Here is a 115,343-nt window from a genome sequence, read left to right as displayed (position 1 = left end):
TGCCGCAAGTTGATTTGTCGGGTCGGCAAGAATTTTACAAAGAGACACTTCCCCCATATACATGACATTGAGATACGCGTGAGGATGGCCTGTCTGATAATGAGCTGTAACGGAACCCTTCAGACAATCATCGATGACCTGAGAGACTCTGTTTATATCACGCAAGATAAAGTCAACATGATACCCTTGGATGATGAGCCAACCGCCAGCATTGACCCATGGTCCCCAGCCTCCTAAAGGCGTAATTAAGTTTGTTCTGTGTTCATCATCAAGTTCTTTTGCAATTTCGTTCAACCGAGCCACGTCAAATCCTGCTGATTCATCATAATAAATGCCGATGTCTATATCAGAGTCTGGCCGATGAGTGCCGCGCGCTCTTGATCCTCCTAACACCACTCCGATGATCCCGGGAACCCCTTCTAATTTTCTCGTCACATTATTAATGATTTTTTGAACAGGAGTCATCTTTGTTTCAACTTCCTTTCTAAACCTATTGGCGGATGCTGGTCTAACATCTGAAATCAGCAACAGGCGTTCTAGCCAACCGCCACGAAAAACTTTGTTTTGACATCGTTTTGTCAGATTTTGCCGGCAGGATTCTGTCACGTAAATGTTAAAAAATAACAAAAACAGGCGAGTAGAAAGGGAAGGGTTATGAGTATAGATATTAGTCTCCAAACGTTTAAACGGGTCGAAGAAAACGCCTTGGCGGCACTAAGGAAAGGAATGACGCCCAAAGATGGCTTGCGCCGAGCCCATGCGGCCATCATGGCAGAGGGATTGAGCCAACGGGAAGTAGACTTCTTGTTCAACTGGATCGTCAATTGCATTCTTACTGCGGATGCACGTAAATTAATTATGAATGAAGGGCATCGTCCGGAAATTAAAGAGAAATTTCGTCGCGAGCTGGGAATCGCTTGGCAAGATATACCGATCGGGCAGGACTTATCTATTAACAAACAGTCATTTCCCCGTCTCAAACGCTATTATCTGGCGGATGAATTTCCTCATTCTTTCTGATGCCATTCACGCACCGTTTCGCGAATGCGGTCCAATTGTTCCCAATATCTGGCGATTGCCGTTTTGCCATCATGGGTGATACGGATGGTGGTGTGGGGGATCTTTTTGCGGACGAATTGTTTGCTGATATCCACGTAACCGGCCCGTTCCAATTTGGACAGATGGGATGAAAGATTGCCTTTGGTCAGTCCGGTTAATTCTTGCAAAAACAGAAATTCTGCCATGGTGCAAGCCTCAAGCGCACTCATGATCGCCAACCGGGCAGGCTCGTGAATCAATTTATCCAATCGGGTCATTTCTTTAAATGGCATCATCGAAAACCAACTCCAATATCACAAATTGATTTATATATGTAACTAGTTTGTATTATAAACACAAATGCATCCAATGCAAAGCCCTGCCCACAAAAGTACGGCAAAAAACTTCCTTTGGGATTTATGTGATCAGTCTGCTTGGCAAGCGTGTGGATTCATTTTCTTTGGAACAACGGAAAGACAAAAAGGACTCGTTGTCTATATGGCCATGGAGTCCTTTTTTATTTTTTTCTTTTCTAAGGTAGAAAATAAGAATCATAAAAAATTATAGTAGCAAGAACCCTCCACAATCGTATCTTTGAACGTCCAATGTGATCAGTTCCACCTGTTTTAATAATCCGTTCAAGCTGAAGACTTCTTTATTAATTTTACCATGGGGAGCCAATGCATGAGGTACAAACCATTAGCCAAAACATGATCCAATCCCGTTTAAAATTCGACCCAAAAGCGAACAGTAAAAGATGGGTGAAGAAAGTGAAAATATGGCTAAACTCGCCAATGGTAGCGGCTGCGATCGGTTTGGCAAGCAATGTTGCACTGACGGTTTTAAAGTTTGGGGTTGGATTTGTGTTCCGGAGTCCATCGTTGATTGCCGACGGAGCTCATAATGCGGCCGATGTGATTGCGTCGGCAGCGACATTAGGTTCGATGCGGGTGTCCAAGCAACCGGCAGATGAAGAACATCCCTATGGGCATGGGAAAGCGGAGGTTATCGCATCTGGCGTTGTTGCAGTTATTTTGTTTATTATCGGGCTTTATATGATTTATCACTCCATCGCTTCGCTGTTTGAGCCCGCTGTTGAAGCGCATTGGTTATCCTTTGCAGCTGCAGTGCTGTCATTGGTCTGGAAACAGGTTCTTTACATTTACACCATTCGCATCGGGCGCAAGGAGAACAGCAAAGCATTAATCGCCACCGCCTATGACCATTTGTCTGATGTATACGCTTCCCTCGCCGCAGTGATCGGGATTGGTGCGGCCATTGCTGGTCAACTATATGGTCTCCCTTTTGCGCAATACGGGGATCCACTGGCCAGCATTGTAGTCTCTTTATTGATTATCAAAATCGCCATTGATATGGGTCGGGAATCCATGGGGATTTTGATGGAGAGAAACCTGCCGGAAGAAAAAATCAAAGAATACTCTCAAATTATTTTAAACGTCCCCCATGTCAAACGGATTGACCGCATCCGGGCTAGAGAACACGGACACTATACAATTGTGGATGTGCGGGTGGGGCTTCCCGGCGAGTTGTCGATCCAGGAAGGGCATGATACTGCACGGAAAATCAAACAGGCGTTGATGGCGCATGATGGGGAAATACAAGAAGTTCTCATCCACCTGAACCCCTGGTATGACACGGATGCATAGAGTCTGGAAACCCAGGCTCTTTTTGCGTTGAAGGCCAAAAAAAAGCAGAGTATGGTCACTCTGCTTTCCACTGCCGCGCTGACTTAACCATTTGTTCGTCAACGTGACATGCGATATAATTGAATCGTTTACCAAATTATTGTTGATCTTCGACAAAACGAATGTTGGATAATTGCTGTTTTACTTGTCCGCGGATGGCTCCCAAGTAAATTTTATATAACTTCTGTTGTTCTTTTCGCTCTAATTCCGTAAGCCCGACCGTTTTCTTTTTACGAGCCAATTCATTGATTCTATTAATTAATTGTTGATCGATCATTCATATCACTCCTTCTAACCCACTTTACCTAAATCGATGTGGATTTGCAAGATTGTGAGAGGATGGTAGCGAGAAGTAAAGATGAAAGCGATCATTTATGCGCGTGTCAGTACAAAGAAGGAAGAGCAGGAAACGAGTTTGGAGCGGCAAGTCCTTGATCTGGAGCAATGGGCAGAAGAGTTGTCTGTTGATGTCGTGCGGGTCATTTCTGAGCAATACAGTGGGTTTGACCTTAACCGGCCCGGTTTGCACGAGCTATTTGACACGTTGAAACAAGAAAAAGTCGAGGCTGTCCTTATTCAAGACGATACGCGACTAGGACGGGGAGAAGCGAAATTGGCCATTATCCATCAGCTCTATCGGTCTGGTTGCAAGATTTACTCACTGCAACAGCGTGGGGAGCTGGAATTGGATGCCGGCGAATCGACGGTATTGTCAATCATAGCCAAAGTGGAAGAATTGCAACGGAAAATGATGAATCAGAAGATCAGTTGGGGCATGCGGCGCGCAGTGAGAGAGAAGGGATTCAATCCAGCCAAGAATCTCAAGAACCAAGGATTGGGCGGACGCGAAAAGAAAGAAGTACCGCTGGAGCAAATCGTGGCGTTAAAGGAGAAAAAGCTTACCTATGAGGAGATCGCGGCCACGTTAAAAGGGTTTGGATATGATGTTTCACGGGCAACCGTACATCGGAGATATCGGGAATGGAAAAAATCTCAAGAAGAAAAATTGCAAAATTCACTTGAAATGGAGGAGTCCCGATGAGCACCATCAACTGGGAACGATACAAAGTTTTGACACAAACGCCGGGTGCTCCCGGCTTTGAACAAGCTATGCGGAAAGTGATGCGTACATACATATCCGAAGTGACCGAAGAGATTGTACAGGATCGGCTAGGGGGCATCTATGGCGTAAAACGCGGTGCGGAAGAAGGACCCAACATCCTGTTTGCCGGGCACATGGATGAAGTTGCTTTCATGATTACCCGCATCACTACGGACGGCTTTTTGAAGTTCCAACCCCTAGGTGGCTGGTGGTCCCAAGTGTTGCTTGCTCAACGAGTCGATGTGATCACTCGGGATGGAAAACGGATACCAGGGGTGATCGGTTCTGTGCCTCCCCATTTGCTGAGTGACGAGCAGCGCAACAAAGTAGTGGACGTCAATCAAATGTTTATCGATATCGGCGCAACCAGCGAAGAGGATGTGAAAGAGTGGGGGATCCGCCTTGGGGATGTTGTCGTGCCCCACTGTCCATTTGTGGAAATGGAAGGCGGCAAACGAGTAATGAGCAAGGCGTGGGATAACCGCTTTGGTTGTGGATTGGTATTGGAAGTACTGGAAGAGTTGGCACGGACGGATCATCCCAACACGGTGTACGCCGGGGCGACGGTTCAGGAAGAAGTCGGTTTGCGCGGGGCCGGAGTGGCTGCGGAAATGATCCAGCCTGATGTGTTTTTAGCTGTTGATTCCGGTCCGGCGGGCGACACCCCGGGCGTGAGCGACGGATTTGGTAAAATCGGGGGCGGAGTGGTCATCCGCATTTACGATCGGTCCATGATTACTTCACCGGGTATGCGGGACTTTTTGTTGGACACCGCAGAGTCTGAGCAAATTCCTTATCAATTCTTTGTATCTCAAGGAGGCACTGATGCCGGACGGGTGCATCAATCAGGGATTGGCATTCCCTCTGCGGCGATTGGCATTTGTGCGCGCTACATTCATTCCCATGCGTCGATTGTTGACAAAGAAGATGTTGAAGCGGCTAAAGCGTTTGCCTTGGCATTGATCAAACGACTCGATCAGACGACATTCAAAACGATTTTGGATCGGTGAAAAAGCGAAAAAGCAGATGGGTTATGCCCATCTGCTTTTTTAGTTCGGGATGAGCGGGATGGGTTTGGTCTTGGTTCCGTCCGGCATGATGCTCGGTACTTCACCCACCACCAACTCCCGAATAATGGGATAGTCATATTTGACAGTGAAGTGTTCTTTGGCAAATGGCAATAAGGTGGCGATTTCGATTTCTGCATGAATCAAGATGTTTACCAACGTTGTATTAATCCCCGATTGCTCCACTTTGGTCGTCAGCGTGACATGGGGAGACCCTTCAATCCAGATATCCAAAGGGATATTCGGCCCAAAATCGGATAAAATGCTGCTTTCAGCGATCTTCCCCAACGAGATGTGAAGCTCACGGTCTTGGGAATCTTTCAATTCATGCAAGATACGGTCGGTCAGAATTTGGTATATCTTGCCTTCTGCGTGGCTGTCAAAACTGATGCCGGCAATCCGGCCTTGTTGGTCTTTATGCATAAATGCGACTTGTTTTTTTTCTTTACTCAGTGCAGCCTGCACATCTGCGACGCCTTTTAAAAACGCTTCCTCAACGATTTTCTTCGCTTCCGTCTTGGCAATCGTCGATAACGTCGTATCATATTTAACTTCAATGAACCATATTGGAAAGATGATGATGGCCGCACAAATCAGAAGAAGAAAAATCAGCTTCATCTTCGGACCGCACTGAATCATGCGGTAGGGAAGACCCGCAGCCGACGGTGGGGAAGGAGCCCGGAGAGGGGCGAACCCCGATACTCGGCGCAAGCGGATCGGTGGTGTGAAACGCTTGATCCATTGGACCAAAGACAATGGCCAAGGTCGTTTATAGACCAACCGACGCCGTTTTAACATGACAGCCCCCCCTCGGCATTAAAGATGAATACTTTATATGTATTATGAACCTTCCGGAAAAAGAAGACGTGAAGCGGCGATTTCATCCAAGAATCGGCTGCTTCGTCGACAATATCGAGAACAAATGCTTCCTTGGGAAGACTGCGAGCTTCTCATTCCTAAATACTGCAAGTATAATGCTTTGGTTGCAAACGCGGTTATTTTCCAAACGTCGTAGATTTGACCGCTGTCGGCAGTTAAGACGAGAAGGTTCTTACGAAATATATTAAGCGATGTGGCGATTGCATCATTAATTTATAGGAACCACCCCAATCTTTGGATGTGAAGTTAGAATAAGATAGATATTTCTTATTATTATTTATGCTATAAATTGATGGAATAATGATGTTTACTCCTTATTAAACTAAATTTAAAATGAAAGTATTAACGAACAAGGAGGGGCAATTCTCATGAAAACCATGACAAATCAAACCGTACAAACATATAAGGGTGGAACATCTTCTTAGTTATAAATGGTGTACCCCTTATATGTGTTTGTTTAAATAACACAAAAAAGGGGTAAATCATGCGTTTTCCAGTAAAAAAATTTTTCTCATATTACAAACCGTACTTAACGTTGTTTCTTTCGGTATTGGCCTGCGCCTTTATCGTATCTGCTGTGACTTTGGTATTTCCATTACTCGTTCGATATATAACAAAAGATGTTCTGGAAGGAGACTTATCCACTGCGCTAAGTGAAGTGTACTGGATTGGTGGGTTGATGCTTGTTTTAGTCGTCATCCAGAATATTGGAAACTACTTTGTAGACTACAAAGGTCATGAACTCGGCGCTCGTATGGAAAGGGATATGCGTAGCGAGTTGTTCGCGCACATGCAGAAGCTTTCCTTAAGTTTTTACGATAAGGAAAAGACAGGTCGGCTCATGTCTCGAATAACGAACGACCTGCTTTTGCTTTCCGAACTCTATCATCATGGTCCAGAAGACTACGTCAAGTATCTCGCCCGTTTTATTGGAGCATTTGTTATTTTGTTCTATATTAACGCCCCCTTAACAATCGCTGTGTTCTGTTTTTTACCATTTTTAGGTTCCTTTACATTATATTTTAATAAAAAGTTGAATAAGGCATTAAGAAGAAACAAAGAGCGAATCGGGGACGTAAACGCACAGGTAGAGGATAGTCTTTCAGGAATCCGCGTGGTAAAATCGTTTGCCAACGAGCACGTAGAGATTGAGAAGTTTAACCGAGAAAACAATCGTTTCCTTGATAGCCGAAAGAATACGTACAAGGCGGAAGCGTATTTTTTCAATGGTGTTGAAGCGTTTATCCAACTGATTACGATCACGGTGATTATCTTAGGTAGTGCTAGCATTGTGAATAACACTTTAGAGTTAGCTGATTTGATTACTTTCTTACTGTATATCAACTTTATGATCGAACCAATTCAACGACTGACTCATATGAGCACGCAGTTTCAAGAAGGAATCACTGGCTTTCAGCGCTTTATGGAAATCATGAATCTGAAGCCAGCAATCGAAAACAAACAGAATGCCATAACTTTGTCAGAGGTACATGGCGAGATTGAGTTCAAGCAAGTTTCCTTCCGTTACGAAGACCATTTGGACAATGTTTTAGTAAACCTGTCGCTTCGTATACAACCGGGAGAGTACGTTGCGTTAGTTGGTCCGTCTGGTGTGGGAAAAACTACATTATGCTCGCTCATCCCTCGCTTTTATGATGTGACAGATGGGGAGGTGTTACTAGACGGGATCAACGTTCGCGATATCGACCTGCAGTCATTAAGAAATAACATCGGTATTGTACAGCAAGATGTTTACCTTTTTGCGGGAACGGTGATGGAAAATATCCGCTACGGAAATCCAGCGGCGAGCGATGAAGAGATTATTACGGCAGCCAAGCGCGCCAATGCCCATGACTTTATTATGAGTTTGCCAAACGGTTACCACTCCGAGATCGGACAAAGAGGTGTCAACTTGTCTGGTGGTCAAAAGCAGCGACTAAGCATTGCTCGCGTATTCTTAAAAAATCCACCCGTTCTTATTTTAGATGAGGCAACGAGCGCGCTAGATAACGAAAGTGAAAGCATCGTCAAGAAATCACTAGAATCGTTAGCAAGAGGACGTACGACCCTCGTTATTGCCCATCGCCTTTCCACCATCCGCAATGCCCAACGAATTATTGTACTAACGAAAGATGGAATTGTGGAACAAGGTACGCACGATGAGTTACTTGCGCGCGATGGAGTGTATACACACCTGTATTCCAAACAGTTTGATTAAAGTTGGAAACTACTTAAGAAAAGGGATTTTTACGCTTTATTAACCTCATGAACGCTTGGAGGATATTGCGAAAAATGCGGTTGCATGTACATCAGAAGTGGGGCAGAGAGTGATCACAGCGTAAAAAGCTGGCACACAACATAAGCCCACCCATTCTCTGGGTGGGCTTATGCCGCGCAATTTTATCAGACGCTCATATTTTTGAGAGTTTGGTTGAGATGGTCTACTTCATGCAAAGCGACTTTGTCATTTAACACTTCGCCAGGCTTGGTACCCCGCCCGATGACATAACCGGCAAATTTCATATTCATAAATTCAAATATGTACTGGAATTGCTGAACCAAGGGCAGCCCTTTAATTTTGGCAGACTCCCCGCCGGAGATAATCACATAAGCGGGCTTGTCCTTCATTGCGCCTTTAAAATCGTATGCCGGATTGCGTAGGCTTTGCGACCAGCGATCCACAAAATTTTTCATGTGACCAGACATGCCATACCAGTATAGCGGCGTACTGAAGACGAGGATATCGCTGTTCATGACTTGTTGGATCACATCTTCATAATCATCATCGACCGGCTCAAATCCATGTTCTGTATGGCGTTGGTCACGGATCGGGCGAATGTCTTTGTCTCGCAAGGTGATCCATTCCACATCAAGCCCATCGCACAACCGCCGTGCAAGAGTCTCTGCATTCCCATTGTCACGGGAGCTACCTAAAATAACGGATATTTTCATCACAATCCCCCTTTTCTCAGATTCGACGAATGTTCCCGGTTAGTATATCATATATGAAGTTGGAGCAGAAACCGGCCGGTGGAACCGAACCCCATTTCTGATTTGCTTCACTTATGACTTTCGTTCATTTGTATCCGAATTCGATGTTTCACACCTCTTTCAGGTTGAAAAGAAACTGTGTGTTTGGTACGCTTTCTTTACAGGATGCCTATTTATCAAAATCAATATATAATAGTATTTATTCGCTCAATTCGAATACGATTGGAGGCTCGCATGAAATATTCCACAGGAAAAGAAACGAAAAGAAAAATCATTGAAACCGCATTCCGGTTGATGGCCGATAAAGGATTTGATGCGCTAAGCATTGATGAGATTATGAAACAAATCGGCAGAACCAAAGGCTCTTTCTACGTTCATTTCAAAAGCAAAGAAGAAATGTTGTATGAATTGATGAGAACCCGTTTGGACCGCGGGTATGGGCATATGGCGGCTGAAATTAAAGAGGAATTGTTTCTCGACAATTGTAATGTGCGGGCCATCTTGGAAAAAGTGACCACCAAAATTTACGCCAGCCTTGGTGACGATCCATTGACATGGACGGCCACCTTTTATCAGTTGGTCATATATTCCCGCAAAGACGAAACGGTTCGGGAATGGCTAGAACTGAACTTTAACCAATGGTCGGAATTCCTCCATATGATCGTTGAAAGAGGCCAGGAGATGGGGCAAATCCGTTCTGATATGGATACTCAAACCATCACCAACCTGTTGATGGGAATTGTGTTGGGGTACGAGATCCTTTACATGCTCAAACCCCAGGTCAATATGACCGAGGTTCTCAAGATCCACGACTGGTTGTTTGTCAGCAAGCCATCCGCTGAATAAAACGGCATCTAGAAAACCTAGCAATTCGATTCTTGCTAGGTTTTCTTTATCTCAACCGTTGTTAGACCGAGCAGTCAATTAACACTACTTCTTTAAATAAATAAAGCAACTTTCTTCAGACTTATTCCTTTCTCTGTTGTTTCGCTAATTGATATTCTTTTTTTCGTTTTTTAGATTTTTCCTCTTCTTCTTTAAGTCGTTTGGCTATTTCTTCTCTATGTTTTTGAATTTCTTCTTCACTCTCTTCAAATGTATACAACTCATCAGTAGAAACACCTAAAATTTTTGCCATTCTGTACAATGTATCCATTCTGGGATAAGCAGTATTGCTTGTCCACATGGTTACTTGCTGTTTCACTACACCCAAGGCGATGGCTAAATTCGTTTTGGTAGGCTTCACTTTGTTTCCATTTAAATCAAGCATAAATCCTTCGTATTTCTTTTTAGCTAAGATTAAATCTAAATTACATTTTAACATGTTTTTTCACCTCTATGATTTTTGTCTTCGTTTCATATTATAAACTTACGGTCAGTATTTGTAAAATATTAAATTAACATAATGTACCTAATTTGGCGCACAATTGCGCGTTTTTTTGCCGCGATAATTGATAAAAATAAAAATCTTATATATATTTCATGTTTGGAGATAAGATGCAATGATGCAGTAGTCTGACGGTCACGTAAAAAATTCCCCCTGGCGCCATTGCTTCCATTGATGGTATGATCTATAAGTTGCTTGGATTCATTCGTTATGATAATAACTGATATAAGCAATACAACCCGATATGAGCAAGTTAGCTTAGAGGTGAACTAGATGGTGGGGAGTGACGAACTAGTGATCGTAGTCGGCGGGATGATTGGGCTGGGGAAAACCAGTGTTGCGACATTGTTGGGCGAGGCCTTGAACAGTAAAGTGTTTTATGAATCAGTTGACGATAATCCGTTGCTTCCTTTGTTGTATACTGCATCAGAGGAAGAAAGTGAGCGCATGCGCTATCCGTTTTTGTTGCAATTGCATTTTTTGGATACGCGTTTTAAGGCCATCAAACGAGCCTTAACCGATAAGAAAAACGTTTTGGATCGTAGCATTTATGAGGATTGGTACTTCGCGAAGACCCTGAACGAGTTAGGCCGTATCAATGATTTGGAATTCCATGCGTATGAGCGTCTGTTGGACAATATGTTGGAGGAGATCGAAGGAATGCCCAAAAAGGCACCTGACCTGATGGTTTACCTGAGCGCTTCTTTTGAAACGGTACTGACTCGGATTGGCATGCGCGGACGTGATTTTGAACAGGATCCCAGCTTGGTGGACTATTATCACACACTGTGGTCCGGGTATGATGACTGGGTTCATCACCATTACAAAGCTTCAGAGGTGTTGGTGGTGAACATGGACGAAATTGATGTGGTGAACAATGAGCAGGATGCTGAATTTGTCGTTACTGAAGTGAAGAAGAGATTGAACAAAATGGGTATCATCGTTTAATTTAATTAGTCATGCATACGGCCAAGGTCTTTGCAATCGCTACCCCTTGCAGAAGCCTTGGCCGTTGTATTAATTGTTGAATAACCTTTTACCGCGGAAGGTAGTATTTGTAATCACCGCAGATGGCCTGGATTTGTTTGAAAAAAACAGAATTGCCCACTGTTACGAAAGTCGTCCTTTCTTATATAATGATAAGTACCACAAAAAACGGAGGAGAGAAGAATGGGCATCGACGAGAGGATTTCACAATATTTAAACAAAACCAGCCGTAAACATGCCGTCCCTTATGAAGAAGGTGAAATGGTACCCGTCCGCGTCACGAAGTTGGTTGATTATGGTGCATTTGTGGTGACTAAGGATCAACATCTTGTGCCAGGCTTGATTCATATATCGCAAATCCCCCCCGGTTTTAATCTGGAAGTGAACGACTTGTTAGAGGCCCAAGTGAAACAGATCAAGGATGACAACAAATTGGAATTGTCATTGATCCATTTGGCGGAAAGAGAGGAGACTCCCTTCGCCGTGCTTAAAGAGATGAAAGACAAATTGCCTGAAAAAGAACTGCCTAAAGAGGAAATTGATGACATCATCGAATTTTTTTCCAAAGAATTCGGATTAGTGTCAGATAATTCAAAGAAGAAAATTCAGGAATTGGTTAAACGAATGGGCGTTTTCCACTTTACCATTACCATGATGAAAGCGCTTCCGGGTTTTAAGCGAGACTTGGTATACCATTTTTTGAAAGAAGTAGAACAGGCAGGTGATTGTCTTTAACCAACGTTTCTTTCATTTTTCGCGCCATCTGCGTAAACGTTTGGAAGAGAGGTTGGGAAAAAATTTAACTGGCCAAGAGATCGAACGACTGATACATGAAAGCATTGTGTTATTGCAGACGGATCGGCACTTGTACCTTTATCACCCTGATGAGGATATTCGTTTTCCATGCGTCAAAGATGGAGAGCGGTGGGTGATCAAATCGGTTTTGGTGAAAGGCATGTGGATGGAAGCAAAAGATTAGGCCGGGAGACATGTAACAGATGGTCTGAATAACTAGATCATCCATAATGAACTATAAGTTGATGTGAATACTTTAAATCAAGTAGTAGTCAGGAGGTGATGATGCCTTACTTTCCATTGGTGCTGATACAGGACTCGATGCGCCGTTTATTGCAATGAGCGGCGCATCGATTTGTATTGGGGGGATTAATCGGATGCAAGGCATGCCTCATATACCAAACGAGCCAATTGTTTCATTTGTTGTTGCGCTTGCTCGTATTCACACTCCTCACTCAGCGCAACCATCACCATCGCCCGTGACTTAGTATATAAAATACCAGCATCATGCAACGTTTGAGTGACCATCCCGGTCTTGTGGGCCAACTCCCATTCCGGTAACCAGCCGATGATATCCCTGTGCTGACTTGGCAGTCCCGTCGGAAAACAGTCTCGGAGTTGCTGTTTTTTTAAGATTTCGACCATTTGTCTGCTGGCGTATTGCGATACTGCCTTACCCAGCGCGATGTGGCGAAAGCATTGGGCAACATCCGCTGCGGTAATCATGTTCAGGCCAACTGGCGCCGCTGGTACGATCATCAACTTGTTGTAAAAGGTACTTTGTCGCATACCAAGTTCATCCATGGTTTCACGGATCGTTTCCGTCCCCAACAGATCAATCAGGATATTGGTGGCGGTGTTGTCGCTTTGAATTATCATCAGTGTGGTCAAGTCTTGCACCGAGAGGCGCAGCCCTGGTGACAGATGTTGCAGAACGCCTGTTCCTCCCACTTGATCTTCGGCCGTCAAGATGATCTCATCAGCCAATGCCAAACGACCTAGAAACGCCTGCTTATAAACGGCGACCATGATGGGAACTTTTATGATGCTTGCCGCGTAAAATGATTTGGTTTCATTCCATACCCAAGTGGTACCGCTGGTTAAATCTTCGATCCAAACTCCCCAATTTCCAACGGTATTGCTCTTCCAATGCTCCAAATTCTGGATTAAACGGTTTGCAATCATTCCATTTTCACCTCTGCCACCTATTATCACATAAATAAAGGAAAATTTTTATTGTTGAAAAAATAAAATATTCGATATAATTGTTATAGGTCATCATTTGGATTGTAGTTTGATGCCATATGCTAAGGGGAGATAATATGGCGGAAGATTTAATCAGATTATTGGAGATATTGAATGACAGTTCGGGATGGTTTCTCAATTTCCTCGCATATATTGTTGCCGCTGGATTGGTTGTCATGATTATCATTCATCTTTATCGCTATGCCACCGGAAAAAATGATTGGATGGGACGTAACTTGGAAGAAACAGATCAAGGGGGGCAAGTAACATTAATCCAGTTGGAACGATGCCAGGAGGAAAATGATGAGCTTGAAAAGAAAGTTATTTTACTGGAGCAAGAAAGGAAAGAGTTGCTTGAATTGATCAAAGAAAAAGAGCTGGAGATAACCAAAGGGAAAAGACAGGTGAACAAACTGACTCAAGAAATCAATACACTCCGGCAACTGTATGAAGAATTGGATAACCGGTACGACGATGAGACTTACACGATGTCACAAATCATGTACACTGCGGATGAAATCGCTACCGCAATCGTGGAAGAAGAGCATTTTCGCCAAAACCGCGACGATATTTTCATGAATCTTCTGGATTATCTCGTCAATACGTTTAAGGGTTTCCGCGAGAAAAATCCACGTTGTATCATCCATGTCAAACATCCCGAAGAGGACTGCTTGATCCATTATGCCCATTCCAGTGGACACTCACATCGGGTCAAATTTTACCGCCCGCCGATTATCGGAAGTTCGGCAGGGAAGGCGTATCGCACGAATGAACTGTATTATGTCCCGGATGTGGAGAATTTGGAGTATGAATACGACCGCAAAGAGTTATCTCGCAAGGTGTATCGTACCATTTTGTGCGTCCCCATCAAGGCTGGTTCGCTGGATGGAAAAACAATCGGGGTGTTATCAGTCACGGGAACGCCCGTTGACGCATATGAGAAAATAGAAATCGAAAGAGCAATTCTTTTTGCTAGCCTGATTTATCCACTGATCCACATTGATTTGAACAAACGGAAGGAGACAGGTGATGAACCAGATTCAGAAGCTTCCGGTTGAAGAGCGCAGACGGTTAAACCGCCTTTATCGAAAAGGTTCCATCACAAGGAAACAGTTCATGCAATTGATGAAAAATGGTTTGTTTGATCATGAACGGCTCGAGATGAAGCGAAAATATCTGGAGTTCATCAAGCTGCATCGGGATGAATGGAGTTAATCATGGCAGATAAAAAGATGGGTGATTAGCTACCCATCTTTTTATCCTTCACGCGAATGGCTTTCCTTTAAGCGCTTGTCCAACACAAAGGTGCCAAATGGAATGACTGAAGCGATCAGCGCGCCGATGATTTGTTTCAGAGACCAGCGGTTCACAATGGCAACATGGCCTACAGCAACTATGAAGAGGACGAACAGCAATCCGTGCAATCCGCCGGTGATGGTGACGGCCACGGCATAGTCAGCCAAATATTTCATAGGCATGGCGATAAATAATAAAATGAGATAGGACATCCCTTCAAGAAAGCCAATGACACGCAATCGACCCAAAGGTTGTTTGAGCATACTATCACCCCAGCATTAAGTTAACCATAAAAGGTACCTGCCTTGATTGTGAAAATCTTAACAAACTGTGTCCCTTTTACCAAATCTAACTGAATGGTCAAAATTCGATTGACACACAATCCGAATTTTATTTATGATGATAATACCTGTATTATTTAAAAAAATTAAAAAACGATTCGATCCCGTTTAAGCCTAACGCGGATGGGTCAATCCGTTGCCTCATCTTACCAAACAAGGAGCTCTGTCAATATTTTGATGGAGATATTTTTAAAAGAAAGGATGCGCGATATGGAAGCAAATCATGTGCTTGATTGCAAAGGCTTGCAATGTCCCGTCCCCTTGATTCAAGCCAAGCGAGCGGTCGAGCGACTGTCCGTGAATGAAATTTTGGAGTTGCATACGTCTGATCCCGGTTCATTACAAGACATTCCGATGTGGGCTCGAGCAAATGGGCATACAATTGTTAAACAACAAACCGATGGCTCGACGTATCGCTTTTGGATCAAAAAAGGACGAAGAGAGGATTGACCCATGAACGGCAAAAAAACAACGATGGTTGTGTTTAGCGGTGATTTGGACAAGGCTTTGGCAGCCTTTATCATAGCTATCGGATCAGCAGCTATGGGAAATCAAGTGTCAATGTTTTTTACTTTTTGGGGTCTTAATATCATGCGAAAAGACCAAGTGGTCAACGTGAAAAAATCCTGGATGGACAAGACATTTGGCTGGCTTTTGCCACGCGGCCCTGAGAAGTTGGGGTTGTCCAAGCTTCACTTCGCCGGCTTGGGACCGATCATGATGCGAAGGGTTATGCAAAAGAAAAATGTTGCTACGTTGAACGAGTTAATCCAGATGGCATTGGAGTTGGATATTAAGCTGATCGCCTGCACCATGTCGATGGAAGTGCTAGGTATACAAAAGGAAGAGTTAATAGACGGCATGGAATTTGCCGGGGTGGCCACCTATATATCAGAGGCCAATGATGGTAACATCAATTTATTTATCTAAAGATGCAAGCTGTTACCTGTAGGCAGATCAATTGATGCAGTCCAGGCAATAATCCCATTCCTCAGCAGAACATCTTATATGCACTAAAGAACGGTCGGGGATGGAGATGGCGTTACTTTCCGACTGTTCCGAAATCCGCTCTAACCGCGCGCCATTCACATGCCGGAGGATGCGGATTGTTTCATGCGGGCGGATGAGGATATCGATCCGAAACAAAAAGGGTGGAGTGCCACAAGAGAGCGTCGCTTGTTCACCAGGGAGCAAACTGAATGAATGATTCATCGTGCCGCCTCCTCAATCTAAAATGAAACCTCCATTTAGCTTATCCTTACGCTGAATGGGGGTTGTTTATGTTCTGCAGCAGAAATGATCTGATTTTGATCGGAGGAAGAGCGCAACAGAAGGAAAGTGTTGTCATATAAATTTTCATTTTATTTATATATTTCAAAACAATGAATTTCACTAATAGAAACAATAGCAAATGTTGAATGTGTATTAATTCAATTAATAACACTCTTTCAAAATTCTGTTGATTCAAGGGATTCAAAGTTGGATTGCCCGCAGGTTAGCAGCATGGCCCTAAACATTTGACAACTCTCTTTACAAGAGGTTAACACATCTTTTAAGTATCCCCTAAAATCCATAACAAATATTTACAATCAACCAATATTGATTTGGTACAAAAGAGGAGAGTTGTGTTTAAGAAAAGAGGGGAAACCATGGATATGAAACCAAGCGCATTGATTGTCAAATTGGCGGAAACCGCCGAAGAGCTTGAGCAAGTATTTCGTTTGCGCTACCAGACGTTTGTTGAAGAAGGAAAACTTGCTTCCCTTGAGAATGAAGAGAGAATGGAAATGGATGAATATGACCCATTCTGTGACCACTTGATTGTTGTCGATACAGATCGTGGCAAGGTGGTTGGCACCTATCGTATGTTGCCAGGGGAAAAGGCAATACAATGCAATGGCTTCTACTCTGAAACGGAATTTGACTTAGCTTCCTTCGCTGCGTATAAGGCGGCCACCCTTGAAGTGGGACGCAGTTGCATTGATCGTGACTATCGGACAGGGCAGGTGATCCAGTTGTTATGGGCAGGCATCGCCGATTACATCAAAGAAAGCAGGCACAAATATGTGGTTGGCTGTGTGAGCGTACCGATTCATGAACCTCGGCAGATTAGCGAATTATACAGCATGTTGTGCCATGAAGGGGTCGTGACGGACCGTTATCGCATCCGTCCGCTTCCGAGCCATGCCATTGCTGGCCTCAAATGCTTAAACGCAACCGAATTTAATATGCGCGAGGTCTACCGAAACCTGCCTCCGTTGTTGAAAGGTTACAAATGGCTGGGTGCGGAGATTGCTGGCGAACCGATCTATGATCCCATCTTCCGTTCTACTGACTTTTTTGTTGTTTTGGAGACAGCCAAAATGACCAAAAGATACCAACGCCGCTTTATGGGAGGCGTGTAAGCATGTATAAATGGATTGCCAAAGTCACCATGGATGAGCATAGATTGACACGGCTGCAACGTTGGGGGAGTTTGCTCCCGAGATCATTATGCTATCCGTTTTTATGTTTGTTGGGCGACGCGGTTTATCTGCTGGCAGGAAAAGGGAGAGCCCATGTGTTGAACAACATGCGCCAACTTCTGCCCAGACAATCAGACCGAGATTTATCTCGGATGGGGAGGGAGTACTTCCAATCTGTCTTTGTTTCAATTTATGAAATTTTGATCGATTCTGGTAATCTGAGCGATTCAATCGACTGGCGGTTTCGGGTAGAAGGCGAAGAGATTCTTAAGCAGGTATTGGAACGAGGCAGAGGGGCGATTCTGCTCACTCCACACATGGGTAATTTTTTCTACTATTACTGGTACTTGTCGATGAAGTATCCATGCTTGACGGTCGTGACTGCCCAAAGCGAAGACATTCGTCCTTTCTATCTGTTATTTCAACGGTTGGGGTGCGATGGGCTAGATTACGACGAAACACCTCCTTTATTAATGATGAAAACACTCAAGGCGCATCTGAAGAAAAACGGCGTAGTATTCTTGCTTGGCGATTTTTATCGACCGCAATTTCCTGAATCGATCTTTTTCGGGAGAAAAACACGGACTCCCGGAGGAGCGGCGGTCATGTCGCTGGAGCAAAACATACCGGTTATTCCCTTTATGGGGTTCCGAGAACAAGGATTTCGCCATCGGCTTATGTTTCGAGAGCCCATTCATCTGTACAAAATGTTTGATCGCAAAGAGCGGGGGGAAGCGATCAATTTTTTGAACCGAGAGATGGAGAAGATGGTAAAAAACGCTCCAGGGCAGTGGTTTTATTGGTTTAATGCAGAGGAACGATGGGAAAAAGAAGAAGCCGCATCTGAAGCGAGTTGACATAAAGGAGCGATACGGTTTGACGGAAGCGTTAATTCTGGGTTGGGTGGCTTGCTACGGCTATCCGATATTGTTCATTATCTTGCTGCTCGGGATCATCGGGTTACCAATCCCGGACGAAGCCGTGCTATTTTATGCCGGGACACTGATCGCCAAAGGTGTTTTCTCTTTGTTGCCCACCTTTCTTTTATCAGTTGTTGCCGTATTGTTCGGATCACTGATCAACTATTTCCTGGCAGCTTTCGGTAAGCAGAAATTGTTTGCGGCCTTTCCCAAATGGCGCTTTTTGATCGGGAAATCAGAACGTTCACTTGAATTTATGCGCAAATATGGATTCTGGGGAATTCCTGTGTCATACTTCATTCCCGGTGTCCGCATAAGTGTCTCATACGGTGCTGGATTGTTGAAATTAAACCGTTCTCAATATTTGATCGGATCCTTGTGTGGTTCCGTCGCATGGGTCGGGGTGTACTTGTTAACCGGATATGGTATCAGCTAATGTCAGTCAGAAGGGGCCGTAAGGCTCCTTTTTTATGCACGGGGAGAGATTGTTTGATACAACAACGGTCTGGAGAGTGCGCAATATGCTATTGAAATTTTTTTATTTCATTTCTCAATACTATAGTTAACTTTTTCTAATGAGATAGAAAGGGTTGGATGAGAAATATGTAGGATAAAACCATCAGATTTGCATAAATCATTACACAACGTAACAAAATATTTGTTTTGTAACGTTGTGTAGGGGTATTTTTGGTGAAAACAAGCCATTTATCCGGCATCTACCCCCTATTATTTGGTAAATTCCCGCTGTTTACCAGGTGTTTTCTGTATGTTGAGTCGTATGCTTCTCGTAATCCAAACCGACGATGCTCATAAAAAATGACAAAGTGAGAAAATGACTTCCCACTTTGTCATATGCATGTATCTCTATATCGCTTTCTCAGCACCTTGTGTGGTTGCCATCAAATATTGATCGCAAGCGCGGGCTGCTTCCCGACCTTCGTGGATGGCCCATACGATCAGACTTTGTCCCCTCCGCATATCACCGGCGACAAAAACCCCTTCAAGATTGGTGCGGTAATCGCCATAAGCGGCATTGACTTTGAAATTGGTGTGCGCAAGACCCGCGTGAGAGAGAAGTTTTTCTTCCGTTCCCGCGAAACCGATGGCGATCAATACCAGCTGGGCCGGCCAGATCCGCTCACTGCCAGGTATCTCTTTAAATGTATAGCTCCCATCCGGTGCATAAATTTTCTCCATATCTACAGTGTGCAATGCTTTCACGCGGCCTTGTGCATCACTGACGATTTTACGTGTGGCAATCGAGTATCGGCGCGGGTCGCGGCCAAATTTCGCTTCAGCTTCCTTATATGCATAATCCAGTGTGAAAACATGAGGATACTCTGGCCAAGGATTATCCGGACGGCGTTTATCAGGTAGTCGGGGATGCTTGCCGAATTGTACAACACTCCGGCATCGTTGGCGCAAGGCGGTCGCCACGCAGTCGGCACCTGTGTCTCCACCGCCAATGACGATCACATCTTTACCTTCCGCTGATAAGTTTGATTCGCCTGTTTGCGGATTGAGCAATTGCTTAGTGGCCGCAGTCAAATAATCCATCGCATACTCTACGCCTGCGGACTCTCTCCCCTCTATCACCAGGTCACGCTGTTGTTGCGCTCCAGCGCACAGGATCACTGCATCATACTCTGATCGCAATTGATCCATCGTGATATCTTTGCCGACTTCGGTGTTGGTGACAAAGGTGATCCCTTCCTGCTCCATGAGCCGCACCCGGCGCTCAACTACTCGCTTCTCCAATTTCATGTTGGGAATGCCGTACATCAACAAGCCGCCAATGCGGTCGGCCCGTTCAAACACGGTAACTGTATGACCTGCTTTATTCAATTGATCGGCGCTGGCTAATCCCGCGGGGCCGGATCCGACCACGGCCACTTTTTTCCCCGTTCGCAATCGGGGTGGCCGAGGAACGATCCATCCCTCGGCAAACCCTTTTTCAATAATGGCCAATTCGATGTTTTTAATGGTCACGGCAGGATCATGAATAGCCACCGTACAAGCCCCTTCGCAGGGAGCCGGGCACACGCGTCCAGTGAATTCGGGAAAGTTATTGGTTTTTAACAGGCGGTCTAGCGCTTCTTTCCAACGCCCGCGGTAGACAAGATCGTTCCATTCTGGAATAAGGTTGTGCACAGGACAACCCGACGCTGAACCGTTTAATTCAAAGCCGGCTTGGCAGAACGGCGTGCCACAATCCATGCAACGAGCACCTTGGATTTGCAACTTTTCTTCAGGAAAAGGAAGTTGATATTCCTCCCAATCGTTCAAACGTGCAAGCGGACTCCGCTCTTGTGGCTCTTCCCTTTTGTATTCAATGAATCCCGTTGGTTTGCCCATAATCTCCCTCCTATCCTGTCGTGACCAGCACATGGTTTTTCGCTTGTTGATCGCGCTGTTTCTTCAGTTGGTTAAACGCTGCCACTTTCGCCTCGGACAAAGATAAACCAGTTTGTTTCAATGTTTCGATGGCTTCCTTCATCGCCTTGTAATCGCGGGGGATCACTTTGATAAACTTCGGCACGTGTTTTTCCCACTCCGCCAGGACAGATTGACCACGGCGGCTATGAGTGTATCGCACATGCTTGGCAATCATGACCCGCACTTGCTCGATCTCTTCCTTGTCAACCAAACGTTCCAACAAGACCATTTCTTGGTTGCAATGGGCGTAGAACCGTTCCGTATCTTCGGCGAGGACATAAGCGATTCCACCAGACATACCCGCGGCAAAGTTTTTCCCGACCGATCCCAAAACAACGACCCGGCCCCCGGTCATGTATTCACAACCATGATCTCCAATGCCTTCGACAACAGCATTCACTCCACTGTTGCGTACGCAGAAACGTTCGCCCGCCATCCCGTTGATATATGCTTCACCAGAGGAGGCGCCGTAGAAAGCGACGTTACCAATGATAATGTTCTCATGCGCGTTAAATGGAGATAAGGATGGTGTTTTCACGATGATTTTGCCACCAGACAACCCTTTGCCGACATAATCGTTGGCATCGCCTTTAATATTCAGGGTAATCCCTTTGGGGAGAAACGCGCCAAAGCTCTGTCCTGCCGACCCCTTGAATGACAGGTGGATCGTGTCTTCAGGCAACCCTTGTTCACCATAACGCTTAGTCACTTCACTGCCCAAAATGGTGCCTAATACCCGGTGATTGTTGTTAACCGTAAATTCTCCCTTCACTGGCGTCCCATATTCCAATGCAGGTTGGCATAAAGGAAGCAGTTGCTGGCAATCAAGTGTTTTTTCCAAATGATGATCTTGTACGGCTGAGGTCGCTCCTTCCGTGTTGCTCTCCGTTGCGGGCTGTGGTTGATAAAAGATTGGCGACAAATCCAAGTGTTTGGCTTTCCAATGTGATTTGGCCCGGTCGCTCACCGTCAATACATCCGTGCGCCCAACCATTTCTTCTACTGTACGGAAGCCCAACTCCGCCATGATCTCTCTCACTTCTTGCGCAACAAAGCGCAGGTAGTTTACCACATGTTCAGGATCGCCCATGAATTTCCGGCGCAACTCCGGATTCTGTGTCGCAACCCCTACCGGACAAGTATCCAAGTGGCATACTCTCATCATCACGCAACCGAGAACCACGAGGGGAGCTGTAGCGAAACCGTATTCTTCGGCTCCCAAAAGGGCGGCCATCACCACATCTCGTCCTGTCAGCATCTTACCATCCGTTTCCAGCACAACACGATCACGCAGTTGGTTCAATTGCAACGTTTGGTGTGCTTCCGCCAAACCCAACTCCCATGGCATCCCCGCGTGTTTGATGCTGGTGCGGGGAGAAGCGCCTGTTCCTCCGTCGTGCCCACTAATTACAATCACATCTGCCAGTCCTTTGGCTACCCCTGCGGCGATGGTTCCCACCCCCGCTTTGGAAACCAATTTAACGCTGATCCGTGCTTGAGGGTTGGCGTTTTTAAGATCATGAATCAATTGCGCCAGGTCCTCGATAGAGTAAATGTCATGATGTGGTGGGGGTGAAATCAGCCCTACTCCTACAGTGGAACCGCGCACTTCCGCGATCCATGGGTACACCTTGTTGCCCGGCAATTGTCCGCCTTCGCCCGGTTTGGCCCCTTGCGCCATCTTGATTTGTATCTCATCTGCGTTGACCAAATAATGGCTGTTGACACCAAACCGCCCTGAGGCCACCTGTTTGATTGCGCTGCGTCGTGAATCGCCATTGGCATCCACTTGATACCGGCGAGGGTCTTCGCCACCTTCCCCGCTGTTGCTTTTGCCTCCGAGACGATTCATCGCGATCGCCAACGCCTCATGTGCCTCTTGGCTCAAAGCGCCGTATGACATGGCCCCGGTCTTGAAGCGACGCACAATCGATTCGACCGGTTCTACTTCTTCAATCGGAATAGATGGCCGGTTTGATTTGAATGCAAATAAACTCCGTAGGAAGAGTAAATGTTCATCGTTGGCCATTTGCGTGAATTTCTTAAACAACGCATAGTCATTGCGGCGGCACGCTTGTTGCAGGGTGTGGATCGTCAGCGGATTATAGGCATGGGGTTCCCCGTTGCGACGCCATTGTAGATCGCTTCCTGCTTCCAACGATGATTCACCATGCGGATCGAATGCTTGGGCATGGCGCATCACGGTTTCTTGCGCGATCACATCCAGTTGAATTCCGCCGATTTGTGAAGAAGTACGGGTGAAGTAAGTGTCAATTACCTTTTTGCCAATGCCGATCGCCTCAAAAATCTGTGCCCCGCGATAACTTTGGATGGTGGAAATACCCATTTTGGACATCACTTTTACTATGCCTTCCGTCGCAGTCGTAATATAGCGACGCACTGCTTCTGCATAGGTGATCCCAGGCAATGCACCATCCTGGATCATCTGTTTGTAAGTGGCGATGGCAAGGTACGGATTGATCGCATCTGCTCCATATCCAAGCAACATAGCCAACTGATGCACATCACGCGGTTCTGCTGATTCAACAAGCAAGCTCACTTTGGTTCTCGTTCCTCTGCGCACCAAATGATGATGCAAACCGCTGACGGCAAGCAATGCCGGAATAGCCGCATGTTCTTCATTTACTCCTCGATCTGTGAGGATTAGCAAGGTAGCCCCTTCATCGATCGCTGCATCCGCATGGTTAAATAATTCATCCAATACCTCCGCCAACTCATGCTGTCTGGACACGGGAAACAACATTGACAGGGAAGCTGTTTTAAATGCCGGATGGGTGTTGCCGGCCAGTCTGCCTAACTCTTCATCGGCAAGGATGGGGGTAGACAGTCGGATACGGCGACAATGAGTCGGCGAAGGCTTCAACAGATTGCCTTCCGCACCAAGTAGCGTTGTCGTGGAGGTAACACATTGTTCACGAATAGCATCGATGGGCGGATTGGTGACTTGGGCGAAAGATTGTTTGAAATAGTTGTACAATAGTTGTGGTCGATCAGACAGGACGGCAAGCGGAGTATCGCTCCCCATTGCGCCGACAGGGTCTTTTCCTTCTGTCACCATGGGCGCCAGATTTTTAGTTATCTCCTCATAGGTATAACCAAAAGCTTTTTGTAAACGCACAAGTTCATCTGTAGCAAGCTCTTTGACTTCCGATGGCCCCGGCAGGTCGTTCAACTTGACCATATGCTGACGCAACCACTCACCATATGGCGCTTCCGCTGCAATTCGCTCTTTCAATTCTTCATCATCAATGATGCGCCCCTCATCCAAACTCACCAACAACATGCGCCCCGGTTGCAAACGGGCTTTGCGCACCACTTTCTCTTCAGGCACGTCCACTACACCGACTTCAGAGGAGAAAATCACCAGATCATCAGAAGTGACGTAATATCTCGCCGGACGGAGGCCATTGCGATCCAATAAGGCGCCGATCTGGGTACCATCCGTGAAAGCGATGGCGGTAGGGCCGTCCCACGGCTCCATCAGGCAACTGTGATAAGCGTAAAAGGAACGCCGCGCTTCACTCATTTGCCCATCATGTTCCCAAGGTTCGGGGATCATCATCATTGCGGTGTGGGCTAAAGATCGCCCGGATAAGGTCATGAATTCAAAGCAATTGTCCAAAATCGACGAATCGGTACCCTCCATGTCCAATACAGGGAAAATCTTGTCCAAATCCTGCCCGAAGACATCCGATTGAAACATCTTTTCCCTGGCGAGCATCCAATTCACATTCCCGCGCAATGTATTGATTTCGCCATTGTGCAACAAGTATCGGTTGGGGTGTGCCCGCTTCCAACTCGGAAAGGTGTTGGTGCTGAAGCGGTTGTGTACCATCGAGAAGGCGGATGCAAATAGTGAGTCCTGCAAATCGGGGTAAAATTCACCCAACTGCGAGGGAGTCAACAATCCTTTATATACGAGGGTGCGGCTGGACAGCGTAGCTGCATAAAAATCTTCTCCTGCTTCCCGCTCCATTCGCTTGCGAATCACATAAAGTTTCCGTTCAAAAGCCAATGGGTCCAATCCTTGGCTGTTTGCAATGAAGACTTGGCGTATCACCGGTTGTGTTTTTCGAGCCGTTTCTCCAATGTTCTGATGATTCACCGGTACCGTTCTCCACCCTAGCAAGGTTTGCCCTTCCTCCGTCGCGATTCGCTCCAATTTCTCTTCATACGCGGTGCGAAGTGACGGCTCATGCGGCAAAAACAACATGCCAACTCCATATTGCCCTGCCTCCGGTAACGAGATGCCGATCTTAGCGCACTGGTTCTTTAAGAATTGGTGCGGGATTTGCACCATGATACCCGATCCGTCTCCCGTTGCGTGATTTTCCCCGCCGCGGTGGGTCAGCTGGCACAAGATATGCAATCCTTTTTCAACGATGTCATGGGAGGCTTTTGCCTTCAGATTGGCCACAAATCCGATGCCGCAAGCGTCATGTTCGAATGCGGGGTCATAAAGCCCTTGTTTTCTTGGCAACTCTGTATGATTATGACTCATCATTCTTCACTCCCTTGTGAAGATTTGGTTTTGGCGCCCTTGTCAGGAAATATCACGTTAAGATGTATTGTCATTTTATATTTGTATAATTATATTAACAATATATATTTCCGATTAAATTAATCGCATATTGAGATGGATAAAAAAGGGGGAGGGGCTGGGATGGAGTTAAGACAAATTCAATATTTCATTGAAGTCGCCAAGCGCGAGCATGTGACTGAGGCTGCACACGCCCTTCATGTAGCGCAGTCAGCGGTCAGCCGGCAAATCGCCAATCTGGAGTCGGAATTGGGGGTTGCCCTCTTCACTCGGGAAGGTCGAAATGTGAAATTGACGCCTTTGGGCAAGATATTCCTCACCCATGCGCAAAAGGCTTTGCGAGAGATAGAAAAAGCCAAACAAGAAATCGAAGAATATCTCGATCCGGCCAAAGGTTCTATCCGCCTGGGGTTTCCGAGTAGCTTGGCCGCCTATATCCTGCCCACGGTTATTTCCGCTTTTCGGGCAAAATATCCCAACATCGGGTTTCAACTCAAGCAAGGCGCGTATCATCATCTCATCGACTCCGTTATCAACGGCGAAGTAGATATCGCCTTTATCGCCCCAGTGCCCACGGATGTAAAAGAAGTGGAAGGCCATATCTTTTTTTCTGACAAGATCGTTGCGTTGTTGCCATCTCACCATCCGCTTGCCGACTATCCTGCTCTACGACTGAGCCAGCTCAAAGATGAGTCGTTTGTCTTGTTTCCCAAAGGTTTTGTGCTGTACCAATTGGTGGCCAACGCTTGCCATCAAATGGGGTTCCAGCCCAAAGTGGCTTTCGAGGGGGAAGACATTGATGCCATCAAAGGTTTGGTCGCTACCGGTCTCGGGGTGACGTTGTTGCCAGAAGTCACTTTGATCGACAGCACTCCGCGCGATACCGTCAAAATTCCCATCAGCGAACCGGAATTAGCCCGGACTGTGGGCGTAATTATTCCCAAAAAGCGTAAATTGCCTCCTTCCGAACAATTGTTTTATGACTTTATCGGTGAGTTCTTCAGCATGTTAAACCAGTTTAGTCTTTAGATGAACCCGCATTCTTCGGGCGAGCGGAGAATGCGGGGTGTTTACTTTTTGGATACGGAATGTTCAGTAGATATTCATTGAACCCACCAACCGGGTCATATAATCTAATCGTGTAGGGCAAAGGTAAATATTAACTTTTTAGTGTCAAATTTCACTGATAAGAAGGTGTGTCGGATGAAAGTACTTTTTTTAATCCAATCTGCCCATGGACATATGAATCCTAGTCTTGCTATAGCCAAAGAGTTGGTGCGTCGCGGTGAGCGCGCGATTTTTTTTACAATACCCGAATTCCGGAATGCCGTGGAAGCGGTCGGTGCGGAATATCAACCGATTCCTGAAAAATTCAGCCTGGGGCATGTTGTCAAGGAACATGGTATCTCCATGCTTAATGATCCGGACAAGTTTATGAAGTTATCCTTGCAGATTCTTCAATCACAGAAAGAGCAGGCACACGAACTGCTTGAGCCTCTCGTCAGAGTAGACACAGACCTGATCGTGTATGACCATATGTGCGTTTGGGCCAAAGAACTGCTGAAATCTCTCCAAATTCCCTCGGTCGCTTATTTCAGTAGCTTTGCAATGACAGAAGACTCGGTGTTCATGAAACAGAGAGCCCGCATCGTAAACGATGAGGCAGTCATGGCAAAAATACGCGAGTTTTTTTGTGCCAATGATGGTCTTAATCTTGTCATGATCCCTAAAATATTCCAACCGGATTCTGAGTCTCTTGGCAATCACTTCGCCTTTGTCGGTCCACAGATCACCGAGCGGCCAACCCAACCTGACTTAGGCACCACGTTAGATCCTGATCGCCCCATCATGTACATCTCTTTAGGTTCCATTCTTTCCAATACCTCATTTTATCTCACATGCATGGAAGCATTTGCTGATACCGAATGGCAAGTGATCATGAACGTCGGTCCGGGAACGAACATTGAGTCATTGGAACCAACACCTAATAACTTCATCATCCGCAACTTTGTCCCGCAATTAGAAGTACTAAAACAGGCCCAAGTGTTTATTACACACGGTGGCATGAATTCCACCATGGAGTCATTATGGTATGAGGTACCTCCTATTGTGATTCCACAAAGCTCCGATCAACCTTTAGTAGCCGAACGCATCAAAAAGCTGGGACTGGGTACAGCGCTCTCACCTTCTGACGTATCAGTGGAAACGCTGCGGGAAGCTGTCGATGTCGCACGCACAGAGTCTTCGATCAAACAAAACTTGGCCCAAATGAAAAAAGAATTATTGGCGGCAGGTGGACCAGCACGAGCAGTCACTCTCCTGCAAGAGTATGTCAAATCTTATAGATAAACAAAACCCCCATGGCCATAAAGTCATGGGGGTTGTTTGTCGACAGATGGACTTTGGCTCGTTATCTGATATGATAGCTGCAAGGAACAGTGAAAGGGGCTTTGTTCATGGAACGCGCAAGCTTTCAATTGGATGATGTTACAAATATTCTTGCCAGAACACCAAAAGTATTGCGTCAGATGTTGGAAGGATTGCCAGATGCCTGGATTCACTGCAATGAAGGGGAAGGAACATGGTCGCCTTTTGAAGTGTTGGGTCACCTAATCCATGGTGAAAAAACGGACTGGATCCAACGCATCCAGATTATAGTCGGTGATGGGGATGAAAAAACGTTTGTCCCCTTTGACCGCACTGCCCATCTTCATGTAAACCGGCATAAGTCACTCGAAACCCTTCTCGATGAATTCGAAGCCGTCCGGAACAAAAATGTGCGAACCTTAAAAACGATGGTTCTAACGGAGCATGATTTGAATCGCACTGGTAAACATCCTGAGCTTGGCGTTGTCACCCTGCGGGAATTGCTGGCAACTTGGGCTGTCCACGACCTTAGTCACGTCCAGCAAATTGTCAGGGTGATGGCCAAGCATTATCATGATGAGGTAGGGCCTTGGAAAGCATATCTGGGCATTCTTCAGAGCAAATAGATTTTTATCATGGCCATAAAGTCTTGGGGGTTTTGTTTAGGAAAGTTATGGTATATTGATACATGGACTCTTTTCAAACACTATGCATAGGAGGTGTTTTCCCGTGGACAAACGTTATCATTTGGATCTGTCCATTCAGGACTTGAAGCAAGCGAATCAGATCCTCCACCGTGCAGCCGATCGGTTGGATGCCATGAATCATGATAAATCATACACCTTGAGCAACCTCATCGCTGATTTTGAAGAGCTGATTGAAGAACTGGAGAATCCGGATGAATAATCCGGATTCTTTGTGAGTAATGCCGACCCGAGAGAATCATAAGACCCAATCAGTCCCATCTAAAACGTTCTCCACATGTCAGGCGGATTCAATTCGTAGATACCGTTTTCCCGATACATGAAATGGTTGATGATTAATTCACGCCGAATCGTCGCATAATCATCGTGAAACTTTTTAATGTATTCATTCAGTTCATTTTCTGGATATTTTACACCGACTTTCAAGTCTTTGACGAGATATTCCAACACCATCAGCTTTTTCTTATGTTTTGCCGGGAGATATATCAGCTTCCCATTAGCAGTGAAGAAAGTCCGAATGACTTCCCATCGGTTTTGCTCCAATTCCCCTCTCTGCCTTCTTTCAAAGACTAATCCTACTTCGCGGTTCGCAAACAAAAACAGGCCATTGGAATTGCTGGCCTGTTTTTGTTTGGTTTCAGGTCTCATCCGAACGGGACATATAATCGCGAGCGTAAGGATCACCTGGTTGTGTATGATTTTTAAACTGGCTCAACCGGCCATTACGCCCTTCGCCACCGCTCACTTTTACTTTCCGTTGCCCATTGTTGTCTTTCGCTTGCTTTTTGGACATGGTTGCCATCCCTCCTTTTTGGAGGTAGGATGCCCGGTGTGTTTTCGCTATATCCGCGGGAACCGCTCCTTCACTTCACCACAGGCAGAATGAGTTGGCTTTTTGCGGGGTTAATCGTGATCTTCGTCCCGCCCGTAGGTCGAATGGTAAAGTCATGATCACTTGACATCAACACGACGCCAATGCGGTGACCTTTTTTGAACACATAATCATCAGCTTGCAAATCCCACTCGAAGGTGTATTCTTTTCCGGGAATTACTGGTTTTGCTTTGCTGTCAGAGATGCGGTTCTGCGGATCTAACCAGCCGCGGGTTACAATTTCAAAAGAAGAGACATGGGTCTGATGCTGGTATAGGTAAGCGCATCCATCATCACCCGGAATCCCTTGGCCGTAGCAGATGCGCTGATCCGTCCGTGCTAATCCTTTTTGGTAGTCTACCCGGGTGTCCGTCCCATAATCCACCAACAACGCGGTAAGATTGGCGACAGGCCGATCAATGCTGGCGCGAATCCGGATTTTCGGTGTTCCGCTGATACGGAGGTCTTTTTGTAAAGGATCTCCCAAATAAGCTAAGCGGTTGGGGGATGGTGATTCCGGATTGGAGGCCAGTTGTTCAGCTGTGCGATTGGGATCATCGATCAAGGTTTCCAAGCGCTTGGGTTGGCCTTGGCTTTGCTTCCCCAATTTTCCTCCCGCATCAAGCGGCATCCGCACCTTTTCGGCTTTTTTGTCAGGCCAAGTGGCATGTTGTTCCCAACTGCCCGGAGCGCGTTCGATCCTGACCATTGGCTCCTTCATGATTCCATTGGGAATCTCATACAACCAATAATCAAACCAACGATGCAAGGCAGATAACCACGCTTGTTGTTGAAAACTGAACGGATTGAGGTGCCCACCTTGATGCAACCAAATTTTTCGCGGAACTTTGTGCTTGGCCAAAGCATTCCACCATCTGGCAAATTGTTTGGTTTTTACGTTCCAGTCGTTCAAGCCATGCACCACAAATACACTGGCCTTCACTCTACTGGCATGTTTAACATAATCCCGTTCATGCCAAAAAGCATTCATATCACCGGTCACCCGATCTTGCAATCGCTCCAAAGATGAAATGATTTCCTGGCAGACGGAGGGGTTTTTCCTGGTCAAGACGGCTTTTGCCAACACATCGGCGTCTTCACCTTGATAACCGCCTGATGCTACCACGGCTCCGTTGGCCCGGTAATAATCATACCAACTGCTAATGGCGGCGATGGGAACAATGGTTTTTAGTCCTTTCACACCGGTGGCGGCAACGGCATTAGGCAAGGTTCCATTATATGAAACGCCAATCATCCCGACATTGCCGGTGGTCCAGTCAGCAACCATTGGTTTTCCACTTTCGTCAAACGCTTTGGCTCGTCCATTTAGCCAATCGATCACTGCTTTGGCGCCGATGGTCTCGTTGTGCGCCCCGGATGTCGGGCAGCCTCCCGACAGGCCCGTTCCGGCACTTTCTGCTAAAATGACGGCATAACCGCGCGGCACGAAATAGTTATCATAATAACCAGAAAACGGTTGCGTTTGATCCGGCTCAGCCATGGGCTTGCCTTTTACAGGGCGCAATTCAACATCGACATTGTGGTTGGGAACATCATTAAGTCTCGACCGATAGGGGCTGATTTCATAAATGACGGGTACTTTTTTGTTTGTGTTAGGCCGCATGATTTGAATTGCTATGCGGTCAGGTTCACCGTCGTGGTCGCTGTCCATCGGAGCTTCCACATACCCTTTTTCACGGATGGCGTCTTCATAGGAATAAATGGGCCGGGTCGCTCCATCGCGAACCAGCATGTCAGTCTCTGACGCCTGAGTGGGAACAGAGCTGGAAAAGACAGTGCAGACCACGATACAACTGACGAGAGCAATGATTCGGCCTGTTTTTAAAAACATAACACTCTCCCTTTGCAAATAAATTTATTTCATCATAAACAGTTCTGCATAGACAAACACCCATCCTTGTCATTATGGGCAATCAACATTGCGCAAATGGTTGGGGTGTTGAATATCATGAACTAGGTTCATGGATAAAAGGAGTGAGTCCCAACGATGTACTATGATGATTATGATCCGTATTACTCGGAAGTCGATGATGAATTCGTCTATGCAGACGATGATGGGTATGTTGAACAATTTCCTCCCCGCTCCCCCTTTCGAGTCGCCCCGGAAACATTGCGCATGTACGTTGGTCAAATTGTGAATGTTGTTATTCGTGGAGTGTCGGTCACTCCTCTCCGCGTCTATGTGGCTGATGTGAATCCTTATGGAGATGCTACGTTGATTTCCTGTCGCGGCAATGCGCCCCAGCGCATGGTCGTCTCCGCGCGCGATGTGACGATTGTGGGTTGATGGTTCACTAACTGGAAAGCGAGCGCAAACATCTGTTGTGCGTTCGCTTTTATTTTTATTCATAATATTTTAAAATATATAATCAAGAGAGGGTTTTATAAATATTGATAGAATATAGTTAATAAAAAAATAAAAGGTGATATTGAATGAAAAGGAAAACATTCAAAGTAGGTATGTCCCTCTTGCTTTCCTCTGTGGTTGTATTTGGGACTGCTTTCACCCTTCCACAAGCTTCTGTTCCTGCCAAGGCTAAACAACAAAATATATCTGGAGATCGCATATATCGCGACATCGCGTGGATGTCCAACCGTGACAATGCCCGCGTCGCCGGAACGGAAGGGGAACATCGAACTGCGGCAGCAATTGCCAAACGTTTTCGCGAATTGGGATTAGATGTGAAAATACAAAAATTCCCGTTCAAAACGTTTATTAGCCATGGGCAAGAATTGACCTTGCTTTCCCCTGAAAATAAAGCTATCGAAGCCAAAACTTTCACTTACTCCCCGAGTACGCCTGAACAAGGTCTTAGCGCTGAAGTAGCTTACGCTGGTTTAGGCAAGCCGGAAGATTTTGCCGGAGTTGATGTCAAAGGGAAAATCGCTTTGATTCAACGCGGAGACTTAACCTTCTACGAGAAAGTACAAAATGCTGCAAAAGCCGGAGCGATTGGCGCAATCTTGTATAACAATGTATCTGGTGCTTTAAACGGTACACTCGGTCAAGAAACAGATATTCCTGCTATCGGGCTGTCAGATGTGGACGGAAAACAATTGCAAGAGTTGATCGCTGCCGGGAAGCGTGTGTCTGTCACCATGAAAGTGAAAACAGAAATCTTGGATACCTACTCACAAAATGTGATCGGCACGCTGAAAGCCTCCAAAAAGGCTTCCACCAAAAAAACATTGATTCTGGGCGCCCATTATGACGGGGTGGATACTCCAGCTGCAAACGATAACGCCTCCGGCACCAGCACCATGTTGGAAGTGGCCCGTGCACTTTCTCATAAAAAGCTTAACATGAATGTGAAATTCATTGCGTTTGGTGCGGAAGAAGCCGGGTTGGTTGGTTCGGAGTATTATGTTCAATCTCTGCAAGACAAAGACAAAGCAAACATTGTCGGCATGATCAACATGGATATGGTTGGTGTTGGAGACACCTTTAACATTCTCACGGCTTCCCCTGATGCCAAGTCCTTTGTAGCTGATCACGCCGCAAAACTGGCGGATGAACTCAACTTGCCGTATGAACGCGGATATTCAACCAGAAGTGACCATGCTCCTTTTGAAGATGCCGGCATTCCCGTCGCTTTCGTTCATGTATCTGAAGATCCCTATTATCACAGCGATGAGGATACATTGGACAAAATCCAAAAAGATATGCTGAAGAAATCTGGCACGCTCGTGGTCAATCTCATCAAAGAGATCGCCGGCAAACCAAAACAACCGGTAGGCAAGCCGGCCCATGGTATGAAGGAAATTCGTGGATTGAAACATGAATTTCCCGCAGCGAAGTGATGAAAAGGCTTCTGTCCAATTGGAGGACAGAAGCCTTTTTTGCGTTCTTCAATGAGTATGAATACGATCATTGATCCCCTTTCTTCATGATAGGAACCCAAAGCTCATTGCGATGTGCCTCTCTTGGAAGATAGCATTCGATTGCCGGCAAATGAGCCAGTTCATATGCTGAAGTCGGAACCCATTCAGTGTACAACCGCTTCCAGATTTCTTGCAATCTTTCCGGTGGCCCGTCTATGTCAAAGACAGCCCACATGGCTGGCGGAAATTCCAAAGCGATCATCCCTTTCGGCGGCGTTTGGACGGAGACGGCTGCCATAATATAGTCAAACTCTTCATTCGCGCCAAAGTCACCATCAGCGCAAACGCCCAATATCCCTTGCAATGCATGATTGTTCATACGCATTTCCCACAGTTTTGTCAAAAGCCCTTGCTCTGTTGCACCAGCCCATATCTGAGGCACAGTGTGAAATGCGTCTTGGGTACGGATACGCTCGCGAATTCCTACGATTGAAAATTCGCTTAGCGTTTCGATCCTGTAATTTAACTCAGTCACTCCTTTGATGGTCAGTTGGAAGGAAATGCGGGGGTATGCTTTCAATTTCGTTCCGGCTTTTCTCGCCTCAGTTGGAGTTAGGCCATGTAGGGCATGAAATGCGCGGGTAAACGCTTCCGGCGAATCATAGTTGTATTTAAGCGCCAAATCGATCACTTTGATACGACTGTTCTGCAATTCAAATGCCGCCAAGGTCAAGCGTCGGCGACGTATGTACTCTGACAGGGGCACATCCGTGATGTATGAAAACATGCGTTGGAAGTGATAAGTGGAACAACAGGCAACTCTGGCTGCTTCTGAGTAAGAAATATCTTCTGTGATGTGATCTTCAATATAAGTAATCGCATCGTTCATCTTATTAACCCAATCCATTTTTATCCCCCTTTAAAAGCAAGTATAAGCGTACAACAAATCAAAAGCCGTGCATTCATTGCACGAGAATGCACGGCTTTTGATTGCTTTGATCATTTATTTTGCTTCCATCCACATTCCATGGATCATGACGGATTTGATTACCCACTGGTCGCCGTCTTTGATGCACGGAAAACGGATGTTCTCGCCCGGATGATAAAGGTACAGATGGTCTGCTGTCTGCAATATGACCTGGCTCTCTCGAATCAATTGGTGGATGTCATGGCCAGAAAGCTTTTTCCTCAACCTTTCCTCTACCCGTTCCCGCAGATGGCGGGTGAAGTGGAAACGAACCGGGTCAAAGATGATTCCCCCTTTGCTCCATCTCCTTAAGGAAATGATGGACCAGGTCCCGCTTAAAAGTGGGCAAGGCCTTCATCATGGCCATGGTAAAATGAAACACGCCCATCTTCCGCACCATCGCTTCCACTTTTTGTTTGGACTCTTCCGAAACTAACCCGAATTCTTTGGAAAGATACTGGATGATTTCCTGAATCTCATCCGCAGGTGGTTGTTGCTCGGGTAAGGGAGCTTTGATACTGGCCAAAACTTGAAAGGGGTTTTCCTTTTTGTCATGATACGCCAGACTGAGTTCCAGCTTATTATCTTCTTTGACTTGGCGGATTTCCGCTTCAATGATTTGCTGGGTATGTAGTTCCACATGTTCAGGAATTTGTGAGATATGAATCAAGCCTGAGGCCATATGCTCGTCTTTTGTCACTGCAAATGCGCCGTAATCAACCAACTTAGTTATACGAACCTGCACTCTGTCCCCGGGTTGATACGGGAGTTCCTTTTTTTGAGACTTATACAGATGATTCAAGATGTTCTGATCAATACTCATGAATATTGTTCACTCCGATAGTAGTTATTTAAACGATTATATCATGTTGTTTAATCTGTATCAGTCTAATAGAAAATATTACATACGACACTTTCTATTTGAATATGAATAAAAGAATGATGTTTCAGAAATTGGCAACTACGAGACTTTTCTACCATTCGATTCGATTGTTTTAAAAAAAAGATCAAGGCATGTCTTGATCTTTTGTGTTTGCATTGTATCCTGCACCGCTTCATTTGTCAACGGTAAAAAGACGTTTAAGCAAAGCAACCTCTTCCTTACTGTAAGACCGTTCAATTCGCTTGATCACCTTCTCATTGAGTGGAGTTCGTACAATGAACGGAATCTTAGATTGGAGGACTTTTTCGTGAATCATGTTGATTTTCGCAGCATCGAACTCCTCGCTCAACAGATCGATCGACGATCCATCTTTGAAGGTGAGAGTGTATTCAAAATAAAGGTTTCTCGCGGAGGCTTTGCCGATCCAATCCGCAGTCGCCGACTTAATGTCCGACCATGCGTAAACTTGGTCGTTCACAGTGATTTTTTGGTGATCCACCCGTATGCCATAATCGAAATTTTGATAATACTTGAAGCCCGCAAACAACAATACGGGGATGCCGACAATCAGCCAAAACATCCGGGCACGTCGGTTCCAATAGAGAGAAAATAACAATGCCACACTAGCGAGCGCAAATAAAAAGATATAGCCGATTACATCTCCAGAGAAATACAAAGCCCCTTTTTCATATTGCCTCGTTTCCTGCCATCGGTGCATTCCATAAAACAATCCGGCAAAGAGAAGTATGTGCAACGGAATGTGCCAAATCCTGAATTTTAATAGCAACTGTCCAACCTCCTAATTAAGAGAACTGCCTCTTTATCGTAAGCGATGATTGCGATTTCGACAATCTGTGTCATAATCATGCTGAAAGGAGAGTGAGTGTATGGATCATAGACGATTACAACCGAATGAGATGGATGAATTATTGGCGAAGATCGGTAAAGAAAGTAATCTGCTTTACTTCACCTATCTCACGGTCAGACGGCAACAAACAGTCCATTACGGACAATTCTCATCAGATGGCCGCTTACTGGGTGTGCTAGCCTATCTGTATGGATTGCCGTTTCATGCTTTTTCGTATGCATTATTTTAGGAAGAGGTTTGTATCCGCTCCCTGCTGACTTATCTCAAGGAAGAATTAAATCTTCCCGATGGAGACGTCGGGAGTACCTTTTTATGATCCTGTCTATGTCGAACTTGGCAATATCGGGACAACGGTGAGCCGAAGAAGGCAAGGTTGGGGGCGGATCATTACAACGGAGTTGACCCGCCGAGCGAGAGAATACTCTTCAGATGTGTACTAGTATGTGTTTGATGACAATGTCCCCGCCATTCACCTGTACGAATCTTTGGGGTACCGATTGGTTTCCAAATTGCAACGGTTGTAATTTGCTCTCTGATCTACAAGATATTAACAGATGATTCGTTTTATATATTTATTGTGAATTCAACAAGAAAAACAATGACCTTCAGTTTCGATTTTACTATAATAATAGTTGGTTAACGAAAGAATCGTTTCGTTAACCAATATGACGAAAAAATAGGCTCTTTAGCCATCTGCCAGGGCTACTAATCCTGTTGTGGCATCGTCATTGCAAGTCGGTTTCCCTTGCGGAGTGAAAAAATGGATTGTATCCACCCGGTCTTTGTCGTAGCTACAAGGTCGGCAACTTGATAATAAGAATGGAGGAGCGATGTTTTTTATGAGGTTCTCTCGTTACCCCCCCATTACGTTGCAAAACCATACGAAAAATTAATTGGCGGAAAGCCGAAAGTCCAGGAATACCAAGACTTTTGGCGGATTATATGATTTTGTAAACCAATAGCGACCGAAAAGGCCTTTTATTTTTCGTCTGAATCCCATAGGTCTCCCCAATTTTTCATTTTTGACTTCTTTTCCAAATATACTAACCTGTTTTTTATCATAATTCACACCGGAGTGAAGCAACAATGAAATACTTATCACGCAAATTACCAGAAAATATCAATCGCTTAGCCATGGAACTTCCTGAAGATGTCCAAGAGTACATATTGGAGATGATCAGTGCCGACCGTTCCATCGAAACAGTCGCGGCGTATGTATACGACTTTAAACTGTTTTTTGATTATTTGGAAGAACATGGGCACGAACTTGAAGATGTGACCGGTCGCACGATCAAGCGCTTTTTTCGATATATCGAACATGGGTATGAGCGCAAAGTAACCAGAAAGATCAATGGAAGAGTTGTTGAAACAGTACAGGTGCGGGAGAATTCGCATGCGGGCAAAAATCGCAAACGGGCTTCGCTCCAATCCCTGTTTCGGTATTTGGTTAAATGCGGAGCGCTGGATCGCAACCCCATGACTGAGTTTGAGGATGTGACATTACGCGCCCGCAACAAACAACGCGTTCCCGTTTTTTTAACGCATGATGAAGCCTTGCGTTTGGTTCACAGTGTCCATGACTTCTTCGATATGAGAAACTACAAACGCTTGAGCTGGCTGCGGTATCGGGATCTGGCCATCCTCCTCATTTTTCTTAATACCGGATTGCGCGTTTCTGAGTTAGTGCGCCTCGATACAACCAGCATTCAAGAACAGAAAGGGACCGTTCGTATCGTTGTTTTGGGTAAGGGGAACAAAGAGCGGATGCTAAAGCTGAACAACACCGCCACCACCGCTCTCAAGGATTATATGGCGGTACGGCCTACCCCGGCACCAGGACATGAATCAGCATTGTTTTTAAATCGGAACGGCGGTCGGATCAGTCGCGTCTCTATCAATAAAATCATCAACAAATATGTGAAAGAAGCGGATTTGCCTCCCAAAGCAAAAAACATTTCGCCACATAAATTGCGTCATACACTGGCTACCCTCTTGCTCTCCAACGGCGCCAATATCCGCGTAGTGCAAGAAATTTTGGGCCATTCCTCCATCAACACAACGCAGATTTATACACACGTTGTCAATGATCAAAAGGATGAAGAGTTGGATCGCCTGGATGAATTGATGTAACTAAGGGATGTCTCTGTACAGAGACATCCCATTCCAATTCCTTTATGTTTATAATGCAAACCGATCTGAAATAGATTGCAGTTTGTTATTTTTGTTTATTTCATTTGTCAATTCCCTTTAGTTTCAACATTCTGATGATACTGTCTGTTTCCTGGGCTAATCGATTTACCAGTTCCTGGGCGCTCTGTTGTCTCGCCAATCGGATACCTTGCCCTGCCCACATTGACATCCACTCTGGCCGTAATTGCTCTGCTGCTGCTTTGCGGATGTGTTGTGTCAAAACATGCTGTAATGGATACGGCAACGTCTCAGGCAACTGTTCGGTTAAATCCATTAGCCTGTTGCGCAAGCCGCGCACTGCTTTTCCGGTAATTGACGAAGTCACGGCAACCAGTTCTTCGGAAGCCACGATAAGCGCTTGTTTATATAATGGATGGGCCCCGCTCTCTTCGCATGGGATAAACGCCGTTCCCATCTGCACTGCAGAAGCCCCCAAAGCAAAGCTGGCAGCGATTCCTCTGGCATCCATAATCCCACCAGCGGCAATAACTGGCACCCTGACGTGATCGGCCACCTGTGGAACCAATGCCATGGTGCCAATCATGGCCTCGTGATAAGCGTGGGCAAATGTACCTCGGTGCCCACCGGCTTCACTCCCCTGTGCCACAACGGCGTTGACGCCGAGCCGTTCCAATTGCATGGCTTCATGTACCGTAGTAGCAGTGCCCATGACAAAGATGCCTGCTTTTTTGCATTGTTCCATCTTTTCGGAAGGCAATAGGCCAAAAGTGAAACTGAAGACAGGAACCCGCTCTTCCACGACGACGGCAAATTGCTCGTCAAATTGGTCCTGATAATCGATCGTCAGTTGTTCCGCATCTATCCCCAATTCATCACAAATTGGCTTGAGCTGCCCGATGAGATCCGTTAAGCTTTTTTCATCTACATGCGTTGGTTGTTCAGGAATAAAGAGGTTGACGGCGAAGGGCTTGGATGTCAGCCTGCGGATCTGCTTGATCTCCGCTCGCAGTTTCGATGGGGACAAATATCCGGCGCCCAATGAGCCGAGCCACCGGCATTTGACACGGCTGCCACCAATTCGGGAGTCGTCACTCCTCCGGCCATTGGTGCTTGGATAATCGGATACTGAATGGAGATGGCAGACAACAGCGTTTTGCATTGATGCATGATCGATCATGCCCCTTTCTTTGCTCATTCCAACCATATTGTAACAGACCATTGCTATTTCGATTTTTCAATTCCACCCAGCCATGCTCTGCTATTACAGTGAGTAAGCATTAAAAGGATTGTAAAGAATCCGTTTTCCTCTTCACACCGTCGCCATAGCATGCTATACTAAGACACATTAAATGACAACTGCATAAAACAAAACCTCATCATGGCTTTGATGAGGTAGAGGTTGCGACTTTTATTAGTACATGACCTGAGATCCAGAGAAGATCAGTGACGGCCATGGAAAGGAAAAGTCGCCGAAGTTTCCCTGCATTCTCTGGGCAGGGATGCTGGGTCTGTACCCGAACAGGGGCAGAACTGTCACGCATATTCATTTAATATGCGTGGTGTGCTATCTTCAGGAGATATGGTTATGGTGCGGTTTTGATAAGGGATGCCGTCTATAGTCAGATGGTATTTTTTAATTGCCCGACTATACTCTCCTAATATCAATTGCTGATTAGGAGGTTTTTTTATGCGCTTAACCGGCACGAGTCACATTGGCAGTCAAGGCCATCTCACCATTGGCGGATGCGATACGGTGGAATTGGCTAAAACCTTTGGAACCCCACTCTATGTTTATGACGAAGCATTGATCAGGGAAAACAGTCGCCGTTTTGTCAAATCATTCGAACAAAGCGGATTTACTTTTCAAGTCGCTTACGCCAGCAAAGCATTCAGTTGCATCGCGATGGCGCAACTGGCAGCCGAAGAGAATCTCTCTTTGGATGTGGTCTCAAGCGGAGAATTGTACACTGCCCTCCAAGCTGGATTTCCCGCCGAGCGCATACATTTTCATGGTAACAACAAGTCGGAAGAAGAATTGCGGATGGCGCTTGAAGCAGGCGTAGGCTGTTATGTTGTAGACAACTTTTATGAGATGGCTTTACTCCATGATTTGGCTTCCGCATCCGGCATACAAGTCAATGTGATGCTTCGCCTCACGCCAGGGATTGAAGTGCACACCCATGAATACATCGCTACCGGCCAAGAAGATTCGAAATTCGGTTTTGGTGTGACTGATGGTCAGGCGATGCTTGCGATCCGGCAGGCATTAGCGAAAACGCATTTCAATCTATTGGGTATTCATGTCCACATTGGATCACAAATTTTTGATACTACAGGATTTGTTGAAGCGATCAAGGTCATTCGGGAATTTTTGGACAGCGTGCGGCAAGAAACCGGTTATGAGGTGAAGGTGCTTAATTTGGGCGGAGGGTTTGGCATTCGGTATACCGATGAAGATGATCCGGTGGAAATCGAAACCTTCGTGGAAACAATCACGCAAGAGGTGGCAGCTGCCTGGTCCAAACGCAACTTGCCAAACCCGGAAATTTGGATTGAACCGGGGCGCGGTATTGTGGGGAATGCTGGCACAACTCTATACTCCGTAGGCTCAATTAAGCAGATTCCGGGGATTCGCACATATGTGGCGGTGGACGGAGGCATGACCGATAACATCCGACCCGCCCTTTACCAAGCGAAGTACGAAGCGCTACTGGCCAATAAAGCGTCGATGGAGGCAACTGAAACCGTCTCGATCGCTGGCAAATGTTGCGAAAGCGGAGATATGCTTATTTGGGATATCGATCTGCCACAAGTAACAAGCGGAGACATCCTTGCGGTTCTCTCCACTGGAGCCTATGGCTATTCCATGGCCAGCAACTATAATCGCCTCCGCCGCCCCGCCGTCGTCTTTGTTCGGGATGGTATCGCCGACTTGGTGGTGGAACGGGAAACATATGAAGACCTGGTCCGCCATGATCGCAAAAGATCGGTTTTGTCCAACATCATCTAACGTCTTAGCAAGAACCCGTTCATCATCGGGTTCTATTTTTTTGGGTAACTCCATGCAATGATTAATATATTTTTTCGTATATTAAGTTTAGTAATTTTTGTGAAAGGGAATGGATTTACTAAGCAAGTTATTCATTCCTTCAAGGAGGGGGGCTACTCATGATACTCGAAGCGTTGAGACGTGAATTGCTCAGCTGGGATGGTGTACCGAACATGTCCACCGGTTTGGAGGCGTAGAATTTTGTTATCAGAACAAAGAGTTGGGTCATCTGCACGGTGAAAAACACGCTGATTTCCTGTTTCCCAAATCGATTCGCAACGAGCTCGTTGCTTCCGGGGTGGCTGAACCGCATGTCGTACCTGATTCGGGTGTGAGTTTTTGGATTAAAGGAGAACAAGATCTCCCTCAACTTATCAAACTGTTCAGAATGCAATATGACCGATTGGCCCGGAAGAACAACAAAAACTGAATCATCCGAGGGAAGGCAACCATTCATCACAGGTTGCCTTCTCTTTCATCTGTTTTTCTTAAAATGAACTTAATGCATTGCTTAAGTATTTTCCAGTGATCGACTGTTCCGCATGAATTATCTGCGAAGGGGTGCCCTCAAACACCACCTGTCCCCCTTTGCTGCCTCCGTCTGGTCCCATATCGATAATCCAGTCCGCTTGGCTGATTACATCGAGGTTGTGTTCGATAACAATCACCGTATTACCGGCATCCACGAGACGGTTCATGATCCCCAACAGATGACCGATATCTGACATGTGCAGGCCGGTCGTCGGCTCGTCCATCACATAGATGTTGCCCTTTTTAGGCAATTCGCTTGCCAGCTTGATGCGCTGACATTCCCCACCCGAGAGCGTACTGAGTGGTTGTCCGAGTGTAATATAGTTCAGCCCCACATCGCTCAGCGTCTGGAGCTTACGCACAACCTCTTTGAGGTGAAAGAATTCCAATGCCTGCTCTACAGTCATCTCTAGCACTTCAGCGATGGATTTGCCGTTGAATTTGTATGCGAGTACCTCATCCTTAAATCGTTTGCCTCCGCATTTTTCGCATGGTAACTTCACACTGTCGAGGAATGCAAGGTCGGTATATACAACTCCCAACCCTTTGCAGTTCTCACAAGCTCCCTTAGAGTTAAAGCTAAACAAGCCTGGGCTGACCTTGTTCGCAGAAGCAAACGCCTTGCGCACATCATCCATAATGCCTGTATAGGTTGCGGGGTTTGAGCGTGTCGATACGCCTACCGCCGATTGGTCGATGACGATCGCATCCGGATGCTGGCTGAGAAATACCTTGTTAATCAGTGTGCTCTTGCCTGATCCGGCGACCCCTGTAACTACTGTCAGCACTCCGGTCGGAATATTTACACTCACCTTCCGCAGGTTGTGAAGTGTGGCATCCTTGATGGACAGCTTACCGGATGGTTGCCTGCAATCGTGCTTCAGCTGAAATGGCCGTTTCATATAGGTTCCTGTCAGTGTGCCGGACTCCAGCAGACCTTGGAAACTCCCTTCATACACGATGGTGCCACCGCGACTACCGGCATGAGGCCCGACGTCGACGATATGATCCGCTACCTTAATCACATCGGGATCGTGCTCAACAACAATCACCGTATTGCCCTTGTCACGCAACTTCTGAAGTAACCCATTTAATCGATGCACATCACGGGGGTGCAAACCGACACTGGGTTCATCAAAAATGTAAGTTACATCCACCAGACTGCCGCTTAAGTGTTTCACCATCTTCACACGTTGCGACTCACCGCCGGACAATGTATCCGTCTCGCGATCCAGCGTCAAGTAGTCAAGCCCGATATCCACCAGATGTTGCAACCGTTCCGTCAGCGACTTGACAATAGGAGCGGCAACCGGATCGTCGATTTCCCGGATGGTATGGATGAGCTGTCCCACTTCCATGGCGGACAAATCCGCAATGTTGAGACCGTTGATCTTGCAACTGAGAGCGGCTTGACTGAGTCTCGCGCCATGGCAACTGGGACAGATCCCCTCAGTAATAAAAGGCGCCACAGCTTTTTGTGTACGCTCGGATTTGGTTTTCACATCTTGCTTAATGTATTTGTTGGTGAACTTTTCAATGACACCTTCCACTGTAATATTAGTCGCCTTGCCTGCAAAATCCATTTTTACTTTTCTTGCTTTGGCGTACAGCAAGCGCTCCAATTCTTCATCCGAATAATCGCTCAGCTTCTTGTCGAGATCAAATTCTCCCGTCTGTGCGATGATATTCCATTCCCAGCTGTTCACTGAATAGTCCGGTAGCAAAATCGCCCCTTCATTCAGTGATTTTGACATGTCCAGCGCTTTACTCATATCAACGCTCAGTTTGCGACCGATCCCATTGCACTCGGGACACATGCCTTGAGGATCGTTAAATGAAAACATATGCGGCTGTCCAATGTAAGGCTGACCCACCCGGGAGAAAAGCAGACGGAGAATGGGAGAAATATCGGTAATTGTACCAACTGTGGAGTGAGAACCGCCACCCAGCCGCTTCTGATCCACAATCACAGCCATGCTCAGATTCTCGATTGCGTCCGCATCGGGTTGCGGAACACGTGGCAGAAAGGTACGGACGAACATACTGAAGTTTTCGTTCAGCAGGCGTTGGGATTCAGCGGCGATGGTATCAAAAACAATGGACGATTTGCCGGAACCGGACACACCGGTAAAAATAGTGATTTTTCGCTTAGGAATGCGCAAGGATACGTTTTTGAGATTGTTTTCCCTGGCACCCGAGATGACGATATACTCCTGATGAGATTCGCTCATACTTTACATCCTTTCGATCATGATAAAAGCGAGACCGGGATCGATAGATTTTGTTGATTCAGATCTTATAGTGCAAGTAAGATTGTATCAAAAAACGCAAATCACCGTTTAGGATTTCTCTATTTGCTATACTTCCTCAATTTCCACATGAAAATAAGGCAATGGCGATAAACAAATGACTATTCTATCCTTGTCGCTTGTGAAAAGGAAGCGCCTTCTAAGAAGCTTTGAAGTCATCTATCACAATGCCTACGCTTCCATTTACAACGAAAACATTTCCAAAAAGATGATGATTCTGTATAGTGAATATCGTTAAAGGAGGAAGATTCCCATGCACATACCTATCCGTTTTCTGGAAGGAAAGCAAGTCTATCTGCGTCCGGTCAGTGTTGAAGATGCCGAGTTGTACCATCGCTTTTTGTTTGATTCAGAAACAAGGCGGCTCACCGGCACGCAAAAAAGCTTTACCTTGGAACAAGTACGACAATATATCGAAGCCAAGAATCAAGACTCATCCGGGGTGCTTCTGTTGATTGCCCTAACTGAAAGTGATGAGGTGATTGGGGACATCCAGTTGTTAGAGATCTGTCCGATCAACCGTAGTTGTTATATCCGCATCGCCATCCAAAACCACACACATCAAGGAAAAGGGTATGGCACGGAAGCAATGAAACTTATGTTGGACTATGCTTTTGGTGTCCTGAATTTGCATCGGATTGAATTAAATGTCTTTGCGTTCAATGCACGGGCCATTCACTTGTATGAGAAATTGGGATTCAAAAAAGAAGGGGTGCAACGCGAGGCGTTATTTTACAATCATCAATATCACGATTCTATCATCATGAGCATACTGGAGCATGAATACCGTGAACGCTATGTCAACCAATAAGGGGTAGAGGGAGCGAAGACCGATTTTGGCGCCATCTCTCCAGTAAATGGAAAATGACTTGAGTCCAAATGGGAACTCCAAGTCATTTTTTATTGTTCCGAATTTTGTTTTGGTATTGGAACTTCCTGTATTTTAACCTTTGTCCTTGCCCAAAAAATCAAGGCTCCGTATACTCAGATCAGCGGAAAAGTACCGACTCTATGCCATTCTAGGAACTTTAGAAAGGATTGACATCGGAGTTGAAACAGCAATGGACGAAGGAAGAACTCATTGAACACTTTACTTTATTGCCTCCAGAAAGGCAACTGATTGAAACTAAGAACTTTGAGACACGGTTGGGATTTGCTGTTTTGTTTAAATACTTTCAACATGACGCTCGTTTTCCTGACGGTCCGGAAGATGTTCCTATCCCGGTGGTTGATTTTTTGGCCAAGCATCTACGAGTTAACATGGAGCACTTTGAGCAGTATGATTGGACCGGGAGAACTATTAAACGTCATCGTGATGAGATACGGAAGTTATTTGGTTTTCGCGAACATACAGCGAATGACCTCCAAGCAATTTCCCAATGGCTGTCTGACAAAGTGTTGACCCATATTCATGATATCCCTGTCTTGAAAGAGCGAGTTTACGCTACACTCCGGCAGCGGAAGATCGAGCCGCCCGTGGACAATACTGTTGAAACGTTGGTACGATCCGCTTTACATAATTATGAGCAGAAATTCTTTGCTCAAACGTTTCAACGCCTTTCATCTGCCTCTATCTCCCGAATGGACGCGATGATTGATGATTGGGCAGATGCCGAGGATGAGGTTTCTGAAGAACAAGGGGCCGAGGAATCGGAACGAATGACTTTCCGTAAGATCAATATGGGCCCAGGCCGCGCCAGCAGAAAGAACTTAGAGGAGGAAATCAAAAAGCTCAAGGAATTACGCATGTTGGAGTTGCCGCACGATCTGTTTAAGAACGTGCCCCCCAAAATCTTAAGGAAGTACCGGTTACGTGTGGTTTCGGAGAAGTTGGTGGAGATCCGCCGCCATCCACCAGAATTGCGCTATACCCTGTTGTCGGCGTTCTTTTGGTCTCGACAACAAGAGATCACCGACAGCTTAGTTGAAATGCTGATTACCATTATCCATAACATTAATGCCCAGGCTGAACGCAAAGTAGACCGCGAAATATTGCAGGAAATTAAGAAGGTTCGTGGGAAAAACAATATCTTGGCTTCCTTGTTGGAAGCCCTATTGGAAAAAAAGGATCATGTCGTTCAAGATGTGATTTTCTCCGTTGTTGAGGAAGAGACGTTGCGCGATTTACTAAAGGAATTAACCCACAATAAAGAGGTATACCGTGAAAAGGTTTATTACAAAATGCGCAGCTCTTATAGTAACAGCACTGGATCTGATTAAGAAACATATTGGCACCAAGCAAAAATTTTTTGCTGTCGCCGATGACGTGCCAATTGAAGATGTGATCCCGCCTAAGTTTAAGAAAGTGGTACTTGAGACAGATAAGAACGGTGATTTGCGCGTCAACCGTATGAACTATGAGATTTCCGTTCTCTACTCCCTGCGGGAGAAGCTGAAATGCAAGGAGATTTGGGTGATTGGGGCCAATCGCTACCGAAATCCTGACGAGGATTTGCCAGACGACTTTGAGAAACGGCGGGAAGAGTATTATGAATCCCTTGGTCTGCAAATGGATGTGGGCGCTGTGATCAACGATCTCAAACAGTCGTTACATCGTGCGTTGGATCAACTAAATCAAACCATTCCACAAAATCCGAAAGTCCGAATTACGAATCACAAGGGTGGATGGATTTCGGTTACACCATTGGATCCACAACCAGAGCCCGAACGCTTGGTTCAGCTCAAAAAGGAAATTACAAAACGTTGGTGGATGATTGAGTTAATCGATATTTTCAAGGAAGCCGATTTGCGTGTAGGTTTCACAGATGCTTTTCAGTCACTTGGGATTCGTGAGCAGTTAAGTCGTGAAGAAATCCAAAAGCGTCTGTTGCTCTGCCTTTATGGACTCGGTACCAACATGGGTCTAAAAAGAATGGCCACCGGTAACACTGATGTGACTTACGAAAACCTTCTGTACATCAAACGGAAGTTTATTCATCCAGAAAATTTGAAGGCAGCCAATGTCAAAGTCGTCAATGCCATTTTGAAGGAACGCCTAGCCGAAGTGTGGGGCGAAGCCACTACATCTTGCGCTTCTGACTCCAAAAAAGTCGGTTCTTGGGATCAAAACCTGATGACAGAATGGCATCCCCGCTACCGCGGACCTGGTGTGATGATCTATTGGCATGTTGAAAATAAGTCCGTCTGTATCCACTCGCAATTAAAGACCTGCACATCTTCGGAAGTGGCTGCAATGATCAAAGGATTGCTCCAACATGCCACCGAAAAAAAGTTGATCGGAATTACGTGGACACGCATGGTCAAAGCGAAGTTGGTTTCGCCTTCTGTCATCTACTTGGTTTTAAGTTGATGCCCCGATTCAAAAATATCGGCTCACAGAAGCTCTATAAACCCGATCATGGCATGGCCGATGCATATCCGAACCTGCAACCGGTTCTGGCCAAAAATCCAATCAACTGGGATCTGATCCGGCAGCAATACGACCAAATGGTGAAATATGCTGCGGCCCTGAGATTCAACACCGCAGAAACCGAAGCCATTCTCAAGCGATTCAGCCAAAACCGGACCCATCCCGTTTATAAAGCCTTAAGTGAGTTGGGCCGCGTGATCAAAACGATTTTTCTGTGTGAATACCTACAGCACGAGGAAATCCGGCGTGAGATCCATGAAGGGCTGAATGTCGTTGAAAACTGGAACTCCGCCAACAGCTTTATCTTCTTTGGACGTAACGGGGAAATCCAAAAGAACCAAGTGGATGAGCAAGAGATCGCCATATTGAGCCTGAACTTGCTTCAAAACTGTCTGGTCTATATCAACACCATCAAAATTCAGAATATCATCAAGGAGCAAGGATGGCTGAACAAGCTTACAACAGAAGATTTGCGCGCACTCAGTCCTCTGATTTACAACCATATCACTCCATATGGCAAATTTAACGTTGATTTGGATAGGCGATTACCAATATAGGAGGCGAAGTGCCATTAAACACCGAACCCCGCCAAAAAAGAAGGCCCGGGAGCTGGCCAAATACCTTCGTGAAGAACGGCCAGATTATGATTACCTAAAAAGCGTATTCCGGCACCTGCGTGCCGAGTTGGAAGTCGATGTGCCAAAGGCAAATAAAAAATTACCTTACGTGCCTCACAGAAGACGAGATTAAACGCTATTATGAAGCCGTCTGGAAGGCGAAGAATTTTCAAGACATGATGATTATAAAGACCCTACTGTATACGGGCGTTCGTGTGAGCGAACTCATTAACATCAAGCTGACCGATATTGATTTCCAGCGCTGCCAGATCCGGGTGAACCAAGGGAAATGCAAGAAGGACCGGATCGTGCCGTTCCCGACCGCCTTCAAAGAGTTGTTGGCCATGCATGCCGATCGCGTAGCGAAAAAGGGTGCTGTCTACCTTTTTGAATCGTCCTGGAAGAAAAAATACAGCGACCGCGGCATTCGAAAAATCCTCAAGAAGTATTCCGATCAAGCCGGCATGGTTCAATCCATTTCGCCGCATAAGTTACGCCACTTCTTGTTAACATGGCTCAAGAAACAAGGTATTGACGATGCACTAATCCAACCTTATTCTGGACATGCAAGCCGTAAATCGCTTGAAGTGTATTCTAAGTTGGCCATTACTGATGCACAGGAAGAATATGAGCGGGTTATTCATGAGTTTCCCATATAACAGAGCCTCTTATAAAGCGCAAAACCGATCCTTTATTGAGGATCGGTGAGAATGTTGACAAACCCTGCGAATCAACTTTGTTGATCGCAGGGTTTTTGTATATAAAAGGGATATAAACAATTAATGGATGAATATCAACCCATATAAACTTAAAACCACCTCCCTTACCTGCTCTCGAAAGCAGCATAGCCAACTTTTTTATGTTTTGAGCCACAGCAGTTAGGAGGCATTGCTCTTGAATTTTTGCAAGCCCCCTGTAGCGTGCGTATCGAAGACCATGAAGTTCCTTCGCGTCAGCGAAGCTACGTTCAATCGTTTCTTTTCGACGCTTATATAAAGTTTTTCCACGTGGGCTCAAGCGATTTTGTCTAACCCACTCTTTTGCATCTTCCCATACATGACGTGTTAGGATTTTTGTGTGGTTCTTTGACTTTGTGCAATTCTTAAGAAAAGGACATTGCTTACAAATCTCGGGATTGGATTTGTACTGTCTGTATCCTTCACGGTTGGTCGTTCGATATGTAAGTTGATGCTTTGCTGGACAAAGATATACATCTTGCTCAGGAATATACTTAAATCTCCATTTCGGAAAGAGGTCTTTATCTGGTCGAAAACTCCGATGTGCAATAACCGTAAAGATTCCTTGTCCTCTCAATTCACGACAAATAGGCATAGTTAAATAACCAGAATCCAGAGCAACAGCTTTCACCGAAAAGCCGAAGCGGCTTTTCTGACGATTTAACCTTTCTAAATAAGGAACTGAATCATGGACATTTCCTGGTGTAACAAATACATCTGTAATGAAGTTATGTAAACCATCGACAGTACGATGATCGAGATAGAAAAAGCCTTCGGGTTTTCCATCTCGAACCATATAACCACTATCTGGATCGGTCGTACTTACACGAATTTCTTTCGTTTCAACCTTTATGGGCTTTTTTTTTAAAGGCTTCTTTCCGTGCTCTTCTCGATCTTGCTCAATTGCTTGTTCTAAATCATCCATATATCCTTTGGGAGTAACTTTAACTAATTGTTTTTTGAACTTTCCTTTATTGGCATTGGCTTTAAGAAAAGTGGAGTCACTAAAAAGCTCTTTTCCTTGAATAAATCCATGTTGGATCGCCTGAATGACAATTTCATCAAATATTTCCTGATAAATAGTGGAGCTTTGGAACCGTCTTCGACGGTTTTGACTGAAAGTAGATGCATGTGGGACTGGGTCGGTTAGAGATAACCCTACAAACCAACGGTAAGCGATGTTAACTTTAATCTCCTCAATGAGTCGGCGTTCGGAACGAATGCCGAACAAATATCCAATGAGTAGCATTTTAAATAACATAATTGGGTCAAGACATGGACGCCCATTATCTTGGCAGTATAATTCTTTACATTTCTCAGCAATGAAGGAGAAGTCGATCGTTTCATTAATTTTCCGTAACAAGTGATCTCGTGGAACTAATTCTTCTATGTTAACTAGTTCTGGTTGATGTTCTTTACTCGGGTTTGTTCTAAACATAGAAAAAACTCCTTATAGAGTGTTTTTTATTGATTCGACAAAAAAGGCTGCTGACCCTGCCTTTCAAGGCAGTTTGTCAGCAGCCTCACCGATCCTTTATTGAGGATCGGTTTTTATATAATAAATTTCTCAAAAGAGAAATTTGGAAAGGCTTTCGTAATCTCTTGCTTTTAGGAAGTGGTTCATTTGATTAAGAGTTAATACACCCTGTTCACCCAAATACTTCGTTTTACTGTTAAGCTCCTCCACAGTTTGCTCAACAGAAGGCAAGTAACTCTGAGCTTTTTTTGTATCCCCAAGCATCGTGTAGAAATGGGAAAGAGCAATCGCCACAGCAGCAGAGTGGAACGAACGATCCAATGGTCTTTTCCATTTCAAGATAGATGAGGTAACCAACGCGTCTTCCGTACCCAACACTTCTGTATCTGGAAAAATGGTGTTGACCATATCATCGAGAAACAGAGAGTTATGGATAAACTCATGGTACATGCACTCGGCATAATCGATAACGGTCCAATCAGGCTGAGGATTGAGCCAAATCAACCCGATTAGACTGGAAACGGAATCACCGCCATTACCTTCCTTCTTAATGAAGTACAATGTACCAATCAATTGAGTCATAAGATAATGCAGATTCGGATGCAAGATTTTGATAAGGTCCAATGCTTTCTCCATTTTGTATTGGATCATTTCTCGTTCCTCATCATTGAACAAATGCTTGCCATCCGCCACGTCTTCTGGAGACAACATGGTGGATTTTACAATCAGGTTAGTAAGGGCTTCGTTGTCGAATTGCATATGGATACCATTAGGCTTGTTCGGAATAGAAGAGGATTGTAAGGTATTGATCACGTCAAAGAATAACCTTTTACGATTTTCTTCTGAGATTGGGGTTTCCGGATTAAAAACCGTGATAATTGTTTCAATGTTTTGTATAATGTTTTTAGAGTGCAGAAAAGGAAAACATGTTTGTTTGCCCTGCTTTGGCTGGACACACGACATACAGAAACCTCCTTTTTAAGAAGTGCAGGGAAGGGCCAGTTCCCTGCACTTAACTGATTAGGTGGCTTACTTCTTCTTGTTTTCGTCGTGGATCATCATTACCAGCAAAGCGGGGCTTTTGCTTTCGTAATGATTTTTGGAATAAAGCAAAATCCTTTCTTTTGCTTTTGCCAGCACCTCCTAAAAAATTTATTGAGAACAAAAACTTCGGATACCGAAGTCATCTATATTATATCATTAAAATATGGAAAATAGTTAATATTTAATTTTTTTCTAAAATAATCAGACGAAGTGAGGTTAACCCAATGTGATTAATAGGTGTTTCGTCGATTGATCACTTTTATCATTTGAAAAAAGAGGTGCTTCCATGAAAAAAAATATCTCTTTTCAAATGCTTTGGTTGAGTCAATCCCTATCCAATTTGGGAGATTCGTTATACATTCTGTCAATCGTTACAGTGATCTACAAAATTACCGGCTCGGCGTTTATCTCAGGGCTCTTTCCTTTACTTCGCGTGATTGCTCAGGCAATCAGTACGATCTTGGTACCGTTGGTGATGGATCGAATGAAATTGCTTCACTTAATTTGGATTTCTCAAGTGGGGCAAACCTTGTTATTTGCAGTTATGGCTTTGTTGGATCTAGATGGGCATTCCACCTGGCTGACAATGACCCTGCTTTTCTTAGTCTTTTGGATTTCTGTAATCCACGGATGTGCTCTACCTGCAAGGAATGCACTAACTCCTCGTTTGGTTTCGGCAGATTACTTAATGAAAGCGAATAGCTTACTGACGACTTCGGATCAATTCGTTTTGCTTGTAGGGTGGTCGCTTGGAGGGGTATTGGTTTATTACCTCGGTACAACATCGGTGATGTTGATCACCACTGGGCTCATGGTTTTATCAACACTCTGCCTTTTATTTGTGACAGACTCCTCCAATGAAGAGTCCTTATCAACGAAGAACTCTGGAAAATGGAAACAAATCATCGATGGATGGCAGTATATCTGGAAAGATCTCGATCTGAGGATCATTTCATTTATGGAACTGGTATCTAATTTTGGCGGCGCCATCTGGACCGGTTCCATTCTACTCGTTTTTGTCAAAGAAGCATTAAACAAAGGGGAAATCTGGTGGGGATTCATCAATTCTGGCTACTTTGTGGGCACGATTTTAGGTGGGCTGATTGTCTGGAGTTTGTCACGGATCATCGAGGAAAGAGTGAAACAGAGCATTTTATGGGGATGTGCAATACTGAGTGCTGCCACTTTCTGTTTTGCGATTAATTCGAATCCTTGGTTGGCGCTCTTCCTATCCTTTGCAATGGGTCTTCCCAACCAGTTACGAAGTATTGCTCAAAGAACATTTATTCAAGCTCAAACTCGTGAGGATATGTTGCCAAAGGTTTTTGCAGCGGTAACAACCATTATGTTCGTTACATTTGGTTTTTCAGTTCTAATCATGGGAGCAATTGCAGACTTCTTGGGGGTTAGAACGGTTTACATGATCACTGCCTTACTATTCACCCTTACCACGGTTCTGTCACTATTTATCAAAACTAGGCGTCTTAATGCTACCAAAGAAGAACATGTACAGAGTAAAATAATGACCAAGTAGAATATATCAAATGACTTGAGTTACCTAAATGGTTTCTCAAGTCATTTTCCATTTTATGGGGAGATGGCACCAAAATTGGTCTTCGCTCCCTCTACCCCAATAAAGCGAGCCAAATATTTGGCTCGCTTTATTGGTTATTTTCGTCGCTTTTGGCTGAGGTGTTGCCATCCCATAACTCGCCCCATGTCGAACATAGCAAGAATGATCAAACACGTATTAGCGCCGTCTAGTATAGTGAAATCAGCGGGAAGGAGGATGGACTTGGATCAGGACAAATCCTTGGCTGATACGATCGAGAAGACCTTGCGCTACATCGATCAACATCTCGACTCCAATCTGAATCTGTCTACATTGGCTGAACAATCGGCTTATTCCCCTTACCACTTTCACCGCGTTTTTCATCGCATCGTAGGCAAAACGGCTGCCAATTACATTCGCAAACGGCGGCTGTCCAAAGCGGCGGAGGAACTTGTCAGCAGTGATAAGCGCATATTGGAAATTGCGGTGGCGTTTGGCTTTTTCTGCCAAGAATCTTTTACACGGATTCTGCCGCCTGAACCAATCATGCATCACGTTAAGAATGTTCATACACCTTGTGTTAAGATAACATAGACAAGGTCCCCAAGGTCTAGCATCTTCGGAGGTAGTTATGAACATCAATGTAATTCATTCTTTTGATTTGTCACTGGATGAGATGAAGGCCATTCAGCAATCACTCCGGCAACAGATTCAGATCACTCCCTATCCGGGGCAACCCAAAGATGTGGCCGGTGTAGACTTAGCTTACTTTCCAGATGACCGCCGAGCTGTCGCCGTCATTGTTATCATGGATTATGCCACTCAGCAGATAAAAGAAACCGTCTACCATATTGATGAAGTGGTTCAAGAGTATGTACCCGGATTCTTGGCTTTTCGTGAACTTCCCCTCTTTCTCAAGGCTTGGGAAAAGCTTCATTATGAGCCAGATTTGGTTTTCTTTGATGGGAATGGCATGTTGCATCCCGAACGCGTCGGCTTGGCAACCCATGCTTCTTTCTTCATTGGCAAACCGACCATCGGCATTGCCAAAACGCACTTCATTGGAGAATATCCCGAACCTCAAAAAACTCAAGGAAGTGTGGAGTGGATCAAAGATCAGGGAGATGTAGTGGGAGCAGTCCTCCGGACCCAAGATGGCGTCAAACCCATCTATGTGTCTGTAGGCAATTACATCGATTTACCTTCAGTGCTCAGACTGACTCAGCACTTCGTCGGCAAGGAAAGCCGCATTCCCGAAATCGTAAGACAAGCCGATTTGTTAACGAAACAGCTTCGTAAACAAGCTTTGGCTGAAGAAGCTTGAAGAAACAATTAAGCCGTCCTAGATGGGCGGCTATATTAAATTATGATTAATTGAGTGAGAGGATGGAATGTGACGCTGATCTGTGGGTATATACCCTTGGGCAAAGAACTCCATTCTTGGCACAACTGCATGCCCCTTGAAGACAAATGTTACGCTTAGTCATTAAGGCTGAACCCTTTTCCTATCTTTTTTGCCTCTTTTTCTAACTGCTTCTCTATGTATGCTAGACCATGTTGCTGCGCTTCTTTCACTGCTTTAATATCTCCATAAGTAAAATCGACGTAATCGTATTTATACTTAGCTATTAGAATATCGCTTTCAGGATAGGGATATTTCTCCCATAACCACTCAACATCTTCCACCAGATTATCAATGCTTGCAACACATTGGACACCACCAAATTGAAGGAAAACCTTTTTATGTGGCTGTTTCTCATGTTCACCCGACGAAAAGAAGTCAACTGCCTTTGGCGGAAATCCTAAAATGGTTCCCAGTAAGCGATGGTATACTTCTGTATATGGCTTAATATGTTCATTGCCTTTGATGTATTTTAGGTAGATTTCCTCTTTTAATTCTTCATCGTAGAAAAATAAATGTTCCTCTCCTTCTTCATCAGAAGGAAGAGCAGGAAACAAGGTTTTGTCTATGCAAGGGTAGTTTCGTTTGAGCAAGTCAAACTTCGACCATTGAGCAGAAGAAAAGATCACTTTCTTGATTCCTAAAAGGAAAAAGCGTTCAAATACGCCTGAGTAAACCATTATTCATATCCTTTCTTAAGAAAATAGGAGAGTCTAATATTAGATTCTCCTATATCGTGTAATGAATGTTTGAAATTTCTATCCATTTACCCCTAAGACGAAAGCCAATCTGCCAAATCCAATTGAGTCACCGGAAAGTCTTGTTCGATGTCCCGGCGAGTGCGGTGGATCACATCAACCCATTCCTCTGACAACTGCTTAAAGTCCAGCGCTTGATGATAAAAAACATAGATGGCAACCCGACGCAGTTTCATGAAAACAGGTAACTGCAACCACCAAAAGGTATCCAGCTGATGTTCGGTCTCATATCCGCGTTTAAAGTGCGTCAAGAAATGGGCGGCGAATGCCTTTTCTCCATCCCATCGGCCCGGCGGTTTGCCGAATCTTGCCAACGCGTGATAAAGAATGACTGCAATATCATTGATGAACCAATGATAACAACAATCGTCGAAATCAAATACCATGATACGGTTATCATCAATGAAAAAGTTACGCATATGCAGATCATGATGAATCAAACCGTAACTGTTGGAGTCTTTGGAAAACGAATGCAATTGATCCATCAACTCTCTCGCTCTTAGCAATACTTGCGTTTCAGATTGTGGTATGCTTTCTTCAATCTTTAACAAGTCATCTTCCCACCACTGGCGCCTGCGAGCTGGAACCGCCGGAGTATATACACTCGCTTGGGCGTGCAACCAGCCCGTTAACTTCCCCCACATATAATAAAACTGTTCATTCCAATCCTCTTGCCTTGGCAAACGCCCTTGGGCTTTCACGAACAAAACGGCGTGCCATCCCTGTTCTGTGCTTGCTACCAGATTGCCGTCACTGGTTGGAATGACATCGGCGACTGGCCCTCCCTTCTGGGCGAGATAATGTACAAAATCAGCTTCGGCCAGCACTTCATCCAATGTTCGGCGCTGCACAGGAGTTAACCGAAGAATGGTGGGATGTTCCGGGTTCTCGTGTTCATATACCTTATTCACATTGCCAGCAAGCATTGTCAATCGGGCTGGATTGAGGTTGTATTTCTTGGCGATATGGGATAAGGTTTGATCTGATACATCAGGAATCTGTTGATTCATATTGTATTCTCCTTATCATGTGTTATACTTTCTGATTGTTTTTTATTTAGCTTTTGTTTGCTTTGCAAACTTGTTTGGGTTTAAATTTAGTTTGTGATACCTGAATTTTCAATTCTTTGCAAACGTACTGTTTATCCGCATCTTAATATGGCCTGATACATTCCTTTGGCGAGAATCTTCAGTGCCAGCTGTACGCGTACCTCCTCAGCGGCTGCGGAAAGAGGCCTTACGATAAACCGTTGGCAGACAGATCTTCTAGCTCTTTTTGTATATCGTCGAATATGTTTTTGCCTCCGGCCAAATAGATCAAATGGGTCAGATAGCGGCCAATATTTTGAGTATCTCTGTACACAGTCCCGTCAGAAAGTTAAAAATTCAGACTCCGATTTATATCTGCACCCCATTTTTTCGTTGCGGCTATTCATATTCTGCCCGGATCTTATATCACACACTTTATCTTGCCTGAATATGAGTTTGCGCCCATCAAACGTAATGACCACCTGCCGTAAATACCTGGTACCCTGCATGTTGTAAATAGCACGCACATTAAAAAAAGGATAGCAATGATATATATTTTTTCTTCATAAGCGATGGCGGACAGTTGACGATTGCCTGTCCGGCATTTATCAGATCCATTTTTTCCAGATTTCATTGCTAGTTAAAGAATTGGGTAGAAGCAAAAGCGACGTGTTTCACTGCTGCGAATGCCGAACAATCTTAATCTTATTCTAGCAATGAGAAAGAATATTCACCAGATATGCTCCCATAAAATAAACAGCCGACTCCCCTGTCGGCTGAGATTCTCTCTAATCATCAGACATATCCAAAAACTCCTGAATAATTTGCTCCTTTACTTCTTTTACAGGAAACCGTTCCGGGTAAGTGGACAGCATGAACATGGTTCCTTGAAGCACGGATGAAAAGTATAACGAACGCATCCTTGGTTCCTTGACTCCCAGCCTTTCAAAGGGGTAAGTCCGAGATACGTGTAAAATATACAGTTGCAAATGGGGTAAGTTGGAAAAAGCCGATTCCTAGTAAAGGAACGGCTTTACAATTATTTATAGATATCACATGCTCTCGTACTCTTTGACCACCTTATAAAATGAGTTCTTTTTCAACCCAAGTAATCGCATGAATTCAACGCCTGTAATCTCTTTGTTTTTCCATCTCGGATAGTGAGAGGCTAATAACTGGCGTTGCTCATGGGACAGCGTCTGTAAATTGATCTTGGGTCTTCCTAAATGTTTACCTTGAGCTTTTGCAAGCGATATGCCTTCAGCTTGGCGCTGTTTGATTTTCTTCCGTTCTTGTTCGGCAACATAGGAGAGGAGACTCAAAAACTGGTCCTCCATGAGTTTGCCGATATCCCCTATCTCTCGATATTTGCGGCTATCAAACAATGTTTCGTTTTCCAACACCACAATATCTGCTTGAATTTCCCTCGTAATCTGTTTCCATTCCTGGATGATCCCATCATAATCCCTGCCAAGGCGATCAAGAGCGTCAAGATAAAGAAGATCCCCTTTGCGTAGGATACGCTTCATCGTCTGGTAACCGGGCCGCTCAAAATCCTTCCCACTTTGCTTATCAACGAAGATCATCCGTTCCTCGATTCCTAACTCCAACATTTTTTTGATTTGGCGTTCCTCATTCTGATCTGCAGATGAAACACGAACATAACCGATTTTCACCATGAACTTCCTCCAGAAAATGCATTTTCTACCTGTTATTGTATCTGATTACGTTTCCAAAGGTATATGTATTTTCATAAACGTTTAAAAAGTGATTTTCATACATTTTTAAACGCATCAATCTGCATGTATTTCATAGTTTTTAAAGGTCTACCTTTAAGGACATTGCAATAAATAAAACATCAACTTTTTTTGATTTATCTATTTACCCATCAAAATTATTTGATGTATAATTGAATCAAGAAAAGTTGATATGAAATAACAGGAGAGTGAAAACGATGTTATTAAAACCCCATGTAGCGATTAACGTGAAAGACTTGAACAAATCTGTTGTTTTCTATACGCAATTGTTTGGCGTCGAGCCGGTGAAAGTTCGCCCTGGATATGCTAAGTTTGATCTGGAACAACCAGCCTTGAATTTTACTTTAAATGAAGGCGGAGAAGTAAGTGGCGGACTGAATCATTTGGGGATTCAAGTAAAATCCACTGAAGATGTTTTGGCTACCAAAGAACGTCTTCAAAAAGAGGGACTGACTACTTTTGACGAGATGAATACAACTTGCTGCTATGCTCGCCAGGATAAAATTTGGGTCACCAGCCCGGATGGACACCGTTGGGAAGTGTTTACAGTATTAGCAGATAGCGAAGATAAATCCAATGAATCGCCCGTTTGTTGCACATTGGACGAATCCAAACAAACAGAAACCGATTGCGGCTGCTCATAATCAGCAAAAAGGAGGTGGGCATGATGTCCTTATCTGCAGAAAAATTTGCTCAAATCGCTAAGGCCCTAAGCGATCCGATTCGCATCAAAATCCTCGATCTCATCCAATCTGGGTACGATCAACTGGGTGCTTCGCCTCCTGTTGCTTGTTGTTCTGGTGGTGTTTGTGTTTGTGATATTCAAGAGCAAATGAATATGGCGCAATCCAAAGTGTCTTATCATCTGCGAGAATTAAAAAATGCAGGTCTCCTTCACGAGACCAGGGTAGGAAAATGGAATTTTTATGCGATCAACTATACTACGATGAAGTTATTTCAAGACGAACTCCAGCGCCGTTATCTCTTGGAGACTGAAACTGTCGGAACAAATCTGGATCATTAACTTAAACAGAAAGACAGGAGGATCCCATGGTTATCATTCGTTCAGCCCTTCCCTCGGATGCTTTGGCTATTACTGAAATATATAACCAAGGAATTCAAACACGACGAGCCACTTTTGAAACATCCTTATATACAGTGGAAAACAGGCGGAAATGGATCGTTGAGCAAGAGGAGCATTATCCCATCTTGGTAGCGGTGCTTGATGAATTGGTAGTTGGCTTTGCATGTGTCCATCCTTACCGATCTCGAGACTGCTACCGGGGTATTGGTGAATTTTCCATTTATATTCGAGATGGTTATAAAGGCCGGGGAATTGGGAAACATCTGCTCCATTCACTGGTGGAAGCATGTGCGAAGCGTGGTTACTGGAAACTGGTCTCAAGAATCTTCGATTTCAACCATGCGAGCAGGGCCTTGTGTCGAGCCTGTGGGTTTCGAGAAGTTGGAATCTATGAAAAACATAGTAAATTAGATGGCGAATGGCTTGATTGTGTCATCGTTGAAAAGCTAATTATAGAAAACCTTGATTAACGGATAAAGAGTCATATCCCTTTGTACAGGGAGTGACTCTTTATTCGTTATTTCCCTTCTTTCGCAAACTTTATAACCCGTGCTTCAATTTGGTCTCGAACGCGGCGGAACACTTCCCATACTTCTTCCTCAGTTCCCTGGGCTTTGGCTGGATCTTCAAATCCCCAATGATCACGGTGAACATGAGGAGGTGTCATCGGGCATTTATCGTTGGCATCGCCGCAGAGAGTGATAACGTAGTCCGCTTTATTCAGCAACTCCGGATCAATGATCTCGGATGTTTGATTGGAAATATCGATTCCTTTCTCCGCCATGACTTTCACTGCTTTTGGATTAAGTCCATGTGCCTCAATCCCTGCGCTGTATACGTCAAATCGATCGCCTAAATATTTCTTTCCAAACCCTTCCGCCATTTGACTGCGGCAAGAGTTTCCTGTGCAAAGGAAGTAAATAATTTTCCTATCTGACATCGTTGTTCTCTCCTCTTTGGAATATAGATTTTAGCTTGATTCAATCATTTTTTGTGCAAAGTATTTGCGTCGGAACCAAAATGCGACGTTTACGAGTCCAATCAATACCGGCACTTCTACAAGTGGACCAATGACAGCAGCAAAAGCAGCCCCTGAGTTAATACCGAAGACACCGATCGCAACTGCGATGGCCAACTCAAAGTTATTGCTTGCGGCAGTAAAGGAAAGAGAGACCGTTTTTGAATAATCTGCTCCAACCTTTTTGCCCATATAAAACGAAACAAGAAACATTACAACAAAGTAAATTAACAGAGGAATGGAGATTCGAATTACATCCAACGGTAATTGAAGGACCAACTCACCTTTTAAGGAGAACATGACAATAATCGTGAACAGCAATGAAATGAGTGTAATGGGGCTGATTACAGGAATGAATTTAGTCTCATACCATTCACGTCCTTTAGCTTTCACCAATGCAAGACGGGTGATCATGCCGGCAACGAAAGGAATTCCCAAGTAGATCAAAACACTTTCGGCGATTTGGCCCATGGTAATATTGACGACATCTCCTTCTAATCCCAACCATTTCGGTAAAACCGTGACGAAAATATACGCGTAAACTGAATAGAAGAGAATTTGAAAAATCGAGTTGAAGGCAACTAACCCAGCGGCATATTCTCTGTTTCCATTTGCTAAGTCGTTCCAAACAATAACCATAGCAATACATCGAGCAAGACCGATAAGAATAAGACCAACCATGTATTGAGGATCATCTCTTAAGAAAAGGATAGCTAACACGAACATCAAAATAGGACCAATCACCCAGTTTTGGATCAGAGATAAACTGAGGATCCGGTAGTTCCGAAATACTTGCCCGATTTCCTCATATCGAACTTTGGCCAGTGGAGGGTACATCATCAAAATCAATCCAATGGCAATAGGAATGGATGTAGTACCTACCTGTAGTTCTGTTAAGACTTTCACCATACCTGGAAATAGATAACCGGATCCAATACCAATAACCATGGCAAGAAAAATCCATAACGTAAGATAACGATCCAAGAAGGAGAGTCTTCTCATGACTCCACTCATTCCATCACGACCTTTCTTAATAAGTTTTAGGATGAGGACGGAGCATTAATCGCAGACTACTTTTCGCCCACTTTTCTTTAACTCCTCGATTTCACTTCGCATATCTGGAAGTGTCTCTAGTACCGATTGAAAGAAAGGGTACATGGAGCCATCTAATGAATAGAAAACCCATTGACCATTCCGGCGTTCTTTCACCAACTTCGCGTTCTTCAATTTCCGCATGTGTTGAGAAACGGCCGGCTGCGTCATATTCAAAATTGCTACCAGCTCACATACGCATAATTCCTCCACTTTTAGTAAAGCGAGAATACGCAAGCGAGTTTTGTCCGCCAAGGCTTTATGACACTCCGCCATCTGCTCCCAATCCATCATATTCATCACCTCATCATTATATAAGCATGTACTTATATTTTTGTCAAAGATGAAAATAAAAATAACCAGTTCTAAATAAAACTGATCAGGGTCATGACAGTCTCGACACCACCATGATTTATGTGAAAATAAACATGACTACAGCATGAGGGGGGATTGACCTTGGCATCCATTGAACGTACTGCATATCCCCGGCTCAAGCGTTCATACACCGAAAAAGAGTTGGAACGGGTATATAAACCTTCAAGCGAAGAAGTTCGATTTGTATACGAATTAACACGGGGTCCAAAATCCTTGCTAAGCGCAATGATTTTGTTGAAGACTTCGCAACGGTTGGGCTATTTTCCTAAACTCGAAGAAGTGCCTACTCAGATTGTCGATTATATCCGTGACCGAATGAAACTACCTCCAGAAGTTGTTCCAGGATATGATAAACCACGAACTCGGTATCAACACCAGACAGCTATCCGGAAATTCCGAGGCATCCAATCCTACGGGAAGGAAGCCCAACGGATTGCCTTAGAGGCGGTGCAAAAGGCAGCCCAAGTCATGGATCATCCGGCAGACTTGATCAATGTGGCCATTGCCGAACTGATTCGGCAAAACTATGAACTCCCAGCTTTTAGTACGCTGGATCGTTTGGCGCGTCATATCCGAAAATCGGTCAATGACGGATTTTTTGAAATGGTGTTCCAACGTCTAGGCAATCAGGAAATCAAACGGTTGGATGAATTACTGGAACGGGGAGAATCTCACTATAGCGAATACAATCGTTTGAAAAACCTTCCTAAAAAGCCCAAGTTGTCGGAGATCCGGGAGCGGTTGGATCATTTGGCCTGGTTAACAACTTTTGGGGATGCAAGACCGTACTTAGAGGGCATCTCACCGGCCAAAGTGAGCCATTTTGCGGCTCAAGCCAAAGCACTGGACGCACGGGAGATGAAAGATTTTTCACAGGCAAAACGAGCCGCACTTCTTCTCTGCCTGATCTATCGCTCCCAAACAAAGACACGAGATCACCTTGGAACCTTGTTTATTAAGCGGATGGCCAGCCTCCATAAGGCTGCTAAAGAAGAATTGGAGCAAATAAGAGAGCAACACCGGGAGAAAACAGAGTCCTTGGTTTTGGCATTCACAGAAGTGTTACAAGCCTTACAGGATAATCCTGAAGATGCGGAAGCGGGACGCTTGATCAAAGAGGTTTTAGCTTCCCGAGGGAGCATTCCGGATCTTCTCGATGATTGTGAAGCCGTCGCTTCCTGCCAAGGAAACAACTACCTGCCCTTGATTCTTAAGTTTTTTCGGCAGAATCATCGCCCCGTCTTGTTCCGGCTGATTAATTCCCTTCAGCTTGATTCCACTTCAGAGGACGGCCGTCTAATTCAGGCCCTCGAATTTGTGAAGAAACACCAAAATAGCCGAAAAGAGTGGCTCCAAGATGAAGTGGATTTGTCGTTTGCTTCTGATGCTTGGCGCCGTATCATCCGGGTTAAACAGCGTGTTGGCGGATATCAAATTGCTCGCCGCCATTTAGAGGTGTGTGTGTTCTCCTACTTGGCAACGGAACTGAAAACAGGAGATGTCTGCATTCAAGATTCTGATGACTTTGCCGATTACCGCGAGCAACTTCTATCTTGGGAAGAATGCCAGCCTCTTTTATCTGAATACCTTGATGAAATGGATTTTCCTGAACAAGGGAAAGAGTTTGTCCAACAATTACAGGAATGGATGAACCACACTTGCCGAACTGTCGATTGCAAATACCCTGACTCTGATGCTGTTGTCATCAACGAAAAAGGGGAGCCGGAATTAAAGAAAGTCCGGGCAAAAGAACGTACAGTGGATCAAAAGCATTTGGAGAAATTAGTCCTTGAAAGGATGCCGGAACGGAGCATCCTTGATATCTTGTGTAACGTAGAACATTGGATCAGATGGACACGTCATTTTGGGCCGCTATCTGGATCTGATCCGAAACTGGAAAGACCGACGGAACGATATATCCTCAATACCTTTACGTACGGCTGCAATCTTGGACCTGCCCAAGCTGCTCGGCATATGCGGGGGTTGGTCACTCCTAAGATGCTCTCATTCGTGAACCAGCGCCACGTGACGGCACAAAAACTGGATCAAGCAATTAAAGATATCATCAATGAGTATTACCGGTTCGATCTTCCCCAACTTTGGGGCAGTGGTAAAACGGCCGCCGCGGACGGAACCAAATACGATATCTATGAGGAAAATCTATTGGCTGAATATCATATCCGGTACGGAGGATACGGTGGTATCGCTTATCACCATGTATCCGATAACTACATAGCGTTATTCAGTCACTTCATACCCTGCGGGGTCTGGGAAGCTGTTTACATTCTTGATGGCTTACTGAAAAACAAATCCAATATTCAGCCTGATACCGTACATGCGGATACCCAAGGACAATCCACACCCGTGTTTGCCTTGGCCCATCTGTTAGGAATCAAGTTGATGCCCCGGATTCGAAACTTGAAAGACTTGACGTTTTTCCGCCCCTTTGAAGGCGTTCGCTATAAGCACATTGACTCCCTTTTTACTGAAACAATCAATTGGAAACTCATTGAAACCCATTGGAAGGATTTACTTCAGGTCGTACTTTCGATCAAGGCCGGAAAAATCTCTTCAGCTACATTGCTTCGTAAACTGAGTAATGACAGCCGTAAGAACCGACTATACAAAGCGTTTCGAGAGTTGGGGCGGGTAGTGCGAACCGTGTTTTTACTGGAATATATTTCAGACTTGGAGCTTCGCCAACAAATCACAGCTACCACAAACAAGGCTGAAGCTTATAATGGCTTTTCTAAATGGCTCTTTTTCGGCGGTGAAAGCATTATTGCTGATAATGATCCAGAAGAGCAAGAAAAGGTGATTAAGTACAATGATCTTGTTGCAAACGCAGTTATTCTTCAAAATGTAGTGGACTTAACAGCCGTGCTACGGGAGTTGACCAGAGAAGGATACGGAATCGAAAGTGAAGCCGTAGCTACTTTGAGTCCTTACATGACCAGTCACATAAAGCGCTTTGGTGACTATGTAATTGACATGGACAATGCACCTGAGCCCCCAGAACCACAATTAATCCTGCCAACTAGCATTGTGGAATAGCAAGTCATAAACTAACCAGCTCCCTTAACGTGAAACAGGCAAGGGAGCTGGTGTTATTTTGATTTGGAACAAATTTCTATTTATAACTGTATATTTTACACGTATCTCGGACTTACCCCTCAAACATATCACACTGATGTTCAAATTGTCTGGTGATTTCCTCAACCAAGCGCTTACTGTATTTTGCCACCACTTCGTCAGATTCTGGTTGCGTTTGCAGATGGAGATAGAAACGGAACACTTCGGGTTTTCGATAGACATTATCTATCACGCCCTCGACAATATGCTTGAGCTGTCCGGCAGGCGTCTCAATGGCCTTGGCTTCTTCCATCACCTGAACCAATTCACTGATTCTGTCCTCGACCATCGTCGCCAGAAGCTCCTCTTTCCCTTTGTAGTAGTTGTAAAGAAGGCCTTTGGATATGCCAGCGTGTTTGGCCACATCATCAACTGACGTGGCGTGATACCCTTGTTTCATGAACAATTCCATTGCCGCGATCCGAATTTTCTCTTTGGTCATCCGCCGAATACGTTCGTTTTCTTCTTTCGTGCGTGGCATCACTTTTTTCCTCCAAATTTAGTACTCCGTAACACCAGCTCATTATTGAATGATCATACACTCAATACAAAAACGGAGAATAGAGGGAATAAAATAAACCATTTCAACAACTGCATCGATTCGTCCTAATGGCCGACTTGAACACGCGGTGCTACTTCAGCTCATCTGATCAATGCCCTTTCCCTGTTCCCATCACTAATAAAAAATGCGCTGATCAAAGCGATGATGCTTCCAATCAAGCCATATAGAAACATACGGTGAATGCCGCTCATAAAATCTGTCGCTTCCGTCAAAAACATCCCCATGATGGTCACACCCACCGCAGTGCCAATATTGCGAGTAAACATTAGAAAAGATGTAGAAACCCCTTTTTGATGCGCTTGAACCAGCTGTTGAGCTCCAATCACACCGGTTGTAGACAACAATCCGAAAGCAAATCCTTGTACGACCATCACAAAGAATGCATACCAAAATCCATGTTCCGCTTGTAACAATACCAAAAGCACGCCCGACACTGTAAGCGACAAACTCCCAATAATAAATAAGGGTCTATAGCCATATTTCAATATCCACTTCCCTGCCGGAACCGCTGCGCTCATCCACCCAACTGCAGACCCAAGCAACGCAACTCCGCTCATCAATATAGATAGATGTGCCATTTTTTGCAGGAATAATGGAATAAAACTCGCTGTTCCAAACAATGCCGCCCAGCCGAAAAAGCCATGGATATTCATCCAGCGAATATTTTTATCATCAAACATGGAAAAGGGAACGAGCGGCGACGCTTGTTTTGTCTCGAACAAATAAAAGCCCAAGATGAACAATGCGCCAAGCAGTCCATATAGGAATCGATATTCATCCACCACCGTGACCATGAGCAATAATGTCACCCCTGCGGAGAATAAAAGCGCGCCAACATAATCCACTCGCGCTGGCTTTGCAGTGTACTTCTCCTGATAAGGTAACAAAGTCAACAACGCAAGGATACAGATAGGGATATTAATAAAGAAAATCCATCGCCAAGTTAAATACTCAACAAAAAATGAACCCAACATGGGAGCCATAATCGCTGACAATCCCCACATCCCTGTACCAAGCGCCTGAATCTTGCCACGTTGCTCCACAGAAAACAAATCGCCAGTAATAATAGCCGGAAACGGGATCATGAAGCCAGCACCAATTCCTTGAACTCCGCGGAAAACCACGAGTTGAACCATGCTCTGTGCCACTCCACAAAGGGTTGAACCGATTAAAAACAGGAAAATTCCCAAAGCAAAAACACGCTTTCTGCCAAACAAATCAGATAACCGACCCGCCACCGGAGCAAGTACGGTTGTCGCAATCATATAGGCAGCAAACACCCATGCATAAAGGTCAAATCCACCCAAACTTTTCGCAATAACTGGCATGGTTGTATTCATAATGGTCGAATCCATGGCAGCAACCAACATAGACAATACCATGCTCACCAATACTGGCAACCTGCTGTTCAAAAAAACGCCTCCTCTTTGATCTAAACTTTGTCAAATTCCTGTCATATGGAATTACCCTAAAAGGGGAGATGGTTTTATTACCTTTGTATGATGAAATAACAGAATTTAACCGACACTTAAACAACCAGAAGTTCCTAGCCCTGTTGAGCTGGAACTTCTGGTGAACTTCATTACAATTGGCAGTTCAAATCCCAATTCACCCTATAACGATCAATTAACTTCCCGTACTTGGCTCCCCAGAATGTGTCTTGGAGAGGCATTAATACTTCCCCACCCTCAGATAATGCCCGAAACACTCTTTCAATCTCTTCCACTTGCGTAAACTTCAAAGCCAGGCTTACTTGATTCCCATAGACATGATGTTCAATCATATCTGAAAAAAAGATCTCTTGTTCCCCAAACGTCAGGTGGGCATGCAAGATTTTATCCTTGTGTTCCTCACTGACGGAAATGTCAGGCACATCGCTGAAGCGTTGCAACCGCTCGATTTTCCCATTGAACACGGTTTTGTAAAAATTCAGCGCCTCTTCACTATTGCCAGGTAGATATAAGTAAGGGCTTATTTTCACATTACTCATGGCTCCTGCATCCTTTCTGGGTCATCCTTCTATTGTTTTTCGCCTCCCTATGTTGCTCACTTTCGCAGAGATTCATCCCAATCCTTCACATCTGGGAAGGAATCAGTTAAACTATCCTCGAACAAAGCGTGAAACAAAAGAGAAAACGGCATTCCCCCAGAAAAGGAGCATCAATCCATGGTTCCAGTTACAACCAATGAACAATGGGAACAGTTGATTAAGCACATCGACCCTCATGGCAAATGGGTACGTGCATGGGAATTGAAAGGAGGCGTTTCGGCACAGGTGACAGCCCTTGAGATGGTGGGTACTGATGGTCAAAAGCGGAAAATCGTCGTCCGTCGCCACGGCGAGGCGGATTTAGCCCAAAATCCCCATGCGGCGCGAGATGAATTTCAACTCTTGCAAGTACTCCATGCCCTGGGACTGCCCGTACCGACCCCCTTGCACATCGAGGAATCCAGCATGTTTTTCCCAACCCCCTGCATTGCGATGGAATACGTTGAAGGGCGAACCGAGCTCTCCCCCGCTGATTTAACGAATTACCTCAATCAATTTACGGCCGCTCTCGCTCAAATCCATCGCGTTGATTATGCACGGCAGGGTATCACTTTTCTTCCTGATCAATCAGCGATATATCGGCAAACACTTTGCCGCCAACCATCCGAATCTAAAGTTGAACGGCTTATCTGGGATACGCTGACATCTAATTGGCCTTTACCCCAACAGAATGAGCCTGTCCTATTGCATGGAGATTTTTGGCCGGGCAATATATTATGGCATGATCAACAACTAGTGGCCGTCATCGACTGGGAAGATGCAGCGGTGGGAGATCCGTTGTCCGATGTTGCCAACAGTCGGCTGGAATTGTTTTGGGCGTTCGGGCACGATGCGATGAACCACTTCACTCAGCAATACCGAGCGCTGATGCCTGCTGTCGACTTTACCCTTCTTCCTTACTGGGATCTTTGCGCGGCACTGCGTCCGGTACTTAGCATGGCTCAGTGGGGATTGGATGCGCGGACGGAAGAATCCATGCGGGCCAAACTAACCAAATTTATCGAACTTGCTTATAACCAACTAGATAAAACCATAGGCGGAAGTATATGATTTATTACATCCAACGGACCCACCGGGCATGCCCATCGGTTTCAGCAATCATTACCGTGCGCCACTCACCATCGATGAAGCGATCCAAGTGCAGATAGCGATCCTGCAAATTGTTGTATAAGTGAAATACCTCTCTTGACTCGGCCAATGCAGTGACATGATGAATCAATTTCTGTTTGTCACTTTCCGACAATTGATTCGCCACATGTGTGTGAAAAATACAGATCACCGTTTCTTCGGGAATCTTTGACGCCAATTCCGGCAACAGAGCAACCCCATCCCCTTCGATCAGCTCCACTGACTCATTGAGGAAATGTTCAGCTGCTTTCTCAAAGAGTTGAACCCGATCTGTATGTTCCGGCCAGATTAAAGCTCTCATCCACAGTACATTTTCGCTGTCAGTCAACTCACTCACATGCAAGTCGACTCCGCACCGGGTGGCGACGGGAGGGCTGGTCGGCAACAAAAATGGCCGGTTTTCTCCCCTTATCTCTGTGCTGATCAGAACCGGCGATGAGGCGTCCCCATAAGTTTGTCCATCACCGTATGAATACGCGTACTTATCCCATAACAGCTGTAAACCCGCACTGGCTCCTATTTCAATCAAAGACAAAGGTTTTTCGGTCAAGTGATGGATCATACAGAAACTAGGGTACAAATAGGCACATCGCCTCACTTCATTCGTCTGAACCCGTTTTTCTTTGAGTATTGTGATAATTTCATCCTTGAACGTGAAGCAAAAGTCCCGAAAATGAGCAAATGCCTGGCTGGGATCTTTGGGCTCGGCCACCACACTGGGATAATATTGCGCCAATGGATGTTCCTTTCCTTGCAATAACAAAAAATGCACCGCTCCCAGAAACAGATTGGGCACAGGCTGTCCTGGCCGTACATGTGATGCGAGATCGAGCAGTTCTCCATCTTCTGCTGTCCTTAAGGCCAAATGCTCGTATAAATCACTCGACCCCCTGCATTCTCGGTTTGCGAAATTTAAAAAAATTGCAGACAAATTTCCCCTTCTCATTCCGTTGCCTCCTCTGGCTTTTATGCTTAGACATCTCCACTCACCTCCTATACCCTAAATAAATCTGACTGAAACACACCTGAGAAGGTCTAAGCATAACAGCTCAATCCCTGCAAACAATAATGAAAAATGTTGATATGGAAGCGTTCGGTCCACTATCAACACAGACTGGAGTGCATGTTGATGAGTGAAAATCCTTCAATTCAATTACCGGATATCCGGCACAATTTGGTGTTGAAGGCACCCATTCTGAAAGTGTGGGAAGCAGTCGCTACTTCAGAAGGCCTTGCCGCTTGGTTTATGCCCAACGATTTTCAACCAAAGCAAGGACATGCCTTCCACTTGAATGCCGGCGGCTTTGGCTTGTCTCCCTGCACAGTGACCGAAATCAACCCTCCTCATCACCTTTCTTTCCGATGGGGCAAAGATTGGACCATCACATTTGAATTACAAGAGTTAGATGACACCACTGCGTTTACTTTGATCCATTCCGGCTGGAAAACCGATACAACCACCGAGTTCGGTGAAAGCCATCAAGTGGTACGCAATCGCATGGATCAAGGTTGGGCGGGGTTGCTTCAATCACTCGCATCGCATGTTGAAAAATAAAACAGGCGCTCGGCGGTCTCCACATTTCATGCTACAATCAATACAGTCTTTGTTAAAAATCAGACACCAAAGGAGACTGAGTTTACAATGGCATATTACGCCGCAATCCTGCATATGGCAGACGCAGAAAAAAATCTGGCTTTCCGCCCACAGCACTTAGCTTATTTAGAAGAAATGGAACAACAAGGGAAAGTTTTCGCCAAAGGCCCCTTCGCTGATGGCTCCGGCGGCATGGTGATATACATTGCCGATTCGTTGGAGGAAGCAAGAAAATTGGCCGAACAAGACCCTTACGTCAAAGAAGGGGTTCGCCGATTGGAATTACATGAGTGGAAAATGGCGCTCGTGTAAAAAATAAAAAAGACCTTGGCTGATTGGGCCAAGGTCTTTTTCTTTATGTCATTATTGTTGCGCTTCCGTCGAGGATGACCCTTCAAACGTTTGATTTCCCGGCATCCGATACATGGGAAGGATAATCAGTGCACCCAAGAACATTACAAACGCTGAGATTTCAAACATCCACACAACAGATAACAGGTTTTTGAACGAACCGGCAACACTCATGGTCACCACCATGGCCCCCGTAAATAGCGGGCTTAAAATTCCGTTCACCCGACCCACAAACTCCGTTTCCGTATGTTGCAAAATCAGCGTATTGATCCCGATATGGATCATAGGCAGTACCAGACCTGCCAGGAATTCGATCAGAAGTGTCAGCCATAAGACAGTAGACAAACCACAAAGGGCAATCCCAACCACATTGAAGAAAACACCCATCATCAGCAGCCTTTGCGGTGGGACGTTTTTGGAGAAGGCCATAGCGATACCGCCACCCAAAATCATCCCCAACCCATTGGCCATCATCAGCCATTGCAATTGCTCTTTCGCCAGACCCAGGTGTTCGGTCACCAGAAAAATTCCCAATGGCTGAATCAAACCCAGTGCCAAACCTACCGTTAAAAAACATCCACCCAATAGGGTCAGCACCCGCTTGGACATGACATAGCGAATGCCATCCTTCATTTCCTGCCACACGGACGACGGCGCCTTATCTTCTTCCAACACCCGATCTTCGGGCAAAAACAACAGCACCAAGGCAGACAGCAAAAAGGCGATACCCATTATACCAATAGCCATTTCGATCCCGAAATGCTGATAGACGAACGTCCCGAGCACAGGCCCCAAAATCATAAACACGGCGAACATCGTTTGGTAAATCGACATCCCCATCTGAATTAACGCTTCCGGCACGTGCAACTTAAACAGCTTCATGCCTGAAGGCTGGGAAAACTGAGACAAGATCGCCGAAACCAATGTGGCGAAAAAGACAGCTTTCCAGGTGCCGAACATCAGTGTCAACAGAACGGCAAAAATGGATAAAGCGCTCAAAAAATCACACCAGATCATCGTCCTTTTGGGACGCCATCGGTCGGCAAAGGTTCCACCGATAAATGAAAAGATGAAAATCGGGGCGAATTCAGCGACTGAAATCATGGATATAGCGGTTGCATCTCCATTCGTTTTCTCCATGACAAACAACAAGATTGCAAAATTGCGTACCCAAATACCGATCTGCAAAAATAATCCCGATAAGAGGATGATTTGAACAAACCGATTTTTAAGCAAAGCGGATATCGTGGGCGTAGCACTCATCTTCTCTTGCGCTTGCATTCCTTTTCCCTGCCTTTCTATTAAAATAAATCACGCCTCCTTGCCCAAAACGCTGAAATACCTACAATGTCTCTAAATGCAAAAAGCCGTGAATGCAGTCTGCACCCACGGTTATAATCAGATCTATTGCCGAATTGAGAAAGGCAGATCTGACCTGTTGATTAACCTCTCTTTTGGGCACACTTTAACAAAGCATGGGAAAATGAACGAACCTTCGTCACCTTCCATACTTCGCCTGCTTGATGCACGGCAAGCAGGGGCTGCATTCAAATCATCTCTTTGCATGAAGAGAGCTTAGAATACAAACAAAGTGCCCATGTTTGAGATTAATACCACCTTTCTCCAATTGGTTACTCTTGGATCATATCATGGGGATAATCCTGCTGTCAAACCATCATTTTATTGTTTTTTTCATTTTGCAAAGTACGAGCATGGGCGCAGGTATCCATTTATTCATCTGATGGAGAATTTATCCATGCCAATTGATTTCAATGCGAAATTGTTAACTATTAAAAGGCGCTTGCTGAAAAGTGATGTGACTGTAGAAAAAAATGCTTTCCCCTCATATACCTATGAGATCGGGTTCAGGGGAAAGCATGATATTAACTTCAGTTGACTGTATATCTTTTAATAAAGCTTATCCTGTTCTTCGTTTGCTTTGTTCAACACCTCTTTTTGTATCTTATTGGCTTCCTCCAAAACCTTTTTCTGAAGTTCATTCGCTATATATAAGTTGTAGTCATGAATGTGGTTAGCGCGCTCTCGAAACTTTTGGTCAACATGATCATAGAGAAGTCGGAATTCAAACCCACGTTCTTTCTCCAAATACTCTTCCATATGATAGAAACGAATTGTTTCTCTCTCTGTTATTTTATACATCTCGGCAGACTTCTTTTCTAACTCTTTGTATTTTTTATTTGATACATCTGACGCCTTGTCATAATGCTCTCCAGCCCAGCGAGACCATGCATCATAAAGTCGACCCCGCTCTTTTGCAAAATAGTCTTCCAGATCCACTTTGGAATTTACCGAACTATACTTGCCACCACCAGCCCGAGCTGCCTCTTCAAGCGCTTTTTGTCCAGCATCATCAATATCAAAGCCGATAATATTTACTACAGCTTTAATATTGGATGTGTGGAGCTCCTTTGCCACTTGAACAGGATCCCCGCCGCAAGTTTCTATTCCATCGCTCACTACATAAATAATATTTTCGGCCTTGCTCTGGTTGGCCAGCTTTTGCTTGGCCAGTTTCATAGCTCCTGCCAACGGAGTATAACCGGTTGGTTGAAATTTGTTTAAAGCATTGTTGAATTTACTTTCATCGTAAGCTCCAAGCGGGTAAACCTCTTCAATACTATTGCAGGAAACGGCCTTATCTTTCTCGTTATTACTACCTTTGTGGCCATAGACAGTAAGTGAAACATTAGCTCCGTCGGGCATTTGTTTGGCGAATGATTCAACTGCTTGTTTCGCTAAATCCATCTTTTGACCACCGGATACTTTTGCAGCCATAGAGCCGCTTGAATCAACCAAAATTACAATATTCACTGGCTTTTCTTCAGGTAGTTTCAAGCTTTTCATTCCGCCGGGGCCTTTATCAACTTTGATGATAGATGTATCAAATTCTTGAAAATACTTAAAGTAAGGTGTGTAATCCTCCGCTGCCAGCTCATAAAACTTGTTAAGAATCGTCTTTCCATCAGCGTTCTTGGGGATTTTATCCAGTTCTTGTTTAACTTTGGCCCAATTATATTTCTCACCTGAATATTTACCGGCCGGAGGTAAGGGAACTCCCTTTAATTCTTCGGGAATCTTCACAGTTTCTTTGTCTTTGGATTCATTGTTCACTTGTTTTTTTTCAGTAGGTTGTGTGCTATTTGAATGGGAACAACCACTTATAAGAAGGCCCACAATTAGCAAGCAGAGAAATAGCTTATTACTCATAGTTCCCTCCAACTTTAAAGGCTTCTCCTAGGGCGTTTTATTTAATATCCACTTTTTGTCCATCCATGTCTTCAACAATGAACTTCTTTCCATCTAGTGCACCAGTTTCAACCGTGACATAATCCCGTGGTGGCAATTCCCTACCAATATCCTTTTCCCAAGAAACAATAATTTTAATTACATCATTCTCAATAACCTGAAGCTTTTTAATTGTAATCTGTTGATGTTTATATTTCTTGCTCGCTTGTACATAAAGCATATCTTCATGATCCCAATCCTGGTTGTCCAAACTGGAGGGATGCTTATCTTTGTTGTAGACCCAAATTCCTGCGGTGGGCTCAGGATCAGGCGCTCCCATTATCCAGTTGATACTTTTGAATTCAATCTCTTTATGAGCTTGATTAGGTTCTACAGCATCTGCTGTACTTGCTGTCTCTTCCGATTTTTGCTCTTCCTTTACTTGGCTCGTTTCTGCATTGTTCTCATTCTCTTTACTTCCGCATCCAGACAATAATGAAACAGTAAGTACAAGTATTAGAGTGAGAAAACGTTTCAAAAACAAAACCTCCTATTCAATGAATATGTAATTTTATAAGCAAATTCAATTTTAATCAAAACCCGTCAGTGCGTCCACAAATTTCCTATTAAACTCACAATTTATTCATTATTCCCATGATACGTAATCTAAATCAAATTCTTTAATCACTTCATTCAAACTCTTTTTCTCTTATATAGTTAAATCATTTTATTTTTCACGTTTTACTTCCCGTTATACTGTCAAACGAAACAGAAATCATCCCTTAGTCGTTATAAAGACAACCTTCAATATATTACATAAACAAATATTATTTTTTATATTTAGTATAATAAAAATAAAAAGTAAACTTATCACTATAGAGCAACAAAATCAATAGTCAACTTTAAAAATAAAGTAAAGTTGTCTCAACTAGACTGTCTGGGAGGAGGAATAACCGTGAATCGCTCCAATATGCGAATCAGCTTTGTTTATCTTTATATTGCGGTCGTTTTACTGGTTTCGTGGGCGATTGAAGGCATGTCTTATTATACGGGTGGGTACCAAAGCACCGTGGAAAATATCATTTACGTGATGATCACCCCCGCGGTGATCGCCCTCTGCTTTCAAATATGGGCGTATAAAAAATCCCTGTGGGGCGAGGTGTTGTCCATCGTTAAAAATTGCAATGCCAAAGCGATCTTGTTCGCAATTTTTTATCCCTTACTCTTTATTGGCGCTCTGTCCATTATTTCCTTATTTTGCGGAATCGGATCGGTGAGTCCGACCTCGTTTTCATCATTTATGCAATCCCTGTATATGTTCCCACTTTATTTTTTGTTGGATTTCCCTGTTTTCTGGGGAGAGGAATATGGTTGGAGAGGCTTCTTGTTAAAGCATTTCACCTCATCTATGGGAAAATTTAAAGCAACGATTCTTGTAGGGCTTGTATGGGCGCTTTATCACATTCCCCTGGTGTTCCTGCTCGCCAAATCCACCGGGATCGGCAATCCAATGGCGGTGAGCCTAGTGCAAGCTGTTACCGCGTTCTTCTTTTCATTCGCATTTTCACATGCTTATTACCTATCTGGGGCCTTGCTCCCTGTCGTGTTACTGCATTGGGTTTGGAATATGTTGAATCCAGCGTTTCTCGGCAACATTTATACCAATAAGCAAGGCATTATCACTGGAGATATTTTTTTCCAAAATGGAGAAGGAATCATGGGACTGGTTTTGTCATTACTCATGGCTATGGCCATTGGCTGGCATTTCATAAAGTCCGATAAAAGCAGCAGGGCATACCGCGACGCGTAATTTTTCCATTTCTTCGCCAAACAAAAACCTGGCGTCTCAATACGCCAGGTTTTATCCATATATTTCAATATATCAGGTACAAGCGCACTTCCCTGCCGGACATCCCTCCAGCCATTCTTCTGCCCAATCATTCAATCTTTCCAATATTTATTTCCTATCCACAAAAACTGAACGATATGCTATTATATAGACTATATTATTCGGAAATGATCAATGGAGGTTCCTCATGGGTAAATTAAATGGATGGAAGATTTCCTTTCTGGGATTTCAACACGTCTTAGCCATGTATGCCGGGGCGGTGGTTGTGCCCTTGATTGTTGGCGGGGCGCTAAAAATGAATCCCGAACAATTGGCTTATTTGATCTCGATCGATTTATTCACTTGCGGTATCGCCTCACTCTTGCAAGTGATTGGCGGCCGTTATTTCGGTGTCAAACTTCCCGTCATCTTGGGCTGCACCTTTACCGCCGTGCCGCCAATGATCACTATCGGGCAATTGGAAGGCTTGCCCGCCATTTATGGATCGATCATCGCGTCTGGCTTGATCGTTACCCTGATCGCGCAATTTTTTAATCATATTATGCGTTTGTTTCCTCCTGTGGTGATCGGATCAGTCATTACCACGATCGGTGTATCCCTGATTCCTGTCGCCATGAACAATATGGCCGGAGGGCAAGGCTCCCCCACTTTCGGGCAATGGGAAAACCTGTTCCTGGGACTGCTGACGCTTCTCTCCGTCATCTTGCTCAATCGGTTTGGCAAAGGATTCATTCAATCCATTTCCGTCCTGCTCGCCATGGTCATCGGTACGATTACCGCTTGGTTCATGGGTTTGGTGGACTTGAGCCATGTTGCGGACGCGAGCTGGTTCCGAATCGTGCAACCTTTTTATTTCGGTGTACCCGAATTCCATGTGTCTTCTATCATTACCATGTCTTTGGTCGCGATCGTCAGCATGATTGAATCGACTGGGGTTTTCATGGCCTTGGCCGACATATGTGACGAAAAATTGGAAGGAGAACGAGTGAAAAAAGGACTGCGCGCTGAAGGCTTGGCCATCATGATCGGTGGGCTGTTCAACTCGTTCCCTTATACCAGTTTTTCGCAAAACGTGGGGCTGGTAGCTCTGAGCAAAGTGAAATCGCGCGCCGTGGTCATCGCGGCCGGCATTATCCTCATCGTGTTGGGGTTATTGCCAAAAGTAGCAGCAGTAACCACTATCATCCCTAACGCTGTTCTCGGCGGAGCGATGATCCCCATGTTTGGTATGGTCATCGTTTCCGGCATTCGGGCTCTGGCTACCATCGACTTTAAACAAACCCAAAATCTTCTGATTGTGGCGTGTTCGGTTGGCATGGGATTGGGAACTTCCGTGGTTCCAGCCATCTTCAAAGATCTCCCTGACATGATCCGCGTTGTCGTCGAAAATGGCATTGTCTTGGGCAGCTTAACCGCCATCGTGTTGAACATCATCTTCAACAAACAGGCAAAACCCTCAGCCGCCGAAGTGGTATAAAATACTTACTCGCTAATAAAACAAAGCCTCTGCCTTGTGTTCTCTTGACACAAGACAGAGGCTTTGTTATGCCTACGCGCCAAATGCGACAACTTGGAAGGATTTACTTCGTTGAAGGATGAGCTATTATTTTTCTTCTGTTAAAGGTATGCATTGCAAACCAGTTTATAATAAAAGGTTGCCAGATCATTCAATCTGGATCGGGGTTGAAGGGATGTTCCCGTTCAAAATCGGCTCCAGCAATTCCCCCAACCGCCTTGGAAACACCAATTCCTCTGTCTGCTTCAATTCATCAACACTCCACCAATGATGGGTCAGGTAACCCAATTGCTCCTCCTCTGTCAAGTGATCCAGTCGAATTTGCGCTTCTTTTGCGTAAGCGAGGCGATAATGCTCAACAAATCGAGTGGGCACGCCCTTGAACTCCAAGTCTACTTCCCTGATCCAGATAAACGGCCCCCACTCCACATTTACCAAACCGGTTTCTTCCCACAATTCCCGTTCAGCGGCTGCGGCAAATGTCTCGCCTTCCTCCAATCCGCCCCCTACAGTAAACCAAACCGGTCTGCCATCCGGATTCTCTTCACTTTTGATAAGTCGGTCTTCCATTTTGAATAGCAACAAGCGATTCTGCTGATTCAACAGCACAATTCTGGCCGCCTCGCGTATAATCATGCGATTTTCACCCCTTATACCGAATTTATCCATAACAAACTATATCAATAAAAAATACAGCATAAACACCCCCTCCGCCTCATGAAAGCTCCCTCATACCAAAACAAAAAAACGGGACGATTATCTTTTTCCTATCGGCGAGAGATTCTACACATCATAGAAGTTCCATCTTTTATAACAATTACATTTAAAAATATGTAAATATTTAAAACCAAATCATAGACTTTAACTACCAATCTTCTATATTATTAATAATATACGCTTTCATAAGACCACGTGGAAGGGAGTCACGACCATGAATAAATTTTTGGGCATTCTCCTTGCGATTTGTACAGGCTTAACCACTGCCGCACTATATAGTTCACACGTGTTCGCATTTTCAGTCACCGGCAAAAAGCAGTGCACCAACCCTGTCTATTTCCGGTGGGGCGGCTCCATCTCTTACAATCATCAAACGGGTGCCACCCAAGCGATGAAAAACTGGGCCGCAGCCCAATCTTACCGGAACTTTGTCGGCAACAATAGCGCTAGCGGTGTAATCGATTCTTACCGCGAGGCTGATGGCTGGAATGGCTACACCGGCTATTCAGCAGGTGATGACAGTTGCATCGATTATTGGGTAACTAAGTTGAATCATGAATATACAACTACATACGAAAAGTCAGTCAAGATCGCTGGCCATGAGTTGGGACATGTATTGGGTCTGGATGACAACAACTATACTACCACACTGATGTACAAATACACTCCCAACGTTTCCGTCCCACAAGAAGACGATATCAAAGGCATCAACTATATCTACTGACGGAGGGGAAACCATGCGTAAAACCTGGCTGAATATAGCCGCATTCATATCTATCGCTGTTGCCGCTTTCTTCATCGGCATCCAATTCTTCGACACCGCTCCCCGAGTGATCCGCGTCGATGGCTCACTCCATGCAGCCTATAACCTGGAAGAAATGAAAAGCCAATCCGAGGTCATCGTGGTGGGGAAATTTGTGAAAATGGAACGCAAGATCAATTCTGCTCGTGATCTCAACAATCCCGGCTTGGCATCCAACACGGTCTATCATGAAGGGGAATTATATCAATTCAAAGCCGATCAAGTCATCAAAGGAGAAATTGGCAAAGAGCCCATCATCCGTGTTAACATACCCAAAACCAAGGAGCTTGCCAATCTGGACTCCCAAGATATATTGTCAGTGACCGATCCCAACTATATCAAACCAGAATTCGGGAAATCATATATGTTATTTTTAACACCGATTAAAAACACTGACTACTATGGAATCCCATTTTTCCCATACATCCTGGAGATTCACAACAACCAAACGGTCTCCCTCGTCAAGCCGCATCCCTCTCTGCTGAGCCAACGAAGCACGATTCAGTCCGCAGAGGAAGGAAAAAGCGAAGATGTCTTGGTTCATTTCGAAAACTTCGCCGCCTCCTATCCCGATCAAATCAGTGGCCGGAAGCTATCCGAGGTGCTCAGTGCACTGGGTGGATCACCATCAGAATAAATAAAAAAGCAAAGGGTTTTTTTTGAACCCTTTGCTTTTTTTGTCCATTTCTCTTTAAACACTGTCGGTATATCTCTTCATTTGGTAAATATCTTTACTTCTTTGGGGCCGAGTGTGGCAGTAATCGAACCATTGTTCACTGTTACTTTGTCCGTCCCCATCCGATTGTACAGGGTTTCGCCATTGGCAACTCGGTCGATGTTGGGCACTGTGCGCGTCTGGCTGTTCCAAGAATTATTGATCATCACCACCACCTCATCGCCGTTATACGAACGCTGAAAAGCATAAAATGTGTCATCCAACCACTTTTCAGCCTGTGTTCCTTTGCGCAAAGCAACATGAGTGTTACGAATGTAATTTAGCTTGGCGATATAACCGTAGAGCTCATGCTGGTCGTTAAACACCATATCTTCCCGGTTGTAAGGATCAGCGCCTCCGCTGAATCCTTGTTCCGTGCCTTGATACAGAATCGGGATCCCACGGGTAGTAAACATGAAGCCCAATGCTGCTTTTAATTGCGGCCACTTGTCCCAGGAAGCGCCAGGCTTGCCTGAAGCTTCATTCAAAAAGCGAGGCACATCATGATTGTCTATAAACAAGCCGTTAGTCATCGGATTTTTATATCGATAGTCTTGCGCGTAACGATCCGCAATCTGTCTCATTGACTGGTCTTGGCCAAACACATTTTTAATAGTGTAGTACATCGGGAAATCGAGCACCGCATCCAAATAATTGGTGTAATCGCCTACATATGCGGGGTCTCCATGAAACACTTCGCCAAGGGTAAAGGTATTGGCTGCCCCGTCAAATTCGCGCCAGAACCACTTTGGAACGTGTTTCACCGTATCAACACGCAACCCATCCACTCCGGTCGTTTGCACAAGCCATGCGATCCAATTCTTCAATTCCGCTGCCACTTCCGGATTGTCTTGGTCTAAATCATCCAAGCCGGCAATATCTCCATTCTCCACCCACCATTGATCGTTCCAGTCTTGAGTGTCGCCATAATGATGGTACCAATCTGCCTTGTCAAACGGAGCTTTGGCGAAGCTCGAAGGTTGGAAATCCCCTGTATGATTGGCGACTACATCCAGCATCACCGATATCCCTTTCGCATGCGCCGCCCGCACCAATTCTTGTAGCTTAGCCATGGAGCCCAGATGACCGTCTACGCTGTAAAAATCATAGGTCCAATAACCATGATATGCATTAGCGCTCTTTTGCATCGTGACCGGAGTAATCCAAATGGCCGTGAACCCCATATTCTTGATGTAGTCCAAGCGATTGATAATCCCTTGAAAATCCCCACCGTGATACTTGCGCGGATCGCTTTTGTCAGCGTTAAAACCGCCATAATTGTCATTGCTGGGGTCACCATTGTCAAACCGGTCAGTCATAATGAAATAGATGCTTTTCTCTTGCCAATCCGCAGGAGAAAGCGCCACAGCCGTGGGTGCAGTAGAAGCAAACATCAGCACAACCGACAATAAACACACCAACCCACTGAGCAAAGCTCCCTTTTTCATACCCCTCTCCCTTTCATTCCCAAATTTCGAAAACGCTTTCAAAGAATTGCATAAAAGTTGGCGCTCATCCCTTTATATACCTTGCGAAAACGTTTGCACAATTCACTATCAGTTTACCCCTCACCACAATCTAATTCAACAGTCGGTCAGATTTATTAAATTAATGAATAATCGCAGGGAAGAACTCCCTGCCACTTTACCCATCACACAACACCTTCATCCCTGTTGGAGGCCCCGGATAAAAGAGATGCTAAGCCCATCCGCCTCTTTGGCGCTCAAAATTACGTACTGGCCAGAGAGGGGAGGCACATCGATATAATCTCGAATACGCGATCCATAATATCCGGCCAAACACTTGGGTGTGGGTTGTTCGTAATTCATCCAGCAACACTCACACATCCCCAGTCGCCTTGGCAAATCCCACTCCTTCCATGAAGGCTCGATATGCTTACTCTTTCTTATTGATATGCATATAGGTGGCCCGACAACAAATCGAGGGCCACTACATCGTACTCTAATCGTGGCCAATTGAGACAAAACCCAAAATTTCATGCAACACGACCACTGCAACAACGGAACCATGGATATGACGTATCATTCATCTATCCCCCCAAATCCAAAAAGCCCGGGAGGGTTTAAACCCTCCCGGGCGATTACGCTCACGCTTCTGTCAATGCCAAAAACTCATCCACATCAGCCATCAACAAATCCATCGCATCCTGCCAGAAGTCCGGCTGCGTCAAGTCAACCCCGAGATGCCGCTTGCCCAGCTCCTCCACCGTCATGCTGGCTGTGTCACGAAGCAAATCGACATATTTGGTCGCAAAGCCTGCCCCTTCCTGCAACGCGCGGGCGTAAATACCGACACTGAACAAATACCCAAACGTGTATGGGAAATTGTAGAAAGGCATATCCGTTGCGTAAAAATGAAGTTTTGAAGCCCAAAAATGCGGGTGGTATTCAGCCAACATGTTAGCGAAGGCTTCTTTCTGCGCTTCCACCATCAATTCGCACAACTCATCGCGTGTAAGCGGGCCTTGTTTGCGCTTTTCATAAAAACGCGTTTCAAAGAGGAAGCGAGAATGGATATCCATCAAAAACGCAATCGTGGATTGGATTTTATCAGCTAAAAGTGCTATCTTCTCCTCTTTAGAAGAAGCTTGTTTGATCGCTGCATCAATTACGATCACTTCGGCAAACGTGGAGGCGGTTTCAGCGACATTCATAGCATATTGTTGTGCCAAGAAAGGCAAGTCTTTCATCACATACGTGTGGTAAGCGTGCCCCAACTCATGGGCCAATGTGGAGACGCAACTAGGCGTTCCGCTAAATGTCATGAAAATGCGTGATTCGCCGCTTATGGGGAAATCCGTCATAAACCCGCCAGGTCGTTTTCCGGGGCGATCCTCGGCTTCAATCCATCTTTTTTCAAACGCCATTCGCGCAAGCGAGGCCATATCAGGGCTGAATCGCTCAAATTGCTCAATGATAAACTTCGCCGCTTCATTATATGAAAGCGCTTGCTTATTTCCTGGCAACGGTGCTTGCACATCGTGCCAACTGAGCTGATCCACTCCCAGCATTTCCGCCTTGCGCTTCATATATGGAAGCAAACGATGTTTGTTTTTGGCGACCACATCCCACATCGTTTGCAGTGTCCGCTCCTCCATCCGGTTGAGATCAAGCGGCTCTTTCAGCACATTCTCCCATTGGCGGCGTTTATACAGATGCAAACGATAACCAGCCAGATGGTTGATGGTGACAGCACAAAGGTCCGCTTCGTTCCGCCAAGCCTCTTCCCACTTTTCAAACACCCTCTGGCGTACCTCCCGGTCGGGACTGGTCAGCTTGTTTGCCAACTGTCCAACGGATAGTAGCTTGGTCTCTCCGCCTTCTTCAAATGGCACTTGCATGCGTCCCACAATGGTGCCATACATTTCTGACCAAGCATGATACCCGTCCACACTCAAATCACCAGCCAACTCTTCCTGTTCTGGCGGCAGCTTTTCCAACGAGCGTTTACGCATTTCGTTCAGCGAGAAAGATACTTGGTTCAGCTCAGGAGATTTCATCAGTTGTTGCCAATCGGTTTCCGGCACTTGTGCCACTTTGCTTTCCAGAGCGATGATCACCGCTTCATAAGTTGCACCGATTTGCGTCAATTTGCCGGACAAAACCTTGGCTTTTTCATCTTTAACATCTTGCGCCTCGAGACAATCAAGAAACGATCGTGCTTCCACAAGGCCACTGCCCAATTCCTGCAACGGTTGAATAGCATCAATCCACGAAGCCAAAGAGGCGGTTGGTTCCAGCGTCTCTATGTATTTCTTTAATAAAGGGAGCTCATGCTCAAGCTTTTCCAGATGTTTCACCAAAGCGGAGGACTCGCTTCCACCACTGAAAATGCTATCTAAATCCCACGTCTGCGAATAAGTTGCTGACAATTGCATTCACCCTTGTTTTCAATATTTCCCCTTTGGGGATGCTTTCAAATAAATTGTATGCTGGAATGTTCAATCACTTCAAGCAAAATCACTTGGATGTGTTCATATTTCTTTATTATTTTGTTTGCTCAGCAAACTTGTTTGAGTATCATATTTGTTTACAATCTTTTAGTAAGAATAGAATGATATTCACTCTATTTTGATTTAATTGTATAACTATGAATTTGCCATTCTGTTCACTTGTGCATCGGCGCTCCTCAAGAAAAGAGGGTTCTAACACTTCTTCCCCACCAACTTGATTTGCCAGACACCCCCTCGTCGGGCGGTAATATGCGAATCAACCTGCTGGTATCACTTTCATTCACTTATTTTTTTACAAATCCAACCAATTTCGCGGTTCAACACGGCTTTATACCGTTACAAAAGTCTTCTTTTGTAACGTTGCATGAATTCGCCCCTCGTTCCCATCCTAAAATACCCCATAATTAGAAATTCCCCCCGGATACAGATCGCTTTTTAGCACCCAATTCATTCATCATCCATACCTGTTCAATCGTCGTCTTCATTCCCAAGCGATTAAAAATCTCCGCCCCCATGTGCTTAGCTGACGGCCAGTTTGCAACGATGCGTTCACACATATCCGTCGCGGGACCCCATGCTGCTTCCAACAGAGATAGAAAGCATGCCTGCTCATTGATTAGGCCGGGCGCGGTCTCGACTTGATAAAGGACCGTTTTGCATAACCGTCCTCGCTCATCAAATTCCCGCCGCCCCAGCGCGTACCCCAAGACACCTCCCCGGCCGTCAGCAAGCACCCATGCTTCTCCGTCCCGCAAACAAAACCACTGTCCCTGCCATGGCACTTCAGCAGAATAAAATGGTAACGTTGCTATCTGCCCTGGCACAATTCGCTCAATGCGATGCATAGACGGCTCCGCCTCAATCATTCGCAATGGCTCAGTCGACTGGTAATAAGACAAGCGATCGACAATCCGATAACCCAACCGTTCATAAAGGCGAATGGCCGCCTGATTTGCAGCGATCGCTTCTAGGGTGGCAAGCTCAACTCCTTCACGCTCATACAAAGCCAGCGTTTCTTCCATCAGCTTCCGCCCCACCCCTTTGCCACGCCAAGCGGGGACGACCGCCGTTCCCCCGTTCCAAGCCATTTTCTTGCCATTTACGGTACGGATACCAGAACATACCAATCCGACCAACTTCCCCTCAGCAACCGCCACCAGAGAATGGTCAGGTGAGAGCGATTCACGCGACCATTTTCTCACAAACGCCTCCATCGTCATCGACACATCCACAAAATAACCAGAAAACGCTTCGTTCCACAAAGCTAGCGACTCTTCCCATGTACACCGGCTGAGTGGTTGAATTTGTATCATCTGTTTTCTCTCCTTTTCTTGGCACTCATCTCTATCTTACGATAAATAAGTTTTATGCGGGATGGTATAGTCTGACCATATAAAAAGAAAGCCGACGGTTGCGAAGAGGCCAACGCCGCCTCCTTACAACCATCGGCATTCCTGTACGCCCGCATGAAGCAAGCCATCAATCAACAATTAATCCAATTTCTTTACCCAAATATTCATATCTTCAAAACGGCCCGCAATATGGCTGTTTTGAATAAGGCGCCCCTTATACTCAAACCCATGCCGCGATATCACAATATTCATCCCCACTGATACCGCACGTGTAAGAGAAAACAGGTTGGGCACGCCCCGCGCCCGCATTTGCTTTTCCAAATCAAAAATGATTGCGCTGAGTAACCCTTGGCCCCGATAGGCGGGATCGGTTGCGCAATCAGTGATTTCCGCGCAATTGTAACGGGTGAACACATCAGCTGAAGCAGCACTCACAATCTTGCCATGGTCGGTAACGACGGAGAAATAGACATCGTTGCGCATGCATTTTCTAATGAAGTCGGGATCATGCACAGGCGTCGGATAGGTTTCAAACACTTTGGCGTATAGCGCCGCCAGCTCCTCCGCATCCGCTTCTGTCGCCCGGCGCAGTCTGAAGGATGGTCCCAATTCCGGGGGTTCCGAGATCGTTTCTGTTTTCTCGGCAAGTTCGACGATCTCATCCTTCTTTTCCGCATCTTTTTCCACCGAGCGCCGGTCATCTATAAACCGCGATAAAATCACAGCCGGCTCCCCGTTGAAAAAGACACTGATCTCGCCTTCCTTCTCAAAACCCATCTCTTCAAACGCCTTAGTATCGTCGGGATCAGCATAAATCAACACTTTTCCGATATCTTTCTCCTCCGCCAACTCCTCCAAATGCTTCGCCAATGCTTCGATATCTTCGGATCTGTAGTGCAACAATTTCATCCGGCTGTTGCGTTCATCCATTTCAAGCACCGTACTCTTGCGCGAATAATCAACCATTGTCAAAAGATCAAACCTCCCCTTGGATACTCATTAATTAACGTACCCTAAACGAACAAAAAATAACATGTTTTTGCTCGCATATGAAAATGGGGACCTATCAGCCTTCATCATCAGATAGCTCAGCATGGTCAAATGCGATTAATTCCTCTCCGCGCCAATACAGTTGAAACAAATGTTGCTTTTCATCCGCCAACAAAATTGGCAGACACTTCACCACATTCACAGACATCCCCTTATTCTCAGGGTGCAAAATCCATGCGATCCGTTTCCAATCCAAGATCCCTTCATCCGTCTTCGTTGGAGTAGGGCATGTCTGATCAGCGGGAAGTTCCGCCCAGTACAAATACATCCCTCCTCGCTTTCCATCTTCCAATATCCAGATCAGCCGTCCGCGGCAGTCCATCTTTTTAAGGTGCAAACCTGCTTCTTCCTTCACTTCGCGCAACGCGCTTTCATGCGGTGTTTCGCCGGGTTCAATTTTCCCACCCAACCCATTCCACCGGCCCATCCATGCCGGTTTTTCACGATTCAATAGTAAAATTTCATCATTTTTCTTAATGAAGCACATCGTATAACGGCATTCCACGTCCAACACGCCACATCCCCCCATAAACAAATGATTTTAACCGTCACAGAAACTTCTACACTTCAAAGCGTTTCCCTCTTACCGCAATTATTTGTTTCATAATTAAAAATATAAAAAGAACCTTTATTTCATATTTATAATTATCTATGTGACTATAAATATGATAATATAAAAATTGAAAACTTTCATGCAAGGAGGGTGGATGATGAGGTTGATCCCCCGAATTAATAGTATATTAAGTAAACGACGTGAGGAAGGCTACAAAATCTATGGGCAAGTTCCCAATCAAACCTCTCTCGCGCGGGCGCTGGGCGCCAGGAAACAACAGGTCTCCTTGTGGGCCAGAGGCGCGGCGATCCCACGGCCCGAAGCCATTTTCCACATGGCTCACCTCCTGAATGTGCGCCCTGAAGAATTGTATGAATTCGTCCCACCCACAGAAGAAGAGCAACTCGCTCTCATCGACGAATTTGAAACCAAAGAGCGCGAAGACACGATTCGCCGCAAAGAGAAGAAGATCAATGAGTTGCGCGAAAAAGGCTTGAGTGAAGACGCCATCCAAGTCAAAATCAAAATGCTGGGTTTGACCAAATACGACGATGCAAAGTAGGTAGATACATAAATTGCACCGCTATATGTATGGTATAATGATGCACAGGTTCACAGTGACAGGAAGGAGGATTCACTTTGGCATTAACTGAATCCAATATGTTTCCGCTGGGGGCGACAGCGCCATCTTTCACTTTGCCTGATGTCGTTTCCAATCAAGAGGTGTCTCTCGAAGCGCTGAAATCCGATGTGGCCACCGTGATCATGTTCATCTGCAACCATTGTCCATATGTCAAGCATGTTCAAAAACAATTGGTGCAATTGGCCAACGATTATTTGCCCAAAGGAGTCGCCTTTATCGCGATCAGCTCGAATGACGCCGTACAATATCCCGAAGACGGCCCAGACAACATGAAAAAGGTGGCAGAGGAGTTTCAATACCCCTTCCCCTATCTTTACGATGAATCACAACAAGTGGCCAAAGCTTATCAAGCCGCTTGCACACCAGACTTCTACATTTTCGACGGGAAACTATCATGTGTATATCGCGGGCAACTGGATGATTCCCGGCCGGGAAATGGTTTGCCGGTTACCGGTTCCTATATCCGCGCTGCGTTGGACAGCATCTTCAACAACGAACCGATCCAGGTGCAACAAAAACCCAGCATTGGTTGCAACATCAAATGGAAATGATCTTCACAACAAAAGAGGTCACCCCACCAAGGTGACCTCTTTCACATTACTTGAACAAATAAAATCAAACACCGCGCAATCCTTTTTCGGTCAGCTTATCCTGCCAGCGAACCAACACTTCCCTTCCATCATACAACCGCACGCCATCCACTTGGCCGATCACAGCCACACACCCTTCTGTATGTTCATCCAAAGCGAGTGGATAGCAAGTGATTTCCCCCACCATTTCCGGTCGATCCTGCCAAGCCAACAACTTGGGCGCTTGATCGGCCGGATTCACTTGCACCTGTTTCAAAGAGACAGTCAAACCATCGCCGGTCGCTTTGACAATGGCCTCTTTTCGCGTCCAATAGCGGTAAAACCCACGAATCCGCATGTCTGGAGGCAAGGTAGCCCACGCGGCCTGTTCTGCTTCGGACAAAGACATTCTCGCCATGCCGTCAAGATCCGATTCCCGATTGATCCTTTCAATATCTACACCAAAGGGGTACAGAAGCGAAATACCCAGTACCACCCATTTCCCAGAATGGGAAACACTCAGCTCAATTGGTTGCTCATCTGGACGTACCACCCTCGGCTTGCCGTGTTCCTCCCCGCAACTTGGACAAGCCCGCGTCACTGACACATCTGAGGGGTTGGTGTCAAACAACTCCGCCAACAACAACCGCAGCAACCCATAGGAAAAAAGTGCGCGAGCCCGATCCTCCTGCTTACGAAACGACCGATATCTATTTACTTCCCGTTCGCTCATGACCTTTTCCAGGAACAAAGGTGCTTCTGTGATTGGCACTTTCCACAGGTGAATAAAACGGGAATCCAGTTTTAAAGAGCTCATTTGCGATATTTTGCCACCTTTGCCAATTTTACTTCATATTGCAATGCATTCTTATTAAAATGCAGCCCTCTGATTTTGCATTTCAACCAATTTCATTTTGAATTATAATATAAAAATATGAACATTTCACCATTCTGCCTCGCTCTATCACGGGGCAATGAAGACATATCTTCTCCATATGGCGATAAGCCGAGGTGACAACATGATGAAAACACGCAACCGTTATCAACGGGTCAAAGGTTACGGCTTGGTTTTGATCGCCGCCAGCTTGTGGGGTATCTCAGGTGCCGTGGCGCAAAATTTGTTCGAGTCGGCCCGCGTCTCTCCTGAGTGGTTGGTAGTGATCCGCCTTCTGATCTCGGGTGTTTTACTTCTTTCTTTACTGGCAATCAATAAGCCAGAGGTTCGCATTTGGTCAATTTGGAAACAACGCCACGATCGCCTGCGGTTGCTTTTGTTTGGCCTTGCTGGCTTATTGGGCGTACAATATACCTATTTTGCGGCTATTCATGCCTCCAACGCCGCTACCGCCACTGTGCTTCAATACTTGGCTCCCACCCTAGTGGTTCTTTTTCTTGCGGTGCGAAGCAAAAAACGGCCCGGTTTCGCGGAATTGGTTGCGGTGATCCTCTCGTTCACAGGCACGCTACTTTTGGTCACGGGCGGCGATCTTGGACAACTTTCCATTTCGCAAGCCGCACTGTTTTGGGGAGTTGGCTCTGCAATCGCGTTAGCCTTTTACACGATCCAACCTGCATCTTTACTCGCCCAGTGGGGAACTCCCCTCATCATTGGCTGGGGTATGGTAATCGGCGGCGTGGGCTTTTCCTTCGTCCACGCACCGTGGGACATCGAGGGGCAGATCACCGTTTCAGCACTTCTCTCTATCGCATTTATTATCATTTTCGGTACATTGATCGCATTCACTTGTTATTTAGAAAGCTTAAAATACATCCGGCCGGCTGAAACGAGCATTCTCGCCAGTGCAGAACCGCTGACAGCCGTCGTGCTGGCAGTCATCTGGCTTCATGTCCCGTTTGGCTGGGTTGAATGGCTGGGTACCTGTTGCATCGTGGCAACGGTATTTATCCTCTCATTTGAAAAAAGAAACATCGGGGAACAGCTCTGATGTTTCTTTTTTCGATTCAATCTGCAAAGCAAACCAGTTTATATTTTTGATGTGGCTGCAACCTCATTAACCTTTACTTCACTTCCGTTCTACTCCATCCCATACTCTCGCTCCACTTTGGCCACGCGAACAGTATAGTTCGCATACCACTCCGCCTTGCCTTGCTCTTATGCAATCTGATGTGCTGCATGACCTTTCCATGCACGCATCGCCTCTTCCGATTCCCAATAAGACACCGTAATGCCAAATCCATTAGCAATCCGGACACTTTCAATCCCTAGAAAACCGGGTTGCTGTTTGGCGAGTTCCACCATTTGCTCAACCATTTTCCCATAACCCTGATCTTCTCCTTCCGTACGGACTGAGGTGAAGATTACAATACAGCATAATTTGGGGGAGTTGGTCGATTTGACGAATGAGTCATCCTGCTACTACCTTTCTCCATGGAGTATGATGAACCATGTCAATATTCTTATTCAAGCTTTACACATGCTCTGCCACCCGTACTACGGTTTGAGCATATTCAACTCTTTTCTAAACTGAGGGTCTGTCATCACCCTCAAGTCAAATTCATTCAGATGAGCTTGCAATTGACTTTTTTCCTCTGGAGTCAAGTTGTTGAAAAAGATCGCTAACTCAGTTTTGTTTCCTTGTCTATCAGTGGCGTAAAAAGCCTGTGTCAAAATGTACAACGTGGATCCGCCTTTTAATCCAGCGTGTGAGAGCCATTCTTTGTTTCCCGGGATTTCCATTATCTGCTCCATCACCGGAATCAAATGCTTGTATGTTTTCTTCGGATAATATGAGCGGTTGTTAAGCTTTTTCATCACCGAAACATATTCACTTGTAGTAGATGAAATAAATCGGTCTGAATACATACGGTCCAACTCGATATCATACCAAGAAGCGATATCCGCTTCTTTTATATACCGTTGATCCCGATCATGCATGAGTTGGGTAAAGACCTTCTCAGCCCAACGGCGATGCTCTTGCAATGACATTCTACGCATCTTCTTTTTGATTTTAGGCATGGCGTCTTGGATCGATTGACCTGAATAATCCGTTTTCCATATTTCATACGGAATCAAAAGAGATGAATAGAACGGATAAATGGGTTGATGCTTGTTTAATCCCAACTCTCTTAACGTTTGGTTAATTTGATTAATTGACAGCCGTTCCATCAGATATTCGGTATTGGCATTCGAGCTGAAACTAATCATGCCTTTGGCCACTTCTTCCAACGGAACCTTTCCGTTGATAATTAAATTGTTATCTTTCAAATGTTGCAACCATTGTGCTTGAGCGCCGCCATCTAAACCTGGGATCGCATACTTGTCCAATTCGGTTAAAGGAATCCGCTCATTGGGATTGATTTTGCCTTTTGCAGCTTGTTTAGCGTATGTAACGGCAACAATGATTTTAACGGTGCTGGCCAAAGGCATCAGCTTGGATGAACGGTACTTGACCACATCTTTTCCATTATATGTAACTGCCAACGAAGATTTGTGCGGATTCTTTTTGATGAATTGCAAGATTTGGCGAGCGCCATCCTCTTCCTTGATCGCAGGGCTCGCCGCTTGAGCTATGTTTGCAAACGCCACGGTGACAAGCAAAGAAGCGGTTAAACACAGATGCCAAACCTTTCTCAACATTGTTTCACTCCATTCGCAATATATCGTAATTTTATCTCGCAGAGAAAAGGGGGAAAAGCTCCCCCTCTGGTAACCAGGATGTGTCTGACAAATTAAGTGAGTGGGGAAGAAACGGCGGAAAATCCTTGTTTCGAGGCAACCTCAAATGCCACTGCTGCAACTGCTACCGCCGCAGCTGCTGCTACTGCAACTGCTACTACTGCAATTACTCCCACCATCACTGTAATCACTGCCGGAATGGCCATCATGGTGGTGATCGTTTTTGTCATCTTGATCATCAGTATCAAACAGGAAAAAAGGCGTCGGACTCGATGCAGAAGAGTAATAGGCGCGGCCACCACGTTGCCTTTTTCGCTTTTTCTTTTTCTTCACATTCATCCAGATAATCAATCCGATGATACCAAACCATATCAAAAAAAAGGAGTTAAACATAATTTCTATGAGTTCCATTGCACTATGCTCCTCTCTTAGGGTATCCAACTCTGCAAGCCTGCCACGCTGCCATAGCCCTTAACAAACTGAGCATAGTACTATTTTCCTTTTTAACAGCAAGCGCAAACCTGTATGTGTGCTTGCTTGGCAAGTTTGGCGATCTTGACATTCTGTTGTATACTATTAGGCAGGTTGTTTTCTCAGGAATCATGGAAAGGAAGCAGGTGGATCAAACATGACCACACCACAAAACGATTATCGCATTCTCTTATATTATAAATATGTTGAAATCAAGGATCCCATCGCTTTCGCAGATGAACATCGGGCCTTTTGCCAAGAGTTGGGAGTAAAAGGCCGCATCCTTATCGCATCAGAAGGGATCAACGGCACACTGTCCGGCACCGTCGAGCAAACAAAACGGTACATGGAGTATATGCACGCCCATCCACTGTTCAATGATATGCCGTTTAAAGTGGACGAATATCATAAACATGCCTTTAAAAAGCTGTTTGTACGCCCGAAGAAAGAATTGGTAACCTGGCGGCTGAAAAAAGACGTGAAACCTTACCAAAAAACAGGCAAACGCTTGACACCGAAAGAATTCTACAACATGTTGCAGCGTGACGATGTGATTGTCATAGATGGGCGCAATAATTATGAATACGACTTGGGACACTTCCGCGGTGCGATCCGCCCTGACGTGAACACCACCCGTGAATTCCCAGAATGGATTCGTAACAACTTAAAAGATTACAAAGATAAAACCATCATCACTTACTGCACGGGCGGCATTCGCTGTGAAAAATTGACAGCCTTTATGTTGGAAGAAGGCTTTAAAGATGTCTACCAATTGGATGGAGGCATTGTCACCTACGGCAAAGACCCCGAAGTCAAAGGGCAACTGTGGGATGGCAAGTGCTATGTCTTTGACGAACGGATTTCGGTGCCAATCAACCAAGTGGAGGAAACTATTGTCGGGAAATGCTATCACTGCGGCAATCCGACAGACCGTTACATCAACTGCGAATACGACATGTGCCACAAACAACACCTTTGTTGTGATGCATGTGAAGAAATTCATCAAGGATACTGCTCCAAAGAATGTGTGGAACAAGACATGATCAAATACGAAGCGTAATCCAGTATACAAAACGGCCTCTTCTCTATATGGGAAGAGGCCGTTTTTATATACACGCTCAGCTTTTTTCAATCAGCGCTCGCATAAATTGGTTGCCGGCTTGATCTAAGTCGCCATCTAGCGGGAAATTCAACACGCTGACCTGAATGCCGCTCACTCCCACAGTCAGCTTGGCCGTCCGCGCCCCGCCCGGATAGACGAGCACCGCTTCTTTGCACCCTTTGGCAGCGGCATAGGCCGTCAATTGAAACAAGTCGGCATTCTTTGGTTCACGATCCCGTTTGTATTTAAGATCAATCAACCAATGGACAGTCCACGGTTCGCGTCGATAAATAAGCGCATCCATCACCCATGCCCGCTTGGAAGAAATGGATGCCGCCTCTTGCGCGACCAATTGAAACTGCTCAGGTAGATTCCGTTTCAACCACTTCGTGACAAACCGTTCGTATAAACGAGGCATGTTAAGCACAAAAGGAGTAACAATACGATCACCACGCATATGCGATGGGCCTGATGTATCCAACAAAAACTGGCATAATGTATGCATCGGCGCGTAATCCCAATTTAGCCGGTGATAATGTCGGTTCACGCAATCCGCTGCCGTATACCGCCTCAAAGAAACGCCTGCCTCCATAGCTTGATAAGCTTTGCGCACAGCAGATAATACCTCAGGCCGTTGACAATAGCCACTCTTTATCACGTGATGCAACGTCCACAGAATGATTTGATTCTCCTCGTTGTCTACAACCATTTCTTCAAACGCACATGCGAACCCCGGCCTAGCTGGATGACGCGGGTAGTCCCCCGCTCGCCAACGCCCCCTGATGTATGGCAAAACTTCTTCTCTGGCCACATATACCTGATAAAACCCCTGTCGCGCCCGATGCAACACTCGGACAGCCAGTGACTCCACCACTTGCTCATAAAAGCCAGACAAAGAAGCTACCTCGGCTCGCCCTTCAAAGAGGCGCAAGCTATTCAGACCATAGGCCACCTCCAGCATTTGAAACAAATTGGTTACCGGAACCTTGGGCTGCACATATATGCCCCTTCCCCCCGCAAGCGGCATATAGCCGACCCATCCTTTCGCTCGGATTCGCCAGCGATTGTTTGTTTTAGGTGATGGAAATTCGACATCCAACCACGGAGAGTACCGTAGGCAGATCTCCTCCCCCACTTCCGGCGGCAACTCCTCATGTCCACATTCACAAGCCGTTTCCTCCTCCAGCTCCAGCCATTTCACGTTGCTCATGGAAGGAGGCGTCCTTTCACCCGTTCCCAAGAGTACGATGCGACTGTATCCGGTTGATCAAACAACACGTCCTCCAAGTAGGGTTCAACTTCCCATCTCCATATCTCTTCCAATTCCTCAGCAAGATTCTCCACCATAAAATAAGAAATTCCCAGTGCGAAGGAAGGCTCGCCCACCCGCTCATTGATTTCCTGTAACAATGGAATCAGCCTTTCAACCTCATTGCCCCGGGGGTGGTGGAACTGGCGCAGCTGTTCATACTGTGGTGACAATCGAATAAAAGCGAACCGTCGGCGCAAGGCTACATCCAACAGTGCGATGGAACGGTCAGCCGTATTCATCGTGCCGATCAGCCGCACACCTTTCGGAATGGAAAATCGATTTCCACCAGCCAACGGAATTTCGGTTTCCCTATATTCCAAAGTGAGCATAAGCTCTCCTAGCACGCGGGGCAGATGAGCACGATTAATTTCATCAATGACCATCACACATGTACCACCACAACGCCGGGCCCGCTCACAAAATTCCAAAAAGCGCCCCGGAACCAGCTCCACCTTTTGCTTGCCGTCTTCCGCCACCGCCGGGCGAATCCCTTGGATGAAATCTTCATATGCATAGTTGGGATGAAACTGCACCATCTCATAAAAGCCATTCCCCTCGCTCGTAAGCAAACGGGCCAAGCGTTCAGCGACATACGTTTTGCCCGTGCCCGGAGGCCCTCCAAAAATTACTTGGCCTTTGCGATGGATGGCACGAAGCCAATGTTTTACTTCTTCTTCAGCATAGCCAGTGTCTGTACAAAAATCGGCCAAGCTGTAACGTGGGGCGACCTTTGCCTTCATCCCTCTCCGCTCGGACAAGGCCAACCGCAAGAGTTGTTGGTATTGTGCAAGGGTCGCCTGGAAATTAGTCCCTTGCATGCCGACTTTCAACCCCGCCAATACCGGATCTGCTTCCGTCGTCTTCCGTAAAATGGGGGTTGCGGTCAAATCTAAGTCAATCTCTATTTCACATCGGTCCTGCGCTTCCGGTGAGTTATCCACATGAAAATATTCCGCTTCCACCATCTCCTCCCATCCTTTAAACACCTCTGACTGCACCGTCGCCAGGGCGTAACATCCCGCTTCACTCCCTGTCATCCACAAGATCACCTTGTCGCCCTTTTTGATGCGTTGCTTATGAGCTGTCACTTTCCACGTCTTCAAATGATTTCGCCGTACCGCTTGTTTCAAATCATAAAAGCGAGGATTGCATTGAAATACCCAGTGGCGAGGGCGCGCAAATAGCATGCTCACCTCTGGTTGTACGGTGCGAATCCTGTGTAAAACATCAGCGGGGATGAGATACGTGCCGCCAGGCGGAGGATCAGTGCATTCCACACAAGCGGCAATCAATGCATCCAACAACACGGGTGGATGCTCTTCAAACTGTTTTATGTACACTGTCACCGGACGGCCGCTTTTGGGGGCCTCGTCTACCAATAACAACACTTCCTTGATTTGATGCTTTGTGCCGCAGGTGTGGCACACGAGCAGATCACCGGATTGGATCTGTTGGATTATCGGGTCGAATCCAGGTTTCGCAATGGACAAGCGGCTGATTTTTCTTTCAACGGGCTCCTCTGCAAAAGTGGACGACTCCATCAACCACACCTGCCTCCACTCTTCTGACGGAAGCGGATTCATTCGCGACTTGCCCTCCGCTCCCACGTTCCGTCCACGATGCTGTGCACTCATCCTGCCTCAACTCTCCCATCCGTTTCTCAAGTATCTCAAATGAGTTAGCAAGAACATTTTAAATTAAAACAACTCCATGCTCAAACAAAGAATCATCCGTTTTTGAAACATCTGGTGGGGTATACCATGCCAACAAATGCAAATTTCCTTGTCACAACCAATTAAAGCCAATAAAATCAAACTGAACGATCGGTGGAATATCAACCATTTGATCACCAGGCATGAAACATCTTGTCACAGGAGGCTAGTCATGTCGTTCATTCATCTTTCCCTCGATCTGACCACTATTGATCCTACAGCAATCACTCCAAAGCCGCTTGAACCGCCGTACCATCTCTTCACGCTCGCGCAGGCGGGAGACAACGAAATAACCAGACGCTCCCTCTATCCATTAGTGCGTGAAGGAGTGTTGGATGACCCTGGATGTTGTAGCGAGGAGTTTGAGAGGTACGAAGACTTTGTCACACGCATTTATCCAACCTCTTACTGGCTACACAGGGAAACGACTTTGCTCATCTCACATGGCCAAAAGTGGATCGCGCTAAGCACGCTGGCCATTGATGGGACGCTCGCCCGCACAGGGCTGACGGTCGTGTCCAAAGCATACCGGGGCACTGGAATGGCTACGATCTTAAAACAGCATTTGCTTCATATCTGCTTGGCCAAAGGCGTGCAACGGGTGGAAACCCGAGTCGCCCATATGAACAAGCCCATGCTCGCAATCAACACCAAATTGGGCTTTGTGGCTTGTTAAGGTTGTTTGTCTGCTGGTTTTATGACAAAGGCTCTTACCTAAAAGTAAGAGCCCTTGTCATATATCCTATTTGATTTGTTTGGCCTCATTCTTGACGTTGTCCGGCACGTCTACTTGGTTCGCACCTGCTTTTTTCCATGTCATCTTCATGTCGATTTTATTCTCGGGATAATAAGTTTCCATCCAAATTTCTTTCACTTGATATGTCTTCTTGTCTATTGTCAACTTTTGGCGCATCTCCATCAATTCAATATCGGTTGGAGCCGGATTTTCCTCATTGGGAAATAGACTGTACGCCTCCAGTTTCCGCAAGCGCTCTTGCAAGGCTAGCCGTTCAGTTTCCGGTGCTTTCCACTCCAAGCGGAAGACATTCCCATCATCCGTCAATTCGATATCGCCTGAATATTTTTTGGTATAAGCCAAATATCGGGGCAGATGCGGAAGATAACCGGGAAGTGGATAGATTTGTACGATGTAAGGCAAGTCCATGGCCGCATAAGAATACCATTTCGCTTCCGATGTCACCATCACTTTCTCATAAACATCATTTCCGCTGACATACCCTTCCAAGGGAATTTGCATGCCTTCATCTAAACCGGAAATATGCATCTTGTTTTGAGCGAAATCAGCCGCTGCTGTCGCATAAAACCCGTTTCCCTCCAAGCGGTATGTATTTTGCGGATTTTCTTGCAAAACCCGCTCCGCTTTTTCCACAATCTCGACAATCTGTTTCGTCGCTTGTCCCGGAGCAATGGTCGTTCCGTCCCCAAACGTAAACGAACTGCAACCAGTCAATCCCACTACCGCTACCGCCAATGACAACAACGCCCATCGTTTTATGAGCAAGAAAGGCACCCCTTTCACAAGGATTGCTGACATCTTGCATCATAACATGAACAGGGAGAAAAACCCACCCTTTGCCCCTCCCGCTGATGAAAAACATGGTAAAATGGGAATGGTTGATCGCCCTTTCACGCCATATTCGGCTTGCGGACTTGTTGTTTCCGTCATGCTAGCCTGATCGCCAACATATGTACTTGCCAGGGGGTGAACCACCATGATTGTGTCGCGCAAACTACCAGAAAGCATTAATCGAATCGTAGGCCAATTTCCAGAAGAAGTGCAAGATTTCTTCTTGGAGATGATCAGTGCCGACCGCTCTAAACAAACGATAGCCAATTATGCTTATGACTTTGCGCTTTTCTTTGATTTTTTAACGACGCGCGGCAAAACCATCTACCAAGTTGACGCCATGACCCTTAAACGGTTTTTCCGTCATATTGAAAACGGGTATGAGCGCACCGTACATATTAAAATGAAGAAAAAAGATCCCACCACGGGAGAAATGAAAGAAGTCTGGGTAGAACGCACACATTTCCGCGAAAACTCGCGCAGCGGCAAACAGCGCAAACGCGCATCCCTCCGCTCGCTGTTCCGGTTTCTGGTGAAATCCCATGTTCTCGACCGCGACCCGATGGAAGAATATGAGGATGCGACGCTCAAATCACGCGCCCGCTCCAAAGTGCCAGTATTTCTGACCAAGGAGGAAGCACTCAGGCTCATCCAAGCAGTTCATCTCTACCACCAAAAGAAAAACACCAAAAGCCCCAATTGGATTGAAACGCGGGATCTCGCCATCATCCTGATGTTTTTAAACACAGGTATGCGCGTTTCCGAGTTGATTAACCTCAATCTGAATAGCATTCAAACGGATGGGCAAGTGTACCGCATCATTATCATCGGCAAAGGCGGCAAAGAACGCATGTTGAAATTAAACGGCAACGCGATGGACGCCCTCAAAGCCTACTTGGAACGGCGACCCAAAGATCCGGTTCCGCCAGAACACCAATACGCCTTGTTCCTCAATAAAAATTACCAACGGATCAGCCGCAAAGGCATTTCCGAAATCATCAAGAAATACGTACGCGAAGCCAATCTACCACCCAAAGCCGCCAATATCTCTCCTCACAAATTGCGCCACACGCTAGCTACTCTGCTCCTCTCCAACGGCGAAAATTTGCGTGTGGTACAGGAGATTTTGGGCCATTCCAGCATCCAGACCACCCAAATCTATACCCACGTCATCAACACCGAAAAAGATGACGCACTGGATCGGTTGGATCGCATGCTGTGATCAGTGGTTTCAGGCGTTTTTATACCGATTCAAGAACAAACATTCTACCAAATGTTTGTTCTTTTTTCTTTCTTCATGTATACTAAGAATAAGATAAAAAAGGCTCGTGAACGCTTACAATCAGGGGAGATGAAAAACATGAGCAAACTTTCTCCACGCCAGCAGGCCATTCTTAATTACATACAAAAAAACGTACTCGAAAAAGGATATCCACCTTCAGTGCGCGAAATTGGCGAAGCAGTTGGCCTCGCTTCCAGCTCCACCGTCCACGGTCATCTGGCGCGGTTAGAAAAAAAAGGTTATATTCGGCGCGATCCGACAAAACCACGCGCCATCGAATTGCTTAAACGGACTGAGTTGCCTACTAAAGCCCAAGTGGACACCGTTTTTGTCCCTATCGTCGGCAAAGTAACCGCGGGTGAACCGATCACCGCGATTGAAAATATTGAAGACTATTATCCCTTGCCACGCCGCCTCGTCGGTGATGAACAGACCGTTTTCCTGTTATCCGTGCGGGGCGAAAGCATGATTAACGCCGGCATCCTTGATGGAGACCACGTGGTCGTGCGCCAGCAACCGACGGCCAACAACGGCGATATCGTTGTCGCCATGACCCCAGACGGGGAAGCGACCGTCAAGCGCTTCTTCCGGGAACCCGATCACATTCGCCTGCAACCGGAAAACGACCAGCTTGAACCGATTCGCTTGCCAGAAGTCACCATCTTGGGCAAAGTCATCAGCTTGATCCGCGAAGTGATGTAAACCTTGACTATAAGAAAAGCACTGGTGATCAATTCATCACCAGTGCTTTTTTGCTTTACGCCTGATCTTTTACAAACTTTTCAATGCGGTCAAGCGCTTGCTCCAACTGCTCCATGGAAGTCGCGTAGGAGATCCGAATATGGTCATTCGAGCCAAAACCGGAACCTGGAACTACGGCAACCAATGCTTTTTCCAACAACGCAGCAGACCATTCGTCAGGGTTTGCATACTTGCCGGAATGGTTCAATGCCTCGCGGATGTTGATAAAAGCGTAAAACGCCCCCGCCGGCATTTGGCAATGGAATCCGGGGATCGCATTCACGCGACGCACCACATAATCGCGGCGCTCTTTGAATGCCCGCTTCATTTCCGCCACCGGTTCATGTGTACCTTGGAGCGCGGCAATAGCGGCATATTGCGCGATGGATGTCGGGTTGGAGGTGCTATGATCAGACAGGCCGGACATCGCTTTAATCAGCTCTGCCGGTCCCGCCGCATAGCCAATCCGCCAGCCAGTCATCGAATACGTTTTTGACACCCCGTTGATGATCACGGTACGTTGATACAGCTCATCGCTCAAACTAGCTATGCTCACATGCTTTTCATCGCCGTAAATCAAATGCTCATAAATTTCGTCCGACACCACGAGAATATCATGTTTTACGCACACTTCCCCGATCGCGCGCAATTCCTCTGCGGTGTACAACATGCCGGTTGGATTGGATGGGCTGTTAAGCAACAACGCCTTGGTACGATCAGTAACAGCCGCTTCCAATTGAGCAGGAGTGATTTTGAACTGATTTTCTTCTTTGCCTTCTACAACCACCGGCACCCCTCCGGCCAGCTTCACCTGTTCAAGGTAGCTCACCCAGTATGGAGCAGGAATGATCACTTCATCCCCTTCATCCAACAAAGCTTGGAACAAGTTGTACAAGGCATGCTTCGCACCGACCGTCACGATGATTTGATTCGGCTCATAGGTCAGACCATTATCTCGTTTAAATTTCTCGATAATCGCCTGTTTCAGCTCAACCACACCACTGGAAGGCGTGTATTTCGTCAACCCTTTGTGCATCGCTTCCTCGGCCGCCTGCAGGATATGTACGGGTGTGTTGAAGTCAGGCTCACCCGCACCCAATCCGATCACATCATGGCCAGCTTGTTTCAATGCTTTGGCTTTGGCAGTGATGGCGAGTGTTGGGGATGGGGCCAATTGTTGAACGCGTTTGGATAATTTCAACGTGAGAACCTCCCTCTTCAAAACAAGATCCCATCCACATCATCTTATCATGGTTGAACAGGCTTAGACCAGTTCTTTTGTCTCGCGGGCGATCATCAGTTCTTCGTTGGTCGGTATCACCAACACTTCCACTTTGGAAGACGGAGTGCTGATACGGCGTTCCTCTTTTTTGCGGATCGCGTTTTCTTCTTTGTCAATCTCAATGCCGAAGAAGCTCAGCCCTTCACATACCCGTTCGCGAATCAACGAAGCGTTTTCCCCTACGCCTGCGGTGAACAGCAACACATCCAGTCCATCCATGGCAGCCACATAAGAGCCGATCACTTTTTTGATCTTATAGATGTACATATCAATCGCCAGCTTGGCTTGGCTGTTGCCGTCAAACATCGCTTCCGTCACTTCGCGCATGTCCGAAGAGATGCCTGACACGCCCAACAGGCCACTGTGCTTGTTCATCATCGAACTTACTTCACCGATGGTCAATTCTTCTTTAGCGATCACAAACGGTACGATGGCCGGGTCGATATCCCCTGAGCGAGTGCCCATCATCAAGCCTTCAAGCGGGGTCATGCCCATGCTGGTATCCACTGATTTCCCGCCTTGAACGGCAGTGATGCTTGCGCCGTTGCCGATGTGGCAAGAAATGATCTTAAGATCGGCCAGTGGCTTGCCAAGAAATTCTGCCGCCCGTTGCGATACGTATTTGTGCGAAGTGCCATGGAAACCGTATCGGCGCACTTTGTATTTTTGATACAAAATCCGAGGCAAAGCATACATATAGGCATAATCAGGCATCGTCTGATGGAATGCCGTATCAAACACCGCCACATGGGTTGCATGGGGCAGTTGCGCTTGTGCCGCGTCGATTCCCAATAAGTTGGGGGGATTGTGAAGTGGAGCCAGATCAATCGTCTTGCGGATCGCTTGCCGCACTTGGCTATCGATTACGACGGAACTGGAAAAGAACTCCCCACCGTGCACAACGCGATGGCCCACGGCTGCCACTTCATCCGCACTTTGAATGACGCCTTCCTCTTTGTCCATCAACAAGTCCAACACTTTTTTCATGCCCACGCGATGGTCGAGGATCTCGCTGATTAGCACCTTTTCTTCCGCACCGGTAACTTCATGTTTGATCATCGCTGATTCAGTACCGATCTTCTCAACCAATCCCGACGCCAATACGGACTCATCAGTCATATCAAACAATTGGTATTTAATCGAGGAACTTCCGCAGTTGATCACCAATATCTTCATGCCTGGCCCTCCTTCATGATCCGTTCGCCGTCTTCGCTGTATTTGAAGAATCCTTCACCTGTTTTCACGCCCAAATGGCCAGCGCGCACCATTTTTTTCAACAGCGGAGCCGGGCGATATTTGGTATCACCAAATTCACGGTATAGGCGTTCCAGCGCCGCCAGCACAGAATCCAATCCGAAGCGATCCACCATCTCCAACGGGCCGTACTGGAATTGGTACGCTTTCATCGCTCGGTCGATGTCGTAAGCGCTAGCCACCCCTTCCATCAATGTGTACACTGCCTCATTGATCAACAGACAGATCAAGCGCGTCGTCACAAAACCGGGTGATTCATACACCTCGATCCCGGTCATTTCCATTTGCGCCAACAAGTCGACCACCGTTTGTACCGTCACTTGGGAAGTTTTCAATCCCCGCACAACTTCCACCAACGGGGTCTTTGGAACAGGATGCACAAAATGCAGACCGATCACTTTATCCGGACGTTGCGTTGCCGCAGCAATCTCGGTCAAACTGAGGGTCGATGTGTTGCTGGCCAAGATCACTTCTGGTCGGCACAACCGGTCGCACAGAGCAAACAATTCCAATTTGGCGTCGAGGTCTTCCACCACCGATTCGATAACGAAATCAACCTGTTTAAGAGCTTCCGTATCTGCCGTCGCATGAATCCGGGACAGCGTCATCTTCTTCTCGGCTGGCGTAATGCCCCATTTTGCCAATTTTTTATCCAAACTCATTTCAATATGATGATAAGCGTCTTTCGCCAATTCATCATTTCTCTCAATCACCGTTGTTTCTATTCCCTTGGATGCCAAGAGCTCGGCGATGCCTTGTCCCATGGTTCCGCCGCCGATCACGGCGATGTGCTGAATATTTGCCACGAGTTCTTGCTCCTTTCGCTTAAATAACCTTGTCTATTGTAGCAGGTTCTCGCCGTCATATCGTTAACAATTTCCGAAAAACTATCTTAAAAGAGCACTTTTTCCTGTTATATGTATATAATTACATCCCTTCTCTCTATCTCTCCCTCTAGGTTGCTCCATCCTTATCCAAAATATATGCCCCTGCGGAAAGGATTCATGGACAATGCAAAAAAGCCTTGATAACGATTTATCAAGACACCTCATCAACAAAGGTATGCGCCGGCCGCCTGTGATCGCTCCGCCGGGGGTGTGTTTGATCAGTCCTGAATTTTTCAGGCACACTAAAATGTGATAGGATACTGCAATGGACATGATTATAGCAGAAACGGGGAAAGGAAGCAAAGATGAATCCATACAAACGATCAATCGACGGGATTGGCACCACTTACTGGGCCGGAGTTGTTCTCCTGTCCGTCCTGTATGTCGTGCTGTCCATGTTATCCAATCTCAGTTCACTCCGAATCATCAAGGTGTTCACTTTATCGATGGATGCTGGCTCACTGTTCTATCCATTGACTTTTGTACTGCGGGACATGCTCCATCAAAAAACAAATCTCACACTGACAAACCGCGTGGTCGTGTACGCCGGATTAAGCAACTTTCTGATGTTCGGCATCATCTATGTCGTGTCGGTGTTGCCCGCTGACCCTGCTGTGGGCCCGCAAACGGCATTTGGCCAAGTATTGCTCCCCTCCATCCGGATTATCTTAGGATCGGTCATCGCCGGGGTCACTGCCGAATTGTTGGATGGCTTGATCTATCAAGCGGTGCAACGGCGGTTTGGAGAAAAACGGCGGTACTTGCGCGTCGTGCTGTCCAATGCCGTCTCTATTCCATTTGACACAGCCATCATGATCACCATCGCATTTTATGGACTCATCGACAACGCCACACTCATCAGCGTCACATGGTCCAATATTTTGCTCAAATATGTCTTTTCATTCATCCTGTTGCCTCTCTTTTACCTGCGCATCGCGAAACGCCAGCTGGAAGAATCGCACTAAAAAAGCGTCCGCTTGACTCATGCGGACGCTTTTTCACGTAACAATTGTCTAAATTCATCCCCGTTCAACACTTCTTCGCGCATCAGAATCGCGGTGCACTCCTCAAACAACGGCAAGTATGAAGCCAATTGCTGTTCCGTACGGGTTTGCAATTCATTCAAAATCTTGGTTGTTGTCTCATGCAACTCACTTTTTGCAATCAATTCGGCATCGATAATCCCACGCTCAGATAGGCCACTTTGCACCAATCCCCGAGCATACCGATTCGCTTGCTCATAATCGTTTTGCGCTCCGGTACTCTTCGATCTGAGCACCAATTGTTCTGCGGCGGCACCCGCCAGACACACCTGAATCCGGCCTTCCAGTTCTTCTTTGGTGTAAAGATAGCGATCCTGCCCCGGATGTTGCCGCACGTAGCCGAGCGCCTGCCCGCGCGGAGACAGGGCAACAGAGGAGACGGAGCCCGGTTGCACCAACTCTGCCATGATGGCATGGCCCAACTCGTGAATCGCCACCCGCAATTTTTCATCATGGGCGGCTTCTCGATCCGTTTTTTCCCCCATCATTACTTTATCGATAGCCGCCTGAAAATGAGCCGGCTCCAGCTGCTCACTTCCTTGGCGCAGCGCATATATGGCCGCTTCATTGGTCAAACTTTCCAATTGCGCGCCGGAAAAGCCAAAGGTGTCCTGTGCCACTTTGTCCAACGAGACATCCGGTGACAATGGTTTGTTTCGCGCATGCAGGGTAAGGATTTGCAAGCGAGCTTGTTTGTCCGGCAAATCCACCAGGATATGACGGTCAAACCGGCCTGGGCGGAGCAAAGCGGGGTCAAGCATTTCCTTGCGGTTGGTCGCGGCCATGATGAGCACGCGCACATCCCCATCCACATGAATGCCGTCCATCTCTGTCAACAATTGGTTCAAAGTCTGGTCATATTCACGTTGTTGGCCGCCTTCCCGCTTACCGCCAATCACATCGATTTCGTCAATGAAAATAATGGCGCTTTTCTTGCGATTTTTTTTAGCCGCTTTTCGGGCATCCTGAAACAAGCGGCGAATCCGCTGTGCCCCGACGCCAACATACTTCTCCACGAACTCACTGCCTGACGCGCTGATGAACACCGAATCCGTGTAATGAGCTGCTGCTTTGGCCATCAGCGTTTTCCCCGTTCCGGGTGGACCAGCCAACAAAATTCCTTTGATCGGCCGGATGCCGTATGCCTCCATCCGCTCGTGATGCAACAAGAAATCAAGGGCTTCTTTCAATTCCGTTTTGGCGTGTTCCTGACCGCCAATTTCTTCAAAGCGGGTAGTGGGAATCTTGGAACTTCCCTTATTGTTGGCCGCTTTCTTTGCACCAAATGAACCCTGCGATATCCGCCCGCCTTGCAAGGACGTCACCAGCCAAACCATAGCTAGCAACACCACAAGTGGAAACGGATTTATCCCGAGAAACATGAGAAAAAGAGCCACTGCCAAGCCAACACCTGTCATCAGATACAGGAACATCCCGATTCACCTCCCCTTTCTTTACGATGGCAACGCCGCCTGATCGGTTTGCAACGGCACCACTTGCCTCCAAGCTCGATTGGCCTGTTGCAACTCCACATAGATAAAACGTTCATCGATCCGCACTTTATAAGTCAACCTATGTTCCTGCGCCACCTGCTTGACGGCGTCCGGAATTAAGGTGTAGCGCTTGGTCGCCACTGCTTCGCGCAAAGCGAATTGCAAGTCGGACCACGCTTGTTCCAATTCCGGATGGTGCGGATTGTCCAACACCACAGTCAGCTTACGATGACCTGCGATCTGTTCCAAATTGTCCAACAAACGAGGATAACGTTGTATAAAGTCATACGTAGGATCTATATGCAAATGAAGCCGGACTTCCGTCGGCATCACGTTAATCTTTGCCTGATGCAGGCCTGACTGCTGGTCGAGAGTCTGGTGAATGGGTTTTGTCACGAACCACCACTGACTGGCGAAAAAACCGCCCATCAAGACCACCAGCGTGACCAACAAGCTGCCTACCAGCACTTTGGCTTGTCTCATCGGCCCGCCCCCTATACTATTTGTATAATAATTCTTCCCTGAAAAGTATATCATAATCTGATATATCGAACCGAGAGCCAAAGGTTGGAAATAAAAAAACAGCGCTTCCCAGCACTGCTCACATCAATTGATATGTTAGCTGTTGCACTTGTCCTCGGTCGGGTTCACGAATAATCAAGGTGACCTTCGTCAATTGCCGGGCGTCTTGAACAGCTAGTTTGTAGGTAACAGCCATATTTACCGGCAACCGGACTGTCTCATTGCTAAATAAGGCCTGCTTCAATTTGTCCAACAGCTTCCCATTGTCAATATCCACCTCGATCACATCAACGCGTCGGCCATTCACCCATTCGGCAGTTCCTTGCCGAAATTTCCCGGCCACGCTCAAGACGAAGGACAGATGGTCGCGGGGTGACACCAGACCTGCTTGTTTGACAGTCATCATTTCCGTCCCGCTGTCATGGTAAGCGTAAATATGCTCACCGTTGCGTCGCATCACTAATTTCTGTGATGCTGCATCCTTCAAGCTCCAGTTATCCGCCACTTGCTTCCCAGTAAAGCGACGTTTACCAGACATGAGTTCCAGCTGAAACGAATATTCTTTTTTCTTCAACCACCCTTGAATCACCTGTCTCGCCGTCTGCGCCAGCTTCTCCTGCGCCAACACCTTCTTTTCTTTAACTGTGGGCTGATCGGCGACGAAGTCCGTTTGACAACCCATCAGCATCAAGGCGCAAACCAGACATCCGGCCATTTTTCTCATTTTGCCCTCCCCCTTCTCTTCTAATACCTACGAAAAAACCTGTGCATTTAGACTACGCGCGTTGGCCAAACCTTGGATGTGAACATGCATGAGAAAAGCGCTTCATCAGCTTGACGCTGACAAAGCGCTTTTCGTGCCTGGTTCACTTATACGTTGGAAGCAGAGCCAACATCTTGGTCGAAGGGGCAAAATGTGTTAGTCATATTGCCTTCCGCTACGGTGATACTAACATCAACAAGGGAGGTGATTCCTTTGCCGCATCCTTCCCTTTATCCCGAGTGGATGCCCGAGTTGTTACAAACCCACTTGTCCCAAGAAGAACTGGAGAAAATCTCATCTTTTCTCCACACAGAAACCTGGATATCCCCTTCAGCGCACCGACGCTTATGGAATGACCCCGTTCCTGATATCCCTCTTCGTTTTCATCTAGATATAGACATTAAAGAATAGCCTGTTGTTAGTATGACATAGACCTTCCTGCCTATACCTTCCGCCTCATTCTATTCACTGCCAATTGATGGCAGTTCTTTTTTTATTGCAACAATGCTTGGAATGCACGTGTTGCTTCATGACGGATTTTCTCTTCATCCAGTGTCAGCAATTCGCGGTTGACCATCAGCGGCTGACCATTTACATACATGTCCACCACATCACCGCGAGACGCAGAATATACGATGTGGGACACCACATCATGCAACGGTTGCATATGAGCACCAGTCAAATCCAAAGTGATGAAGTCGGCTTTTTTGCCTGCTTCCAACGTGCCGATTTCGTGATCGAGGAATAAGCATTCTGCCCCATAGCTGGTCCCCATTTTTAACGCCGTCAGCGCCGGCACCGCTTCCGGGTCAAGGTTAGCACCCTTGTGGATCAACGCGGCAAGCTGGATTTCCTCGATGAGATCCAAATTGTTGTTGCTGGCTGCCCCGTCAGTAGCCAATCCCGGGCGCATGCCTTTTCGCAGCATGCTCGTCACCGGGGCAATTCCGCTACCCAATTTGAGATTGCTGCCCGGGTTGTGTGCCACCTTTACGTCATGTTGCGCCAATATGTCGATTTCTTCTTCTGTCACATGCACCGCATGAGCAACCAGCGCAGGAAGATCAAAGAAGCCGAGTCGACGCAAATGCTCAACGGGCCGAACCCCATAATCCCGCACATTTTGCTCCACTTCTTTCACTGTTTCAGACATATGCGTATGAAGTGGTAACTTCAATTCCCCCGCTTTTTCTACAAACCGCTTGATATATTCCGGCGGGCACGTGTAGGGCGCATGAGGTGCCAACATGGTAGTGATTCGGCCATCGGCTTGACCATGCCACTCAGTAGCAAAACGAACCGCCTCTTCAAACTTTTTATTTTGCATTTCCTCACTGCATAATCCAATCACCCCGCGAGTCAAGCGGGCGCGCATGCCGGATTCTTCCACCACGCGGGCAACAGCGTCCATATGATCGTACATATCCATAAAACAAGTGGTTCCGGAGCGGATCATTTCCACCGCCGCCAACGCTGTTCCTGCCTGCACTTGGACATGGGTAAACTTCGCTTCCAACGGCCACATATGCTCTTCCAACCACGTTTGCAACGGCAAATCATCGGCATACCCACGCAACAAAGTCATGGCCGCATGACCGTGTGTGTTGACCAATCCAGGCAGGATGACCTTGCCGCTACAATCGATGATCTCATCAAACTGCTCTTGTACTTGCGGCTCCGGGACTTCCCCCACATATGTAATCTTGTCATCCTCCACACCCAAAGCGCCTCGTCTCAGCACTTCAGCGCCATCTTTCATGGTCACGACAGTCGCGTTGATAAATAACCGCTTCACTGACATCTCCTCGCTTTATATTGATGTGTCTTTCTTACTGTACACGAAGAGAAAAGAATTTCATAGCCTGTTCCGATCAATAAATTGCAAGATCTCATCCAACCGCACCTTTTTTCGCAACGCCTCCGCAAACAAATCCCCTTTCTGTTCCAGCCGGTCAAAAATGTTGGCGCAAGTGAATTGCTTAGGGGATAACGCGGGAGTCAATTCCTCCCATGAAAGAGGCGTAGAAACGGTCGCTTCCGGCACTGCCCGGATTGAATAGGGCGCGATCAAAGTTTTATTACGCCAATGCTGGAGATAGTCAAAGTAGATTTTATCCCCGCGCTTGTTGACCGAGCGCTCCACGGTGATCAACGCGGGTTGCCGCTTGGCGAAATAATGGGCGATGAATTTTCCGACTTTGCGTGTCTCATCATATGTGTATCGCGGCTCTAATGGCAGGTAGATCTGCAATCCGCTGGCCCCTGATGTCTTTACAATTCCGTCCAATCCCAATTGCAGCAGCAACTCCCGGATCATCAGCGCCGCTTCCACCACGCGTGGAAATCCGGGGACACTAGGGTCCAAATCAAACACCAGCTCCGTCGGTTTCATTGGTTCATGAACCGTATTGAACGACACATGTAATTCCACGCACGCCAAATTGGCCAACCAAACCAAGGTGGGTGCATTATTGAGCATAACATATTCAATATCCCCATCGTTGACCGTTTCTATCCAATCCGGCCGATGGGAAGGGGCGTTCTTCTGATAAAACGACTTCCCCTCCACCCCATCTGGAAAACGGATCGTGGTTAACGCCCTGTTCCGGCAATAAGGAAGTAAATACGGAGCCAGCCGATAATACGCTAGTATGAACTCCCACTTGCTCAACTGAGGAAACAAACGTTTATCGGGATTGGATATCTTTAATTCCTTTCCGTCCACATGAACCAATCGGTGCTCCACCCTTCTCCCTCCTCTGTGCCGGACTGGAGCGGATCTGGCAAATCAAGACCTACCAGATGAAATAAAACCACGACATGAAAGCGGATCGGCATCGACGATCCCCTGAATGATCGGTTGTCGCAAAGAATGCCCATCCACCCATTCCAGATAATGGACTTTAACTGTGATTAAAGGAGTGACCCAAATTGCGCCGCTGATTCGCTCCGGCTGATTGTAAAAAGGCATCTCAGTTTGAACCAACGAAGTGACGCGTTCAGTGATATCCCGCCAATCCGCTTGGGTCAATTTCCCCGTGCCGGCATGCCCGATGTAGTGAAGCCGATCCCAAGCATCGTACAACCCCAGTAAAAGCGAGTTGACCACCTTTCCCCTGAATGTCACCCCTCCTACCACGGCAATCAGGTCATGCGTCACTTTTCGTTTGCGCCAACGCCCATCTTTTCCACCAATGACATAAGCACTGGTCAAATCTTTCACGACGATGCCTTCCAACCCTTGCTGGCGCACAGCCTCATACAGGCCATCCACATCAGTGTAGTTGGGCACCAACCGCACATGATCCACCGGCCGGATGATTTGGTTTAATTGCTCTTGTCGTTCAGCCAATGGTCGTTCTGTCATCCATTTGCCATCCAGATAAAGCAAATCAAAAACCATGTACGTAATCGGCACTCGCTTCATTGCTTGCGACACTTTGTTCATTTGGCGTAAGCCATCCCGTTTCATCACCTCGTAAAAAGAGGGCTTCCCTTCCCGCCAAGCAATGATCTCCCCATCCAAAATGACCGACGAAGCCGTGCAATAATCGCTAGCCTTCGCCAATTCAGGATAGTGATGAGTTCGCTCATTTTTTTTCCGATTGAACAATTTCACTTGACCATTTTCAACATACGTTAACACCCGCACCCCGTCCCATTTGACTTGAGCAATCCAGTGTTCTCCCGAAGGTGGCGCATCCGTCATGACGGGTTCAAAAGGGATGATTGGTTTCAATTCCACGGAACTCGTTCCTTTTTTCACAAATATATCTCTTAGAATGAGAAAAAAACACTGCAACTATACATAGAAGCATCCACCCTTATGCCGATGCCGAATCAGGCTTGACATGACTAAGTCAAAATAGTAGTATTTAAGCACACTAGTATTACATCAAAATACTACTATTATCCACCAACATCACTGAAGAAAGGAAGAGTTCATCTGATTCAACGATTGAAAGAGCTTGGCCTGTCTGAACTTGAAGCGCGTTGTTACCTCACACTCCATGAGGAGCCTCATTTATCCGGTTACGAAGTAGCCAAACGCGTATCCACCTCGCGCACCAATGTTTATGCTGCTTTACGTTCACTCACCGACAAAGGCATTTGTCGAATTATCGAGGGCGATCCGGTTCATTATGACGCTGTACCTATCGATCAGTTGATTCGTTACATGCGGGTCAAGTTTGAACAAACCGCAAAAGGACTGGTGAATGAACTGAAATCCCCTCCTCGTTCCAAACCCTCTTTTTATAATTGGCAAGGAAACAAACATTTAGACATCGCGATACGCAGAATGATCGCCAATGCAAAAAAGAATATCCTTGTCGACATTTGGGCAGAAGATGTGCATTGGGTGGAAGAAGCATTACTTGACGCTGAAGAGCGGGGCGTTACAGTTGTCCTGATTGTTCTTGGAGAATGTCAAACTACCCTGAAAAATGTGTTTATCCATAAAGCTGATGACTTGGAACAGGCTTGGCCAAAAATGGAAACGAGGAAATTTTCCATCCTGATCGACGGGCAAGCCGCCTTGTTGGGTGGTTTTGGCGGAGATGTAAAGTTGACCGCATTGGAAACAGATCATCCGGCTATCACCGAACTACTTAAAAATGCATTCTACCACGATGTTGTCATGATGCGCATTGAGGAAGATTTCGGCGCTGAGCTGACAAGCCGATATGGCAAAAATTACGAGAAGATTATTGACTATTACATTAGGGAAAAGGGATGGGATTTTTAGCGTCGTCCAAGTCGGGAGTTCGGTCATATATTAAATCCAATGAGATCAGGAGGCTTTCAACATGCGTGATTTAACATACATCAGAGAGCTGTTTAGCAAGGAAGATGAGGTACTACAGTCGATTCCGAACGGATTGGCGGAAAGGGGAATGCCACAGATATCCATCCCACCCGAAGTGGGCCGAACATTGTATCTTCTGGCTAAAATCAGCGGAGCCACCAGAATTTTGGAACTGGGAACCCTAGGCGGATACAGTACCATTTGTTTGGCACGGGCCTTGCCATCTACCGGAAAGTGCTTCACCATTGAATTAAACGCTGAACACGCCCGCTTTGCCAAAGAAAATATCTCCCGCGCCAACCTGGACGAGCAAGTGACGGTTATCGTGGGCGACGCTTCAGAACAATTGGAAAAACTAGCTCAGTCGGGGGAACGCTTTGATTTCTTCTTTATCGACGCAGACAAGCCCAACTTCGACCATTATCTGGAGAAAGCAATTTCCTTAGCTGCGCCAAATGCGGTAATTGCCATGGATAACTTACTTTATTTTGGCGACAGCGTCGTGGATGAAACCAATGATCACCCCATATTGGCCAAGCTTCGAGAAGTTAATCAAACCTTGGCACAAGATCCTCGCCTCGAGTCCATGCTGTTGCCGATCGGCGACGGATTAGGGATTGCCAAAGTGAAAAGTGTCTGATGTAAGTTAAGAAATCACTCTTTTTGCGCGCCAATGAGCCTGCTCATTTGAGAGCAGTCTCTTTTTAGCATAATAATCTCGCCCCAACCCCCTCGATCTTGGTATATTAAAAATAAAATTAAATTTATTAACGAATCACAGATCAACCCCATGCCAATTACACCTATAATCTCCAACAATAAACCGGAAATAATAACAACAAGATAACAAACAAATGATAAAAAATTATAAATCCAAGCATATAATTGAAGACTTTAATTCCGTGTTATATAATTCAAAACGTATCAAATAAGATTCTTTTCTTACCATTCCAAACTATTTCACAGGGGGTGGTCTTGTGACCAAAAAGCTTCGCATATTGTCTATCATCATGCTCGTTGTCCTGTTATTTGGTAGTATGGGCACCGCTTATGCCGACGGAGCCAATCCTGCCAAGGATACGTCATGGATTGACCATATCTTGGGTTGGTTTGGCTCAAAACCTGTATCACAACCAGAAAAAGTGGTATCCCTTGGTAGTAAGGTAAAGATCGTATCTGACCCACTACCAAAAAACACTCCCAAAGCAACTAATGAACCTACTGTCATCGAACAGGACACCACTGCCAAAGTGATTAACGAAAAAGGAAAAGTGGTGGGGCAAAAACACATTGCTAAAACACCAAATTTAACTGTAAAATCCAAAAACCGGGTGGTCACCGCGGTCATCGCGGCGGATGAAGAATACCGCAGAGCCTACCCTGATTGGCAAAACAGAACGAAAGAGATTGTGGAAAAAGCGGACAATGCGTTTATCCGCGATCATCAAGTCGATTTTAAGATCTCAGGATATCTCGAGTGGAAATCAGATGGGTACAACGGGGAACAAATTCTGCAAGATTTGGACCGTGACAAAAACAGAGGGGTTTATGATTTTGTCATCGGATTTACCAAAGACGCTAACTTCAATTATGGTGGAATTGCTTATATGCAACCCACAGGTGGCCCAGGTGGAAGTGCGGTCAGCGTAACGGCAGACATGCATCCCAATGCCATTTGGCATGTAGTTCAACACGAACTGTCCCATAACTTCGGTGTGCCACATGACTTACACGGCCCTCAATATGAAAGATGCATCATGAACTATTATTACACGACACAGGTGGACATTTGGGACCAAAAACACAACCAAATCATCGAGCGCAACAAATACTGGTACGGAAATAGACAAAATAACCAAAATAATCAAAACAATCAAAATAACAACAATAAACCAAATAAACCAGACGTACCAACCTCTGACCCTTCCTCCTTTGAAACACAAGTCGTTCAATTGGTTAACCAGGAACGGACACGGAGAGGATATAAACCTTTGCAGATGGATGCCAAATTGTCTCAGGTTGCCAGATTGAAATCAGAAGATATGAGAGACAACAACTATTTCTCTCACCAATCACCCACTTATGGCTCTCCGTTTGACATGATGAGAAAGTTTGGTATCCAATACACCTATGCAGGTGAAAACATCGCCGCTGGACAACAAACCCCGCAAGATGTGATGAATTCTTGGATGAACAGCCCCGGACATCGTAGCAACATCTTGAATCCCAATTACACGACCATCGGCGTTGGTTTTGCCAAAGGCGGCGCTTATGGAACTTACTGGACACAACAATTCATCAGAAGATAAACCAAATCCATCTTATTTAATCAGGCCCATTCTAGACAGAATGGGCCTGGCTAAGATTCCGTGGATTCTACCTGATCTTCCTGAAGATTCGGAGTGAATTTATTCACTAACCAATTTCTGATAACAAACAGCCAGCACTTAGACTGGCTGTTCTCATTGCAACTTACTCTTCCAACAGCGAAACGATACGATCAGTCAATTCGCTCGGTTTGGTGTTGGGCGCGTACCGTTCAACCACCTCACCCCGGCGATTGACGAGAAACTTGGTGAAATTCCATTTGACTGCTTTGCTACCCATGAGGCCTGGCGCTTCTTTGCAAAGATACTTGAACAGCGGATGCGCCTGTTCCCCGTTCACATCCACTTTGGAAAACACGGAAAACGTCACTCCGTAATTAAGGGAACAAAACTCGACAATTTCTTCATCCGTCCCTGGCTCTTGTTCCATGAACTGATTGCAGGGGAAGGCCAAAACCTCCAGCCCCGCGTCTTTATATCGCTCGTACAGTTCTTGCAATTCTTTGTACTGTGGTGTAAATCCACATTTGCTCGCAGTGTTGACAATCAACAATACTTTCCCTTTGTATGCGTCCAACTGTTTTACTTCACCGTTGGCTAACTTCGCTTCAAATTGATATACCGTCACAAGTCTGCCCCCTTTAATATACCTATAGATAGATTTCGCCCTATTCATCATACCACCTTTGACGGCATTTACCTACTCTCTTTGCTACTTTGTGGTTGAGCTTTAATCAGCCGGTGCAATTGGGGAATAAGAATCAAGCACAAGATATAAAAGACGGTTGTGATCCAATATACATAACGCACCCCCAACACATCTGTGACATACCCCATCAGCAAGACCGAAACGGCATATAAAATGTTTAGCATGGTATAATGGGCAGATGCAATTTCAGGATAAGTTTCATTGGTTGTGTTGCGTTGCAAGATGGTTTGCTGGGCGACGCGCCGAATTTGAAACATAGGCCCTAACAGCGTGATAAGTGTAAGCGCTAACCATGGCAAAGTTGTAAATGAAAAACTAAAGGTGAACAAAACCATTCCCGTCAAACCAATGGCCATACTGGCGACAATATGCTTCGACACCCACTTTGATATGGAAAGAATCACAAAGCCGGCGACCATCGTTCCAGCAAAGTAACCGGTGTTGATAATCCCCCACCAGAATGCCCCTTTGTGAAGAACTTGATTGACAAAGACCAAAATGACCGCACCCGTCCAGATCCCCGCCCCCAACACGATTAGCAAGTCAATCGCAGTAACAATTCTAACAGCGGGACTATTCCAAATATTTACCCACCCGCTTTTGATCTGATTCCAGCGTCCGCTTGAACGTTTGGGCTCAACTTTGGAGCGATCCTTGATGAACAACGTGGAAACCGTAGAGACTGCAAACAAAATCCAAGTTAATGACAACAACTCCGCCTCGCTCATCACTGATAAAATCCCACCACCAACCGACCACCCCGTCAAAAGGGCGATCTGATCCATCGTGCTGAGCAAACTGTTGGCTTCCACCAACTCCCCATCCTCCACCAGTCTGGGCACCAGTGCATTTCGCGTCGGAGTCGTCCAGCCATCCAAAAAAGAGATGACAAACGTTAACACCAACAAAAGAGGAACCATACCTTCAATCTTGCCGTCCACAAAAACAAGGGCGACTACCACCGCCAACAACACCGTCTGGGAGGCTTGAGAAATAAACAAAATGCGCTGCAAATGAAACCGTCCAAACAATAGCGGTGCGACCGTGCCACTCATCGAAACAGCAATCACCCTGAACAGAGGAAACAAAGCAGCGACCAACGTCAAACCGGTCATTTGATAAATCAACGTCACCATCGCTAAAATAAAAAATGAGTCCCCCAAGTTGGCCATGGTCTGCCCAACCCAAAGGCAATGAAAAGAACGATTTCGTTTCATGATTTTTCACCACTTTCTGCATTCCAAATCAAGATACAAACATATACTTTCATTATGTAAAAGGTTTAAAATTACAAATGTTCACTCATATTTTAACATAAACATTCAACCTAATGAAATAAATACTTTGACATCATCCCATAAAAAAAGAAGAGTGATCAGTTCGATCACCCTTCTTTCCTGTCATTATGGTTGCAGGAAAATCTCATACTTATAACGGTCAGTCCGATAAATACACCGCGTGTACTCCATCACTTGGTCTTGCCCCATGTACGTTGTGCGCTGAAACAAAATCGCCAACGAGTGGTTTGGTAACCCCAGT

Annotated in this window: 110 protein-coding genes, 6 pseudogenes and 1 riboswitch (2 of these 117 cut by a window edge); of the genes and pseudogenes, 54 read left to right on the top strand and 62 right to left on the bottom strand. The window is 45.8% G+C overall.

The window, feature by feature from the left end; genetic code table 11:
* Nucleotides 1-465, bottom strand: the 5' portion of a protein-coding gene (locus NYR52_RS08785) for a nucleotidyltransferase domain-containing protein (RefSeq protein ID WP_259435469.1). Its footprint begins 378 nt before the window's first position; 465 of the gene's 843 nt are visible here — the first part of the coding sequence; it begins with the start codon at nt 463-465; its stop codon lies beyond the left edge, outside the window.
* A gap of 189 nt (nt 466-654) precedes the next feature.
* Here NYR52_RS08785 and NYR52_RS08780 point away from each other — a divergent pair, with 189 nt between their 5' ends.
* Complete coding sequence (locus tag NYR52_RS08780) at nt 655-1,020, top strand: hypothetical protein (protein WP_259435468.1); 366 nt, start codon at nt 655-657, stop codon at nt 1,018-1,020.
* On the opposite strand, the gene NYR52_RS08775 is transcribed toward NYR52_RS08780, so the two are convergent.
* A complete protein-coding gene (locus NYR52_RS08775; RefSeq protein ID WP_022738198.1) occupies nt 1,008-1,334 on the bottom strand; it encodes a transcriptional regulator in 327 nt (108 codons plus the stop codon). The genes NYR52_RS08780 and NYR52_RS08775 overlap by 13 nt on opposite strands.
* A gap of 498 nt (nt 1,335-1,832) precedes the next feature.
* Here NYR52_RS08775 and NYR52_RS08770 point away from each other — a divergent pair, with 498 nt between their 5' ends.
* A complete protein-coding gene (locus NYR52_RS08770; protein ID WP_132221001.1) occupies nt 1,833-2,705 on the top strand; it encodes a cation diffusion facilitator family transporter in 873 nt (290 codons plus the stop codon).
* A gap of 136 nt (nt 2,706-2,841) precedes the next feature.
* Here NYR52_RS08770 and NYR52_RS08765 read toward each other — a convergent pair whose 3' ends face one another.
* Complete coding sequence (locus tag NYR52_RS08765; RefSeq protein ID WP_022738201.1) at nt 2,842-3,021, bottom strand: DUF896 domain-containing protein; 180 nt, start codon at nt 3,019-3,021, stop codon at nt 2,842-2,844.
* Between the two features lie 81 nt (nt 3,022-3,102).
* Between NYR52_RS08765 and NYR52_RS08760 the strand changes: the two genes are divergently transcribed.
* Together NYR52_RS08760 and NYR52_RS08755 are read left to right on the top strand one after the other, a co-directional pair.
* Nucleotides 3,103-3,786: a YneB family resolvase-like protein gene (locus NYR52_RS08760; protein ID WP_132220562.1), complete on the top strand. Its 684-nt coding sequence runs from the start codon at nt 3,103-3,105 to the stop codon at nt 3,784-3,786.
* A complete protein-coding gene (locus NYR52_RS08755) occupies nt 3,783-4,856 on the top strand; it encodes a M42 family metallopeptidase (protein WP_132220560.1) in 1,074 nt (357 codons plus the stop codon). The genes NYR52_RS08760 and NYR52_RS08755 overlap by 4 nt, the downstream gene beginning before the upstream one ends.
* 39 nt (nt 4,857-4,895) lie before the next feature.
* Here NYR52_RS08755 and yunB read toward each other — a convergent pair whose 3' ends face one another.
* A complete protein-coding gene (gene yunB / locus NYR52_RS08750; RefSeq protein ID WP_132220558.1) occupies nt 4,896-5,711 on the bottom strand; it encodes a sporulation protein YunB in 816 nt (271 codons plus the stop codon).
* 565 nt (nt 5,712-6,276) lie between these two features.
* On the opposite strand from yunB, the gene NYR52_RS08745 reads away from it, so the two are divergent.
* The gene (locus NYR52_RS08745) at nt 6,277-8,010 is read left to right on the top strand and encodes an ABC transporter ATP-binding protein (protein WP_132220556.1); all 1,734 of its coding nucleotides are present in this window, start codon (nt 6,277-6,279) and stop codon (nt 8,008-8,010) included.
* 185 nt (nt 8,011-8,195) lie between these two features.
* Here NYR52_RS08745 and NYR52_RS08740 read toward each other — a convergent pair whose 3' ends face one another.
* Nucleotides 8,196-8,744 carry a flavodoxin family protein gene (locus NYR52_RS08740; protein ID WP_022738208.1) on the bottom strand — a complete coding sequence of 183 codons (549 nt, stop codon included), beginning with the start codon at nt 8,742-8,744 and terminating at the stop codon, nt 8,196-8,198.
* 273 nt (nt 8,745-9,017) lie between these two features.
* On the opposite strand from NYR52_RS08740, the gene NYR52_RS08735 reads away from it, so the two are divergent.
* The gene (locus tag NYR52_RS08735) at nt 9,018-9,629 is read left to right on the top strand and encodes a TetR/AcrR family transcriptional regulator (protein ID WP_022738209.1); all 612 of its coding nucleotides are present in this window, start codon (nt 9,018-9,020) and stop codon (nt 9,627-9,629) included.
* Nucleotides 9,630-9,750: 121 nt separating this feature from the next.
* Here the strand turns inward: NYR52_RS08735 and NYR52_RS08730 are convergent, their stop codons facing one another.
* Nucleotides 9,751-10,107, bottom strand: a complete 357-nt coding sequence (locus tag NYR52_RS08730; protein ID WP_022738210.1) for a helix-turn-helix domain-containing protein — start codon at nt 10,105-10,107, stop codon at nt 9,751-9,753.
* Between the two features lie 336 nt (nt 10,108-10,443).
* Here NYR52_RS08730 and NYR52_RS08725 point away from each other — a divergent pair, with 336 nt between their 5' ends.
* The 3 genes from NYR52_RS08725 to NYR52_RS08715 all read left to right on the top strand — a co-directional run bounded on the left by NYR52_RS08725 (nt 10,444) and on the right by NYR52_RS08715 (nt 12,136).
* On the top strand, nt 10,444-11,118 hold the full coding sequence (locus tag NYR52_RS08725; RefSeq protein WP_259435467.1) for a deoxynucleoside kinase: 675 nt from the start codon (nt 10,444-10,446) through the stop codon (nt 11,116-11,118).
* A 222-nt stretch (nt 11,119-11,340) separates the two neighbouring features.
* The gene (locus NYR52_RS08720; protein ID WP_259435466.1) at nt 11,341-11,892 is read left to right on the top strand and encodes a S1 RNA-binding domain-containing protein; all 552 of its coding nucleotides are present in this window, start codon (nt 11,341-11,343) and stop codon (nt 11,890-11,892) included.
* On the top strand, nt 11,879-12,136 hold the full coding sequence (locus tag NYR52_RS08715; RefSeq protein WP_132220546.1) for a hypothetical protein: 258 nt from the start codon (nt 11,879-11,881) through the stop codon (nt 12,134-12,136). Before NYR52_RS08720 ends, NYR52_RS08715 begins: the two co-directional genes overlap by 14 nt.
* A 185-nt stretch (nt 12,137-12,321) precedes the next feature.
* On the opposite strand, the gene NYR52_RS08710 is transcribed toward NYR52_RS08715, so the two are convergent.
* Complete coding sequence (locus NYR52_RS08710; RefSeq protein ID WP_259435465.1) at nt 12,322-13,137, bottom strand: serine hydrolase; 816 nt, start codon at nt 13,135-13,137, stop codon at nt 12,322-12,324.
* 137 nt (nt 13,138-13,274) lie between these two features.
* Here NYR52_RS08710 and NYR52_RS08705 point away from each other — a divergent pair, with 137 nt between their 5' ends.
* Both NYR52_RS08705 and NYR52_RS08700 read left to right on the top strand, forming a co-directional pair.
* Nucleotides 13,275-14,255: a GAF domain-containing protein gene (locus NYR52_RS08705; RefSeq protein WP_022738216.1), complete on the top strand. Its 981-nt coding sequence runs from the start codon at nt 13,275-13,277 to the stop codon at nt 14,253-14,255.
* Nucleotides 14,227-14,412, top strand: a complete 186-nt coding sequence (locus NYR52_RS08700) for a hypothetical protein (protein WP_022738218.1) — start codon at nt 14,227-14,229, stop codon at nt 14,410-14,412. The genes NYR52_RS08705 and NYR52_RS08700 overlap by 29 nt, the downstream gene beginning before the upstream one ends.
* Before the next feature lie 41 nt (nt 14,413-14,453).
* Here the strand turns inward: NYR52_RS08700 and NYR52_RS08695 are convergent, their stop codons facing one another.
* On the bottom strand, nt 14,454-14,756 hold the full coding sequence (locus NYR52_RS08695) for a DUF3817 domain-containing protein (RefSeq protein ID WP_132220540.1): 303 nt from the start codon (nt 14,754-14,756) through the stop codon (nt 14,454-14,456).
* A gap of 288 nt (nt 14,757-15,044) precedes the next feature.
* Here NYR52_RS08695 and NYR52_RS08690 point away from each other — a divergent pair, with 288 nt between their 5' ends.
* Together NYR52_RS08690 and NYR52_RS08685 are read left to right on the top strand one after the other, a co-directional pair.
* Nucleotides 15,045-15,284 (top strand): sulfurtransferase TusA family protein, encoded by a 240-nt coding sequence (locus NYR52_RS08690; RefSeq protein WP_132220538.1) that lies wholly within the window; start codon nt 15,045-15,047, stop codon nt 15,282-15,284.
* A gap of 3 nt (nt 15,285-15,287) precedes the next feature.
* Complete coding sequence (locus NYR52_RS08685; protein WP_054096310.1) at nt 15,288-15,764, top strand: DsrE/DsrF/DrsH-like family protein; 477 nt, start codon at nt 15,288-15,290, stop codon at nt 15,762-15,764.
* 27 nt (nt 15,765-15,791) lie between these two features.
* On the opposite strand, the gene NYR52_RS08680 is transcribed toward NYR52_RS08685, so the two are convergent.
* On the bottom strand, nt 15,792-16,046 hold the full coding sequence (locus NYR52_RS08680) for a hypothetical protein (RefSeq protein ID WP_259435464.1): 255 nt from the start codon (nt 16,044-16,046) through the stop codon (nt 15,792-15,794).
* Between the two features lie 437 nt (nt 16,047-16,483).
* On the opposite strand from NYR52_RS08680, the gene NYR52_RS08675 reads away from it, so the two are divergent.
* The 3 genes from NYR52_RS08675 to NYR52_RS08665 are packed head-to-tail and all read left to right on the top strand — an operon-like array spanning nt 16,484 to nt 18,655.
* The gene (locus NYR52_RS08675; RefSeq protein ID WP_259435463.1) at nt 16,484-17,239 is read left to right on the top strand and encodes a GNAT family N-acetyltransferase; all 756 of its coding nucleotides are present in this window, start codon (nt 16,484-16,486) and stop codon (nt 17,237-17,239) included.
* A 2-nt stretch (nt 17,240-17,241) separates the two neighbouring features.
* Nucleotides 17,242-18,156, top strand: coding sequence for a lysophospholipid acyltransferase family protein (locus NYR52_RS08670; protein WP_259435462.1), 915 nt, complete (start codon nt 17,242-17,244; stop codon nt 18,154-18,156).
* 19 nt (nt 18,157-18,175) lie between these two features.
* The gene (locus NYR52_RS08665) at nt 18,176-18,655 is read left to right on the top strand and encodes a DedA family protein (protein WP_158283253.1); all 480 of its coding nucleotides are present in this window, start codon (nt 18,176-18,178) and stop codon (nt 18,653-18,655) included.
* A 428-nt stretch (nt 18,656-19,083) separates the two neighbouring features.
* On the opposite strand, the gene NYR52_RS08660 is transcribed toward NYR52_RS08665, so the two are convergent.
* Nucleotides 19,084-20,574: a glutamate synthase subunit beta gene (locus tag NYR52_RS08660; RefSeq protein ID WP_259435461.1), complete on the bottom strand. Its 1,491-nt coding sequence runs from the start codon at nt 20,572-20,574 to the stop codon at nt 19,084-19,086.
* A gap of 10 nt (nt 20,575-20,584) precedes the next feature.
* Entirely contained in the window at nt 20,585-25,177 is a 4,593-nt protein-coding gene (gene gltB / locus NYR52_RS08655; protein WP_259435460.1) for a glutamate synthase large subunit, read from the bottom strand.
* Nucleotides 25,178-25,339: 162 nt separating this feature from the next.
* On the opposite strand from gltB, the gene gltC reads away from it, so the two are divergent.
* From gltC to NYR52_RS08635, 4 genes are all read left to right on the top strand, one after another.
* Entirely contained in the window at nt 25,340-26,245 is a 906-nt protein-coding gene (gene gltC / locus NYR52_RS08650) for a glutamate biosynthesis transcriptional regulator GltC (protein ID WP_132220522.1), read from the top strand.
* Between the two features lie 174 nt (nt 26,246-26,419).
* Entirely contained in the window at nt 26,420-27,565 is a 1,146-nt protein-coding gene (locus NYR52_RS08645; protein WP_259435459.1) for a nucleotide disphospho-sugar-binding domain-containing protein, read from the top strand.
* Nucleotides 27,566-27,672: 107 nt separating this feature from the next.
* Nucleotides 27,673-28,209, top strand: a complete 537-nt coding sequence (locus NYR52_RS08640) for a DinB family protein (RefSeq protein WP_132220518.1) — start codon at nt 27,673-27,675, stop codon at nt 28,207-28,209.
* Nucleotides 28,210-28,312: 103 nt separating this feature from the next.
* On the top strand, nt 28,313-28,489 hold the full coding sequence (locus tag NYR52_RS08635; protein WP_022738237.1) for a hypothetical protein: 177 nt from the start codon (nt 28,313-28,315) through the stop codon (nt 28,487-28,489).
* 59 nt (nt 28,490-28,548) lie between these two features.
* On the opposite strand, the pseudogene NYR52_RS08630 reads toward NYR52_RS08635, so the two are convergent.
* From NYR52_RS08630 to NYR52_RS08620, 3 genes and pseudogenes are all read right to left on the bottom strand, one after another.
* Nucleotides 28,549-28,812 (bottom strand): annotated as a pseudogene (locus tag NYR52_RS08630) (DUF2087 domain-containing protein); the annotation flags it as partial.
* Between the two features lie 112 nt (nt 28,813-28,924).
* Entirely contained in the window at nt 28,925-29,080 is a 156-nt protein-coding gene (locus tag NYR52_RS08625; protein WP_170176049.1) for a hypothetical protein, read from the bottom strand.
* Nucleotides 29,081-29,150: 70 nt separating this feature from the next.
* Nucleotides 29,151-31,010: a Xaa-Pro dipeptidyl-peptidase gene (locus NYR52_RS08620; protein ID WP_259435458.1), complete on the bottom strand. Its 1,860-nt coding sequence runs from the start codon at nt 31,008-31,010 to the stop codon at nt 29,151-29,153.
* A gap of 156 nt (nt 31,011-31,166) precedes the next feature.
* Between NYR52_RS08620 and NYR52_RS08615 the strand changes: the two genes are divergently transcribed.
* Together NYR52_RS08615 and NYR52_RS08610 are read left to right on the top strand one after the other, a co-directional pair.
* A complete protein-coding gene (locus NYR52_RS08615; RefSeq protein ID WP_022738264.1) occupies nt 31,167-31,466 on the top strand; it encodes a hypothetical protein in 300 nt (99 codons plus the stop codon).
* Between the two features lie 146 nt (nt 31,467-31,612).
* Nucleotides 31,613-32,980, top strand: coding sequence for a M28 family peptidase (locus tag NYR52_RS08610; protein ID WP_259435457.1), 1,368 nt, complete (start codon nt 31,613-31,615; stop codon nt 32,978-32,980).
* Between the two features lie 67 nt (nt 32,981-33,047).
* On the opposite strand, the gene NYR52_RS08605 is transcribed toward NYR52_RS08610, so the two are convergent.
* The 4 genes from NYR52_RS08605 to NYR52_RS08590 all read right to left on the bottom strand — a co-directional run bounded on the left by NYR52_RS08605 (nt 33,048) and on the right by NYR52_RS08590 (nt 35,638).
* Nucleotides 33,048-33,908, bottom strand: coding sequence for an AraC family transcriptional regulator (locus NYR52_RS08605; protein WP_259435456.1), 861 nt, complete (start codon nt 33,906-33,908; stop codon nt 33,048-33,050).
* A 96-nt stretch (nt 33,909-34,004) separates the two neighbouring features.
* Complete coding sequence (locus tag NYR52_RS08600) at nt 34,005-34,193, bottom strand: hypothetical protein (protein ID WP_022738269.1); 189 nt, start codon at nt 34,191-34,193, stop codon at nt 34,005-34,007.
* A 52-nt stretch (nt 34,194-34,245) separates the two neighbouring features.
* Nucleotides 34,246-34,791: a S1 RNA-binding domain-containing protein gene (locus NYR52_RS08595; RefSeq protein ID WP_022738270.1), complete on the bottom strand. Its 546-nt coding sequence runs from the start codon at nt 34,789-34,791 to the stop codon at nt 34,246-34,248.
* A 232-nt stretch (nt 34,792-35,023) separates the two neighbouring features.
* On the bottom strand, nt 35,024-35,638 hold the full coding sequence (locus tag NYR52_RS08590) for a hypothetical protein (protein WP_132220508.1): 615 nt from the start codon (nt 35,636-35,638) through the stop codon (nt 35,024-35,026).
* 100 nt (nt 35,639-35,738) lie between these two features.
* Between NYR52_RS08590 and NYR52_RS08585 the strand changes: the two genes are divergently transcribed.
* Both NYR52_RS08585 and NYR52_RS08580 read left to right on the top strand, forming a co-directional pair.
* Complete coding sequence (locus tag NYR52_RS08585; protein WP_259435455.1) at nt 35,739-35,948, top strand: hypothetical protein; 210 nt, start codon at nt 35,739-35,741, stop codon at nt 35,946-35,948.
* Nucleotides 35,949-36,805: 857 nt separating this feature from the next.
* A complete protein-coding gene (locus tag NYR52_RS08580; protein ID WP_132220506.1) occupies nt 36,806-37,849 on the top strand; it encodes a tyrosine-type recombinase/integrase in 1,044 nt (347 codons plus the stop codon).
* A 100-nt stretch (nt 37,850-37,949) separates the two neighbouring features.
* On the opposite strand, the gene NYR52_RS08575 is transcribed toward NYR52_RS08580, so the two are convergent.
* On the bottom strand, nt 37,950-39,047 hold the full coding sequence (locus NYR52_RS08575) for an NAD(P)H-dependent flavin oxidoreductase (RefSeq protein WP_445727839.1): 1,098 nt from the start codon (nt 39,045-39,047) through the stop codon (nt 37,950-37,952).
* A gap of 208 nt (nt 39,048-39,255) precedes the next feature.
* Nucleotides 39,256-39,445, top strand: a riboswitch (Lysine riboswitch).
* Nucleotides 39,446-39,557: 112 nt separating this feature from the next.
* On the opposite strand from NYR52_RS08575, the gene lysA reads away from it, so the two are divergent.
* Together lysA and NYR52_RS08565 are read left to right on the top strand one after the other, a co-directional pair.
* The gene (gene lysA / locus NYR52_RS08570) at nt 39,558-40,880 is read left to right on the top strand and encodes a diaminopimelate decarboxylase (RefSeq protein ID WP_132220502.1); all 1,323 of its coding nucleotides are present in this window, start codon (nt 39,558-39,560) and stop codon (nt 40,878-40,880) included.
* 259 nt (nt 40,881-41,139) lie between these two features.
* Nucleotides 41,140-41,349 carry a luciferase domain-containing protein gene (locus tag NYR52_RS08565; RefSeq protein ID WP_375163140.1) on the top strand — a complete coding sequence of 70 codons (210 nt, stop codon included), beginning with the start codon at nt 41,140-41,142 and terminating at the stop codon, nt 41,347-41,349.
* Between the two features lie 58 nt (nt 41,350-41,407).
* Here the strand turns inward: NYR52_RS08565 and NYR52_RS08560 are convergent, their stop codons facing one another.
* The gene (locus NYR52_RS08560; RefSeq protein WP_259435454.1) at nt 41,408-43,681 is read right to left on the bottom strand and encodes an ATP-binding cassette domain-containing protein; all 2,274 of its coding nucleotides are present in this window, start codon (nt 43,679-43,681) and stop codon (nt 41,408-41,410) included.
* Nucleotides 43,682-44,012: 331 nt separating this feature from the next.
* Here NYR52_RS08560 and NYR52_RS08555 point away from each other — a divergent pair, with 331 nt between their 5' ends.
* From NYR52_RS08555 to NYR52_RS08545, 3 genes and pseudogenes are all read left to right on the top strand, one after another.
* Nucleotides 44,013-44,570, top strand: a complete 558-nt coding sequence (locus NYR52_RS08555) for a GNAT family N-acetyltransferase (RefSeq protein ID WP_132220498.1) — start codon at nt 44,013-44,015, stop codon at nt 44,568-44,570.
* A 227-nt stretch (nt 44,571-44,797) separates the two neighbouring features.
* Nucleotides 44,798-47,686: pseudogene (locus tag NYR52_RS08550) on the top strand (Tn3 family transposase).
* Between the two features lie 137 nt (nt 47,687-47,823).
* Entirely contained in the window at nt 47,824-48,405 is a 582-nt protein-coding gene (locus NYR52_RS08545) for a tyrosine-type recombinase/integrase (protein ID WP_259435453.1), read from the top strand.
* Here the strand turns inward: NYR52_RS08545 and NYR52_RS08540 are convergent.
* Together NYR52_RS08540 and NYR52_RS08535 are read right to left on the bottom strand one after the other, a co-directional pair.
* A complete protein-coding gene (locus tag NYR52_RS08540; RefSeq protein WP_445727838.1) occupies nt 48,383-49,921 on the bottom strand; it encodes an IS1182 family transposase in 1,539 nt (512 codons plus the stop codon). The two genes, NYR52_RS08545 and NYR52_RS08540, sit on opposite strands and share 23 nt — an antisense overlap.
* A 129-nt stretch (nt 49,922-50,050) precedes the next feature.
* The gene (locus NYR52_RS08535) at nt 50,051-50,923 is read right to left on the bottom strand and encodes an aKG-HExxH-type peptide beta-hydroxylase (RefSeq protein ID WP_259435452.1); all 873 of its coding nucleotides are present in this window, start codon (nt 50,921-50,923) and stop codon (nt 50,051-50,053) included.
* A 367-nt stretch (nt 50,924-51,290) separates the two neighbouring features.
* On the opposite strand from NYR52_RS08535, the gene NYR52_RS08530 reads away from it, so the two are divergent.
* From NYR52_RS08530 to NYR52_RS08520, 3 genes are all read left to right on the top strand, one after another.
* The gene (locus NYR52_RS08530; RefSeq protein ID WP_259435451.1) at nt 51,291-52,538 is read left to right on the top strand and encodes an MFS transporter; all 1,248 of its coding nucleotides are present in this window, start codon (nt 51,291-51,293) and stop codon (nt 52,536-52,538) included.
* A gap of 261 nt (nt 52,539-52,799) precedes the next feature.
* Nucleotides 52,800-53,150, top strand: coding sequence for a helix-turn-helix domain-containing protein (locus NYR52_RS08525; protein WP_259435450.1), 351 nt, complete (start codon nt 52,800-52,802; stop codon nt 53,148-53,150).
* Nucleotides 53,151-53,187: 37 nt separating this feature from the next.
* Entirely contained in the window at nt 53,188-53,880 is a 693-nt protein-coding gene (locus NYR52_RS08520; RefSeq protein ID WP_132220422.1) for an endonuclease V, read from the top strand.
* A 155-nt stretch (nt 53,881-54,035) separates the two neighbouring features.
* On the opposite strand, the gene NYR52_RS08515 is transcribed toward NYR52_RS08520, so the two are convergent.
* From NYR52_RS08515 to NYR52_RS08500, 4 genes are all read right to left on the bottom strand, one after another.
* The gene (locus NYR52_RS08515) at nt 54,036-54,638 is read right to left on the bottom strand and encodes a hypothetical protein (protein ID WP_132220420.1); all 603 of its coding nucleotides are present in this window, start codon (nt 54,636-54,638) and stop codon (nt 54,036-54,038) included.
* 92 nt (nt 54,639-54,730) lie between these two features.
* A complete protein-coding gene (locus tag NYR52_RS08510) occupies nt 54,731-55,726 on the bottom strand; it encodes a phosphotransferase enzyme family protein (RefSeq protein ID WP_132220418.1) in 996 nt (331 codons plus the stop codon).
* Nucleotides 55,727-56,532: 806 nt separating this feature from the next.
* A complete protein-coding gene (locus tag NYR52_RS08505; RefSeq protein WP_375163139.1) occupies nt 56,533-56,664 on the bottom strand; it encodes a hypothetical protein in 132 nt (43 codons plus the stop codon).
* Nucleotides 56,665-56,796: 132 nt separating this feature from the next.
* Nucleotides 56,797-57,420 (bottom strand): recombinase family protein, encoded by a 624-nt coding sequence (locus NYR52_RS08500; protein WP_029072083.1) that lies wholly within the window; start codon nt 57,418-57,420, stop codon nt 56,797-56,799.
* Nucleotides 57,421-57,698: 278 nt separating this feature from the next.
* On the opposite strand from NYR52_RS08500, the gene NYR52_RS08495 reads away from it, so the two are divergent.
* The 3 genes from NYR52_RS08495 to NYR52_RS08485 are packed head-to-tail and all read left to right on the top strand — an operon-like array spanning nt 57,699 to nt 59,055.
* Nucleotides 57,699-58,145, top strand: coding sequence for an ArsI/CadI family heavy metal resistance metalloenzyme (locus NYR52_RS08495; RefSeq protein WP_022738259.1), 447 nt, complete (start codon nt 57,699-57,701; stop codon nt 58,143-58,145).
* 20 nt (nt 58,146-58,165) lie between these two features.
* Nucleotides 58,166-58,525: an ArsR/SmtB family transcription factor gene (locus tag NYR52_RS08490; protein ID WP_029072082.1), complete on the top strand. Its 360-nt coding sequence runs from the start codon at nt 58,166-58,168 to the stop codon at nt 58,523-58,525.
* 26 nt (nt 58,526-58,551) lie between these two features.
* Nucleotides 58,552-59,055, top strand: a complete 504-nt coding sequence (locus NYR52_RS08485) for an arsinothricin resistance N-acetyltransferase ArsN1 family A (protein ID WP_198052885.1) — start codon at nt 58,552-58,554, stop codon at nt 59,053-59,055.
* Between the two features lie 47 nt (nt 59,056-59,102).
* Here NYR52_RS08485 and arsC read toward each other — a convergent pair whose 3' ends face one another.
* The 3 genes from arsC to NYR52_RS08470 are packed head-to-tail and all read right to left on the bottom strand — an operon-like array spanning nt 59,103 to nt 60,989.
* Entirely contained in the window at nt 59,103-59,525 is a 423-nt protein-coding gene (arsC, locus tag NYR52_RS08480; RefSeq protein ID WP_022738255.1) for an arsenate reductase (thioredoxin), read from the bottom strand.
* A 30-nt stretch (nt 59,526-59,555) separates the two neighbouring features.
* Nucleotides 59,556-60,605, bottom strand: coding sequence for an ACR3 family arsenite efflux transporter (arsB, locus tag NYR52_RS08475; RefSeq protein ID WP_259436746.1), 1,050 nt, complete (start codon nt 60,603-60,605; stop codon nt 59,556-59,558).
* A gap of 57 nt (nt 60,606-60,662) precedes the next feature.
* The gene (locus NYR52_RS08470) at nt 60,663-60,989 is read right to left on the bottom strand and encodes an ArsR/SmtB family transcription factor (protein ID WP_022738252.1); all 327 of its coding nucleotides are present in this window, start codon (nt 60,987-60,989) and stop codon (nt 60,663-60,665) included.
* A 162-nt stretch (nt 60,990-61,151) separates the two neighbouring features.
* Between NYR52_RS08470 and NYR52_RS08465 the strand changes: the two genes are divergently transcribed.
* Complete coding sequence (locus NYR52_RS08465; RefSeq protein ID WP_259435449.1) at nt 61,152-64,124, top strand: Tn3 family transposase; 2,973 nt, start codon at nt 61,152-61,154, stop codon at nt 64,122-64,124.
* A gap of 118 nt (nt 64,125-64,242) precedes the next feature.
* Here NYR52_RS08465 and NYR52_RS08460 read toward each other — a convergent pair.
* The 3 genes and pseudogenes from NYR52_RS08460 to NYR52_RS08450 all read right to left on the bottom strand — a co-directional run.
* Nucleotides 64,243-64,683 (bottom strand): annotated as a pseudogene (locus NYR52_RS08460) (TetR/AcrR family transcriptional regulator); the annotation flags it as partial.
* Between the two features lie 161 nt (nt 64,684-64,844).
* Nucleotides 64,845-66,176: an MFS transporter gene (locus NYR52_RS08455; RefSeq protein ID WP_259435448.1), complete on the bottom strand. Its 1,332-nt coding sequence runs from the start codon at nt 66,174-66,176 to the stop codon at nt 64,845-64,847.
* 170 nt (nt 66,177-66,346) lie between these two features.
* The gene (locus NYR52_RS08450; RefSeq protein WP_259435447.1) at nt 66,347-66,754 is read right to left on the bottom strand and encodes a VOC family protein; all 408 of its coding nucleotides are present in this window, start codon (nt 66,752-66,754) and stop codon (nt 66,347-66,349) included.
* A 177-nt stretch (nt 66,755-66,931) separates the two neighbouring features.
* On the opposite strand from NYR52_RS08450, the gene NYR52_RS08445 reads away from it, so the two are divergent.
* Nucleotides 66,932-67,864 (top strand): phosphotransferase family protein, encoded by a 933-nt coding sequence (locus NYR52_RS08445; protein WP_259435446.1) that lies wholly within the window; start codon nt 66,932-66,934, stop codon nt 67,862-67,864.
* 4 nt (nt 67,865-67,868) lie between these two features.
* On the opposite strand, the gene NYR52_RS08440 is transcribed toward NYR52_RS08445, so the two are convergent.
* On the bottom strand, nt 67,869-68,888 hold the full coding sequence (locus tag NYR52_RS08440) for a DUF2332 domain-containing protein (RefSeq protein WP_259435445.1): 1,020 nt from the start codon (nt 68,886-68,888) through the stop codon (nt 67,869-67,871).
* A gap of 183 nt (nt 68,889-69,071) precedes the next feature.
* On the opposite strand from NYR52_RS08440, the gene NYR52_RS08435 reads away from it, so the two are divergent.
* Both NYR52_RS08435 and NYR52_RS08430 read left to right on the top strand, forming a co-directional pair.
* Nucleotides 69,072-69,497: an SRPBCC family protein gene (locus NYR52_RS08435; protein WP_132220406.1), complete on the top strand. Its 426-nt coding sequence runs from the start codon at nt 69,072-69,074 to the stop codon at nt 69,495-69,497.
* A gap of 87 nt (nt 69,498-69,584) precedes the next feature.
* Nucleotides 69,585-69,848: a YciI family protein gene (locus tag NYR52_RS08430; protein WP_132220404.1), complete on the top strand. Its 264-nt coding sequence runs from the start codon at nt 69,585-69,587 to the stop codon at nt 69,846-69,848.
* 51 nt (nt 69,849-69,899) lie between these two features.
* On the opposite strand, the gene NYR52_RS08425 is transcribed toward NYR52_RS08430, so the two are convergent.
* The 3 genes from NYR52_RS08425 to NYR52_RS08415 form a co-directional block, all read right to left on the bottom strand.
* Nucleotides 69,900-71,168: an MFS transporter gene (locus tag NYR52_RS08425; RefSeq protein ID WP_259435444.1), complete on the bottom strand. Its 1,269-nt coding sequence runs from the start codon at nt 71,166-71,168 to the stop codon at nt 69,900-69,902.
* Nucleotides 71,169-71,795: 627 nt separating this feature from the next.
* Complete coding sequence (locus NYR52_RS08420) at nt 71,796-73,115, bottom strand: VWA domain-containing protein (protein ID WP_132220400.1); 1,320 nt, start codon at nt 73,113-73,115, stop codon at nt 71,796-71,798.
* A 37-nt stretch (nt 73,116-73,152) separates the two neighbouring features.
* Complete coding sequence (locus tag NYR52_RS08415; protein WP_132220398.1) at nt 73,153-73,671, bottom strand: hypothetical protein; 519 nt, start codon at nt 73,669-73,671, stop codon at nt 73,153-73,155.
* Between the two features lie 417 nt (nt 73,672-74,088).
* Between NYR52_RS08415 and NYR52_RS08410 the strand changes: the two genes are divergently transcribed.
* Both NYR52_RS08410 and NYR52_RS08405 read left to right on the top strand, forming a co-directional pair.
* Complete coding sequence (locus NYR52_RS08410) at nt 74,089-74,943, top strand: type II CAAX endopeptidase family protein (protein ID WP_132220397.1); 855 nt, start codon at nt 74,089-74,091, stop codon at nt 74,941-74,943.
* Nucleotides 74,944-75,169: 226 nt separating this feature from the next.
* Nucleotides 75,170-76,459: a nucleobase:cation symporter-2 family protein gene (locus NYR52_RS08405; RefSeq protein WP_132220395.1), complete on the top strand. Its 1,290-nt coding sequence runs from the start codon at nt 75,170-75,172 to the stop codon at nt 76,457-76,459.
* 186 nt (nt 76,460-76,645) lie between these two features.
* Here NYR52_RS08405 and NYR52_RS08400 read toward each other — a convergent pair whose 3' ends face one another.
* Entirely contained in the window at nt 76,646-77,134 is a 489-nt protein-coding gene (locus NYR52_RS08400; RefSeq protein WP_158283247.1) for an NUDIX hydrolase, read from the bottom strand.
* A gap of 295 nt (nt 77,135-77,429) precedes the next feature.
* Here NYR52_RS08400 and NYR52_RS08395 point away from each other — a divergent pair, with 295 nt between their 5' ends.
* Nucleotides 77,430-77,939, top strand: coding sequence for a matrixin family metalloprotease (locus NYR52_RS08395; RefSeq protein WP_132220391.1), 510 nt, complete (start codon nt 77,430-77,432; stop codon nt 77,937-77,939).
* A gap of 13 nt (nt 77,940-77,952) precedes the next feature.
* On the top strand, nt 77,953-78,654 hold the full coding sequence (locus NYR52_RS08390; RefSeq protein WP_132220389.1) for a hypothetical protein: 702 nt from the start codon (nt 77,953-77,955) through the stop codon (nt 78,652-78,654).
* Nucleotides 78,655-78,731: 77 nt separating this feature from the next.
* On the opposite strand, the pseudogene NYR52_RS08385 reads toward NYR52_RS08390, so the two are convergent.
* The 6 genes and pseudogenes from NYR52_RS08385 to NYR52_RS08360 form a co-directional block, all read right to left on the bottom strand.
* Nucleotides 78,732-80,093: pseudogene (locus NYR52_RS08385) on the bottom strand (alpha-amylase family glycosyl hydrolase); the annotation flags it as partial.
* Between the two features lie 303 nt (nt 80,094-80,396).
* Nucleotides 80,397-80,561, bottom strand: coding sequence for a hypothetical protein (locus NYR52_RS08380; RefSeq protein WP_259435443.1), 165 nt, complete (start codon nt 80,559-80,561; stop codon nt 80,397-80,399).
* 278 nt (nt 80,562-80,839) lie between these two features.
* Nucleotides 80,840-82,630 carry a M3 family oligoendopeptidase gene (locus NYR52_RS08375; protein WP_259435442.1) on the bottom strand — a complete coding sequence of 597 codons (1,791 nt, stop codon included), beginning with the start codon at nt 82,628-82,630 and terminating at the stop codon, nt 80,840-80,842.
* A 479-nt stretch (nt 82,631-83,109) separates the two neighbouring features.
* Complete coding sequence (locus NYR52_RS08370; protein ID WP_259435441.1) at nt 83,110-84,018, bottom strand: GNAT family N-acetyltransferase; 909 nt, start codon at nt 84,016-84,018, stop codon at nt 83,110-83,112.
* A gap of 177 nt (nt 84,019-84,195) precedes the next feature.
* The gene (gene ablB / locus NYR52_RS08365) at nt 84,196-85,023 is read right to left on the bottom strand and encodes a putative beta-lysine N-acetyltransferase (RefSeq protein WP_259436745.1); all 828 of its coding nucleotides are present in this window, start codon (nt 85,021-85,023) and stop codon (nt 84,196-84,198) included.
* A gap of 100 nt (nt 85,024-85,123) precedes the next feature.
* Complete coding sequence (locus NYR52_RS08360; RefSeq protein ID WP_246026855.1) at nt 85,124-85,621, bottom strand: NUDIX hydrolase; 498 nt, start codon at nt 85,619-85,621, stop codon at nt 85,124-85,126.
* 193 nt (nt 85,622-85,814) lie between these two features.
* Here NYR52_RS08360 and NYR52_RS08355 point away from each other — a divergent pair, with 193 nt between their 5' ends.
* A complete protein-coding gene (locus NYR52_RS08355; protein WP_157053458.1) occupies nt 85,815-86,222 on the top strand; it encodes a helix-turn-helix domain-containing protein in 408 nt (135 codons plus the stop codon).
* A 77-nt stretch (nt 86,223-86,299) separates the two neighbouring features.
* Nucleotides 86,300-86,854, top strand: coding sequence for a thioredoxin family protein (locus NYR52_RS08350; RefSeq protein WP_259436702.1), 555 nt, complete (start codon nt 86,300-86,302; stop codon nt 86,852-86,854).
* 64 nt (nt 86,855-86,918) lie between these two features.
* Here the strand turns inward: NYR52_RS08350 and NYR52_RS08345 are convergent, their stop codons facing one another.
* Nucleotides 86,919-87,689, bottom strand: a complete 771-nt coding sequence (locus NYR52_RS08345) for a 4'-phosphopantetheinyl transferase family protein (protein ID WP_259436701.1) — start codon at nt 87,687-87,689, stop codon at nt 86,919-86,921.
* 202 nt (nt 87,690-87,891) lie between these two features.
* Between NYR52_RS08345 and NYR52_RS08340 the strand changes: the two genes are divergently transcribed.
* A complete protein-coding gene (locus tag NYR52_RS08340) occupies nt 87,892-88,818 on the top strand; it encodes a DMT family transporter (protein WP_259436700.1) in 927 nt (308 codons plus the stop codon).
* 89 nt (nt 88,819-88,907) lie between these two features.
* On the opposite strand, the pseudogene NYR52_RS08335 reads toward NYR52_RS08340, so the two are convergent.
* The 3 genes and pseudogenes from NYR52_RS08335 to NYR52_RS08325 all read right to left on the bottom strand — a co-directional run bounded on the left by NYR52_RS08335 (nt 88,908) and on the right by NYR52_RS08325 (nt 90,920).
* Nucleotides 88,908-89,242 (bottom strand): annotated as a pseudogene (locus NYR52_RS08335) (antibiotic biosynthesis monooxygenase family protein).
* An 82-nt stretch (nt 89,243-89,324) separates the two neighbouring features.
* Nucleotides 89,325-90,470, bottom strand: coding sequence for a serine hydrolase (locus tag NYR52_RS08330; RefSeq protein ID WP_259436699.1), 1,146 nt, complete (start codon nt 90,468-90,470; stop codon nt 89,325-89,327).
* Between the two features lie 141 nt (nt 90,471-90,611).
* The gene (locus NYR52_RS08325) at nt 90,612-90,920 is read right to left on the bottom strand and encodes a hypothetical protein (RefSeq protein WP_132220373.1); all 309 of its coding nucleotides are present in this window, start codon (nt 90,918-90,920) and stop codon (nt 90,612-90,614) included.
* 217 nt (nt 90,921-91,137) lie between these two features.
* Between NYR52_RS08325 and trhO the strand changes: the two genes are divergently transcribed.
* The gene (gene trhO / locus NYR52_RS08320) at nt 91,138-92,040 is read left to right on the top strand and encodes an oxygen-dependent tRNA uridine(34) hydroxylase TrhO (protein ID WP_132220371.1); all 903 of its coding nucleotides are present in this window, start codon (nt 91,138-91,140) and stop codon (nt 92,038-92,040) included.
* Nucleotides 92,041-92,098: 58 nt separating this feature from the next.
* On the opposite strand, the gene NYR52_RS08315 is transcribed toward trhO, so the two are convergent.
* Nucleotides 92,099-93,292, bottom strand: a complete 1,194-nt coding sequence (locus tag NYR52_RS08315) for an McrC family protein (RefSeq protein WP_259436698.1) — start codon at nt 93,290-93,292, stop codon at nt 92,099-92,101.
* A complete protein-coding gene (locus NYR52_RS08310) occupies nt 93,289-95,028 on the bottom strand; it encodes an AAA family ATPase (RefSeq protein WP_259436697.1) in 1,740 nt (579 codons plus the stop codon). The genes NYR52_RS08315 and NYR52_RS08310 overlap by 4 nt, the downstream gene beginning before the upstream one ends.
* A 250-nt stretch (nt 95,029-95,278) precedes the next feature.
* On the opposite strand from NYR52_RS08310, the gene NYR52_RS08305 reads away from it, so the two are divergent.
* On the top strand, nt 95,279-95,782 hold the full coding sequence (locus tag NYR52_RS08305; RefSeq protein WP_259436696.1) for a GNAT family N-acetyltransferase: 504 nt from the start codon (nt 95,279-95,281) through the stop codon (nt 95,780-95,782).
* 66 nt (nt 95,783-95,848) lie between these two features.
* Here NYR52_RS08305 and NYR52_RS08300 read toward each other — a convergent pair whose 3' ends face one another.
* Nucleotides 95,849-96,628, bottom strand: coding sequence for a hypothetical protein (locus NYR52_RS08300; RefSeq protein WP_259436695.1), 780 nt, complete (start codon nt 96,626-96,628; stop codon nt 95,849-95,851).
* Between the two features lie 211 nt (nt 96,629-96,839).
* On the opposite strand from NYR52_RS08300, the gene NYR52_RS08295 reads away from it, so the two are divergent.
* Nucleotides 96,840-97,916, top strand: a complete 1,077-nt coding sequence (locus NYR52_RS08295; protein WP_022739073.1) for a tyrosine-type recombinase/integrase — start codon at nt 96,840-96,842, stop codon at nt 97,914-97,916.
* A 138-nt stretch (nt 97,917-98,054) separates the two neighbouring features.
* Nucleotides 98,055-98,678, top strand: coding sequence for a transcriptional repressor LexA (gene lexA, locus NYR52_RS08290; RefSeq protein ID WP_022739072.1), 624 nt, complete (start codon nt 98,055-98,057; stop codon nt 98,676-98,678).
* 55 nt (nt 98,679-98,733) lie between these two features.
* Here lexA and NYR52_RS08285 read toward each other — a convergent pair whose 3' ends face one another.
* The 3 genes and pseudogenes from NYR52_RS08285 to NYR52_RS08275 all read right to left on the bottom strand — a co-directional run.
* Nucleotides 98,734-99,918, bottom strand: coding sequence for a pyridoxal phosphate-dependent aminotransferase (locus NYR52_RS08285; protein ID WP_259436694.1), 1,185 nt, complete (start codon nt 99,916-99,918; stop codon nt 98,734-98,736).
* 63 nt (nt 99,919-99,981) lie between these two features.
* Nucleotides 99,982-101,175, bottom strand: a complete 1,194-nt coding sequence (locus NYR52_RS08280; protein ID WP_132220361.1) for an acetate/propionate family kinase — start codon at nt 101,173-101,175, stop codon at nt 99,982-99,984.
* Nucleotides 101,172-102,065, bottom strand: a pseudogene (locus NYR52_RS08275) (3-hydroxyacyl-CoA dehydrogenase family protein); the annotation flags it as partial. The gene NYR52_RS08280 and the pseudogene NYR52_RS08275, both read right to left, overlap by 4 nt.
* A 380-nt stretch (nt 102,066-102,445) precedes the next feature.
* Here NYR52_RS08275 and NYR52_RS08270 point away from each other — a divergent pair.
* A complete protein-coding gene (locus NYR52_RS08270; protein ID WP_259436692.1) occupies nt 102,446-103,105 on the top strand; it encodes a queuosine precursor transporter in 660 nt (219 codons plus the stop codon).
* A gap of 17 nt (nt 103,106-103,122) precedes the next feature.
* Here NYR52_RS08270 and NYR52_RS08265 read toward each other — a convergent pair whose 3' ends face one another.
* The 6 genes from NYR52_RS08265 to NYR52_RS08240 form a co-directional block, all read right to left on the bottom strand.
* The gene (locus tag NYR52_RS08265; protein ID WP_132220357.1) at nt 103,123-104,616 is read right to left on the bottom strand and encodes an AAA family ATPase; all 1,494 of its coding nucleotides are present in this window, start codon (nt 104,614-104,616) and stop codon (nt 103,123-103,125) included.
* A gap of 21 nt (nt 104,617-104,637) precedes the next feature.
* Nucleotides 104,638-105,159, bottom strand: a complete 522-nt coding sequence (locus NYR52_RS08260) for a hypothetical protein (RefSeq protein WP_132220355.1) — start codon at nt 105,157-105,159, stop codon at nt 104,638-104,640.
* A 118-nt stretch (nt 105,160-105,277) separates the two neighbouring features.
* Nucleotides 105,278-105,922, bottom strand: coding sequence for a hypothetical protein (locus NYR52_RS08255; RefSeq protein WP_132220353.1), 645 nt, complete (start codon nt 105,920-105,922; stop codon nt 105,278-105,280).
* A 532-nt stretch (nt 105,923-106,454) separates the two neighbouring features.
* The gene (locus NYR52_RS08250; protein ID WP_259436691.1) at nt 106,455-107,762 is read right to left on the bottom strand and encodes an amidohydrolase; all 1,308 of its coding nucleotides are present in this window, start codon (nt 107,760-107,762) and stop codon (nt 106,455-106,457) included.
* 54 nt (nt 107,763-107,816) lie between these two features.
* On the bottom strand, nt 107,817-108,707 hold the full coding sequence (ligD, locus tag NYR52_RS08245) for a non-homologous end-joining DNA ligase (RefSeq protein ID WP_132220349.1): 891 nt from the start codon (nt 108,705-108,707) through the stop codon (nt 107,817-107,819).
* A gap of 42 nt (nt 108,708-108,749) precedes the next feature.
* Nucleotides 108,750-109,706, bottom strand: coding sequence for an ATP-dependent DNA ligase (locus NYR52_RS08240; protein WP_132220991.1), 957 nt, complete (start codon nt 109,704-109,706; stop codon nt 108,750-108,752).
* Nucleotides 109,707-109,907: 201 nt separating this feature from the next.
* Between NYR52_RS08240 and NYR52_RS08235 the strand changes: the two genes are divergently transcribed.
* The 3 genes from NYR52_RS08235 to NYR52_RS08225 all read left to right on the top strand — a co-directional run bounded on the left by NYR52_RS08235 (nt 109,908) and on the right by NYR52_RS08225 (nt 113,077).
* Nucleotides 109,908-110,708: a TrmB family transcriptional regulator gene (locus NYR52_RS08235; RefSeq protein WP_259436744.1), complete on the top strand. Its 801-nt coding sequence runs from the start codon at nt 109,908-109,910 to the stop codon at nt 110,706-110,708.
* 61 nt (nt 110,709-110,769) lie between these two features.
* Nucleotides 110,770-111,408 carry an O-methyltransferase gene (locus NYR52_RS08230; RefSeq protein ID WP_259436690.1) on the top strand — a complete coding sequence of 213 codons (639 nt, stop codon included), beginning with the start codon at nt 110,770-110,772 and terminating at the stop codon, nt 111,406-111,408.
* 370 nt (nt 111,409-111,778) lie between these two features.
* Nucleotides 111,779-113,077, top strand: a complete 1,299-nt coding sequence (locus tag NYR52_RS08225; RefSeq protein ID WP_310795344.1) for a CAP domain-containing protein — start codon at nt 111,779-111,781, stop codon at nt 113,075-113,077.
* 163 nt (nt 113,078-113,240) lie between these two features.
* Here the strand turns inward: NYR52_RS08225 and NYR52_RS08220 are convergent, their stop codons facing one another.
* The 3 genes from NYR52_RS08220 to NYR52_RS08210 all read right to left on the bottom strand — a co-directional run.
* Nucleotides 113,241-113,723: a glutathione peroxidase gene (locus NYR52_RS08220; protein WP_259436689.1), complete on the bottom strand. Its 483-nt coding sequence runs from the start codon at nt 113,721-113,723 to the stop codon at nt 113,241-113,243.
* 68 nt (nt 113,724-113,791) lie between these two features.
* On the bottom strand, nt 113,792-115,021 hold the full coding sequence (locus tag NYR52_RS08215; protein WP_259436688.1) for an MFS transporter: 1,230 nt from the start codon (nt 115,019-115,021) through the stop codon (nt 113,792-113,794).
* 186 nt (nt 115,022-115,207) lie between these two features.
* Nucleotides 115,208-115,343, bottom strand: the final stretch of a protein-coding gene (locus NYR52_RS08210) for a GntR family transcriptional regulator (protein WP_259436687.1). The gene runs 617 nt beyond the window's last position; only the last 136 of its 753 coding nucleotides appear in the window; the start codon falls outside the window, past its right edge; its stop codon occupies nt 115,208-115,210.

It is taken from the genome of Laceyella sacchari, assembly GCF_024927925.1.
GTDB lineage: Bacteria > Bacillota > Bacilli > Thermoactinomycetales > Thermoactinomycetaceae > Laceyella > Laceyella sacchari.
Note: the sequence above shows the minus strand (reverse complement) of the source record. Positions and strands in the feature narration are given on the sequence as shown.

What these genes read in the sequence shown, in the direction of transcription:
- NYR52_RS08575 (WP_445727839.1), bottom strand. Translation starts at nt 39,047, where the DNA reads ATGATCGATCATGCATCAATGCAAAACGCTGTTGTCTGCCATCTCCAT.
- NYR52_RS08470 (WP_022738252.1), bottom strand. Translation starts at nt 60,989, where the DNA reads ATGATGGATTGGGAGCAGATGGCGGAGTGTCATAAAGCCTTGGCGGAC.
- NYR52_RS08260 (WP_132220355.1), bottom strand. Translation starts at nt 105,159, where the DNA reads ATGAGACAAGCCAAAGTGCTGGTAGGCAGCTTGTTGGTCACGCTGGTG.
- NYR52_RS08370 (WP_259435441.1), bottom strand. Translation starts at nt 84,018, where the DNA reads ATGATACAAATTCAACCACTCAGCCGGTGTACATGGGAAGAGTCGCTA.
- arsB (WP_259436746.1), bottom strand. Translation starts at nt 60,605, where the DNA reads ATGAGAAGACTCTCCTTCTTGGATCGTTATCTTACGTTATGGATTTTT.
- NYR52_RS08225 (WP_310795344.1), top strand. Translation starts at nt 111,779, where the DNA reads ATGCTCGTTGTCCTGTTATTTGGTAGTATGGGCACCGCTTATGCCGAC.
- NYR52_RS08505 (WP_375163139.1), bottom strand. Translation starts at nt 56,664, where the DNA reads ATGCGTTCGTTATACTTTTCATCCGTGCTTCAAGGAACCATGTTCATG.
- NYR52_RS08595 (WP_022738270.1), bottom strand. Translation starts at nt 34,791, where the DNA reads ATGAGTATTGATCAGAACATCTTGAATCATCTGTATAAGTCTCAAAAA.
- NYR52_RS08375 (WP_259435442.1), bottom strand. Translation starts at nt 82,630, where the DNA reads ATGCAATTGTCAGCAACTTATTCGCAGACGTGGGATTTAGATAGCATT.
- NYR52_RS08725 (WP_259435467.1), top strand. Translation starts at nt 10,444, where the DNA reads ATGGTGGGGAGTGACGAACTAGTGATCGTAGTCGGCGGGATGATTGGG.
- NYR52_RS08735 (WP_022738209.1), top strand. Translation starts at nt 9,018, where the DNA reads ATGAAATATTCCACAGGAAAAGAAACGAAAAGAAAAATCATTGAAACC.
- NYR52_RS08485 (WP_198052885.1), top strand. Translation starts at nt 58,552, where the DNA reads ATGGTTATCATTCGTTCAGCCCTTCCCTCGGATGCTTTGGCTATTACT.
- NYR52_RS08560 (WP_259435454.1), bottom strand. Translation starts at nt 43,681, where the DNA reads ATGAGCGAATCTCATCAGGAGTATATCGTCATCTCGGGTGCCAGGGAA.
- NYR52_RS08760 (WP_132220562.1), top strand. Translation starts at nt 3,103, where the DNA reads ATGAAAGCGATCATTTATGCGCGTGTCAGTACAAAGAAGGAAGAGCAG.
- NYR52_RS08345 (WP_259436701.1), bottom strand. Translation starts at nt 87,689, where the DNA reads ATGAGCTCTTTAAAACTGGATTCCCGTTTTATTCACCTGTGGAAAGTG.
- NYR52_RS08605 (WP_259435456.1), bottom strand. Translation starts at nt 33,908, where the DNA reads ATGGATTGGGTTAATAAGATGAACGATGCGATTACTTATATTGAAGAT.
- NYR52_RS08745 (WP_132220556.1), top strand. Translation starts at nt 6,277, where the DNA reads ATGCGTTTTCCAGTAAAAAAATTTTTCTCATATTACAAACCGTACTTA.
- NYR52_RS08705 (WP_022738216.1), top strand. Translation starts at nt 13,275, where the DNA reads ATGGCGGAAGATTTAATCAGATTATTGGAGATATTGAATGACAGTTCG.
- NYR52_RS08270 (WP_259436692.1), top strand. Translation starts at nt 102,446, where the DNA reads ATGAATCCATACAAACGATCAATCGACGGGATTGGCACCACTTACTGG.
- NYR52_RS08450 (WP_259435447.1), bottom strand. Translation starts at nt 66,754, where the DNA reads ATGAGTAATGTGAAAATAAGCCCTTACTTATATCTACCTGGCAATAGT.
- NYR52_RS08585 (WP_259435455.1), top strand. Translation starts at nt 35,739, where the DNA reads ATGGATCATAGACGATTACAACCGAATGAGATGGATGAATTATTGGCG.
- NYR52_RS08340 (WP_259436700.1), top strand. Translation starts at nt 87,892, where the DNA reads ATGATGAAAACACGCAACCGTTATCAACGGGTCAAAGGTTACGGCTTG.
- NYR52_RS08250 (WP_259436691.1), bottom strand. Translation starts at nt 107,762, where the DNA reads ATGTCAGTGAAGCGGTTATTTATCAACGCGACTGTCGTGACCATGAAA.
- lysA (WP_132220502.1), top strand. Translation starts at nt 39,558, where the DNA reads ATGCGCTTAACCGGCACGAGTCACATTGGCAGTCAAGGCCATCTCACC.
- NYR52_RS08660 (WP_259435461.1), bottom strand. Translation starts at nt 20,574, where the DNA reads ATGGGCAAACCAACGGGATTCATTGAATACAAAAGGGAAGAGCCACAA.
- NYR52_RS08510 (WP_132220418.1), bottom strand. Translation starts at nt 55,726, where the DNA reads ATGAATCAACAGATTCCTGATGTATCAGATCAAACCTTATCCCATATC.
- NYR52_RS08405 (WP_132220395.1), top strand. Translation starts at nt 75,170, where the DNA reads ATGGGTAAATTAAATGGATGGAAGATTTCCTTTCTGGGATTTCAACAC.
- NYR52_RS08770 (WP_132221001.1), top strand. Translation starts at nt 1,833, where the DNA reads ATGGTAGCGGCTGCGATCGGTTTGGCAAGCAATGTTGCACTGACGGTT.
- NYR52_RS08540 (WP_445727838.1), bottom strand. Translation starts at nt 49,921, where the DNA reads ATGTTTAGAACAAACCCGAGTAAAGAACATCAACCAGAACTAGTTAAC.
- NYR52_RS08420 (WP_132220400.1), bottom strand. Translation starts at nt 73,115, where the DNA reads ATGAGTAATAAGCTATTTCTCTGCTTGCTAATTGTGGGCCTTCTTATA.
- NYR52_RS08425 (WP_259435444.1), bottom strand. Translation starts at nt 71,168, where the DNA reads ATGCAAGCGCAAGAGAAGATGAGTGCTACGCCCACGATATCCGCTTTG.
- NYR52_RS08295 (WP_022739073.1), top strand. Translation starts at nt 96,840, where the DNA reads ATGATTGTGTCGCGCAAACTACCAGAAAGCATTAATCGAATCGTAGGC.
- NYR52_RS08700 (WP_022738218.1), top strand. Translation starts at nt 14,227, where the DNA reads ATGAACCAGATTCAGAAGCTTCCGGTTGAAGAGCGCAGACGGTTAAAC.
- NYR52_RS08495 (WP_022738259.1), top strand. Translation starts at nt 57,699, where the DNA reads ATGTTATTAAAACCCCATGTAGCGATTAACGTGAAAGACTTGAACAAA.
- NYR52_RS08440 (WP_259435445.1), bottom strand. Translation starts at nt 68,888, where the DNA reads ATGAGAAGGGGAAATTTGTCTGCAATTTTTTTAAATTTCGCAAACCGA.
- NYR52_RS08530 (WP_259435451.1), top strand. Translation starts at nt 51,291, where the DNA reads ATGAAAAAAAATATCTCTTTTCAAATGCTTTGGTTGAGTCAATCCCTA.
- NYR52_RS08685 (WP_054096310.1), top strand. Translation starts at nt 15,288, where the DNA reads ATGAACGGCAAAAAAACAACGATGGTTGTGTTTAGCGGTGATTTGGAC.
- NYR52_RS08690 (WP_132220538.1), top strand. Translation starts at nt 15,045, where the DNA reads ATGGAAGCAAATCATGTGCTTGATTGCAAAGGCTTGCAATGTCCCGTC.
- ablB (WP_259436745.1), bottom strand. Translation starts at nt 85,023, where the DNA reads ATGGTTGATTATTCGCGCAAGAGTACGGTGCTTGAAATGGATGAACGC.
- NYR52_RS08580 (WP_132220506.1), top strand. Translation starts at nt 36,806, where the DNA reads ATGAAATACTTATCACGCAAATTACCAGAAAATATCAATCGCTTAGCC.
- NYR52_RS08490 (WP_029072082.1), top strand. Translation starts at nt 58,166, where the DNA reads ATGATGTCCTTATCTGCAGAAAAATTTGCTCAAATCGCTAAGGCCCTA.
- NYR52_RS08695 (WP_132220540.1), bottom strand. Translation starts at nt 14,756, where the DNA reads ATGCTCAAACAACCTTTGGGTCGATTGCGTGTCATTGGCTTTCTTGAA.
- NYR52_RS08255 (WP_132220353.1), bottom strand. Translation starts at nt 105,922, where the DNA reads ATGAGAAAAATGGCCGGATGTCTGGTTTGCGCCTTGATGCTGATGGGT.
- lexA (WP_022739072.1), top strand. Translation starts at nt 98,055, where the DNA reads ATGAGCAAACTTTCTCCACGCCAGCAGGCCATTCTTAATTACATACAA.
- NYR52_RS08355 (WP_157053458.1), top strand. Translation starts at nt 85,815, where the DNA reads ATGATGAGGTTGATCCCCCGAATTAATAGTATATTAAGTAAACGACGT.
- NYR52_RS08710 (WP_259435465.1), bottom strand. Translation starts at nt 13,137, where the DNA reads ATGATTGCAAACCGTTTAATCCAGAATTTGGAGCATTGGAAGAGCAAT.
- NYR52_RS08305 (WP_259436696.1), top strand. Translation starts at nt 95,279, where the DNA reads ATGTCGTTCATTCATCTTTCCCTCGATCTGACCACTATTGATCCTACA.
- NYR52_RS08215 (WP_259436688.1), bottom strand. Translation starts at nt 115,021, where the DNA reads ATGAAACGAAATCGTTCTTTTCATTGCCTTTGGGTTGGGCAGACCATG.
- NYR52_RS08620 (WP_259435458.1), bottom strand. Translation starts at nt 31,010, where the DNA reads ATGTTTTTAAAAACAGGCCGAATCATTGCTCTCGTCAGTTGTATCGTG.
- NYR52_RS08775 (WP_022738198.1), bottom strand. Translation starts at nt 1,334, where the DNA reads ATGATGCCATTTAAAGAAATGACCCGATTGGATAAATTGATTCACGAG.
- NYR52_RS08330 (WP_259436699.1), bottom strand. Translation starts at nt 90,470, where the DNA reads ATGTTGAGAAAGGTTTGGCATCTGTGTTTAACCGCTTCTTTGCTTGTC.
- NYR52_RS08740 (WP_022738208.1), bottom strand. Translation starts at nt 8,744, where the DNA reads ATGAAAATATCCGTTATTTTAGGTAGCTCCCGTGACAATGGGAATGCA.
- NYR52_RS08625 (WP_170176049.1), bottom strand. Translation starts at nt 29,080, where the DNA reads ATGTCCAAAAAGCAAGCGAAAGACAACAATGGGCAACGGAAAGTAAAA.
- NYR52_RS08765 (WP_022738201.1), bottom strand. Translation starts at nt 3,021, where the DNA reads ATGATCGATCAACAATTAATTAATAGAATCAATGAATTGGCTCGTAAA.
- NYR52_RS08445 (WP_259435446.1), top strand. Translation starts at nt 66,932, where the DNA reads ATGGTTCCAGTTACAACCAATGAACAATGGGAACAGTTGATTAAGCAC.
- gltC (WP_132220522.1), top strand. Translation starts at nt 25,340, where the DNA reads ATGGAGTTAAGACAAATTCAATATTTCATTGAAGTCGCCAAGCGCGAG.
- NYR52_RS08310 (WP_259436697.1), bottom strand. Translation starts at nt 95,028, where the DNA reads ATGAGTGCACAGCATCGTGGACGGAACGTGGGAGCGGAGGGCAAGTCG.
- NYR52_RS08645 (WP_259435459.1), top strand. Translation starts at nt 26,420, where the DNA reads ATGAAAGTACTTTTTTTAATCCAATCTGCCCATGGACATATGAATCCT.
- NYR52_RS08755 (WP_132220560.1), top strand. Translation starts at nt 3,783, where the DNA reads ATGAGCACCATCAACTGGGAACGATACAAAGTTTTGACACAAACGCCG.
- NYR52_RS08390 (WP_132220389.1), top strand. Translation starts at nt 77,953, where the DNA reads ATGCGTAAAACCTGGCTGAATATAGCCGCATTCATATCTATCGCTGTT.
- NYR52_RS08670 (WP_259435462.1), top strand. Translation starts at nt 17,242, where the DNA reads ATGTATAAATGGATTGCCAAAGTCACCATGGATGAGCATAGATTGACA.
- NYR52_RS08615 (WP_022738264.1), top strand. Translation starts at nt 31,167, where the DNA reads ATGTACTATGATGATTATGATCCGTATTACTCGGAAGTCGATGATGAA.
- NYR52_RS08730 (WP_022738210.1), bottom strand. Translation starts at nt 10,107, where the DNA reads ATGTTAAAATGTAATTTAGATTTAATCTTAGCTAAAAAGAAATACGAA.
- NYR52_RS08395 (WP_132220391.1), top strand. Translation starts at nt 77,430, where the DNA reads ATGAATAAATTTTTGGGCATTCTCCTTGCGATTTGTACAGGCTTAACC.
- NYR52_RS08675 (WP_259435463.1), top strand. Translation starts at nt 16,484, where the DNA reads ATGGATATGAAACCAAGCGCATTGATTGTCAAATTGGCGGAAACCGCC.
- NYR52_RS08535 (WP_259435452.1), bottom strand. Translation starts at nt 50,923, where the DNA reads ATGTCGTGTGTCCAGCCAAAGCAGGGCAAACAAACATGTTTTCCTTTT.
- NYR52_RS08545 (WP_259435453.1), top strand. Translation starts at nt 47,824, where the DNA reads ATGTGCCAAAGGCAAATAAAAAATTACCTTACGTGCCTCACAGAAGAC.
- NYR52_RS08430 (WP_132220404.1), top strand. Translation starts at nt 69,585, where the DNA reads ATGGCATATTACGCCGCAATCCTGCATATGGCAGACGCAGAAAAAAAT.
- NYR52_RS08265 (WP_132220357.1), bottom strand. Translation starts at nt 104,616, where the DNA reads ATGTTCCTGTATCTGATGACAGGTGTTGGCTTGGCAGTGGCTCTTTTT.
- NYR52_RS08380 (WP_259435443.1), bottom strand. Translation starts at nt 80,561, where the DNA reads ATGAATTACGAACAACCCACACCCAAGTGTTTGGCCGGATATTATGGA.
- NYR52_RS08280 (WP_132220361.1), bottom strand. Translation starts at nt 101,175, where the DNA reads ATGAAGATATTGGTGATCAACTGCGGAAGTTCCTCGATTAAATACCAA.
- NYR52_RS08315 (WP_259436698.1), bottom strand. Translation starts at nt 93,292, where the DNA reads ATGAGCAACGTGAAATGGCTGGAGCTGGAGGAGGAAACGGCTTGTGAA.
- NYR52_RS08680 (WP_259435464.1), bottom strand. Translation starts at nt 16,046, where the DNA reads ATGAATCATTCATTCAGTTTGCTCCCTGGTGAACAAGCGACGCTCTCT.
- trhO (WP_132220371.1), top strand. Translation starts at nt 91,138, where the DNA reads ATGACCACACCACAAAACGATTATCGCATTCTCTTATATTATAAATAT.
- NYR52_RS08520 (WP_132220422.1), top strand. Translation starts at nt 53,188, where the DNA reads ATGAACATCAATGTAATTCATTCTTTTGATTTGTCACTGGATGAGATG.
- arsC (WP_022738255.1), bottom strand. Translation starts at nt 59,525, where the DNA reads ATGTCAGATAGGAAAATTATTTACTTCCTTTGCACAGGAAACTCTTGC.
- NYR52_RS08435 (WP_132220406.1), top strand. Translation starts at nt 69,072, where the DNA reads ATGAGTGAAAATCCTTCAATTCAATTACCGGATATCCGGCACAATTTG.
- NYR52_RS08400 (WP_158283247.1), bottom strand. Translation starts at nt 77,134, where the DNA reads ATGATTATACGCGAGGCGGCCAGAATTGTGCTGTTGAATCAGCAGAAT.
- NYR52_RS08555 (WP_132220498.1), top strand. Translation starts at nt 44,013, where the DNA reads ATGCACATACCTATCCGTTTTCTGGAAGGAAAGCAAGTCTATCTGCGT.
- gltB (WP_259435460.1), bottom strand. Translation starts at nt 25,177, where the DNA reads ATGAGTCATAATCATACAGAGTTGCCAAGAAAACAAGGGCTTTATGAC.
- NYR52_RS08515 (WP_132220420.1), bottom strand. Translation starts at nt 54,638, where the DNA reads ATGGTTTACTCAGGCGTATTTGAACGCTTTTTCCTTTTAGGAATCAAG.
- NYR52_RS08325 (WP_132220373.1), bottom strand. Translation starts at nt 90,920, where the DNA reads ATGGAACTCATAGAAATTATGTTTAACTCCTTTTTTTTGATATGGTTT.
- NYR52_RS08780 (WP_259435468.1), top strand. Translation starts at nt 655, where the DNA reads ATGAGTATAGATATTAGTCTCCAAACGTTTAAACGGGTCGAAGAAAAC.
- NYR52_RS08640 (WP_132220518.1), top strand. Translation starts at nt 27,673, where the DNA reads ATGGAACGCGCAAGCTTTCAATTGGATGATGTTACAAATATTCTTGCC.
- NYR52_RS08720 (WP_259435466.1), top strand. Translation starts at nt 11,341, where the DNA reads ATGGGCATCGACGAGAGGATTTCACAATATTTAAACAAAACCAGCCGT.
- yunB (WP_132220558.1), bottom strand. Translation starts at nt 5,711, where the DNA reads ATGTTAAAACGGCGTCGGTTGGTCTATAAACGACCTTGGCCATTGTCT.
- NYR52_RS08230 (WP_259436690.1), top strand. Translation starts at nt 110,770, where the DNA reads ATGCGTGATTTAACATACATCAGAGAGCTGTTTAGCAAGGAAGATGAG.
- NYR52_RS08610 (WP_259435457.1), top strand. Translation starts at nt 31,613, where the DNA reads ATGAAAAGGAAAACATTCAAAGTAGGTATGTCCCTCTTGCTTTCCTCT.